This window comes from Streptococcus sp. HN38 (genome assembly GCF_028335765.1).
In the GTDB taxonomy this organism is placed as follows: Bacteria; Bacillota; Bacilli; order Lactobacillales; family Streptococcaceae; genus Streptococcus; species Streptococcus suis_P.
In genome coordinates this window covers 1-115,343 of the sequence record NZ_CP116604.1, presented here as the reverse complement: position 1 = coordinate 115,343, position 115,343 = coordinate 1, and the positions used below count along the sequence as shown (strand labels likewise).

104 protein-coding genes, 30 tRNA genes, 6 rRNA genes and 3 pseudogenes (1 of these 143 running past the window's edge) are annotated in these 115,343 nt (G+C 41.4%); 9 read left to right on the top strand and 134 right to left on the bottom strand.

Features of this window, described 5'->3' with window-relative positions:
- Positions 1-1,401, bottom strand: partial view of an SEC10/PgrA surface exclusion domain-containing protein gene (locus tag PHA78_RS00715; protein WP_272158316.1) — the 5' portion only. The gene continues 1,083 nt to the left of window position 1, outside the view; only the first 1,401 of its 2,484 coding nucleotides appear in the window; its start codon is at positions 1,399-1,401; its stop codon lies off the left edge, out of view.
- A 146-nt stretch (positions 1,402-1,547) separates the two neighbouring features.
- Between PHA78_RS00715 and PHA78_RS00710 the strand changes: the two genes are divergently transcribed.
- Positions 1,548-1,883 (top strand): helix-turn-helix domain-containing protein, encoded by a 336-nt coding sequence (locus PHA78_RS00710; RefSeq protein WP_306508887.1) that lies wholly within the window; start codon positions 1,548-1,550, stop codon positions 1,881-1,883.
- A 56-nt stretch (positions 1,884-1,939) separates the two neighbouring features.
- Here the strand turns inward: PHA78_RS00710 and PHA78_RS00705 are convergent, their stop codons facing one another.
- Complete coding sequence (locus PHA78_RS00705; protein WP_024376314.1) at positions 1,940-2,647, bottom strand: hypothetical protein; 708 nt, start codon at positions 2,645-2,647, stop codon at positions 1,940-1,942.
- A gap of 562 nt (positions 2,648-3,209) precedes the next feature.
- Between PHA78_RS00705 and PHA78_RS00700 the strand changes: the two genes are divergently transcribed.
- The 5 genes from PHA78_RS00700 to PHA78_RS00680 all read left to right on the top strand — a co-directional run bounded on the left by PHA78_RS00700 (position 3,210) and on the right by PHA78_RS00680 (position 7,393).
- The gene (locus tag PHA78_RS00700) at positions 3,210-3,695 is read left to right on the top strand and encodes a hypothetical protein (RefSeq protein ID WP_024376316.1); all 486 of its coding nucleotides are present in this window, start codon (positions 3,210-3,212) and stop codon (positions 3,693-3,695) included.
- Positions 3,695-4,462, top strand: a complete 768-nt coding sequence (locus PHA78_RS00695; RefSeq protein ID WP_099806850.1) for a type IV secretory system conjugative DNA transfer family protein — start codon at positions 3,695-3,697, stop codon at positions 4,460-4,462. The genes PHA78_RS00700 and PHA78_RS00695 overlap by 1 nt, the downstream gene beginning before the upstream one ends.
- Before the next feature lie 93 nt (positions 4,463-4,555).
- Positions 4,556-5,794 carry a replication initiation factor domain-containing protein gene (locus PHA78_RS00690; RefSeq protein WP_024376318.1) on the top strand — a complete coding sequence of 413 codons (1,239 nt, stop codon included), beginning with the start codon at positions 4,556-4,558 and terminating at the stop codon, positions 5,792-5,794.
- Between the two features lie 57 nt (positions 5,795-5,851).
- Positions 5,852-6,193: a DUF771 domain-containing protein gene (locus tag PHA78_RS00685; RefSeq protein WP_024376319.1), complete on the top strand. Its 342-nt coding sequence runs from the start codon at positions 5,852-5,854 to the stop codon at positions 6,191-6,193.
- A gap of 51 nt (positions 6,194-6,244) precedes the next feature.
- Positions 6,245-7,393, top strand: a complete 1,149-nt coding sequence (locus PHA78_RS00680) for a tyrosine-type recombinase/integrase (protein WP_024377200.1) — start codon at positions 6,245-6,247, stop codon at positions 7,391-7,393.
- 65 nt (positions 7,394-7,458) lie between these two features.
- Here the strand turns inward: PHA78_RS00680 and PHA78_RS00675 are convergent.
- The 17 genes from PHA78_RS00675 to PHA78_RS00595 form a co-directional block, all read right to left on the bottom strand.
- A tRNA-Leu gene (locus tag PHA78_RS00675) sits at positions 7,459-7,542 on the bottom strand.
- Between the two features lie 11 nt (positions 7,543-7,553).
- Positions 7,554-7,625, bottom strand: a tRNA-Gln gene (locus tag PHA78_RS00670).
- 11 nt (positions 7,626-7,636) lie between these two features.
- Positions 7,637-7,709: transfer RNA gene (locus PHA78_RS00665), tRNA-His, on the bottom strand.
- A 7-nt stretch (positions 7,710-7,716) separates the two neighbouring features.
- Positions 7,717-7,787: transfer RNA gene (locus tag PHA78_RS00660), tRNA-Trp, on the bottom strand.
- A gap of 7 nt (positions 7,788-7,794) precedes the next feature.
- Positions 7,795-7,875 (bottom strand) — tRNA-Tyr (locus tag PHA78_RS00655).
- A gap of 20 nt (positions 7,876-7,895) precedes the next feature.
- A tRNA-Phe gene (locus tag PHA78_RS00650) sits at positions 7,896-7,968 on the bottom strand.
- A 15-nt stretch (positions 7,969-7,983) separates the two neighbouring features.
- A tRNA-Met gene (locus PHA78_RS00645) sits at positions 7,984-8,057 on the bottom strand.
- Positions 8,058-8,066: 9 nt separating this feature from the next.
- Positions 8,067-8,156, bottom strand: a tRNA-Ser gene (locus PHA78_RS00640).
- A gap of 8 nt (positions 8,157-8,164) precedes the next feature.
- Positions 8,165-8,236 (bottom strand) — tRNA-Glu (locus tag PHA78_RS00635).
- A 6-nt stretch (positions 8,237-8,242) separates the two neighbouring features.
- Positions 8,243-8,316 (bottom strand) — tRNA-Ile (locus PHA78_RS00630).
- Between the two features lie 30 nt (positions 8,317-8,346).
- Positions 8,347-8,417 (bottom strand) — tRNA-Gly (locus tag PHA78_RS00625).
- 5 nt (positions 8,418-8,422) lie between these two features.
- Positions 8,423-8,495: transfer RNA gene (locus tag PHA78_RS00620), tRNA-Val, on the bottom strand.
- A gap of 5 nt (positions 8,496-8,500) precedes the next feature.
- A 5S ribosomal RNA gene (gene rrf / locus PHA78_RS00615) occupies positions 8,501-8,616 on the bottom strand.
- Positions 8,617-8,808: 192 nt separating this feature from the next.
- Positions 8,809-11,712 (bottom strand): 23S ribosomal RNA (locus PHA78_RS00610).
- A gap of 308 nt (positions 11,713-12,020) precedes the next feature.
- Positions 12,021-12,093, bottom strand: a tRNA-Ala gene (locus PHA78_RS00605).
- Positions 12,094-12,165: 72 nt separating this feature from the next.
- Positions 12,166-13,714: ribosomal RNA gene (locus tag PHA78_RS00600) — 16S ribosomal RNA — on the bottom strand.
- Together the 16S, 23S and 5S rRNA genes with 13 tRNA genes alongside form the textbook arrangement of a ribosomal RNA operon.
- Before the next feature lie 537 nt (positions 13,715-14,251).
- The gene (locus tag PHA78_RS00595; RefSeq protein ID WP_228377569.1) at positions 14,252-15,547 is read right to left on the bottom strand and encodes a glutamate-cysteine ligase family protein; all 1,296 of its coding nucleotides are present in this window, start codon (positions 15,545-15,547) and stop codon (positions 14,252-14,254) included.
- Between the two features lie 242 nt (positions 15,548-15,789).
- Here PHA78_RS00595 and PHA78_RS00590 point away from each other — a divergent pair.
- Positions 15,790-17,067 (top strand): annotated as a pseudogene (locus PHA78_RS00590) (transposase).
- 203 nt (positions 17,068-17,270) lie between these two features.
- On the opposite strand, the gene rplQ reads toward PHA78_RS00590, so the two are convergent.
- The 44 genes from rplQ to PHA78_RS00370 form a co-directional block, all read right to left on the bottom strand.
- Positions 17,271-17,657, bottom strand: coding sequence for a 50S ribosomal protein L17 (gene rplQ / locus PHA78_RS00585; RefSeq protein ID WP_024377709.1), 387 nt, complete (start codon positions 17,655-17,657; stop codon positions 17,271-17,273).
- Between the two features lie 14 nt (positions 17,658-17,671).
- Complete coding sequence (locus PHA78_RS00580; RefSeq protein WP_004195512.1) at positions 17,672-18,610, bottom strand: DNA-directed RNA polymerase subunit alpha; 939 nt, start codon at positions 18,608-18,610, stop codon at positions 17,672-17,674.
- 44 nt (positions 18,611-18,654) lie between these two features.
- Positions 18,655-19,038, bottom strand: coding sequence for a 30S ribosomal protein S11 (gene rpsK / locus PHA78_RS00575; protein WP_004195509.1), 384 nt, complete (start codon positions 19,036-19,038; stop codon positions 18,655-18,657).
- Positions 19,039-19,055: 17 nt separating this feature from the next.
- Complete coding sequence (gene rpsM, locus PHA78_RS00570) at positions 19,056-19,421, bottom strand: 30S ribosomal protein S13 (RefSeq protein ID WP_002936622.1); 366 nt, start codon at positions 19,419-19,421, stop codon at positions 19,056-19,058.
- Positions 19,422-19,440: 19 nt separating this feature from the next.
- Positions 19,441-19,557, bottom strand: a complete 117-nt coding sequence (rpmJ, locus tag PHA78_RS00565) for a 50S ribosomal protein L36 (protein ID WP_001808836.1) — start codon at positions 19,555-19,557, stop codon at positions 19,441-19,443.
- A gap of 24 nt (positions 19,558-19,581) precedes the next feature.
- On the bottom strand, positions 19,582-19,800 hold the full coding sequence (infA, locus tag PHA78_RS00560; RefSeq protein ID WP_272158315.1) for a translation initiation factor IF-1: 219 nt from the start codon (positions 19,798-19,800) through the stop codon (positions 19,582-19,584).
- 121 nt (positions 19,801-19,921) lie between these two features.
- Entirely contained in the window at positions 19,922-20,563 is a 642-nt protein-coding gene (locus PHA78_RS00555) for an adenylate kinase (protein WP_002936630.1), read from the bottom strand.
- A 93-nt stretch (positions 20,564-20,656) separates the two neighbouring features.
- Positions 20,657-21,967: a preprotein translocase subunit SecY gene (secY, locus tag PHA78_RS00550; RefSeq protein ID WP_105097139.1), complete on the bottom strand. Its 1,311-nt coding sequence runs from the start codon at positions 21,965-21,967 to the stop codon at positions 20,657-20,659.
- 13 nt (positions 21,968-21,980) lie between these two features.
- Positions 21,981-22,421, bottom strand: coding sequence for a 50S ribosomal protein L15 (gene rplO, locus PHA78_RS00545; RefSeq protein WP_002936637.1), 441 nt, complete (start codon positions 22,419-22,421; stop codon positions 21,981-21,983).
- Positions 22,422-22,556: 135 nt separating this feature from the next.
- Positions 22,557-22,739: a 50S ribosomal protein L30 gene (rpmD, locus tag PHA78_RS00540; RefSeq protein WP_002936638.1), complete on the bottom strand. Its 183-nt coding sequence runs from the start codon at positions 22,737-22,739 to the stop codon at positions 22,557-22,559.
- A gap of 14 nt (positions 22,740-22,753) precedes the next feature.
- Positions 22,754-23,248 carry a 30S ribosomal protein S5 gene (rpsE, locus tag PHA78_RS00535; RefSeq protein ID WP_002936639.1) on the bottom strand — a complete coding sequence of 165 codons (495 nt, stop codon included), beginning with the start codon at positions 23,246-23,248 and terminating at the stop codon, positions 22,754-22,756.
- Between the two features lie 18 nt (positions 23,249-23,266).
- On the bottom strand, positions 23,267-23,623 hold the full coding sequence (rplR, locus tag PHA78_RS00530) for a 50S ribosomal protein L18 (RefSeq protein ID WP_002936641.1): 357 nt from the start codon (positions 23,621-23,623) through the stop codon (positions 23,267-23,269).
- 88 nt (positions 23,624-23,711) lie between these two features.
- Positions 23,712-24,248, bottom strand: coding sequence for a 50S ribosomal protein L6 (rplF, locus tag PHA78_RS00525; RefSeq protein WP_004195502.1), 537 nt, complete (start codon positions 24,246-24,248; stop codon positions 23,712-23,714).
- Positions 24,249-24,529: 281 nt separating this feature from the next.
- Positions 24,530-24,928, bottom strand: a complete 399-nt coding sequence (gene rpsH, locus PHA78_RS00520; RefSeq protein ID WP_002936647.1) for a 30S ribosomal protein S8 — start codon at positions 24,926-24,928, stop codon at positions 24,530-24,532.
- A gap of 306 nt (positions 24,929-25,234) precedes the next feature.
- Positions 25,235-25,420 carry a type Z 30S ribosomal protein S14 gene (locus tag PHA78_RS00515; protein WP_002936651.1) on the bottom strand — a complete coding sequence of 62 codons (186 nt, stop codon included), beginning with the start codon at positions 25,418-25,420 and terminating at the stop codon, positions 25,235-25,237.
- Positions 25,421-25,434: 14 nt separating this feature from the next.
- On the bottom strand, positions 25,435-25,977 hold the full coding sequence (gene rplE / locus PHA78_RS00510) for a 50S ribosomal protein L5 (RefSeq protein ID WP_002936653.1): 543 nt from the start codon (positions 25,975-25,977) through the stop codon (positions 25,435-25,437).
- 23 nt (positions 25,978-26,000) lie between these two features.
- On the bottom strand, positions 26,001-26,306 hold the full coding sequence (rplX, locus tag PHA78_RS00505) for a 50S ribosomal protein L24 (protein ID WP_272158314.1): 306 nt from the start codon (positions 26,304-26,306) through the stop codon (positions 26,001-26,003).
- Positions 26,307-26,488: 182 nt separating this feature from the next.
- The gene (rplN, locus tag PHA78_RS00500; RefSeq protein WP_004195497.1) at positions 26,489-26,857 is read right to left on the bottom strand and encodes a 50S ribosomal protein L14; all 369 of its coding nucleotides are present in this window, start codon (positions 26,855-26,857) and stop codon (positions 26,489-26,491) included.
- Between the two features lie 24 nt (positions 26,858-26,881).
- Complete coding sequence (gene rpsQ, locus PHA78_RS00495) at positions 26,882-27,142, bottom strand: 30S ribosomal protein S17 (RefSeq protein WP_000440801.1); 261 nt, start codon at positions 27,140-27,142, stop codon at positions 26,882-26,884.
- Positions 27,143-27,165: 23 nt separating this feature from the next.
- Positions 27,166-27,372 (bottom strand): 50S ribosomal protein L29, encoded by a 207-nt coding sequence (gene rpmC / locus PHA78_RS00490; protein ID WP_002936659.1) that lies wholly within the window; start codon positions 27,370-27,372, stop codon positions 27,166-27,168.
- 9 nt (positions 27,373-27,381) lie between these two features.
- The gene (gene rplP, locus PHA78_RS00485) at positions 27,382-27,795 is read right to left on the bottom strand and encodes a 50S ribosomal protein L16 (protein ID WP_002936660.1); all 414 of its coding nucleotides are present in this window, start codon (positions 27,793-27,795) and stop codon (positions 27,382-27,384) included.
- A gap of 3 nt (positions 27,796-27,798) precedes the next feature.
- Complete coding sequence (gene rpsC / locus PHA78_RS00480) at positions 27,799-28,452, bottom strand: 30S ribosomal protein S3 (RefSeq protein ID WP_002936661.1); 654 nt, start codon at positions 28,450-28,452, stop codon at positions 27,799-27,801.
- Positions 28,453-28,464: 12 nt separating this feature from the next.
- Positions 28,465-28,809 (bottom strand): 50S ribosomal protein L22, encoded by a 345-nt coding sequence (gene rplV / locus PHA78_RS00475; protein WP_002936662.1) that lies wholly within the window; start codon positions 28,807-28,809, stop codon positions 28,465-28,467.
- Positions 28,810-28,826: 17 nt separating this feature from the next.
- The gene (rpsS, locus tag PHA78_RS00470) at positions 28,827-29,108 is read right to left on the bottom strand and encodes a 30S ribosomal protein S19 (protein WP_000533766.1); all 282 of its coding nucleotides are present in this window, start codon (positions 29,106-29,108) and stop codon (positions 28,827-28,829) included.
- A gap of 101 nt (positions 29,109-29,209) precedes the next feature.
- A complete protein-coding gene (gene rplB, locus PHA78_RS00465; RefSeq protein WP_002936663.1) occupies positions 29,210-30,043 on the bottom strand; it encodes a 50S ribosomal protein L2 in 834 nt (277 codons plus the stop codon).
- 17 nt (positions 30,044-30,060) lie between these two features.
- Positions 30,061-30,360, bottom strand: a complete 300-nt coding sequence (locus tag PHA78_RS00460) for a 50S ribosomal protein L23 (protein ID WP_004195491.1) — start codon at positions 30,358-30,360, stop codon at positions 30,061-30,063.
- The gene (gene rplD, locus PHA78_RS00455; protein WP_024377706.1) at positions 30,360-30,983 is read right to left on the bottom strand and encodes a 50S ribosomal protein L4; all 624 of its coding nucleotides are present in this window, start codon (positions 30,981-30,983) and stop codon (positions 30,360-30,362) included. Before rplD ends, PHA78_RS00460 begins: the two co-directional genes overlap by 1 nt.
- Before the next feature lie 24 nt (positions 30,984-31,007).
- Positions 31,008-31,634, bottom strand: coding sequence for a 50S ribosomal protein L3 (gene rplC, locus PHA78_RS00450; protein ID WP_004195488.1), 627 nt, complete (start codon positions 31,632-31,634; stop codon positions 31,008-31,010).
- Positions 31,635-31,847: 213 nt separating this feature from the next.
- Positions 31,848-32,156, bottom strand: a complete 309-nt coding sequence (rpsJ, locus tag PHA78_RS00445) for a 30S ribosomal protein S10 (RefSeq protein WP_002939332.1) — start codon at positions 32,154-32,156, stop codon at positions 31,848-31,850.
- Positions 32,157-32,822: 666 nt separating this feature from the next.
- Entirely contained in the window at positions 32,823-33,401 is a 579-nt protein-coding gene (locus PHA78_RS00440) for a nucleotidyltransferase family protein (protein WP_050572088.1), read from the bottom strand.
- Between the two features lie 193 nt (positions 33,402-33,594).
- Positions 33,595-33,912: a DUF1292 domain-containing protein gene (locus PHA78_RS00435; protein ID WP_004195480.1), complete on the bottom strand. Its 318-nt coding sequence runs from the start codon at positions 33,910-33,912 to the stop codon at positions 33,595-33,597.
- A gap of 11 nt (positions 33,913-33,923) precedes the next feature.
- Positions 33,924-34,343 (bottom strand): Holliday junction resolvase RuvX, encoded by a 420-nt coding sequence (gene ruvX, locus PHA78_RS00430; RefSeq protein ID WP_099780101.1) that lies wholly within the window; start codon positions 34,341-34,343, stop codon positions 33,924-33,926.
- On the bottom strand, positions 34,343-34,609 hold the full coding sequence (locus tag PHA78_RS00425) for an IreB family regulatory phosphoprotein (protein ID WP_024377702.1): 267 nt from the start codon (positions 34,607-34,609) through the stop codon (positions 34,343-34,345). The genes ruvX and PHA78_RS00425 overlap by 1 nt, the downstream gene beginning before the upstream one ends.
- 106 nt (positions 34,610-34,715) lie before the next feature.
- Positions 34,716-35,114: a transcriptional regulator Spx gene (gene spx / locus PHA78_RS00420; RefSeq protein ID WP_004195475.1), complete on the bottom strand. Its 399-nt coding sequence runs from the start codon at positions 35,112-35,114 to the stop codon at positions 34,716-34,718.
- A 159-nt stretch (positions 35,115-35,273) separates the two neighbouring features.
- Positions 35,274-36,425, bottom strand: coding sequence for a recombinase RecA (gene recA, locus PHA78_RS00415; protein ID WP_024377066.1), 1,152 nt, complete (start codon positions 36,423-36,425; stop codon positions 35,274-35,276).
- 51 nt (positions 36,426-36,476) lie between these two features.
- A complete protein-coding gene (locus tag PHA78_RS00410; protein WP_024377701.1) occupies positions 36,477-37,658 on the bottom strand; it encodes a competence/damage-inducible protein A in 1,182 nt (393 codons plus the stop codon).
- Positions 37,659-37,694: 36 nt separating this feature from the next.
- Positions 37,695-38,264 carry a DNA-3-methyladenine glycosylase I gene (locus tag PHA78_RS00405; protein WP_024377700.1) on the bottom strand — a complete coding sequence of 190 codons (570 nt, stop codon included), beginning with the start codon at positions 38,262-38,264 and terminating at the stop codon, positions 37,695-37,697.
- A gap of 252 nt (positions 38,265-38,516) precedes the next feature.
- Positions 38,517-39,107, bottom strand: a complete 591-nt coding sequence (ruvA, locus tag PHA78_RS00400; protein WP_024377699.1) for a Holliday junction branch migration protein RuvA — start codon at positions 39,105-39,107, stop codon at positions 38,517-38,519.
- A 77-nt stretch (positions 39,108-39,184) separates the two neighbouring features.
- Entirely contained in the window at positions 39,185-39,832 is a 648-nt protein-coding gene (locus PHA78_RS00395; protein WP_024377062.1) for a CPBP family intramembrane glutamic endopeptidase, read from the bottom strand.
- Between the two features lie 14 nt (positions 39,833-39,846).
- The gene (locus PHA78_RS00390) at positions 39,847-40,212 is read right to left on the bottom strand and encodes a helix-turn-helix domain-containing protein (RefSeq protein WP_024377061.1); all 366 of its coding nucleotides are present in this window, start codon (positions 40,210-40,212) and stop codon (positions 39,847-39,849) included.
- A 73-nt stretch (positions 40,213-40,285) separates the two neighbouring features.
- A complete protein-coding gene (mutL, locus tag PHA78_RS00385) occupies positions 40,286-42,223 on the bottom strand; it encodes a DNA mismatch repair endonuclease MutL (RefSeq protein WP_024377060.1) in 1,938 nt (645 codons plus the stop codon).
- 117 nt (positions 42,224-42,340) lie between these two features.
- Positions 42,341-43,864 (bottom strand): quinol oxidase, encoded by a 1,524-nt coding sequence (locus PHA78_RS00380; RefSeq protein WP_272158313.1) that lies wholly within the window; start codon positions 43,862-43,864, stop codon positions 42,341-42,343.
- 190 nt (positions 43,865-44,054) lie between these two features.
- Positions 44,055-45,275 carry a bifunctional folylpolyglutamate synthase/dihydrofolate synthase gene (locus tag PHA78_RS00375; RefSeq protein ID WP_272158312.1) on the bottom strand — a complete coding sequence of 407 codons (1,221 nt, stop codon included), beginning with the start codon at positions 45,273-45,275 and terminating at the stop codon, positions 44,055-44,057.
- 216 nt (positions 45,276-45,491) lie between these two features.
- Positions 45,492-46,391, bottom strand: coding sequence for a helix-turn-helix domain-containing protein (locus PHA78_RS00370; RefSeq protein WP_029184821.1), 900 nt, complete (start codon positions 46,389-46,391; stop codon positions 45,492-45,494).
- Between the two features lie 197 nt (positions 46,392-46,588).
- Here PHA78_RS00370 and PHA78_RS00365 point away from each other — a divergent pair.
- Positions 46,589-48,075 (top strand): annotated as a pseudogene (locus tag PHA78_RS00365) (IS1182 family transposase).
- On the opposite strand, the gene PHA78_RS00360 reads toward PHA78_RS00365, so the two are convergent.
- From PHA78_RS00360 to PHA78_RS00320, 9 genes are all read right to left on the bottom strand, one after another.
- Entirely contained in the window at positions 48,055-48,678 is a 624-nt protein-coding gene (locus tag PHA78_RS00360; protein ID WP_172020184.1) for an HAD-IA family hydrolase, read from the bottom strand. The pseudogene PHA78_RS00365 and the gene PHA78_RS00360 sit on opposite strands and share 21 nt — an antisense overlap.
- A gap of 67 nt (positions 48,679-48,745) precedes the next feature.
- Positions 48,746-49,747 (bottom strand): Holliday junction branch migration DNA helicase RuvB, encoded by a 1,002-nt coding sequence (ruvB, locus tag PHA78_RS00355; RefSeq protein WP_272158311.1) that lies wholly within the window; start codon positions 49,745-49,747, stop codon positions 48,746-48,748.
- 193 nt (positions 49,748-49,940) lie between these two features.
- Positions 49,941-51,209 (bottom strand): MerR family transcriptional regulator, encoded by a 1,269-nt coding sequence (locus PHA78_RS00350; RefSeq protein ID WP_099806979.1) that lies wholly within the window; start codon positions 51,207-51,209, stop codon positions 49,941-49,943.
- Positions 51,210-51,535: 326 nt separating this feature from the next.
- On the bottom strand, positions 51,536-53,248 hold the full coding sequence (locus tag PHA78_RS00345; RefSeq protein WP_099806978.1) for an ABC transporter ATP-binding protein: 1,713 nt from the start codon (positions 53,246-53,248) through the stop codon (positions 51,536-51,538).
- Between the two features lie 2 nt (positions 53,249-53,250).
- A complete protein-coding gene (locus PHA78_RS00340) occupies positions 53,251-54,024 on the bottom strand; it encodes a membrane protein (RefSeq protein ID WP_024377049.1) in 774 nt (257 codons plus the stop codon).
- Positions 54,025-54,029: 5 nt separating this feature from the next.
- Positions 54,030-54,902: an ABC transporter ATP-binding protein gene (locus tag PHA78_RS00335; RefSeq protein WP_125184215.1), complete on the bottom strand. Its 873-nt coding sequence runs from the start codon at positions 54,900-54,902 to the stop codon at positions 54,030-54,032.
- Positions 54,895-55,323, bottom strand: coding sequence for an Msa family membrane protein (locus PHA78_RS00330; RefSeq protein WP_272158310.1), 429 nt, complete (start codon positions 55,321-55,323; stop codon positions 54,895-54,897). Before PHA78_RS00330 ends, PHA78_RS00335 begins: the two co-directional genes overlap by 8 nt.
- Positions 55,324-55,337: 14 nt before the next feature.
- A complete protein-coding gene (locus PHA78_RS00325; protein ID WP_024377046.1) occupies positions 55,338-55,916 on the bottom strand; it encodes a CPBP family intramembrane glutamic endopeptidase in 579 nt (192 codons plus the stop codon).
- 9 nt (positions 55,917-55,925) lie between these two features.
- Positions 55,926-56,381: a hypothetical protein gene (locus tag PHA78_RS00320; RefSeq protein WP_272158309.1), complete on the bottom strand. Its 456-nt coding sequence runs from the start codon at positions 56,379-56,381 to the stop codon at positions 55,926-55,928.
- Positions 56,382-56,400: 19 nt separating this feature from the next.
- Between PHA78_RS00320 and PHA78_RS00315 the strand changes: the two genes are divergently transcribed.
- Positions 56,401-56,595 carry a hypothetical protein gene (locus PHA78_RS00315; RefSeq protein ID WP_228381119.1) on the top strand — a complete coding sequence of 65 codons (195 nt, stop codon included), beginning with the start codon at positions 56,401-56,403 and terminating at the stop codon, positions 56,593-56,595.
- A 1,093-nt stretch (positions 56,596-57,688) separates the two neighbouring features.
- Here the strand turns inward: PHA78_RS00315 and purB are convergent.
- The 62 genes and pseudogenes from purB to dnaA form a co-directional block, all read right to left on the bottom strand.
- Entirely contained in the window at positions 57,689-58,981 is a 1,293-nt protein-coding gene (gene purB / locus PHA78_RS00310) for an adenylosuccinate lyase (RefSeq protein WP_024378566.1), read from the bottom strand.
- Complete coding sequence (locus PHA78_RS00305) at positions 58,978-60,327, bottom strand: hypothetical protein (protein ID WP_024378567.1); 1,350 nt, start codon at positions 60,325-60,327, stop codon at positions 58,978-58,980. Before PHA78_RS00305 ends, purB begins: the two co-directional genes overlap by 4 nt.
- Positions 60,318-61,403: a 5-(carboxyamino)imidazole ribonucleotide synthase gene (gene purK, locus PHA78_RS00300; RefSeq protein WP_029184814.1), complete on the bottom strand. Its 1,086-nt coding sequence runs from the start codon at positions 61,401-61,403 to the stop codon at positions 60,318-60,320. The genes PHA78_RS00305 and purK overlap by 10 nt, the downstream gene beginning before the upstream one ends.
- A complete protein-coding gene (gene purE, locus PHA78_RS00295) occupies positions 61,390-61,878 on the bottom strand; it encodes a 5-(carboxyamino)imidazole ribonucleotide mutase (RefSeq protein ID WP_099779007.1) in 489 nt (162 codons plus the stop codon). The genes purK and purE overlap by 14 nt, the downstream gene beginning before the upstream one ends.
- A gap of 25 nt (positions 61,879-61,903) precedes the next feature.
- The gene (purD, locus tag PHA78_RS00290) at positions 61,904-63,166 is read right to left on the bottom strand and encodes a phosphoribosylamine--glycine ligase (RefSeq protein WP_104929740.1); all 1,263 of its coding nucleotides are present in this window, start codon (positions 63,164-63,166) and stop codon (positions 61,904-61,906) included.
- Between the two features lie 185 nt (positions 63,167-63,351).
- Positions 63,352-63,564: a hypothetical protein gene (locus tag PHA78_RS00285; RefSeq protein WP_079268545.1), complete on the bottom strand. Its 213-nt coding sequence runs from the start codon at positions 63,562-63,564 to the stop codon at positions 63,352-63,354.
- Between the two features lie 893 nt (positions 63,565-64,457).
- Complete coding sequence (locus PHA78_RS00280) at positions 64,458-70,658, bottom strand: ZmpA/ZmpB/ZmpC family metallo-endopeptidase (protein WP_272158308.1); 6,201 nt, start codon at positions 70,656-70,658, stop codon at positions 64,458-64,460.
- 775 nt (positions 70,659-71,433) lie between these two features.
- Positions 71,434-72,186: an ABC transporter permease gene (locus tag PHA78_RS00275; RefSeq protein WP_158660925.1), complete on the bottom strand. Its 753-nt coding sequence runs from the start codon at positions 72,184-72,186 to the stop codon at positions 71,434-71,436.
- A gap of 35 nt (positions 72,187-72,221) precedes the next feature.
- A complete protein-coding gene (locus tag PHA78_RS00270; RefSeq protein ID WP_142350657.1) occupies positions 72,222-72,998 on the bottom strand; it encodes an ABC-2 family transporter protein in 777 nt (258 codons plus the stop codon).
- The gene (locus PHA78_RS00265) at positions 72,995-73,123 is read right to left on the bottom strand and encodes a hypothetical protein (RefSeq protein WP_257209435.1); all 129 of its coding nucleotides are present in this window, start codon (positions 73,121-73,123) and stop codon (positions 72,995-72,997) included. The genes PHA78_RS00270 and PHA78_RS00265 overlap by 4 nt, the downstream gene beginning before the upstream one ends.
- 212 nt (positions 73,124-73,335) lie before the next feature.
- On the bottom strand, positions 73,336-74,883 hold the full coding sequence (purH, locus tag PHA78_RS00260) for a bifunctional phosphoribosylaminoimidazolecarboxamide formyltransferase/IMP cyclohydrolase (protein WP_024378574.1): 1,548 nt from the start codon (positions 74,881-74,883) through the stop codon (positions 73,336-73,338).
- Positions 74,884-74,907: 24 nt separating this feature from the next.
- Entirely contained in the window at positions 74,908-75,066 is a 159-nt protein-coding gene (locus PHA78_RS00255; protein WP_099776336.1) for a phosphoribosylaminoimidazolecarboxamide formyltransferase, read from the bottom strand.
- Complete coding sequence (purN, locus tag PHA78_RS00250) at positions 75,063-75,620, bottom strand: phosphoribosylglycinamide formyltransferase (RefSeq protein WP_024378575.1); 558 nt, start codon at positions 75,618-75,620, stop codon at positions 75,063-75,065. Before purN ends, PHA78_RS00255 begins: the two co-directional genes overlap by 4 nt.
- Entirely contained in the window at positions 75,617-76,639 is a 1,023-nt protein-coding gene (gene purM, locus PHA78_RS00245; RefSeq protein WP_004195405.1) for a phosphoribosylformylglycinamidine cyclo-ligase, read from the bottom strand. The genes purN and purM overlap by 4 nt, the downstream gene beginning before the upstream one ends.
- Positions 76,640-76,694: 55 nt before the next feature.
- Positions 76,695-78,149: an amidophosphoribosyltransferase gene (gene purF, locus PHA78_RS00240; RefSeq protein ID WP_004195403.1), complete on the bottom strand. Its 1,455-nt coding sequence runs from the start codon at positions 78,147-78,149 to the stop codon at positions 76,695-76,697.
- A gap of 2 nt (positions 78,150-78,151) precedes the next feature.
- Positions 78,152-81,871 carry a phosphoribosylformylglycinamidine synthase gene (locus PHA78_RS00235; protein ID WP_272158307.1) on the bottom strand — a complete coding sequence of 1,240 codons (3,720 nt, stop codon included), beginning with the start codon at positions 81,869-81,871 and terminating at the stop codon, positions 78,152-78,154.
- A gap of 12 nt (positions 81,872-81,883) precedes the next feature.
- Positions 81,884-82,591, bottom strand: coding sequence for a phosphoribosylaminoimidazolesuccinocarboxamide synthase (purC, locus tag PHA78_RS00230; RefSeq protein ID WP_004195398.1), 708 nt, complete (start codon positions 82,589-82,591; stop codon positions 81,884-81,886).
- A gap of 117 nt (positions 82,592-82,708) precedes the next feature.
- Positions 82,709-82,957 carry a phosphopantetheine-binding protein gene (locus tag PHA78_RS00225; RefSeq protein ID WP_004195397.1) on the bottom strand — a complete coding sequence of 83 codons (249 nt, stop codon included), beginning with the start codon at positions 82,955-82,957 and terminating at the stop codon, positions 82,709-82,711.
- Positions 82,950-83,957, bottom strand: coding sequence for a phosphate acyltransferase PlsX (gene plsX / locus PHA78_RS00220; RefSeq protein WP_024375936.1), 1,008 nt, complete (start codon positions 83,955-83,957; stop codon positions 82,950-82,952). Before plsX ends, PHA78_RS00225 begins: the two co-directional genes overlap by 8 nt.
- Entirely contained in the window at positions 83,954-84,736 is a 783-nt protein-coding gene (gene recO / locus PHA78_RS00215) for a DNA repair protein RecO (protein WP_024378580.1), read from the bottom strand. Before recO ends, plsX begins: the two co-directional genes overlap by 4 nt.
- Positions 84,723-85,901, bottom strand: coding sequence for a pyridoxal phosphate-dependent aminotransferase (locus PHA78_RS00210; RefSeq protein ID WP_272158306.1), 1,179 nt, complete (start codon positions 85,899-85,901; stop codon positions 84,723-84,725). The genes recO and PHA78_RS00210 overlap by 14 nt, the downstream gene beginning before the upstream one ends.
- A 28-nt stretch (positions 85,902-85,929) precedes the next feature.
- A pseudogene (locus PHA78_RS00205) lies at positions 85,930-87,425 on the bottom strand (IS1182 family transposase).
- Positions 87,426-87,547: 122 nt separating this feature from the next.
- Positions 87,548-88,516: a ribose-phosphate diphosphokinase gene (locus PHA78_RS00200; RefSeq protein ID WP_024376872.1), complete on the bottom strand. Its 969-nt coding sequence runs from the start codon at positions 88,514-88,516 to the stop codon at positions 87,548-87,550.
- Between the two features lie 130 nt (positions 88,517-88,646).
- Positions 88,647-89,879, bottom strand: coding sequence for a peptidoglycan hydrolase PcsB (gene pcsB, locus PHA78_RS00195; RefSeq protein WP_004195374.1), 1,233 nt, complete (start codon positions 89,877-89,879; stop codon positions 88,647-88,649).
- 84 nt (positions 89,880-89,963) lie between these two features.
- Positions 89,964-90,467, bottom strand: coding sequence for a rod shape-determining protein MreD (gene mreD / locus PHA78_RS00190; protein WP_257212202.1), 504 nt, complete (start codon positions 90,465-90,467; stop codon positions 89,964-89,966).
- 1 nt (position 90,468) lies between these two features.
- A complete protein-coding gene (gene mreC / locus PHA78_RS00185) occupies positions 90,469-91,305 on the bottom strand; it encodes a rod shape-determining protein MreC (RefSeq protein ID WP_004195372.1) in 837 nt (278 codons plus the stop codon).
- A gap of 59 nt (positions 91,306-91,364) precedes the next feature.
- Positions 91,365-91,452, bottom strand: a tRNA-Ser gene (locus PHA78_RS00180).
- 12 nt (positions 91,453-91,464) lie between these two features.
- Positions 91,465-91,538 (bottom strand) — tRNA-Ile (locus PHA78_RS00175).
- 31 nt (positions 91,539-91,569) lie between these two features.
- Positions 91,570-91,642: transfer RNA gene (locus PHA78_RS00170), tRNA-Phe, on the bottom strand.
- A 15-nt stretch (positions 91,643-91,657) separates the two neighbouring features.
- Positions 91,658-91,731 (bottom strand) — tRNA-Met (locus PHA78_RS00165).
- A gap of 10 nt (positions 91,732-91,741) precedes the next feature.
- A tRNA-Ser gene (locus PHA78_RS00160) sits at positions 91,742-91,831 on the bottom strand.
- Between the two features lie 6 nt (positions 91,832-91,837).
- Positions 91,838-91,911, bottom strand: a tRNA-Ile gene (locus PHA78_RS00155).
- 16 nt (positions 91,912-91,927) lie between these two features.
- Positions 91,928-92,001, bottom strand: a tRNA-Met gene (locus PHA78_RS00150).
- A 12-nt stretch (positions 92,002-92,013) separates the two neighbouring features.
- Positions 92,014-92,087: transfer RNA gene (locus tag PHA78_RS00145), tRNA-Pro, on the bottom strand.
- A 47-nt stretch (positions 92,088-92,134) separates the two neighbouring features.
- Positions 92,135-92,208: transfer RNA gene (locus PHA78_RS00140), tRNA-Arg, on the bottom strand.
- 18 nt (positions 92,209-92,226) lie between these two features.
- Positions 92,227-92,310 (bottom strand) — tRNA-Leu (locus PHA78_RS00135).
- Between the two features lie 7 nt (positions 92,311-92,317).
- Positions 92,318-92,389 (bottom strand) — tRNA-Gly (locus PHA78_RS00130).
- 12 nt (positions 92,390-92,401) lie between these two features.
- Positions 92,402-92,474 (bottom strand) — tRNA-Thr (locus tag PHA78_RS00125).
- Positions 92,475-92,492: 18 nt separating this feature from the next.
- Positions 92,493-92,574 (bottom strand) — tRNA-Leu (locus tag PHA78_RS00120).
- A gap of 3 nt (positions 92,575-92,577) precedes the next feature.
- Positions 92,578-92,650, bottom strand: a tRNA-Lys gene (locus tag PHA78_RS00115).
- A 65-nt stretch (positions 92,651-92,715) separates the two neighbouring features.
- Positions 92,716-92,788, bottom strand: a tRNA-Asp gene (locus PHA78_RS00110).
- Between the two features lie 2 nt (positions 92,789-92,790).
- Positions 92,791-92,863 (bottom strand) — tRNA-Val (locus tag PHA78_RS00105).
- Positions 92,864-92,868: 5 nt separating this feature from the next.
- Positions 92,869-92,984, bottom strand: a 5S ribosomal RNA gene (rrf, locus tag PHA78_RS00100).
- A 192-nt stretch (positions 92,985-93,176) separates the two neighbouring features.
- Positions 93,177-96,080: ribosomal RNA gene (locus tag PHA78_RS00095) — 23S ribosomal RNA — on the bottom strand.
- Positions 96,081-96,399: 319 nt separating this feature from the next.
- Positions 96,400-96,472: transfer RNA gene (locus PHA78_RS00090), tRNA-Ala, on the bottom strand.
- A 195-nt stretch (positions 96,473-96,667) separates the two neighbouring features.
- Positions 96,668-98,216, bottom strand: a 16S ribosomal RNA gene (locus tag PHA78_RS00085).
- A 532-nt stretch (positions 98,217-98,748) separates the two neighbouring features.
- Positions 98,749-99,219, bottom strand: coding sequence for a sigma-70 family RNA polymerase sigma factor (locus tag PHA78_RS00080; RefSeq protein ID WP_002936602.1), 471 nt, complete (start codon positions 99,217-99,219; stop codon positions 98,749-98,751).
- Between the two features lie 351 nt (positions 99,220-99,570).
- On the bottom strand, positions 99,571-101,544 hold the full coding sequence (gene ftsH / locus PHA78_RS00075) for an ATP-dependent zinc metalloprotease FtsH (protein ID WP_004195369.1): 1,974 nt from the start codon (positions 101,542-101,544) through the stop codon (positions 99,571-99,573).
- A gap of 21 nt (positions 101,545-101,565) precedes the next feature.
- Positions 101,566-102,108 (bottom strand): hypoxanthine phosphoribosyltransferase, encoded by a 543-nt coding sequence (gene hpt, locus PHA78_RS00070; RefSeq protein WP_014735203.1) that lies wholly within the window; start codon positions 102,106-102,108, stop codon positions 101,566-101,568.
- A 7-nt stretch (positions 102,109-102,115) separates the two neighbouring features.
- Complete coding sequence (tilS, locus tag PHA78_RS00065; RefSeq protein WP_044773585.1) at positions 102,116-103,384, bottom strand: tRNA lysidine(34) synthetase TilS; 1,269 nt, start codon at positions 103,382-103,384, stop codon at positions 102,116-102,118.
- Positions 103,385-104,665, bottom strand: coding sequence for a serine hydrolase (locus tag PHA78_RS00060; RefSeq protein ID WP_272158305.1), 1,281 nt, complete (start codon positions 104,663-104,665; stop codon positions 103,385-103,387). It abuts the gene before it with no gap.
- Positions 104,666-104,677: 12 nt separating this feature from the next.
- Entirely contained in the window at positions 104,678-104,791 is a 114-nt protein-coding gene (locus PHA78_RS00055) for an SP_0009 family protein (protein WP_004194325.1), read from the bottom strand.
- Positions 104,788-105,156 carry an FtsB family cell division protein gene (locus PHA78_RS00050; protein WP_004194327.1) on the bottom strand — a complete coding sequence of 123 codons (369 nt, stop codon included), beginning with the start codon at positions 105,154-105,156 and terminating at the stop codon, positions 104,788-104,790. Before PHA78_RS00050 ends, PHA78_RS00055 begins: the two co-directional genes overlap by 4 nt.
- Positions 105,143-105,415 (bottom strand): RNA-binding S4 domain-containing protein, encoded by a 273-nt coding sequence (locus tag PHA78_RS00045; RefSeq protein WP_004194330.1) that lies wholly within the window; start codon positions 105,413-105,415, stop codon positions 105,143-105,145. The genes PHA78_RS00050 and PHA78_RS00045 overlap by 14 nt, the downstream gene beginning before the upstream one ends.
- Before the next feature lie 49 nt (positions 105,416-105,464).
- Positions 105,465-108,959, bottom strand: a complete 3,495-nt coding sequence (mfd, locus tag PHA78_RS00040; RefSeq protein WP_099876259.1) for a transcription-repair coupling factor — start codon at positions 108,957-108,959, stop codon at positions 105,465-105,467.
- A complete protein-coding gene (gene pth, locus PHA78_RS00035; protein ID WP_024378340.1) occupies positions 108,959-109,528 on the bottom strand; it encodes an aminoacyl-tRNA hydrolase in 570 nt (189 codons plus the stop codon). The genes mfd and pth overlap by 1 nt, the downstream gene beginning before the upstream one ends.
- 157 nt (positions 109,529-109,685) lie before the next feature.
- A complete protein-coding gene (gene ychF / locus PHA78_RS00030; protein ID WP_014637241.1) occupies positions 109,686-110,801 on the bottom strand; it encodes a redox-regulated ATPase YchF in 1,116 nt (371 codons plus the stop codon).
- Between the two features lie 92 nt (positions 110,802-110,893).
- Positions 110,894-111,238 (bottom strand): helix-turn-helix domain-containing protein, encoded by a 345-nt coding sequence (locus PHA78_RS00025; RefSeq protein ID WP_029187998.1) that lies wholly within the window; start codon positions 111,236-111,238, stop codon positions 110,894-110,896.
- Positions 111,239-111,341: 103 nt separating this feature from the next.
- Complete coding sequence (locus PHA78_RS00020) at positions 111,342-111,545, bottom strand: DUF951 domain-containing protein (protein ID WP_029172631.1); 204 nt, start codon at positions 111,543-111,545, stop codon at positions 111,342-111,344.
- A 9-nt stretch (positions 111,546-111,554) separates the two neighbouring features.
- The gene (locus PHA78_RS00015) at positions 111,555-112,436 is read right to left on the bottom strand and encodes a diacylglycerol/lipid kinase family protein (RefSeq protein WP_024378341.1); all 882 of its coding nucleotides are present in this window, start codon (positions 112,434-112,436) and stop codon (positions 111,555-111,557) included.
- A 243-nt stretch (positions 112,437-112,679) separates the two neighbouring features.
- Positions 112,680-113,816, bottom strand: a complete 1,137-nt coding sequence (gene dnaN / locus PHA78_RS00010) for a DNA polymerase III subunit beta (RefSeq protein ID WP_004194538.1) — start codon at positions 113,814-113,816, stop codon at positions 112,680-112,682.
- Between the two features lie 153 nt (positions 113,817-113,969).
- On the bottom strand, positions 113,970-115,343 hold the full coding sequence (dnaA, locus tag PHA78_RS00005) for a chromosomal replication initiator protein DnaA (protein WP_029944230.1): 1,374 nt from the start codon (positions 115,341-115,343) through the stop codon (positions 113,970-113,972).

The following is a 115,343-nucleotide window of genomic DNA, read 5'->3' as shown; positions in this document are numbered from 1 at the left end:
GATGAGACCCTCTTTGACTAGCTCAGAGATTTTACCGTTTGTGTACTCATGTAAAATTCCTGAACCGAGCTCCACCGTGTAACCGTGGATACCCAAGTACTGAACACCAGTAGTGTTGCCTGAGTTAGCATCGTACAAACCTGCTGTAGACATAGCATGTCCAAAGGCTTGCCAATCACGTGCGTCATCCAACATCATGGCTACAAAGTCAGCCGCTATACCTAATTTCAAGTCAGCCATTGTGTAGTCACGAGCATCAAATCGGATGAACTCAGGAGAACCGTTCTCTGCGATAGGTTGATTGTAGGCACGAATCCCATCGAGCATAGCTTGGTGGTTATGTCCTAACCCTAGAGGGTGATTACGGCTAAGATACCCATCTGATACTGTTTTAGCTAAACCCATCATACCTTGAGAAACCAAGACTTTTGTGTCAACACCAAGCTGGTCACGAATATCGTTGACAATCAACTGAGCATACTGCGTCAACTCAGTCCAATCCGCCATTGTCATCTCGTTCAAGCCGTTACCGCCTTGCTTAATGATAACACGTTGGTTAGACTCAACAGCGTTGAGGGCTTCTTTCAATTTGTCCATTGTATTGTTAGCACGACTTTCAGCAAGTAGACGCTTGCTTTCAGCCTCAAGCTCTGTCCAAATGCGCTCACGCTCAACAGTATCTTTATTCTTGTCAGCTACATAAAAGTCTTTCAGCAATTGACCGTAGGTGTCAGACAATTTGACAGAGAAGAGGGAATCAACTTCAGCTTGAGCTTGGTCAACTTCCGCTTGTGCTTGAATGACCTCAGCTTCGGCAATTACCACTGCATCGTTTGCGGTTTTCGCATCCGCTTCAGCCTGCGTTACGTCCAATTTTGCAGAATCAACCGCTGTTTGAGCTTGGTCAATAGCCTCTTGACGTTGAACATCCGCTTCCTCAGCAGGTTGGATACCCGCTTGAGCTGTTTCAACCTCTTTTTGAGCCGTTGTCACAGCTTCTTCTGCCGTTGTCAACTCAGCCGTCTTAGTCGTCACGTCAGCTTGAGCTGTCGCATACTCCTGACGAGCCTGCTGTGCAACCTCATCAGCTTCACGCTTCTCTTCTTGCTCAGTCGCCAACTGCTCTTTAGCCGTTGTTACAACCTCTTCGGCTTGAGTGACAGCCGTTTGAGATTCTTCTACTTGGTTAGCAGTTATTTCCACCGCTTGCTCTAAAGCCGTTTGAGTAGACACCTCGTCAACAACCGCCTCAGTAGCACCCTCACCAGTGGTCGCAGTAACAACCTCTTCAGCCTTGACAGATACCCCTGCCAACAAACCAAAGGTCAATACACCGACTGCACCGAAACCTTTCAATTTACGAATTGAACCTTGAGAATTTAAATTTTTGTTCTTGTTCATAAAACCTCCATCTGTATTAAACTAATCTTTTAAGGTTATTATACCGTATTATTTAGTTTTAAACAACTAAAACATATAATTAAAAACCTTTTAAGAAGTTTCTTCTTTACTATAAACCTTGTAAGATAGTAAATAACGAGGTATTTATGATGGAAAACGCAAGTTTGAGAGAATATATTGGCAAGAGAATACGCCATTTACGACTAGAAAGAGGTTGGACACAAGACGAATTAGAAGAAAAAGCCAACCTTGGAATGAATTACGCCTATAAAATAGAACAATTAGCAACGAATATCAAAATTGATACGTTTGAAAGAATTTTAGAAGCTCTTGAAACAGATATTGAACATTTTTTTGATATCAGCATCAAGGAAAATAGCCCAGAAATTTCACTATTATTAGATTCACTATCAGAACTGCCAAAAGACAAACAGGAAAAAAGTATAAAAGCTTTTCAAAGTCTATTGGAACAGATGAAGTAATATTGTAAAAAGCATGATACACAATAATTATTGTTAGTACCATGCTTTTTTATTTATCAAAAATAATAAAATAAAGCTAAGTCATAGTATTTTTTTAGCTCAGCCTGTAGTCTGGTGTACTCCTCTTCTAGTTCATTATATTTGATTTTCATACTTCTAAATTTCTTATACAGATTTAGCCTGATTATCATTAGTTCACCTTCATGAGCGTCTCTAAAATCACCAATACTTAAAAATTTACATATATGTGAAAAGTCTTCAATATAGGTCAGTTCATACAGAGATACTCCAATAATTTCCTTACTCCAATGGACATTTATTCCCTTTTTTTCTGGAATAACATACCATAATACTTTAACAAGCTGTTCTTCAAGTCTATCTTTTCTAAATTTTGACTCAGTGTATTTAATCCAATGTTTTTTTGCACCAAGGTCAGTCTGTAGTAAATCTTTTACTTTCTTTATCGCAGAGCTTAATTGGTTATTATATCCGTTTGTGAAAAAATATGTTCTAAATATCTCCTCTGCTTCATCTATCTTTTCTTGACTCTCTAGAAATGTGCTAAAAGTAATAGTTGCACCTTTTTTTTGTAAATACTGTTTGTATAGTTTGTAACATTTCCTAAAAATAATTTTTTCAGAATAACTCAACTCCTCACTTTCTTTATCCTCCTTTGAAAATACTTTATATAAATTTCGAAGCTCTTTATTTTCCAAATATCTAAGGTACAGTTTATTAATCTCAATTGCTGAAATTTTTTCCATAAAATTAATCCCTCTCTCTAAAAAATGTCACGATTTTTCCTTAACTACTCGAATTATATCATTTCAACTAAACCTAAACAAGGTCAACTAAGGCTGAAAAATAGTTACTGATAAATATTAGGTTGTTTCAGTTATAATTAAAACAGAAAGGAGGAAATGAATTGCAAGAAGTTCCATCACTTCTAAATTTAAAGAAAAAAATTTGATGGTAGAGAGGAGAAATATTCATGGAATTTGAAGCAGTCAAACTTCGTGGAATGCTGATGGGCGTAGCTTCAGCAACAGACTTTGAAACCAAAGCAGTTATTGGAGTATAGCTGGACGTCGGATATCGCGCTGAGAGTGGTCGCTTTATGACGAACAATATCAAAGTCCTGGGTGCAAAGCAGGATGATTTTACAACTTTTCTCGACGAAGTTGTTGAAATTCAACTTGAAAACGTTTCAATAACTAGTTACCTGAAATCCAATCGTGCGATGTTGTCAATCAAAGCTCAAAAAGCTACAATTTTGTAGTTTTTAACACGGGAGGCTAGCCCTCCCTTATCTTCGGAGGATTTAATATGTATTTTTTTCTAACATTAATTGCTTTTTCATTACTTCTTGGTTTACAAAAATATTTTGATTCGAAAGAACAAAAGCAACTTGCTCAAAGATTAGAACTCAATGAACAGTTAATTCTTGACGACATTGAAAACACCTCTAATAAAGTAAGTAAGGAACTAGGAAATACTATCACATTTTCTCGGTATAGTTACTTTTTGGTTTCAAGCACTCCAACAGACTCAGCAAAGAGATATCGATTTCCTTTGTTGATAAAGGATGAACTTGAAGATGAAGAATTACTCTATCTCAAGAAAAATTTGGAAATAGAATTTGACAAGAGGCTCAAACAAAATTTCCATTTTTATTCACAAACACAAGATGTATCTGTTTATTTTATGTTTAATAATCAGATTACAAAACGTGAACAGCTTAATTATCTTGACCTGGATATCATCTTCTATCGCAATCAAGAGGAATTGAGACAGCTTTTAGAGGGTAGATAATGAGACTACTACTAGACTATTTACTATCTAAGAAGTCTTCGCAGTTTTTAAGGGAAGTGCCGTTCGACACTTCCCAACCACACCTCTTATGTATTGGTGCCAGTGGTAGTGGAAAGACAATCTGTGCAATCGCTTTACTCGCTAAAGAGATATATGAGTATTATCAGCAGACCAGAGAAGCTCCATTTTTGCTCATAGCTGACTATAAAGCTGATAAAGACTTTGAATTTTTAGATGAGTTACCTACCTTCTTTCGATTTGATGAAGTAGACAAGTCTATTGAATTGGCATTAATTATCCTAGAACAACGACAATCCAAACGGGATAGCTCTAAGAGAAAAGTCATCCTCTTTATTGATGAGTGGGGTTCATACCTATCCAGTAAAGATAATAAGCAAAAGAATGAAGTCATCGCCAAGTTATCTAGGTTAATGATGCTTGGACGGTCATTCAATATTCAAGTTTTCGTCTGCAACCAGCGTGGTGATGCTGAATACTTTGGAAAAATTAGAGATAATTTTTCATCCATGCTAGTATTAGGAACCCTTTCAAAAGAGACAATCCAAATGTTCTTCTCAGAAGAGAAAGATTTGATTGCCTCCTCGAATCCAAGGGGAGTAGGCTATCTTAAAGTCAGTGGGAAAAAGACTGTAAAAGTTATTGTCCCACATATTTCCCCTGATAAACTAGAAATCTGTCGAAGATGGATTCATTTTGCGGTGACATCTTCATCGCCACTTTCATCGCTCTTTACCAGCTCAGACTAGCAGATAGGCTGGGCTGGTAAAGAGCCTATCAATAAGCACTCAATCTGGGTACTGTAATAACCCAGATTCCACTTAATTCAAAAAGGAGAAAATATGTATAACTTAATCGATTTACAAAATTTCGATAAACAGTCTCTACACGTTAATATTGATGAGATTACAATTGTTATCCAGCCAACCGCTGAAACCATCGGAGAGTATCCAAGTCATTGGCAACAAATTGCTCAAGAATTAACAGAAATAATTGCTGATAAATTATCACTTCCTCTGCTTTGTGGAACGATGCAACTTGAGAAAATGGCTCCAAAGGGATATACAACTGCATATGGTTTTGAAAATATGCCCTATTTCTTTAGAATCGCGTTCCATGACCACTACATCAACATGGGGATTATTGTTAAGTTTTCTGCATCAGCACTCAGTTTCTACCAACAAATCTTTCAGGAGTTCTATAATGAACCGATTGAAGTTTACGATATTCTTCAACGCCTCAACGAACCCTATTGGGATATGCATCTTAGTCGAATAGACTTTTGTGCAGATTACTTTGATTTTCCTTTGTCAGTAAACGACATTTATCAAAATTTAAAAAAGAATAAATTTACAATTGTCACTAGCAAGGGGAAAAAGAGGCATTCAAAAACATCTGCTATCGAAATAAATCGAGAAGCTAAAACTATAACAATCGGTTCAAGAGGAAAGGGGACAAATAGTTTTCTAAAAATTTATGATAAAAAAGCTGAGCAATTAGAAAATAATGGTCGTTATGCTCAAGTCGCTCAGAATGTTGAAAGCTGGATACGGTTTGAGGTGACCTATAAAAAAGAGTATGCTAGACAGCTTACTAAACTAATCTTAAAGTTACCCTCCAGAGATTCACTACAGCAATTTATTGCAAACAAGATTGTTGAAAAATATTGTCTTGTAGACATTGAATCTAATAGAATTACTGAATATAGTCAATCGCTGTTAGATTTTTCTTCTTACTCACTTCCACTCACATTGCTAAGCCCTAGAAATAATGAACTTATTCAGACCGTTCACTATATGCTAAAAGGTAGTGGCTTCTTTCCCTTATTAAGAAAAGTAGAAGAAATATGGGGAGTAAATGCAGTGACCATTTTAATCAAACGATTATTATTTGAGTATGAGTTCAACTATGTGCCAAATCCTGACTTAAATATTTGGCTCAAGAAAAATCTCCTAGAACTTCAGGTACTTGATTTTGAAGAATACTTAGAAAGTATTATTGAGATTTTCTATAAAAAGAACGCCTCTTCTTCTAAAGTAACCGCCAAGAAACCAAGAAGAAAAGACGCCAACAAGTTGTAGAGATAAGGCTAGGCTTATCCCTAGTCATTATCTCATATTAAGAAAGGAATTTCCATAATGAGAATAAATGAAATAAACCTTGAATTTTCAGAAATCACAGTAAAACTTCCTGAAGGATATGCTATCCATTCAGAGGCTGAATATCAAGAACTACAAAAAAAGGCATCGATTGGTCACTATATGACACTGAATGAAGTCCTAGAGATGCTCTCTGTATCTCGTCCATGGCTACTTGAAAACGTCCTATATAAACCAACCATTCGCAAACAAATTGACATTGACCAAAACCCAAATGGATTTGTAAAATATCCTCAGAATCGAGGAGGCCGTTATTACTTTCTAGCTAGCAAAACAAAAAAATATTTTGAAGAACATTTTGCAGAAATTTTTGATTTATGATATGATAACCAAGATAATATCTTGGTTATCGCTTTTAGAAAGAGGTAATCAATGGCAATTTCATATAGAAAAAGAGGTAAAAATAAAACTTGGGACTACCGTATCTTTGATAAGAATAAAAAAGTGATTGCATCAAATTCAGGATTCAAAACTAAACGTGAAGCCGAAATTGAAGCGCTTAGCATCGAAATAAAATTAATGCAAGGTGCAATCATAGATAAAAACATTACATTTTATGACTTATGGGAAAAATGGCTAGAACTGACTGTAAAACCGCTTGGTAAAGCTGATACAACACTAAACAAGCATATGTTGCGTGGAAAATTCATCAAAGCACAATTTGAAGATAAACCAGCTATTCAGATAAAAGCTAGTGAATATCAAGCTTTTATTAATAAATACGCTGAAACAAATTGTCGTGATAACGTAAGTAGAATGAATGCAGAAATCCGAAATGTCATTGTCTTTGCTAAACGTGATAAACTCAATATTGAAGATTTTACAGAAGGTGTTATTTTATCTGGTCGTCCTCCTAAAAAACGGAAAGAAGATAAGTATATTCATAGTTTTAAGGATTATCAAAAACTGGTAAGTTACTTAGAAGAAAATTTAGACATGACTAGTTCCATCATTCCTCACTTACTACTAATCCAACTAAAAACTGGACTACGGGCAGGTGAAGTGGCAGGACTAACATGGGACTGTGTGCTATGGGATACGTTTGAAATAAAAACATATCGACGGTATGATACAGTTAGACAGCGTTGGAGCAAAGCTAAAACAGAAGATTCAATTAGAACAATCCCTATTGATGCTGATACACTTAATGTTCTTGAAAAACTAAAACAAGAACAAGATGTGTTTATCGAAAATGGAACAATCACAAATGATGAAAATATGATTTTCGTAGATTTACATTATAATATCGTGACTAATGCAGGCATCAACAAACACTTAAAACAAATTTTAAAAACATTACGCATCTTTCCCCAAAATATGACAAGCACAGGTTTACGGCATACCTATTGCTCCACTATGTTAGCTATGGGTGTCGATATTTGGGCAGTATCAAAACTCATGGGTCATAAAGATATTACTGAAATCACTGAAACATACGGACATCTTATCAAAGAAAAAGCAGAGATTGAGAACAATAAAGTTCGTTCAGTATTAAAGAGTTTAATTGAAAGTGATAAATAGTGACCAAAAGTTGACCAAAAAATAAAAGAAACGCTGATAAATCAACGTTTCTTCTATATAAACTATACCGGCGGCCGGGGTCGAACCGGCACGTCCTTGCGGACACTGGATTTTGAGTCCAGCGCGTCTGCCAATTCCGCCACGCCGGCATATAGTTGAACTGGGGTAGCTGGATTCGAACCAACGCATGAGGGAGTCAAAGTCCCTTGCCTTACCGCTTGGCGATACCCCAATATTAAAATAGGCGAGTGAGGGGAATCGAACCCCCGAATGTCAGAGCCACAATCTGATGTGTTAACCACTTCACCACACCCGCCATATAACACGGGCAGTAGGAATTGAACCCACACTGAAGGTTTTGGAGACCTTAGTTCTACCTTTAAACTATGCCCGTAAAGGTATGGAGAGAGAGGGATTCGAACCCCCGAACCCGAAGGAGCGGATTTACAGTCCGCCGCGTTTAGCCTCTTCGCTATCTCTCCGAAATATAATATTAAGTTAATGGCGCGAGACGGAATCGAACCGCCGACACATGGAGCTTCAATCCATTGCTCTACCAACTGAGCTACCGAGCCAAATTCTTAAAGAAATTGCGGGAGCAGGATTTGAACCTACGACCTTCGGGTTATGAGCCCGACGAGCTACCTAGCTGCTCCATCCCGCGATAATACTAAGGAGGATGTGGGATTCGAACCCACGCACGCTTTTACACGCCTGACGGTTTTCAAGACCGTTCCCTTCAGCCGGACTTGGGTAATCCTCCGAATAATATAGTCCGTACGGGATTCGAACCCGTGTTACCGCCGTGAAAAGGCGGTGTCTTAACCCCTTGACCAACGGACCATATAATGGGCACGAGTGGAATCGAACCACCGACCTCACGCTTATCAGGCGTGCGCTCTAACCATCTGAGCTACGCGCCCAAACCAAGTTTGGGTATGAACTATGTTCAAAGCGGGTGACGAGAATCGAACTCGCGACAACAGCTTGGAAGGCTGTAGTTTTACCACTAAACTACACCCGCTTATATGGGAGTTAACGGGATCGAACCGCTGACCCTCTGCTTGTAAGGCAGATGCTCTCCCAGCTGAGCTAAACTCCCAATTTGCTAAGCGACTACCGTATCTAACAGGGGGCAACCCCCAACTACTTCAGGCGTTCTAGGGCTTAACTGCTGTGTTCGGCATGGGTACAGGTGTATCTCCTAGGCTATCGTCACTTAACTACTGAGTCTTGTCAACTCAAAATTGAATATCTATATTCTAACAAGAAACCGTGCGCTTGTCAATATTGACTCGTGAGTAATTGTACTCAGGCTAAATTCTTAGTGAAAAAGATAAACTTCCTAGAGTCTATTGACTCTGCGTCAGTTTCCTATTTTCATACAGAATTTGTAACGCCTTCGTTACTTATTCTTGGATAAGTCCTCGAGCGATTAGTATTGGTCCGCTACATGTGTCGCCACACTTCCACTTCCAACCTATCTACCTGATCATCTCTCAGGGCTCTTACTAACATAAAGTTATGGGAAATCTCATCTTGAGGTGGGTTTCACACTTAGATGCTTTCAGCGTTTATCCCGTCCCTACATAGCTACCCAGCGATGCCTTTGGCAAGACAACTGGTACACCAGCGGTAAGTCCACTCTGGTCCTCTCGTACTAGGAGCAGATCCTCTCAAATTTCCTACGCCCGCGACGGATAGGGACCGAACTGTCTCACGACGTTCTGAACCCAGCTCGCGTGCCGCTTTAATGGGCGAACAGCCCAACCCTTGGGACCGACTACAGCCCCAGGATGCGACGAGCCGACATCGAGGTGCCAAACCTCCCCGTCGATGTGAACTCTTGGGGGAGATAAGCCTGTTATCCCCAGGGTAGCTTTTATCCGTTGAGCGATGGCCCTTCCATACGGAACCACCGGATCACTAAGCCCGACTTTCGTCCCTGCTCGAGTTGTAGCTCTCGCAGTCAAGCTCCCTTATACCTTTACACTCTGCGAATGATTTCCAACCATTCTGAGGGAACCTTTGGGCGCCTCCGTTACCTTTTAGGAGGCGACCGCCCCAGTCAAACTGCCCGTCAGACACTGTCTCCGATAGGGATAACCTATCCGGGTTAGAGTAGCCATAACACAAGGGTAGTATCCCAACAGCGCCTCAGTCGAAACTGGCGTCCCGACTTCATAGGCTCCTACCTATCCTGTACATGTGGTACAGATACTCAATATCAAACTGCAGTAAAGCTCCATGGGGTCTTTCCGTCCTGTCGCGGGTAACCTGCATCTTCACAGGTACTAAAATTTCACCGAGTCTCTCGTTGAGACAGTGCCCAAATCATTACGCCTTTCGTGCGGGTCGGAACTTACCCGACAAGGAATTTCGCTACCTTAGGACCGTTATAGTTACGGCCGCCGTTTACTGGGGCTTCAATTCAGATCTTCGCTTGCGCTAAACCCTCCTCTTAACCTTCCAGCACCGGGCAGGCGTCACCCCCTATACATCATCTTACGATTTAGCAGAGAGCTGTGTTTTTGATAAACAGTTGCTTGGGCCTATTCACTGCGGCTCAGTTAAACTGAGCACCCCTTCTCCCGAAGTTACGGGGTCATTTTGCCGAGTTCCTTAACGAGAGTTCTCTCGCTCACCTGAGGCTACTCGCCTCGACTACCTGTGTCGGTTTGCGGTACGGGTAGAGTATGATACATCGCTAGAAGCTTTTCTCGGCAGTGTGACGTCACTAACTTCGCTACTAAACTTCGCTCCCCATCACAGCTCAATGTTAGAGATACAAGCATTTGACTCATATCACACCTCACTGCTTAGACGGGCACTTCCAATCGCCCGCTTTAGTTAGCCTACTACGTCCCTCCATCACTTCATACTCTAGTACAGGAATATCAACCTGTTGTCCATCGGATACACCCTTCGGTCTCTCCTTAGGTCCCGACTAACCCAGGGCGGACGAGCCTTCCCCTGGAAACCTTAGTCTTACGGTGGATGGGATTCTCACCCATCTTTCGCTACTCATACCGGCATTCTCACTTCTATGCGTTCCAGCACTCCTCACGGTATACCTTCTTCACACATAGAACGCTCTCCTACCATAACACTAATGTGTTATCCACAGCTTCGGTAAATTGTTTTAGCCCCGGTACATTTTCGGCGCAGGGTCACTCGACTAGTGAGCTATTACGCACTCTTTGAATGAATAGCTGCTTCTAAGCTAACATCCTAGTTGTCTGTGCAACCCCACATCCTTTTCCACTTAACAATTATTTTGGGACCTTAGCTGGTGGTCTGGGCTGTTTCCCTTTCGACTACGGATCTTAGCACTCGCAGTCTGACTGCCGACCATAAATCTTTGGCATTCGGAGTTTATCTGAAATCAGTAAACCGAGATGGCCCCCTCATCCAAACAGTGCTCTACCTCCAAGATTCTCAAATGTCGACGCTAGCCCTAAAGCTATTTCGGAGAGAACCAGCTATCTCCAAGTTCGTTTGGAATTTCTCCGCTACCCACAAGTCATCCAAGCACTTTTCAACGTGCCCTGGTTCGGTCCTCCAGTGCGTCTTACCGCACCTTCAACCTGCTCATGGGTAGGTCACATGGTTTCGGGTCTACGACATAATACTAATCCGCCCTATTAAGACTCGGTTTCCCTACGGCTCCGTCTCTTCAACTTAACCTCGCATCATATCGTAACTCGCCGGTTCATTCTACAAAAGGCACGCTCTCACCCATTAACGGGCTCGAACTTGTTGTAGGCACACGGTTTCAGGTTCTATTTCACTCCCCTTCCGGGGTACTTTTCACCTTTCCCTCACGGTACTGGTTCACTATCGGTCACTAGAGAGTATTTAGGGTTGGGAGATGGTCCTCCCGGATTCCGACGAGATTTCGCGTGTCTCGCCGTACTCAGGATACTGCTAGGTATAAAGAATATTTCAAATACGAGGCTATTACTCTCTTTGGCCTACCTTCCCAGGTAGTTCTTCTATACTCTTTAAGTCCACATTGCAGTCCTACAACCCCGAGGAGTAAACTCCTCGGTTTGCCCTCCTGCCGTTTCGCTCGCCGCTACTAAGGCAATCGCTTTTGCTTTCTCTTCCTGCAGCTACTTAGATGTTTCAGTTCACTGCGTCTTCCTCTTCACTACCTTAACAGTAGTGAGTGACAGGCATTACCTGCCGGGTTCCCCCATTCGGACATCCCTGGATCATTGCTTACTTACAGCTCCCCAAGGCATTTCGTCGTTAGTCACGTCCTTCATCGGCTTCTAGTGCCAAGGCATCCACCGTGCGCCCTTATTAACTTAACCTTATTAACCTAATTTTTTCAAAAATTAGAAAACTCATTAAATATTCACAGCGTTTTCGGTTTATTTTCTTGTTACTATTTCTTAATGTATCCTTTCAGATACATCAGGAATGTTTGATAGATATTCAATTTTCAATGGACAAGTTCTAAGATATTAAGAACCGATGCGACTTGTCGCAAAACTTTCGTAGAATAAGGAGATAACCAACGACGTGTCTTTAGACACTAGGTGGTTTTGACTTATTCCTAGGAAGTTTAGGTTCGTATTCAGTTATCTTAGTTATCTAGGTTACTCTGTATTCTAGATAATGGAGCCTAGCGGGATCGAACCGCTGACCTCCTGCGTGCAAAGCAGGCGCTCTCCCAGCTGAGCTAAGGCCCCACATATATGGTTTCTTCTTTACAAAACCTCTCAAAATTAAAGAAGACTATCGTACAGGTTCCGTTTCCTTAGAAAGGAGGTGATCCAGCCGCACCTTCCGATACGGCTACCTTGTTACGACTTCACCCCAATCATCTATCCCACCTTAGGCGGCTGGCTCCTAAAAGGTTACCTCACCGACTTCGGGTGTTACAAACTCTCGTGGTGTGACGGGCGGTGTGTACAAGGCCCGGGAACGTATTCACCGCGGCGTGCTGATCCGCGATTACTAGCGATTCCGACTTCATGTAGGCGAGTTGCAGCCTACAATCCGAACTGAGACTGGCTTTAAGAGATTAGCTTGCCGTCACCGACTTGCGACTCGTTGTACCAGCCATTGTAGCACGTGTGTAGCCCAGGTCATAAGGGGCATGATGATTTGACGTCATCCCCACCTTCCTCCGGTTTATTACCGGCAGTCTCGCTAGAGTGCCCAACTGAATGATGGCAACTAACAATAGGGGTTGCGCTCGTTGCGGGACTTAACCCAACATCTCACGACACGAGCTGACGACAACCATGCACCACCTGTCACCGATGCTCCGAAGAGAAACCCTATCTCTAGGGCGGTCATCGGGATGTCAAGACCTGGTAAGGTTCTTCGCGTTGCTTCGAATTAAACCACATGCTCCACCGCTTGTGCGGGCCCCCGTCAATTCCTTTGAGTTTCAACCTTGCGGTCGTACTCCCCAGGCGGAGTGCTTAATGCGTTAGCTGCGGCACTGAGTCCCGGAAAGGACCCAACACCTAGCACTCATCGTTTACGGCGTGGACTACCAGGGTATCTAATCCTGTTCGCTCCCCACGCTTTCGAGCCTCAGCGTCAGTTACAGACCAGAGAGCCGCTTTCGCCACCGGTGTTCCTCCATATATCTACGCATTTCACCGCTACACATGGAATTCCACTCTCCCCTTCTGCACTCAAGTTTGACAGTTTCCAAAGCGTACTATGGTTAAGCCACAGCCTTTTACTTCAGACTTATCAAACCGCCTGCGCTCGCTTTACGCCCAATAAATCCGGACAACGCTCGGGACCTACGTATTACCGCGGCTGCTGGCACGTAGTTAGCCGTCCCTTTCTGGTAAGATACCGTCAAATGAGAAACTTTCCACTCTTCTCACAGTTCTTCTCTTACAACAGAGCTTTACGATCCGAAAACCTTCTTCACTCACGCGGCGTTGCTCGGTCAGGGTTGCCCCCATTGCCGAAGATTCCCTACTGCTGCCTCCCGTAGGAGTCTGGGCCGTGTCTCAGTCCCAGTGTGGCCGATCACCCTCTCAGGTCGGCTATGTATCGATGCCTTGGTGAGCCGTTACCTCACCAACTAGCTAATACAACGCAGGTCCATCTCATAGTGAAGCAATTGCTCCTTTCAAGCATCTACCATGCGGTAAATACTGTTATGCGGTATTAGCTATCGTTTCCAATAGTTATCCCCCGCTATGAGGCAGGTTACCTACGCGTTACTCACCCGTTCGCAACTCATCCGTCTAGTGCAAGCACCAGACTTCAGCGTTCTACTTGCATGTATTAGGCACGCCGCCAGCGTTCGTCCTGAGCCAGGATCAAACTCTCATTAAAAGTTTTGATTCAAACTCAAGCTATCACTAGCTTTCCGTTTTATTGTTTTGTTTTGTCATTGACGATTTATCATTTGATAAATCACCCTGCACGTTTGGTTCGTCTTCTTTAATTTTCAAAGGTCTTGTCGTTATCGCGCTCGCGACAACTATCTTAGTTTATCATTTCTTGTGAACTTTGTCAACACTTTTTTGAAACTTTTTTTCGTCCCTCTGTTAACCAGTTCCTCAAGAGACAACTCAATCATTCTATCATCTTCTGATGGTCTTGTCAACACTTTTTCGAAACTTTTTTTTCGTTCCTCTATTAACTAGCCCCTCATGAGACAACTCATTCATTCTATCATGACTTATATACTTTGTCAACCGGGTTTTTGGGATTTTTTGGATTTTTTTATGAAATTTGGCGAAAAACTGAGAGACATACTAATCAGAGATTGTATATTTGTCTTCGTATGCCTCCAGTATATCAAAATTTTACCGGTCTTTATGTTTTTTGTGAAAATCTATGGCTACCTACTCATATTTTAGTAGACTGTCACAATACCCCGAAGTCATCGATTAATAAATTGTACAGTGGAGTTAAATATTTTTCTTCACTGTATCCTCTCAAAAGGAGAGCTTCATGTGCACAATCTAATAATGTCTTAGAAAAGTCTTTCACCATTCTTTGTTCTAAATCAGAAAGTTTTTTTCTCGAAAATTGTCTACGTAACTTTGAATAATTTCTGCCAAATTCTTTAAAAAACTCCGTACTTTCTAGAATTTCTTCCAATTTCACGAGATTGGCGAGCAGACCTAAATGAAAGGCTATGGGAGCAAATGTCGTTTCAAATGGTTGTGTACATGTACTTCGAAATTCAATAGTTCCTCGTTTGGTAAGCTCTTGATAGTGGTATGAGCGATGGTTTTTGAAATCATCTGCTTTCGGAACAAAGTAACATATCTCGCCAGTTTCTGAATATGCTGCAAATTTTTCTTGCTCAAAAAAAGATTTGACAGTAATTGGTTTAAAATAATAATAGCAGTTATCCCTGATGACATAAAACATTGCGGACTCTTCTTGGTATTGACGATATTCTGCCTCAGTACGAAATTCCTCTGAATAGATACCAACGTTATTCTTTAAGAGGCCATGCATTGAATATTCCCAAAAATAATCCCTAGTAAGGGCCATATCATCCATATGATCGAATGGTGAATTTGCAAACAAAAACGCCTTCGCTGCTTCAATTCTATTAAACGCATTAATGACTCGTAAAAAGGATTTTCGACTCACATCAAACTGCACTTGATTTCCGCAAATAAAGCCAGCATATCCAGTATAGGGATGCATATTAGGTTTGCCTTCTCCTAGCTTGAGATAGTTCATCAACATCCTATATCGGCCCGTATCTACCGGTCTATTGTCATTGTTTTCCCAGTTGGGATTTATCCCTAACCCCTGCAATTCGTGTCCATTTTGGCGCAAATAATATTGAATATTCTCTAGATATTCTTTATGACGCTCTTCTACACTACCAATATTTTTTGCTTTTGCGAATGCAAATTCTAGTGTATTATACGTGACTTCAAATAGTATGAGGTCTCCCGACTCGTGCTGGAGTTCTATCGGATTTCCTCTATCATCTCTTTTGACGATGGTAAACCCATTTTGATTAGATATATGTCGCATCATATCTGTAGCCACTTGGATAGAAGTTGCTTTCCCTGAGATATTAACTATCGGATATTCTAATTCTACACCTATAAACAATTCTGGCTTTTCTTTAATGTTAGCAAAATAGTATTCTTCAAAACAATTGCCTAAGGATGTCATGTCTTCTCTATTCATTTTATAAGTATATCAAAATTTTTGAGCAAAATAAAAAGGCTCTATAATTTCTGTAGTGGGTAAATCCACCATAGAGATTATGGAGCCTTTTTGAATATATACAAAAAGTCCCATATGACCTATAATGAAAAGCAACCACACTCACATTAGAAAGACTCATATGGAATAAATCCAGAGTCAGGGAAGTGACTCTGGATTCCTGAGCCTAGAAATAAAAAAGCGAAGATCATACCACAGAACTAATTGGAATCAAAGACAAAAACATCAAAATTCTCTTCATTTTGAAACATCAGACCCATCTAGAAATCAGGGCAAAGCTAGATTACGACAGCCCCGGTTGTCCTCATTGCCAAGGAAAGTGTATCAAGTACGACTTTCAAAAGTCGTCAAAGATTCCGATTTTGGATTGCCAGGGCTTTCCGACCCTCCTCTTGCTTAAGAAACGGCGGTTTCAATGCAAATCTTACCAAAAAGTGACTGTAGCTGAGACAACTCTAGTCAAGAAAAACTGTCAGATTTCACAACCTATTTGGGAGAAAGTGACACAACTCCATACAGAAAACATGACCAATATAGCCATCGCTAGGAGACTACATATCTCCGTATCGGTCGTCCAGAGGAAACTGGCTCAGTTTCAATTTGAGCATGATTTTACGAAATTACCACAAGTCTTGAGCTGGGATGAATTTAGTCGGAACAAGGGAAAACTCGCCTTTATTGCTCAGGATTTTGAGACGAGACGCATTGTGACCATTCTAGAGAATAACCGCCAAGCAACCATAAAGAACTATTTCTACAAGTATCCTAGGGCAGTCAGAGAAACTGTCGAGGTCGTGACCATGCTATGTTTAGACCATACTCCAAATTGGCTATCCCCTTCGCTCTCCTATCTCTAGGCTCAGGCTGAAACAGTCTATTCCCAGACTGTTTCACTCCCAAGAGCTAAAATTGTCCTTGATAGATTTCACATTATACAACACCTGAGCCGTGCTATGATGACGACTAGAATTGATATTATGAAGACTTTCGATACGCGTTCCCTACCTTATCGATCCATGAAAAATCACTGGCGTATTCTCCAAAAAGATAGTCGAAAACTGTCTCGAAATCGCTTCTATTCCCGCACTTTTGGGCAAACAGTAACACCGAGAGAGGTTGTCCAGAAGACATTGGATTTCTCAAATGAATTGAAATTCTATTACGAACTCTACCAGATCCTTCTCTTCCATTTCCAAGAGATGAACTCGAAATATTTCTTCGAGCTTCTAGAAGACAATTTGGATCTTGTCAATCCTGCCTTTAAAACTGTTTTTAAAACTTTTCTAAAGTATAAAACGTACATCACGAACGCCATGGAGCTTCCATATTCCAACGCTAAGCTGGAAGCGACCAATAAACTCATCAAAGACATCAAGAGGCAAGCGTTCGGCTTTAGGAACTTTACGAACTTTAAAACCAAGATATATATTGCTTTGAACATCAAAAATGAGAGAACGAATTTCGTCCTCTCTAGGTGTTAGCTTTTCGTCTACCCACTACAGTTGACAATGAGCCAATAAAAACGCCTGCTTACGAAATTATTCTATCTTAGAGTAATTTCGTAAACAAGCGTCCGATCAACATGATGAGTGTTACCGCTGAGACAAGCTCAGCGGTAGACCAGAGCTAGACTAAGAATCAGAATAGGATTCCATCATCATAACACTCAACAAAATTGATGATCTTATACAAGTTCGATAATTGCCATTGGTGCAGCATCACCACGACGTGGTTCAGTTTTGAGGACACGAGTATATCCACCATTACGTTCTGCATAACGAGGTGCAATTTCAGAGAACAATTTTTGAAGTGCTGTAGTAGAAGTGTACTTATCAGTTGCTTCATCATAGTTTTCAGATGCAATTTCGTTACGAACAAATGCTGCTGCTTGACGACGTGCGTGCAAATCACCACGTTTACCAAGTGTGATCATTTTTTCAACTGTTTTACGGATTTCTTTAGCACGAGCTTCAGTTGTAACGATTGATTCGTTGATCAAAAGGTCAGTTGTCAAATCGCGCAACATTGCTTTACGTTGTGAGCTAGTGCGTCCTAGTTTACGGTATGCCATGATTTCCTCCTATATTATTTATCTTTTTTCAATCCTAGACCAAGATCAGCCAATTTAACTTTAACTTCTTCAAGACTCTTGCGACCAAGATTGCGCACTTTCATCATTTCTGGCTCAGTTTTCTCTGTCAAGTCGAATACAGTGTTAATGCCTGCACGTTTCAGACAGTTATATGAGCGAACAGATAGATCCAATTCTTCAATCGTACGATCAAGCATACGATCATCTGAAGCCACTTCAGCTTCTTTCATCACTTCTGCAGATTTTGCAACTTCAGTCAAGTCAGTGAAGAGACCTAAGTGCTCCATCAAAATGCGTGCAGAAAGACCTAAAGCATCTTCTGGAATAATGGTGCCATTTGTGTTGATTTCAAGTGTTAATTTGTCAAAACCATCGTTGCTACCAACACGAGCTGGTTCAACTTGATAATTGACTTTCTTCACTGGCGTATAGATAGAATCTACAGCAAGTGTTCCCACTGGTGCATCATCTTTCTTATTACCCTCAGCTGGTACATAACCACGACCTGAATTGACAGTCAAAACAGCTTTAAAAGTGGCACCATCAGCAATGGTAAAGAGATAATGGTCAGGGTTTACAATTTCAATGTCACTATCTGTAAGAATGTCTCCTGCTGTTACTTCAGCTGGACCTACTACATCAAGTTCAATTTTCTTTTCGTCTTCGACATAAGATTTTACAGCAATGCCTTTGATGTTAAGAATAATTTGCATAACATCTTCACGAACACCTGGAACTGTGTCGAATTCGTGGAGTACACCATCAATTTTAATCGATGTTACTGCAGCACCTGGAAGTGAGGCAAGAAGTACACGACGAAGAGAGTTACCAAGAGTTGTACCGTAACCACGTTCTAATGGTTCGATTACAAATCTGCCGTAATCTTTATTTTCATCAATTTTTGTTATTGTTGGTTTTTCAAACTCAATCATTTCTTACTCCCTCTTAAACGAAAAGCTGTGTATGGAATGTATGATTATACACGGCGACGTTTTGGAGGACGAGCACCATTGTGTGGTACAGGAGTCACATCACGAATTGCTGTTACTTCAAGACCAGCGGCAGCAAGAGCGCGGATAGCAGACTCACGACCTGAACCTGGGCCTTTAACGGTAACTTCAACTGTTTTAAGACCGTGTTCTTGTGCAGATTTAGCAGCTGCTTCTGAAGCCATTTGGGCTGCGAATGGTGTAGATTTACGAGAACCTTTGAAACCAAGAGCACCAGCTGATGACCAAGCAATAGCGTTACCATGCACATCAGTAATCATAACAATAGTGTTATTAAATGTAGCGTGAATATGAGCAATACCAGATTCGATATTCTTTTTCACACGACGTTTACGTGTTGGTTTAGCCAATTTTTCTACCTCCTATATTATTTTTTCTTACCTGCAATCGCAACAGCTTTACCTTTACGAGTGCGGGCATTGTTTTTAGTGTTTTGTCCACGGACAGGAAGTCCACGACGGTGACGGATACCACGGTATGAACCGATTTCCATCAAACGTTTGATGTTCAAGTTAACTTCACGACGGAGGTCACCTTCAACTTTGATTGCATCAACTTCACGACGAATAGCATCTTCTTGATCTGATGTCAAATCTTTCACGCGTACATCTTCTGAAATACCTGCAGCTGCAAGAATTTTTTTAGATGTTGCAAGACCGATACCATAAACATAAGTTAATGAAATAACTACACGTTTGTCATTTGGAATGTCAACTCCAGCAATACGAGCCATGTTTTCTCCTTTCTATTTCTTAACCTTGACGTTGCTTGTGTTTAGGGTTTGCTGGGCAAATCACCATAACACGACCATTACGACGAATAACTTTGCAGTATTCGCAAATTGGTTTGACCGATGGTCTTACTTTCATGTTTAATCCCTCCAAGTATTTCGACTATTTAAAGCGGTATGTGATACGTCCACGTGTCAAGTCGTATGGACTAAGCTCAACAGTTACGCGGTCACCGACCAAAATACGAATGTAGTTTTTACGGATTTTACCTGAAACAGTTGCAAGGACTTGGTGTCCATTCTCCAACTCAACAGTAAACATAGCATTTGGCATTGTATCGACTACTTTGCCTTCAATTTCAATCACACCTTCTTTTGCCATGCAAAAGTAACCCCTCTCTAAATATCGATTTGATGTCCTCTGAACACAGAGGTAACAATTATAAGTCAGACTAGGCTATTTTATCATCTTTGTATAAAAAATGCAAGCCAAATCTATTAGTTTATTGCAATTTTGATAGTACTGTATCAATTGCTTGGAAAACAAGGTCAATGTCTTGGTCACCTTCAATATCATGGACCAGCCCTTTTGCACGATAATGATCAATGATTGGCTGTCCTTGTGCAATATTGACCTCTAAACGACGTTTGACTGATTCTGGCTTGTCATCTTCACGTTGATAGAAGTCTTCCTCTTTGTAGTCTCCAACAGGTGGATTGAATACTTTGTGGAAAGTCTCTCCGGTTTCTTTATGAATAATACGACCGCTGAGACGCTCTACCAATTTTGAAGGATCAATCTCAATATTGATAACACCTTGCAACTCAATTCCTAAGTCAGCCAAATTTTCATCCAAGGCATGGGCTTGTTCAATCGTACGAGGATATCCATCTAGTAAAAAGCCTTTTTCCTTGATGTCATCCTGAACCAAACGTTCTTTGACAATGCCATTAGTAACTTCATCGGGAACGAGGTCACCCTTATCAATGTACGACTTGGCAAGAATACCCATTTCAGTCTGATTGGCCATTGCTGCACGGAACATATCTCCTGTTGAGATATGAGCAACATTGAATTTCTCAACAATCTTGGCCGCTTGTGTCCCTTTACCAGCACCTGGTAAACCCATAATTAAAAGATTCATGACAAACTCCTTATTTTGTTTTCACATAAATTTGCCATTATTGACAAACTTATCTAAAAACAAAATAGAAGGTTGACTAGGTCAACCTATATTCTATTCTGTAATTTCTAAGAAACCTACATATTTTCTCTTAAGAAGGTAGCCTTCTAATTGCTTGATGCCTTCGATACTTGTAGAGATTACGATAATCAAACTTGTACCAAGGAACGCAATGCTTGAAGAAAGCCCAAAGAGATTTTGCGCAAGGATAGGCAACAAAGCTACAAAACTCAAGAAGAGCGCACCGATTACTGCCAATCTTGTCAATAATTTTGACAAAAACTGTTCAGTGCCATTACCAGGACGAACTCCATGGATATAGGCTGCACTTTTCTGAAGGCTTTCTGCAGTCTTCTCAGGATTTACTTGAACAAAAGTGTAGAAGAATGTAAAGGCAATAATTAAACCTGCATATACAATCATACCTTTAGCAGTTGAATAATCAAAGTATTCCTGAACCGTCAATAACCACCCGGCACTCTTATTTTGACTTGCGAAATATTGAATCAAAGAAGTTGGAACTGCAGTGATTGAGCCTGCAAAGATTACGGGAATGACTCCTGATGGATTCAATTTCAGCGGTAAATATGAGCTAGAAGGTGCTCCTTGTGCACGTTTTGTATATTGAATTGGTAACTTATATTCTGCTTGTTGTACAAAAGTTGTAAAATACACAACAAAGAATATTAATACGATGAGTGCAACAACAAAGATTGCTGACTCCCCCAAACGACTTGATTCAATATTAACAAAGCGATCAATGTAAATCTCGTGAAAAGTTCCTGGTAGTGATGAAATGATACCCGCGAAGATGATCATTGATGTACCATTACCATAGCCCTTTTCAGAAATCTGTTCCCCCAACCAGGTTACAATAATCGAACCTGTTGTCAAGATGGATCCAATCAACAAATATGTTTGCCAATTTAATGGCATATTGGTCAATTTTGCACCAGACAAGGCATTAAAGCCTGCTGTAATACCAATAGATTGAACAAATGCCAGTACCAAAGAAATGTAGCGTGTTGCCTGATTCAGTTTACGACGACCAACTTCACCTTGCTTACCCCATTCAACAAATTTAGGTAAAATATCCATTTGCAAAAGTTGAACAATGATGGAAGCTGTAATATAAGGACTAACACCTAGTGCGAAAACTGAGAAATTACGCATAGCATTTCCCGAAACCAAACTCAACATGTTCAAAAATGGAACGTTTGACAAGGCTTCAAGACTCTTTGCGTTTACTCCTGGTACTGTAATGTGGGTTCCTACACGGAAGACAAAAAGGATAAAGATAGTAAATAGAATTTTACTACGTACCAATTTTACCTTTAAGGCATCTTTTAAAAGTTTAAAAAACATAGGCTGTCACCTCTTAGATGACTTCTACTGAGCCACCTTTAGAAGTGATTGCTTCTTCAGCTGATTTAGAGAATTTAGCAGCTTTAACTGTCAATTTCTTCGTCAATTCACCGTTACCAAGAATTTTAATTCCTGATTTTTCAGCTTTAACGATTCCAGCTTCGATAAGCACAACTGGTGTTACTTCTGCACCATCTTCAAAAGCGTTCAATTGATCAAGGTTAACGATTGCGTACTCTTTAGCGTTGATATTTGTAAATCCACGTTTTGGAAGACGACGGAACAATGGAGTTTGTCCACCTTCAAAACCTGGGCGAACACCGCCACCGCTACGAGCTTTTTGACCTTTTTGACCACGGCCAGATGTTTTACCGTTACCTGATGATGTACCACGACCTACACGGTTGCGGACTTTACGAGAACCTGTAGCAGGTTGTAATTCATGAAGTTTCATTATTATTTCTCCTCTTATATATGCTAGCGCCTGTGAAGTACAAGAGTCTTCCTCCACAAACTCGCTGTATGTAAATATGTAAAATGGACTAGAAGTCGCAAAGATTTCTCAATGCGACTTAGTCTATTTGTTAGATTATTTAACTTCTTCTACAGTTACCAAGTGAGAGATAGCGTTAACCATTCCAAGAATAGCTGGGTTATCTTCTTTAACAACTGAAGAGTTCAATTTGCCAAGTCCAAGTGCAACAACTGTTTTACGTTGTTCTGGTTTGCGACCGATTGGAGACTTAGTCAAAGTGATTTTAATTTGAGCCATGAGTATCTCCTTTCTTATGCTAAATCAGAAACTGAGATGCCACGAAGTGCAGCCACTTCTTCAGCACGTTTCAATTGTTTCAAACCTTCAACTGTTGCGCGAACGATGTTGATTGGTGTGTTTGAACCAAGTGACTTAGAAGTCACATCTGCGATACCTGCCAATTCGATTACGGCACGAGTTGCACCACCGGCAGCAACCCCAGAACCTTCTGAAGCAGGTTTCAACAATACACGAGCGCCGCCAAATTCTGAGCGAACTTCGTGAGGGATTGTTGTACCAACCATTGGTACTTCAATCATGTTTTTCTTAGCAGATTCAACTGCTTTACGGATAGCTTCTGGTACTTCTTGAGCTTTACCAGTACCGAAACCTACGCGACCGTTACGATCTCCAACAACCACAAGAGCTGCAAAACGAAGACGACGTCCACCTTTAACAACTTTTGTAACACGGTTGATGGCTACTACGCGTTCTTCAATTTCAACTGCGTTATCTTTGAATGCCATTTCTTAGTGTCCTCCCTATTAGAATTTCAATCCGTTTTCACGAGCTGATTCAGCCAAAGCTTTCACACGTCCGTGATAGAGATATCCACCGCGGTCAAAGACCACTTCAGAAATACCTTTAGCTACCGCGCGTTCAGCAACGAGTTTACCTACAACAACAGCTTGTTCTGTCTTAGTACCTTTTGAAACTTCTTTATCAAGAGTAGAAGCGCTTGCGAGCGTTACACCCGCTACGTCATCAATCACTTGAGCGTAGATGCCTGTATTAGAACGGAAAATGTTCAAACGTGGGCGAGCAGCAGTTCCAGAGATTTTACCGCGAACGCGACGGTGGCGTTTTTGGCGGATTTTGTTTTTATCTGGTTTTGAAATCACAATATTCACCTCTTAATGTATGATTCTGTTTCTTACGAAACAATTTGAGAAATAGTCAGCCAGGTGGCTAAGCCACCTCAGCAAGCTATTATTTACCTGTTTTACCTTCTTTACGGCGAACGAATTCACCAACGTAGCGGATACCTTTACCTTTGTATGGCTCAGGAGCGCGAAGGCTACGGATGTAAGCTGCTGTTTGACCAACAACTTCTTTGTTGATACCAGACACGACGATTTGTGTTGGTGTTGGAACTTCAAATGTAATACCTTCTGGTGCAACCACTTCATCTGGATGTGATTTACCAACAGCAAGTGTCAATTTGTTACCTGCCAATTGAGCACGGTAACCGACACCACGCATTTCAAGTTCTTTTTTGAAGCCTTCAGAAACACCAACAACCATGTTGTTGAGGTTAGCACGGCTAGTACCGTGAATAGTCTTCATTTCTTTTGAATCGTTTGGACGGTGAAGAGTTACTTCTGCACCTTCCACACGGATTTCAATAGCAGTTGGGAATTCACGAGTCAATTCCCCTTTAGGTCCTTTTACAGTTACCACGCCGTTGTTTTGAGCAAGCTCAACGCCAGCAGGCAATGTAATTACTTTATTACCAATACGTGACATATTTTTAATTCTCCTGTTAAATTATCAAGCCGTCAAGCGACTAGTTTTCACGGGGGCTCATTTAAACACGGACAATAGCCCGTGTTCGATTGAGCAGGTTACATGATACTAAATAATCAGTAAGTCTGATTTGAACGCGCACGAAGAACTGGTCCTCTCGCATTTGTATCATGCTTTTAGGTTTCAATTTCTAAATGTGGCAAGGCAGAGCGACGCAGACCATACTTGAGTATGTCAAGACGCTCTAACACAGGCACATGACGAAATTGGAAGCTAAAAGATTACCAAACGTATGCGATAACCTCACCACCAACGTTCTTTTGACGAGCTTGTTTGTCAGTCAAAAGACCTTCTGATGTTGAGATGATTGCGATACCAAGTCCGTTAAGAACTTTTGGAATATCTTCACGTTTTGAGTAAACACGAAGACCTGGTTTTGAAACGCGTTTCAAGTTAGTGATAACTTTTTCACCGTTTGGTCCGTATTTCAAGAATACACGGATGATGCCTTGTTTGTCATCTTCGATGAATTCAACGTTTTTTACAAAACCTTCGTTTTTAAGGATTGTAGCAATACCTTTTTTGATGTTTGATGCAGGAACTTCAAGCACTTCGTGTTTTGCTTGGTTAGCGTTACGAATACGTGTCAAAAAATCTGCAATTGGGTCAGTCATAACCATTTGTTGTTTCTCCTCTTACTAGCAGTTTGATTAGATCACTTGCTAGTTAATTCATGATACAAAGGGCGCTAAAAAGCCAAAGTGAAAATAGAAAACTTGACGTAGAAACTTTGGTTTCTAGGAAAGTTTGTCTTTTTCACACAGGCTTTCGCCCGTGTTCAAATCGGCAAGCAAACTTTGTATCGGGGTTGTTTTAATTGAGTTCGAGCTACAAGCTTAGCAAAGAAGATAGATTTTCCTAGAAGTAAACTTCGTCGTAAAATCTCCTATCTTTGCGTTGGTTGCTAAACGCTCGCACATCTTATCTTACCAAGAAGCTTTTGTTACACCCGGAATTTGTCCAAGGTAAGCCAAGTCGCGGAAGCATACACGGCACAATTTGAACTTGCGGTAAACTGAGTGTGGACGTCCACATTTTTCACAGCGTGTGTAAGCTTGTGTAGAGAACTTAGCTGGGCGTTTGTTCTTAGCGATCATTGATTTTTTAGCCATTTATTCTCTCCCTCTTATTTTGCAAACGGCATACCAAGGCCAGTAAGCAATGCACGTGATTCTTCGTCAGTGTTAGCAGTTGTAACGATAACGATATCCATACCGCGAGTTTTATCAACATCGTCGAAGTTGATTTCTGGGAAGATCAATTGCTCTTTCACACCAAGTGTGTAGTTACCACGTCCGTCAAATGACTTAGTTGGTACACCGTGGAAGTCACGTACACGTGGAAGTGAAACTGTAACCAATTTGTCCAAGAACTCATACATACGTTCGCCACGAAGAGTTACTTTCGCACCGATTGCAACACCCTCACGAAGACGGAAGCCGGCGATTGATTTCTTAGCTTTAGTGATAAGTGGTTTTTGACCTGAGATCAAAGCCAATTCTTGAGCAGCTTTCTCAAGGTTTTTAGCGTTAGAAACAGCGTCACCAACACCCATGTTCAAAACAATCTTATCAACTTTTGGCACAGCCATCACTGAAGAATAGTTAAATTGTTCAGTCAAAGCAGGAACTACTTCATTAAGATATTTTTCTTTTAAACGATTTGCCATTATACTTCTCCTTTCCTTCGTGATTAATCAAGCACTTCGCCTGATTTTTTGTTGTAGCGAACTTTTTTGCCGTCTACAAACTTGTAACCAACGCGTCCTGCAACACCATTTTTGTCAAGAACTTGAACGTTTGACACATGGATTGGAGCTTCTTTTTCAACGATAGCACCTTGAGGGTTTTCGCTATTTGGTTTTTGGTGTTTCTTAACGATGTTAACACCTTCAACAATAACTTTGTTTACTTTTGGAAGTGCTGTTACAACAAGAGCTTCAACGCCTTTGTTTTTACCAGCGATTACGCGAACTTTATCGCCTTTTTTTACAAACATTTGATTTCTCCTATGATTTCTTACGCCCTAATGGGCACCCTGGTTAGTTTGTTAACCAGGGGACTTAGTTTGTTTTCTAGTTTACTAAATCCGTCACAGACTTCGTTAGTTTGTTTTGATGTACCCAAGTACTATCTACAACAAACTGCCTGGTCTGTAACAAATTTCCTAAAACTATTTGATTAAAGTACTTCTGGTGCCAATGAAACGATTTTCATGAAACCGCCGTCACGCAATTCGCGTGCCACTGGGCCAAAGATACGAGTTCCGCGAGGTGTTTTATCTTCACGGATGATAACTGCAGCATTCTCATCGAATTTGATGTATGAACCATCAGCACGACGAGCACCTGTCTTAGTACGAACGATAACGGCTTTAACAACGTCACCTTTTTTAACCGCACCACCAGGAGTAGCTTGTTTTACTGAAGCAACGATGATGTCGCCGATGTTCGCGAATTTACGTCCTGAACCACCAAGAACTTTGATTGTCAAGATTTCGCGTGCGCCACTGTTGTCAGCAACTTTCAAACGAGTTTCTGTTTGAATCATGTCAATTTTCTCCTTTCAGGTTGATTAAATGATAACTGCCTCTTCCACAACTTCTACAAGACGGAAACGTTTTGTAGCTGAAAGTGGGCGAGTTTCCATGATACGAACGATATCGCCTTCTTTAGCAACATTGTTTTCATCATGAGCTTTGTACTTTTTAGAGTAGTTAATACGTTTACCATAGACTGGGTGGTTACGTTTAGTTTCAACTACAACTGTGATTGTTTTGTCCATTTTGTCAGATACTACGCGTCCAACAAGAACTTTACGATTATTGCGTTCCATTGAAATTCTCCTTTCCCAATCTATTATTTAGTTTCAGATTGCACAGTTTTGATACGTGCAATTTGTTTCTTCACTTCGTTCAAACGAGCAGTTTGCTCAAGTTGACCAGCAGCAGCTTGGAAACGAAGTTCGAAGAGTTCTTTCTTCAATTCGTTTTCTTTCTTAGCAAGTTCTTCTTGAGAAAGGCCACGAAGTTCTTTTACAAAATCTTTAATTTCTTGAAGTTTCATGTCTTCTCCTTATTCTGCTTCACGTTTTACGAATTTAACTTTAACTGGCAATTTGTGACCAGCAAGGCGGAATGCTTCACGTGCGATTTCTTCAGAAACGCCAGCTACTTCAAACATAACCTTACCGCGTTTAACTGGAGCTACCCAACCTTCAGGAGCACCTTTACCAGAACCCATACGTACACCGATAGCTTTAGCAGTGTATGATTTGTGTGGGAAGATCTTAATCCAAACTTTACCACCACGTTTCATGTAACGCGTCATAGCGATACGGGCAGCTTCGATTTGGCGGTTTGTAATCCATGAGCTAGTAGTTGCTTGAAGACCGTATTGACCAAAGTCTACTTGTTTTCCACCTTTAGCTTCACCGCGCATTTTTCCACGGAATTCACGACGGTGTTTTACACGTTTAGGTACTAACATTTGTTATTTACCTCCTTTAGTGTTTTTACGAGCTGGAAGAACTTCACCACGGTAGATCCATACTTTAACACCAAGTTTACCGTAAGTTGTCAAAGCTTCTTCCCAAGCGTAGTCGATATCCGCACGAAGTGTATGAAGAGGAACAGTTCCTTCTGAGTAGCCTTCTGCACGAGCAATATCAGCACCGTTCAAACGACCAGAAACTTGTGTTTTGATACCTTTTGCACCAGCGCGCATTGCACGTTGGATAGCTTGTTTTTGAGCACGGCGGAATGCCACACGTTGCTCCAATTGACGAGCGATTGACTCACCAACAAGGTGTGCATCCAAATCAGGTTGTTTGATTTCGATGATGTTGATGTGTACTTGCTTACCAGTCAATTTGTTCAATTGAGCACGAAGTGCATCAACGTTGCTACCAGCTTTACCGATAACCATACCTGGTTTAGCAGTGTGGATAGAAACGATAACTTTATTTACAGCACGTTCGATTTCGATTGTTGATGTTGACGCATCAGCCAATTCTTTTTTGATAAAGTTGCGGATTGCAAGATCTTCATGAAGGTAATCCGCGTATTCTTTTTCAGCATACCATTTAGCATCCCAATCACGGATGATGCCAACACGCATACCAATTGGATGTACTTTTTGACCCACGTTTTTACCTCCTTATTTCTCTGCCACAACTACAGTAATGTGAGCTGTGCGTTTGTTAATTGGTGAAGCTGAACCTTTCGCACGTGGACGGAAACGTTTCAACGTTGGTCCTTCGTTTGCGAATGCTTCGCTGACTACCAAGTTAGCTTTTTCCAAACCAAAGTTGTTTTCAGCGTTAGCGATTGCTGAGTTCAAAACTCCCTCGATAATGCCTGCAGCTTTGTTTGGTGTGAATTTCAAGATTGCGATTGCATCTGCTACGCTTTTGCCACGGATATTATCCAAGACAAGACGTGATTTACGAGGTGAAACACGTACTGTGCGAGCAGTTGCTTTAGCTGAAGTAATTTCTGCCATTGTGTTTTCCTCCTAAATTATTTACGACGAGTTTTCTTGTCGTCAGCAGCATGACCTTTGTAAGTACGAGTTGGTGCAAATTCACCAAGTTTGTGACCTACCATGTCTTCTTGAATGTATACAGGTACGTGTTTACGTCCATCGTAAACTGCGATTGTATAACCGATGAAACTTGGGAAGATCGTTGAACGACGTGACCAAGTTTTAATTACTTTTTTCTTTTCGTCATTTGCTTGAGCTTCAACTTTTTTCATCAAATGCTCATCGACGAAAGGTCCTTTTTTAAGACTACGTCCCATTTTAGTATTTTCTCCTTTAAAATATGTACCACAGCGGCTTGCCCGCTTTGCGGGCTACCGAGTTGGCGGATGATATAGATTGCTAAGCAACTAAGAATAAATTATTTTTGGTTGCGACGACGAACGATAAGTTTGTCAGATTTAGCTTTCTTGTTACGAGTTTTCAAACCAAGAGCTGGTTTACCCCATGGTGTAGATGGTGCTTTACGACCAACTGGTGCTTTACCTTCACCACCACCGTGTGGGTGATCGTTAGGGTTCATTACAGAACCGCGAACTGTTGGACGGATACCTTTCCAACGGCTACGACCTGCTTTACCAAGGTTAACAAGGCCATGTTGTTCGTTACCTACAGTACCAACAGTAGCACGGCAAGTACCAAGGATCATACGAACTTCACCTGATTGAAGGCGAACAAGAACGTATTTACCTTCTTGACCAAGAACCTGTGCAGATGCACCAGCAGCACGAACCAACTCACCACCGCGACCTGGTTTCAACTCGATGTTGTGAACAACAGTACCGACTGGGATGTTTGCAAGTGGAAGTGCGTTACCAACTTTGATATCTGCTTCTGGACCTGAAACGATACGTTGACCAACTTCAAGACCTTTAGGAGCAATGATGTAAGCTTTAACACCGTCTGTGTAGTGAACAAGAGCGATGTTTGCTGAACGGTTTGGATCATACTCGATAGTTTTAACGATTGCTTCAACGCCATCTTTGTTACGTTTGAAGTCTACCAAACGGTAGAAACGTTTGTGACCGCCACCTTGGTGACGAACAGTGATGCGACCATTGTTGTTACGACCAGCTTTGCTCTTCAAAGCAACAAGCAAGCTTTTTTCTGGAGTGCTTGTTGTGATTTCAGCGAAGTCCAAAGAAGTCATGTTACGACGGCCATTTGTCGTTGGTTTATAAACTTTAATACCCACGTTAATTCCTCCTTTGATTATTCAGCGTCAGCTGTAGCGAACAATTCGATCGCTTTTGAATCAGCAGCCAATGTGATGATTGCTTTTTTCACTTTGTTTGTGCGACCTACATAACGACCTACGCGTTTTGTTTTAGGTTTCACGTTGATTGTGTTAACATTTGCAACTTTAACACCCTCGAATGCAGCTTCAACAGCTTGCTTGATCAAGAGTTTGTGCGCACGAGTGTCAACTTCAAATACATACTTGCCTGCTTCGAGTTGGCCCATTGAGCTTTCTGTGATGACAGGTTTTTTGATAACATCATACAAATTCATTATGCAAGAACCTCCTCAATTTTAGAGATAGCTGCTTGAGTTACAAGAAGTTTGTCTGCATTTGCGATGTCAAGTACGCTTGCAGTTGTTGCAGTTGCAACTTTAACTCCTGGGATGTTACGAGCAGAAAGAGCTGCGAATTCGTTGCCTTCTTCAAGAATAACAAGGACTTTAGAATCAATGCTCAATGCTGCAAGTACTTTTGCAAATTCAGCAGTTTTTGGAGCTGTGAATTCAAGTGAGTTAACAGCTACAAATTTGTTTTCAGCAACTTTTTCTGAGTAAACAGATTTAAGTGCCAAGCGACGAACTTTTTGTGGAAGTTTGTACGCGTATGAACGTGGAGTTGGTCCGAAGACTACGCCACCGCCACGCCATTGTGGTGAACGGATAGAACCTTGACGAGCACGTCCAGTTCCTTTTTGACGCCATGGTTTGCGTCCGCCACCTGAGACTGCTGAACGGTTTTTAACTGCGTGAGTACCTTGACGAAGGCTAGCACGTTGGCTGATGATCACTTCAAATACAACTGCTTGGTTTGGTTCGATACCAAAGATCGCATCGTTAAGAACTACTTCACCAGCTTGTTTACCAGTTTGGTCAAATAATGTTACGTTTGCCATTTCGACTGATTTCCCCTTTCCTTATTATTTACCAGCTTTAACTGCTGACTTGATAGTGATAAGAGATTTCTTAGCACCTGGTACGTTACCTTTGATAAGGATAACGTTCTTTTCTGGAACAACTTGTACAACCTCAAGGTTTTGAATTGTTACACGGTTGCCGCCCATGCGACCTGCAAGGTTTTTACCTTTGAATACACGGCTAGGTGCAATAGGACCCATAGAACCTGGACGACGGTGGTAACGAGAACCGTGAGCCATAGGACCACGTGATTGACCATGGCGTTTGATAACACCTTGGAAACCTTTACCTTTAGATGTACCAGTTACATCAACAACATCACCAGCTGCAAAAGTTTCAACTGTAATTTCTTGTCCAACTTCCAAGCCTTCAATGTTTTTGAATTCACGAATGAAGCGCTTAGGAGCAGTGTTAGCTTTAGCTACATGGCCTTTGGCAGGTTTGTTGCTCAATACTTCGCGTTTGTCATCAAAACCAACTTGAACTGCCGCATAACCGTCAGTTTCAACTGTTTTCACTTGAAGAACAACGTTTGGAGTTGCTTCGATGACAGTTACAGGGATAAATTCACCAGATTCAGTGAAGATTTGAGTCATTCCCACTTTTTTCCCTAAGATTCCTTTTGTCATGAGAAAAATATTCCTTTTCTTAATTTTGTATTTAAAAAGTTTTTAACGAGCGTTTTTCATGCTCAAATCAAGATACAAAGGGCGTCAAACTCAACGTAAAAATAGGAAAATTCGGCGACGGCTCCGAGAGCCTAGACAATTTTATCTTTTTCACACGGAGTTTAGCCCGTGTTCAATTATGAACACTTACTTTTAGTTTACCTTGCTACTTGATTACAATTTGATTTCTACGTTTACACCACTTGGAAGATCCAATTTCATCAACGCATCAACTGTTTTTTGAGTTGGGTTGATGATGTCGATCAAACGTTTGTGTGTACGCATTTCGAACTGCTCACGAGAATCTTTGTACTTGTGAGTCGCACGGATGATTGTGTAGAGGCTACGTTCTGTTGGAAGTGGAACTGGACCTGCTACTTGAGCACCTGTACGTGTTGCAGTTTCAACGATTTTTGCAGCTGCTGTATCAAGTGTACGGTGTTCGTACGCTTTCAAGCGGATGCGGATTTTTTTGTTTGCCATCTTTTTCTCCTTTTCGTCTATTTAACATAATAGGCTAGCTCCACAAGAAAACCAACACGTGTTGCGTGGCAATGCAACCGAGCGTGTCGCAACCTCTTGCATCAAAGCTACAGCCGTAATTTTTACGGCACTAGAACATTCTATCAAATTATATTGTACATTGCAAGAGTTTTTACTTAAAAATTCAAAAAATCCCAAAACTTTTATTTCAGGATTCTTCATTACTTATTTTTTATTTGAGTTAACTATCAACGCTTTTTTCAAATATCCTTGTAAGTCTCGAATTATTTTTTTGACTGCCAGTAAAACTCTGTCCGCTTATCAATTTTTCATATTTTCAAGTCGGTCATTGATTAATTTTTTTCGATAATCTCTCAGGAGACCCCATAACATCAGCAACTCATCATTACCCAAGCTCGGTGATTGAATCAAACCATGAATATCTTCATGGAGGAGACGATCAAATTTACATTTTTGACTTTCCTGTTTACGAATTATAGCCTCGATATGGTTTCTAAATTTAACTTTGAAGTAGCAATATAGCCTACCTAAGTTTCTAACCTTCAAACAAACCGTTTCAAATCCCATAACATAGTCAGTCTTCCGTAGTTGATTGTTTTACTTTATAAAAAAAATACTGTTTTTTGCCTACTTACTTGGTGGGAGTTAGGTCTCTTTTACTGTTAGCGATAGCCACCTATTTTTCCACTGTTTCTTAAGAATTCTTTGTCGATACAATTCCATGCGATTAGGATCCGCTAAGAAATGTGGTGTTGCCCGTACTTGGTAAGCATAAATGTCATCCAATCCAAAAGGAGCAAATATTTCTAATTTATTTCTTTCTGTTCGACAAATACCTATCGCTGTGCATCTTTCTGGAAATTTTTCAATCGCATCCCTTGATGATTGATACGGTTTAGTATTCGGACTATGGATATGCATATACACTTGATTTTTTAATTCCCATCGATAGGCTGGATAGTTTTGATATAAATCGCTTTCTATTTCCATTGTCTCTTCATAAGAAATATTTTCATCAAAAAACACAAGATCAACATCTGTTTCTTCATCAAAACTGTATTGATTCCAAATGAAATTACGGATAGTTCCCGCACAGAGCCAGCAATCTGATAAATTCAGTCTATCCATTATATCTAATATGACCAAAATATTTTTATCAGCCAGTATATGCCTCTCTAATTCCTCACTCAGCTTCTTACTTCTTTCTGTAAAACTATCTTTCATCTGGCCTCCCTTTTGATTTTCTGGCTTATGATTCATTCCTCGCCTTGCTGTTAAACAGTCTCTTCCTAGACTGCTTCACTCCACCTGACCTCAATTCGCTCTTTGATTTTCAGGCTCATGATAAAAAGGTCCACTGGACCTCAATTCGCTTTCTTGTTTTCAGGCTCATGATAAAAAGGTCCACTGGACCTTTTTATTCCTCCATAAAGCTGTTAAAGACTTCTTCAATCATATCCCATTCTGCTGTTGCGTCTTCTGGGATGGGTTGCAAATCGCCTTCTGTGCCATTCTCATTCTCGATGTATGAGTAGGCTTGGATTTCAACTTCTCCGTTCTCATCTTCTTCTGCACTTGCAGGAATCAAGAGAACATAGTTCTTACCAAACTCTTCTTGACCGTCAATCGTCAATAAGATTTCAAAAAGTGTTTCGTTACCTTGGTCGTCTACCAAAGTAATCAATTCACGTTCGTCGTGGTTGTGGTCGTGTTCATGGTCATGATGATGTGCCATTAGAATCTCCTTTAAAATGTTCTATCTAAATAATTTTGTAAAATCAGCTGAGCTGCTAATTTATCGATAACTTTCTTGCGTTTTCCTCGGCTGATATCCGCTTGCTCAATCAACATGCGTTCTGCCGCAACGGTCGTCAAACGTTCATCCTGGTAATCAACCGGTAGTTTGAATTGCTCAATCAATAAATTTCCATAGGCTTGACTAGCCTCAACACGAGGTCCGCTAGTATTGTTCATGTTCTTAGGTAAACCGACAACAAATTTATCAACCTTATACTGTTCTACAAGTTCGGTCAAACGCTCCAGACCGAATTCGCCCTTTTCTTCATCGATTGGGATGATTTCCAAACCTTGAGCTGTGAATCCTAAGGGGTCTGAAATAGCTACACCAACTGTCTTAGAACCGACGTCTAATCCCATTATTCTCATTAGAGGTCAATCCCATTCCCTTTCAAATAGTAGCGCACCAATTCTTCAATGATTTCATCTCGTTCATGCTTACGAAGCTGATTGCGGGCATCATTATAGCGAGGAATATAAGCAGGGTCCCCACTTAATACATAGCCAATGATTTGGTTAATCGGATTATAGCCCTTTTCCTCTAGCGAACGATAAACACCAGTCAATGTCTTGCTGATTTCTTGTTTATCTGTGTCATCCAGACGAAAACGAACTGTTTCTTCTGTGAATCCCATACTTACACCTTCTTTCATTATCTCTTATTCTTAATTATAGCATATAATCTGTATAATCTCAAAGAAAGAGCAAAAAGAACTCCATTAATAGAGTTCTTCCTACTCTTTATAGGGCTGCTCGCATACGAGCTTGGGCATTTTCAACATTTCGAACCGCTCGCGGTAAGAAAGCGCGAATATCATCTTCCTTGTATCCAACCTGCAATCGTTTCTCGTCAATCAGAATTGGACTTTTCAAAATACGTGGATTAGAAGCAATCAAGTCGATCACTTCATTGACACTTAAATCTTCTATATCAAAATCCAAACTCTTAGCATAGCGATTTTTTGACGATACAATACTTGCAATACCATTTTCCGTCTTGGTTAAAATATTTAAAATTTCTTCCTTGGTGATTGCCTCTTTAGCCAGATTATGTTCGTTATAGGACAATTGATGGGCATTCAGCCAGTTCTTTGCTTTCTTACAAGAAGTACAACTAGATACTGTATAAATTTTAATCATGTAGTCACTCCTTTGCTACATCTTAGTAAGCATATTATAGTCTATTATACCACATATTCCATCCGTCTGTAGACCTATTTTAAAAAAAACTTTAAATTTTTTGGGGAAAATTCGGGTTTTGGTAAGAAAAAAGTTTGGTCTCCCCAAACTTTTTCGCTTTTATTCTTCTAATTCGATGCCGCCATCCAAGTCCAAAACAACATCTTGGATTTCTTCCGCAACAACAGGAGCTTCCTCTGTCACGACTTCTGGTGCTTCCTCACCTTCAATCAATCCATAATGAATACGAATCTTGCGGTCAATTTCATCAAAGATTGCTGGATTATCTGCCAAGAATTTCTTAGCATTTTCAGAACCTTGGCCAATTTTTTCTCCATTATATGAATACCAAGCACCTGCTTTTTGGATGATGCCGAGGTTGCTACCAATCTCAATCAATTCACCTGTGCGAGAAATTCCTTCACCGTACATGATTTCAACAACAACCTCTTTAAACGGTGGAGCCACCTTGTTCTTCACGATTTTCACCTTGGTTTCCTTACCAACATTTTGGTCTTTCTTGTCGCCTGTTCCTTTGATTTGTGTATTTCCACGAACATCCATACGGACAGATGCATAGAATTTAAGCGCACGACCACCAGGTGTTGTTTCGGGGTTACCAAACATGACACCGACTTTTTCACGTAATTGGTTGATGAAAATAGCTACTGTCTTAGTTTTGTTGATAGATGCTCCGAGTTTGCGCATGGCCTGACTCATCATACGAGCCTGCAAACCAACATGACTATCACCAATATCGCCATCGATTTCTGCACGTGGTACAAGGGCTGCAACCGAGTCAACAACAACCAAGTCAACCGCACCAGAGTCGATCAGCTTACCTGCAATTTCAAGACCTTGTTCCCCTGAGTCTGGCTGTGACAAGAGTAACTCATCAATATTGACACCAAGAGCTGCTGCATAGGCTGGATCCAAGGCATGTTCTGCATCGATAAAGGCAGCAATACCGCCATCTTTTTGGGCTTGAGCTACTGCATGAAGGGCAACAGTTGTCTTACCTGAGCTCTCTGGACCATAAATCTCAATGATACGACCTTTCGGATAGCCACCCGCTCCAAGCGCAATGTCGATTGACAAGCTACCTGAACTCATGACTTGAACTTTTTGTTCAGCACGCTCACCAAGACGCATGACAGCGCCCTTACCAAAATCTTTTTCAATTGATTTTAGGGCATCATCCAGCGCTTTTTTACGCTCATCGCCAAATTTCTTTGTAATATCTTCTAATTTTTTTCCTGGTTTCTTAGCCAATGATTTTCTCCTCTTTTCTTAGTCAAACTATTATAGCAAATATCTGCTATTTCACAAAGTGTTTCGTACAAAATCCCAGGCCTGCAGACAAGCAAGCTGGCGAAGGTATTGCCACGAATAACCACCTAAATCTATCTCTTTTTGGGAAATACCCGAGGTCGTAGCCAAAGTGAGGTATACTTTTGCAAGTACGTTGTCCTCTGTTGATTCCGGTTTGATAAACACAGACACAGCCAAACCTAAATCAGCTTGCAGCTCCTGCCGAATGCAGTCAGCTTCCTCTGATAGCCTGCCCGATTCTGTCCCTAGCTGACCGATGACTTTTCCTCCGCTAAAATAAGGCTGGTCAGCCAAAGCCAAACTCAATTCAGCTTGCAAGAGACCACCTGTCCCCTGTTCGACGATAGCAATGGTTTGTCTTTTCTCCGCCAAACGAGTCGCTACCGTTTTGACCAAACTATTGTCCTCTCCGTAGGCATAGAAATAGTCTGCCAGTTTGTCATGTTGTAAGATTTCTTCTTCCAACTGATTCAAACGTAGATTTGCTTCTTCTTGGCTGGTCGCTTTGGTGGACAAGCGTAAAGTCACCTCTCCAACTTTTGCATAAGGAGCAAGAGTTGGGTCTGTCTGCTTGTCAATCAAGTCCGCCAAAACAGTCACTAACTGGCTTTCGCCAATTCCAAAAAAGCGTAGGACACGCGAATAAAGTTGCTGCTGAGATTGGGACAGTAAAGGTAAGAGACTCTCAGAAAACATGGCCTTGAGCTCACTTGGTGGGCCAGGCAAAACAATATAGGTTACACCATCTTGCTCAATCATACCACCAACAGCTAAACCAGCTGGATTCTGCAAAGCTTGACTTCCCTCCACAATCTGTGCCTGACGTTCATTATTTGGTGTACGGACACGACCTGGGCGACTGGCAAAGAAACGGTCTAATTTTGCCATAGCCAACTCATCAAACACAAGATTTCTACCTAAGAAGGTCGCCAGGGTCTGCTTGGTCAAGTCATCCTCAGTTGGACCCAATCCTCCACAGAGAATGACTAGCTCACTACGCTTGCTGGCTATCTCCAGTACAGACAAAAGCCTCTGTTCATTATCTCCAACAGCTGTGTGGAAATAAACATCAATTCCCAGCTCTGCACATTTCTCCGAAAGGAACTGAGCATTGGTATTAATGATTTGACCTGTCAAAATCTCCGTCCCAACGGCGATTAGTTCTGCTTTCATATTCCTCCTCTGTCTAGGGTGCGATTGCTCGCTCATCTAATTAGTTCGCAATTTCTTTCCAATCTCGCAAGTTTCTTCATGTTCATTCAACAGACCTGCTGCCTGCAAATAGGAGTAAATACAGACAGGCCCTACAAATTTGAAACCTCGTTTCTTCAAATCTTTTGAAATCCGCTCAGACAAGTCGTTCTTGGTCGGCAATTCTCGGAAGGACTTGACAGGGTTGTCGATAGATGTAAAGTTAACCCATTCCCAAAGATACGTATCAAACGTACCGAATTCCTCCTGTACTCGAAGAAAGGCCTGAGCATTGGCGCGGGTAGCGTACAGCTTTGCCTTATGGCGAATGATGTCTGGATTGGCAAGAAGACCGTCTAACTCGCTATCTGTCATGGCCGCAACCTTTTGAATATCATAGTTGAAAAAAGCAGAGCGAAAAGCCTGGCGTTTATTGAGAACAATTTCCCAGGAAAGTCCTGCTTGGTAGGATTCCAAACAAAGCAACTCAAAAAGAGCCTGCTCATCGTGAAGTGGCTTGCCCCATTCTTCATCATGGTAAGCAATATAAAGTGGATTATTTAGATTAACCCAAGCACAACGGGACATAGAAACTCCTTTTCGTGAATAACTAAAGTGCGAATCAGGATAAACAGACTGAAACACGACTACGATACTTTGCAAAATTGTCAAACTGAATCCTAAATATCACCGAATAACGCAGTTGACATCTGGCAAAAGGCTTCGTCAAAACTCGCCTTTTACCTAGTTGTCATTGCGGAGGTCTCACAACGAAATTTCTAGCAAAATTTCTGTTCGGCCGTCTATTTTCTCTTTATCCTTTACGTCCTTTGTATCTTATTACTTCATCAGCATTTTAAGGGCTGATTTGATGTAGTTTTCTGCGGTGTCGTTGGTGCCGTCGAAGAATTTCTTGATTTTCTTGAGTTCGGCTGGACGGTAACCAAGGGCTTCCATGGCTTCCATGGCTTCTTCGAGGGCGATATTTTCACTGGATGGTGCTACTTGTTGGACAGGGCCTGCTTCTTCACTCATGACAAACTTGCCTTCTAGGTCCAAAATCATCTGCTGGGCTGTTTTCTTGCCAATCTTCGGAAACTTGGTCAGGTAGGTAATGTTTTTCTGCTCGATAGCATGAACAAGGCCATCATTATCATCAACAGCAATAATAGCCAGAGCTGTTGTTGGACCAATACCTGATACTGAAATCAGACTCAGAAAGACGGATTTTTCATTTTCTGTAGCAAATCCGTAGAGCAAATGAGCATCTTCACGAATCACCTGATGAGTATAGACCGTCACTTCTTGCTGAACTTGTCCTGAATAGGCGTAGGGATTAGCAACCTGCAAGATATAGCCTACTCCACACGTTTCTACCACAATATATTTTGCGGTTATTTTCGTTAAAATTCCTTTGATATAGTCGTACATATTTTTCCCTTATCGATGATAATTTTATTCTTAATATTGTATCATAAAAGCCTCGCTATTGATAGCGAAGCCGTATTTCAGTATCCGACGGAGAGATTTCCTGCACAATGAACGAGCATTGGATAACAAAGATTCCCTGTTCTGTGGTAGAGATAACCCAAGTAAATACCCGTACAAATCTGGGGAATCGTGTTGATAATTTCTGAACTATCCAGAGATTTAGCATGCCCTAAGCCAAAAATGAGACCTTGCAAGACAATAGCAAACCATGGATTTAAAACATTTTTCAGACTATCCTGTAAAAATTTTCGATAAAAAAGTTCTTCAACAATTGGACCGATGATTCCCACTATCAGCAAAAAGATTGGAAGTGGGACGATTTGGTTTATCTTATTAACTGCTGTGACATTGCCTATACCTTCTGAGATATGGAATGATTTCATTAGCAAATATTGGAGAAAACTTCCTCCATACATGACCAAAAAGTCTGCAAGATAAAACAAAGGGAATTGATAAAGCAGTTTCCAGCTCCACATTTTTCCAAAATCAGTCCAAAGCAACTCTCTATAGTGGTACATACCAAGTGCAAATAGCAAGATAAAACTAGTAAGCTGGTAGTAAAGACTATGAGTCGAACTAAATCCTAAATAGCGGTGAAGCTTGACCAGCAGACTGAGCACACCAAGAACAATAAATGCAATAAATAGTCTATCCTTTCGGACCATACGATGACCTCGCTTTATAAAGATTTGGTCAACATGAATTCTTGGATAAGGAAGCCGATGAGGAAAAAAACGATAAGGAAAGGAAGCAAGAGAGTGGCGTTACCACCAACAAAGATACCCAGACTGAATAGGATTAAGAGAAAGAGGTAGTTTATCCAAACTCGTCTTTTCTTCTCCTTAACTTGTAGGCCGATTAGCTGGTCAAAAGACAGGTGATAACGGCGGGCAATGTTGACTAAACTGGCACTATCTGGTAGAGTGCGACCTTTTTCCCAGTTCAAGACTGTTTGCCGTGACACTCCGATTGCTTTTGCCAAGGTTTCTTGCGATTCCTGTCGTTTTGTTCGCTCCATGTGAATGAGCTGTCCAAGATTGGTCATGTTTCCTCCTTTACTTTACAAGCTGGCAGTAAAAATAGCTAGTCCAAATGCTTTTACAGGGGTGTTAAAATCCTTAATACTTGCCCAACTCTCGCAAACTCGTGTGATTTTCTTGAATGCGACGGAACATTTTTTCCATATCCGATTTGCTAAAATGTACTAAGACTGGACGACCGTGCGGGCAGTTATAGGGATTTTGGCAGTAAGACAATTGTCTCAGTAAATCACGCGCCGAATAATCATCCAAAGCATGATTGGCCTTGATCGACCGTTTACAAGACATCATGATAGCCAGTTCTGCCCGATACTGCTTGATTGACACCTGATCCGTCAAGAGCAACATGTCGCACATCTCATAAATGCCAGACTCAATCTCCTCTTCCTTCATCCAAATAGGATGTTCACGCAGAATAAATTGATTAGATCCATATTCTTCCAAGTTGACACCAACTTGACGAAGGGCATCCATTTTGTGGACGAGGTCAAGGGCATCATTCTGCGGAAATTCAAAAATATACGGCACCAATAACTGTTGAGCTGAATTGTCAACCTGTCCAATTTTCTCACGGTAGTATTCGTATTTGACCCTCTCTTGCGCGGCATGCTGGTCAATGATATAAAGTCCTGTCTTGCCTTGTGCAAATAAATACGTCCCGTGCATCTGACCAAAATATTCTAACTCTGGAAATGTCGATGTTTCCTCCCGGTCTAATTTATCTGCCAGTTTTGCCAATTCTTTTGCGCTTAGATTAGGATGCTCCTGATCTTCTGATTCCACCGACTGACGTTCTGCAAATTGAACAGATGTAGGTTTATTTTCGACAGGCGACTCAACAATCTCTTGCCTATCCTCTTCGAGAGGTTTGACATCCTCAGCGACAACATCTGGTTTTAAAAAGAAGTCTTGCCTAATCGTATCATAATAGATTTTTGGCTCTCTGAGTGGTAAGGTGCCTTGCTCTGCTTTTACTTTTGGTCGAGTACTTGACTGAGCTAAATTCTCAAGAGCATCTGGTATCAAGTCCTGCTCTTTAAGCGCTTGACTAATCGCCTCTCGAATCAAGGTCATGAGTTCTTTTTCCTTGGAGATACGAACTTCCTGCTTGGTCGGATGCACATTGACATCAGCAAGATAGGGGTCAATTTCTATAGAAATGACTGCCAATGGAAAGCGTCCAACCATCAACTTACTGCCGTAACCTTCCAAAATCGCTCGATTCAGCAAAAAATTCTTGATATAGCGACCGTTGATGAAAATGGAAATGTAGTTGCGGTTGGCACGAGTCAACTCTGGCAAGGAAACGTAACCTGAAATCTGAAAATCCAGATCTTCTGCCTCAATTTCAACCATTTTTTTGGCAGAAGCAATCCCATAAATCCCTGAAATTGCCTGACGAAGTTTCCCTGTCCCTGCAGTTCTAATTAATTCTCGTCCTTCGTTTACTAAGGCAAAGGCTATTTCCGGATGAGCTAGACTCAATCGATTTACAACATCAACAATATGTGATAATTCAGCCTGTTGACTGCGAACGTATTTGAGACGAGCAGGGGTATTGTAAAATAAATCCGAAACAGTAATCTGTGTGCCAACTGGACGACTAACTGGCTCCTCTTTCTCGATGACACCACCTTTGGCCTCCAAATGAAGTCCGTGTGCAGAGTCTGCCGTAGCTGTCTCAATGATCATATGACTGACAGAAGCAATGGAAGGCAGAGCTTCTCCACGAAAACCTAGGGTGCGAATACGAAACAAATCCGATTGATTTTTTATCTTACTAGTAGCGTGACGGCGGAGGGCAAGCGCTACTTCATCAGGGGCAATCCCCTCACCGTTATCCGTAATTTGAATCATTTTAAGGCCAGCCTCTTCAACACTAATTTCAATCTGACTAGCCCCTGCGTCAATGGAATTTTCCACCAACTCCTTAACCACACTGGCTGGTCGCTCAATGACCTCACCAGCCGCAATCTGGTTGGCTAGTATTTCTGGTAGTTCAATAATATGTGACATCATTTCTCCTACATTTCTTTAATAATTTTTCCCGAATGCTTATTTTTCCATTATACCACATATCCACTTTCCCTCCTTTTCCCAGATAGGCTAAAGAAAAAATGACTGCCTGAGCAATCATTCATTCTTTTGATAAATCGTAAAGTAATCCGTTGTCTGAACAGACTGGTATTGTGATTCTAAATTTGTCTTGATTTCATCTAGAATTGGTAAAGTCTTATTGACGACTACAAATTTTGCCTCATTTTTATTGATGTCATACATCAAGCTATTTTTATTGTCGTCAGTATTCAGATAGGGTTCTGCTGTAGTAATCGTTGCGGCAGATAAACGTTGACTTGAAAGATAGATACTTGCGCTATTATCCCAAACATAAATCTTATCCGAATCTTTTGTTTGTTCACCAATGTAATTGGCAACTTGTTCACGGTCAGTTCTCAAATCTCCCTGTACCAAATAAAGATAAGCAGGTTGAGCGATAATACCCAAGCAAATAGCTAACGGAAGAAAGAATTGACGACGCAAATACCCACGATAATCTTCTACATCCTCATCACGCAGGTAAACGACTGACATCGCAAAACCATACGGTAAAAGAAGAATGAGTTGGCTCCATTGAAAGTTTGCATTCCCAATAATAAAGACACATTGAACTAAGAAAGTCAATAATAGGAGAACTTTGATATAGGTATGTCTTCCTTGTTTGAAAGAAAACAGCATTTGGATGAAACTTTTAAAGAATCCAGATAAGAGTAAAAACACAGACACAATCGCCAAGTCTAAATATAGATAGGAATGGTGAAAGTCTAACTGTAAGTTATAAAGGAAAGTTTGTTGAATAGCTGTCCCCAGAATCTGCGCCTCAAAAGCATAATAACCTACCACATATAGAATCAGAAGAAAACCAAAAATGGTCGCTAATAATTGATAGATCCCTCGAGTAACTTGGCGGTGTTGGATATTAAAAATAAATAAAACTAGACCCGCAACTAACCAAAGGATCAGACTTTTTGGGTAAATTAAAAATACCAATGCCGCATCGATTCCGTAGAGGATAAATGCCTCATCACGCACTGCATTTTCAAAATAGCGGACCAGAAACCACACACTAGTCAAAAGAAACGGAAGAGCAAACATTTCTGCATACATCCCTCCAAAACCAAGTGCAAAAATAAATACATAGAACCAATGACTAGAACTTGTCGCTAGGTGTTCTGACTGACTAAAATAAGCTACAATCTTATAGAAATAGATTCCCGCTATCAGTAACACTATAAACTGGAGGATTCCAAAGATAATGAAAGTCCCTCCCCGATGACCTAAGAAAGCAAGTAAGTAGAATAATAACCCGCTTGTACCAAAGAAATCACCATAAGGGATTTGTCCATTTGCCATTGCCATCCCTGCATATAAATTTTGAGTTTGTATATTGGTTGCAAATGGCATTAGCAGTGGATTGGCTACGCTAAAAATACTTAAAACTAAGCTCCAAACAAGAGCTGGCCAATACTTTGTCTTTAATACTCTTCCATGAAATTCACCATTCAGTTGCACTTGCTGTCTGCGGGATGCTCTACGACTACGTCGATAAGTTTCCTCAGGATGAGTAACTACGTCCGAAACTACATCTAATTCTGTCATTTTCTTCTCCTTGGATTTGCTTTCCTTATTATATCAAAAAGCACTCCCGATGTCATTTCCTATCGGGAGTTCTGGAAATTTTTGCAAACTGCTCTAATTGACGGAAGGTATGGCGTTTGGTTTTTTCAAATTCCTTTAAAAAGGCTACTGTTTCTGCATGTGTCATACCTATTTATTCGCAAAAAGATATTCATTTTTTAAAAATCCGACGAACTTCTGAGATAAAGTAGAGAGAGCCTGTGACAATCAAAATCCCTTGCTTGCTAGATTGCCAGTCTTCTATAAACTGCTGATAGTTCTCAACATAATCTCGTCCTTGTCGGTTTTCCTCAGACAAGGCACCATCATAAGCAAAGCTGGTTAATACAAGGGCAGTATGTGGTAATTTTTCTTCCAATAATTCAAGCATTTCTTGAAAATCCTTGCGCCGAAGGGCTGAAAAGAGAATGGTGATAGGCTCTTCTTGTTCCTGAATAAACTCAATCAAACGTTCGATGGCAGGAACATTGTGGGCTCCATCCAAATAGATTTTTGGCTCTTGAGCAACCAATTCCAAACGACCAGGCCAGCTGGTTTGGGCAAGGGCTTGTTGAATCAACTGAGGAGAAATCGCTTGTTGACTACTTGCCATATAAAGCAAAAAAGTTTGCAAGGCAACGGCCGCATTCTCTTCTTGATGATGGCCTGCCAGACCCAGAACTAATTCTGACAGGTCGATGTCCGCATTGCTGAACTGTCCTGCTTTATAGGTGAATTCCTGACCAAATTGGTGGACAGAGGCTTGTTTGTCTTGGGCAATTTGGCGACAGATAGCTGTGGTTTCTGGAGAAAGTGGTCCTAAGACGACAGGCACGCTTTCCTTGATAATCCCTGCTTTCTGCTCTGCTATTTCCCTTAAAGTCGAGCCTAGTAAATCCTGATGGTCCATGCCGATGGAGGTGATAAGGCTTAGAGCTGGTGCCACGACGTTGGTCGTATCCAAAAGCCCTCCGATGCCCACCTCTACTAGTGCCACATCGGGTTGTTGAGCTTCGAAATAGAGGAACATAATGAGCACCATGACCTCAAAATAGCGAAAAGGCTCATAACGAGTGGCAACTTCCTGCTCCAAGTCATAGACTTTCTGTAAGTAGTGCTGAAAATCATGGTCTGAAATGGGCTGGCTGTCAATACAAATCCTGTCGTGCACGCTCACCATATGAGGTGACACGAAGCTGCCGACACGCAAGCCATGTGCCTGAAATAGCTGGCGCAGAAAGGCAATGGTCGACCCCTTGCCGTTGGTTCCAGCTACGTGAATGACTGGCACTGCAAACTGGGGATTTCCTAGCAGTTCTAAGGCATACTCAATCTTTTCCATCTTATAATGAAACACTTGACCTTGCTTGGTGTTTAACCAATTTTCTAACATAGCCACCTCCTACATACTGTCTAGTATAACAAAAAAGCCTAACGGATGTTGGCTTTTGATAATATATTGAGGAACTCTATTATCCATCAGTCCATTTCCCCCAGTTACCACCAAGACGACCAAAAAAATTCAAAAAGTTAAACATATTACTAATCTCCTTTAATCTTTATGAGTTTAGTATAATGCTTTTTGCAATTCTTCAACAGGACAAAAATGTCACTTTTCCTCTTCTCTCCATGATGATTCTAGCTTTTCTACTAAATGGGAGTCTCCAATTAATTTTGCGAACATAACTGCTTCTTCATAAAACCGTCTAGCCTCCTCGCTATCATTGTTCACATACAACTCATATTTCCACTTAAGCAGATTGAGAATGGGTTTCTTTTGAAAATCTTGAGTTGAAACCATGATTCTATCTAGAGCATCAAAAAGTGGAGGTATCTTGCCATATTCTTCATGTTCACCAAGAATCCCTATCGACGTCAGCATCACATCTCTTAAAATAAATAATTCTCCAGATTCAATCAATTCTACTTGGCTTGGTAACTTTTCCACCAACTCTAAAAAGTGCTGAAAATCACTGCTCTGTTTAATTTCCATTCTCAAATTGATTAAATAGAGTCGAATTATCAACAAATCGTTGGCTGAAAATTGGGGTTTTCTTTGGATTTGTTCAAAATAATCTTCTAGAATATCTTGACCAAATTCTGCTGTCTTCGTTTCAAATACATCAATAATGGATTGAATGGCATCAATCGCTATTTTCTCCTCCTCAGGCAAGTCGTCGTAATAATCATCATAGATTTCTGTCATCATATCTGCCCGTTTTCCCATCAATTCCTCATTTTCATAAGTCGGTGTACGAAGTACATCAAACTTCAGTTTGGAATATCGTTCAGGTAGCGACACATAATCTGGCATAAGCTCGTAGAGCCCCATGCCTAAGCGGGTTGCGATATATTGGATTTTTGAAAAAGTCGGCTTAGAAGTACCTGCTTCGATACGGGTTAATTGGCGGACGGAGAGTTCAAGTTCGTCATCGCAAAACTGTTCACGTGTCAGACTAGCGGTTTCTCGAAGTTGACGTACACGTTGTCCAAATTCCTTATCGTTCATAAAATACCTCCGAATATTCTTTTGTATATTATAGCAAAATTACCACTCAATTTCCATACTTTTTCTGTTTTTAAATAAAAAACAAACGGTTTTACGTTTGTTCAGACTGAAGACAAAGTCCTTAGAATTGATTTTCTAAGGGCTTTTCTTCGTATTTAGGAGTATAATATAAGAAAAAGAACTTATGAGGTTCTCCTATGCTACACAAAGAAAAACCTGACTATAACCGCAATCAGTACGGTTTCTATACCCTTGACCAGCTTGTGCCTGCAGATCATTTCCTGCGCCAAGTGGAAGTTGTGATTGACTTCGACTTCATTTATGACCTAGTAGAAGATACCTATTCGCCTGATAATGGTCGTCCTAGTCTTGACCCTGTCATGTTAGTTAAAATTCCTCTGATTCAGTGCTTTTATGGTATTCGTTCCATGCGTCAGACCATCAAGGATATTGAAGTGAATACTGCCTATCGCTGGTTTCTTGGTTTAACCCTAGATGACAAGGTGCCTCACTTCACGACATACGGCAAAAATTATTCCCGTCGCTTTCAAGAGAAAGGGTTGATTGAGTCCATTTTCACACATATTCTTGGGCTGTGTATCAATGCAGGCCTAATTGACCCGACGGAGATTTTCATAGACGGAACTCATATTAAAGCTGCGGCCAATAATCGTAAGTTTATCAACCAAGAGGTGGAAAAGCAGGCTAAATTCATGAGTGAACAGCTGGAAATCGAAATTAATCAAGATCGGGTAAAGCACGGAAAAAAGCCACTAAAGCCCGTCGAAAAAAGAGAGGTTAAAAACCAGAAACTATCCACTACCGACCCTGAGAGTGGCTGGTTCCATAAAGGTGATCATAAGGAAGTTTTCGCTTATTCTGCCCAAGTTGCCTGTGATAAGTATGGCTGGGCACTTGCTTATAGTGTTGAGGCTGGCAATATCCATGACAGCCAGGCTTTTCCTGCACTTTTTGCCAAGCTTGAACCCTTGAAACCAGAGTATATCATTGCGGATTCAGGCTATAAAACTCCCAGTATTGCCAAGTTTTTGCTTGATAAGGAAATCACTCCTGTCCTTCCCTACACCCGTCCCCGTGGGAAGAAGGGACAACTTCGTCCTAAAGATTTTGTCTATGACGAACACTTCGATTGTATCCTGTGTCCTGAACATCAGGCTTTGACCTATCGCACGACTACCCGAGAAGGCTACCGAGAATACAAAAGTGATCCTGCAATTTGTGCCAACTGTCCCCTATTATCAGTATGTACGACCAGTAAGAACCATCAAAAAGTTGTCACGCGGCATATTTGGAAGGAGTATTTGGAACAGTGCGAGGATATTCGTCATCAAAGAGGGATGAAGGAACTCTATCAACATCGGAAAGAGACGATTGAACGGCTATTTGGCACAGCCAAGGAATACCATAATCTGCGCTACACGAGGGAAAAAGGCAAGTCCAAAATGGAGGATAAGATTGGACTGACTTTGGCGTGCTTAAATCTCAAAAAACTAGCTAAAAGGATGGCAAGAAGGCCTTTTTATTTTGTCCAGATGGGGTGGTTTCAGCATTAAAACAGCCATTTTTCTCTAAAAACAGTAAAAAAGACAAACACCAAAACGATGTTTGTCTGCAATCTGAACAAACGGTTTTACGTTTGTTTTTATTTGTATTCATCAGTTAACATTTGTTTTATGTCCAATAAAGAAACAATCTTCCAATTCTGCTCCACACCATCAATTTGCAGGTTGATGCTTTGAATCCCTGCGTTGATAGCTGTTTCTACATCGAGCAAACGGTCACCGATATAGTAGGTATTTTCTTTGTTCAGTCCGTATTTTTCGATGAGAAATAGCAGAGCTTCTGGACTTGGTTTGCGGGCAAAACCAGAATCGCTTGTCAAGATTTCTGTGAAATGGTGACGGACACCCAAATCCTCCAAAACCTGAAAAGCATTGTCACTTTTGTGTGTATAAACGAAATTTTGAATTCCTTTCTCTGCAGTCCAGTCCAGAATTTCACGCGCACCAGCCATCAAAGGAATCTGCATATTTTTCTCCTTCAAGGAAGTCGCACGCACACGATTAAGTTCATCGCTATCCAGATCGTACTTATCCGCATCACGCACCAGCAAATCCTTGACAGAATAACGAAGAATGAAATTTCTTACTTCTTCACGGTCAAAAGGAAGGCCAAACTGCTCATAGGTTTCCTGTATACCAGCCAAAATCGCTTCATAGGAATCCAAGAGTGTTCCATCCAAATCCCAAATAAATGTCGGTGTCATCTTATCTCCATTCCTAAATTGATTTGTAATCGCAATAAGTTTGTTACTCATCTCATCTGCTCTGCCATTATTTTTCCGTATAGGGATAACCCAAGTGCTCGTAGGCCTTGGCTGTTGCAACCCGCCCCGTCCGTGTCCGCATAAGGAAGCCCTGCTGAATCAGGTAAGGCTCGTACATATCTTCCACCGTTTCACGCTCCTCGGCAATATTGACCGACAGGGTGTTAAGACCAACAGGACCGCCACCGTACATCTCAATCATGGTGCGGAGAATCTTCTGGTCCACGTAGTCCAGCCCCTCGCGGTCCACATCCAGCATAGTCAAGGCCTTATCCGTAATGGTGTCATCAATCAGACCGTCGCCCATAATCTGTGCAAAATCCCGCACCCGCTTGAGCAGGCGGTTGGCGATACGGGGAGTTCCACGAGACCGACGAGCCAGCTCGATAGCGGCTTCATGAGTAATCTCCATATCAAAGATATCCGCCGTCCGCTCGACAATCTCCGTCAAATCAGCCAGTTCGTAGTATTGCATGTGACCGGTAATCCCAAAACGGGCCCTCAGAGGATTGGACAGCATACCCGCACGAGTGGTTGCTCCAATCAGGGTAAAAGGTGGCAACTCCAAATGCACGGACCGGCTGGCCTCCCCAGCCCCAATCATAATGTCGATGTAGAAATCTTCCATAGCAGAGTAGAGAATTTCCTCGACCGCCATGGGCATACGGTGGATTTCATCGATAAAGAGGACGTCGCCAGGCTCCAAGTCGTTGAGAAGGGCCACCAAATCGCCTGCCTTTTCAATGACAGGCCCGCTGGTCTGCTTAATGTTGACCCCCAATTCGTTAGCAATGACAAAGGCCATGGTGGTCTTCCCCAGACCCGGAGGGCCAAACAGAAGCGTATGGTCCAAGGCTTCATCACGGAGCTTGGCTGCCTCGATAAAGATTTTCAGCTGGTCCTTAACCTTGTCCTGACCGATGTATTCATTTAATTTCTGCGGACGCAGGGTACGCTCAACATACTCCTCGTCCTGCATTTGTTCCATATCTAAAATTCGATTTGTCATGAAACCATTATAGCACAAAATGAAAATACTAGACTCAGAGAGTCCAGTATTCTCAGGAGATTATATGATACCTAGCTCTTGTCGCTTGCGACTTAGAGCTAGGGACACCTTTAGGTGAAAAGAAATTTCGCTATTTCTAGCTTGGATATAGTATAACTCGCCAAGCTTAAGGGAAACTAAAACAGAATTCATTTTATTTATTTTCCACTATTCGCAAAAATCGCTCTAGATAGTGCGGATCTAACTCATTATACTGACTGTCCTCTGTCGAACTTTCTTTGGGAATGCCCAAATTCATCAGTCGCCGATCAAACTCCTCTAGTTCGATATAGGTATCGTCAGGGATCAAGTTCTGATTAACAGTTGGTTGCATAAACACAATCTTTTTCCCATCCAGTTGAATTCGATAGCTAAATTCCCCTTGCCTTTCAGACCTGTTCACTGTCACTAGCTTGGTCCCAAAGCCTGTCCAGACAGACTTGACATCGCTGTAAAGATATTCCTTGGACGGAGCCAGCAGATTGATGTCGATAATCTGGTCTTTGGTCACTGCTGTTGTGGTAGAAATCAGCAGAGCGGTTAACAAGACACAGCTACCTGCCAGACCCAAGCCGTATTTCCAAGATAACTTCACCAGCCTCGCCAGTTTTCCCAAAAGAAAAATGAGAAAAGCCATGATAAAAAATATAGCAACCTCGCCCAGACCAGTCGAATACTCATAGAAGAGCCAATCGCTTGGTAGGAAAAATCTTTCGGTCAACCAGCCGACAAGGACAAAGTAGGCAATCCCACCTACAAGGGAGATGAGACCTATCGGAATCCACCAGGCCTGACTGCGGTTTTTCTGGCGAATCTTGTCTCGATGTTTCCACCAGGTTACGAGGTAGTCTCGCCAGAGGAGCGTTATCCAAGCAGTTGCTAGTAGGGAAACCACTGCCAATAAGAAAAGGTTTTCCTGCCGACCTTGTTGGATGCGGGTAAACAGCCAGAGGATGGGACCTGATACCATCAAAGTCTGTAAGAGAGTCATCCAAATACTTGGTAGCAAGGCATCTTCTAAATCTTGTTTGAAGTCTTGAAATTCACCGCTTTCCACAAAAACAATGGATTCCTGTGCTTCTTCCAACCAATCCTCTTTCTTACCCAAATCCCTGACCACTTGAGTCAGTAAATCAACCTTGTCTGCCAATTCTTCTGCTTGCTGGTTAATTCCCTGCTTTTTCTCATGCAAGGCTGACCGCAAATCCTCCTCTGAAAAAGACAGTAGCTCCTTAATCTCTACTAGAGAACATTCAAAATAGCGGAGCAACTTAATCAAGCGGAGCTGCCGCACATTTTCCTCTGAATAATCACGGTAATCGTTGAGTGGATTTCTCGCCACTTCAATCAAGCCCTTTTCCTCATACAACCGTATCGCCTTAGTTGACAAGCCTGTCAACTTCTCCACATCTTTGACCTGCATAAGCAACCTCCATCTGTTTTGATAATCCTAGCATACACTATTCCCCTAGGGATGAGTCAAGTTTTTTTGAAAAATTAAATAATACTCAATGAAAATCAAAATCAGGCTAGCTCCAAAGGTTTGGGAAACCTTTGGAGGTTGGAGATAGAGCGAACGTAGTTCGTTTCTACTTATGCAGATAGAACTCTGTTCCTTTTATATTTCAAGGGAACAGGCTGAAAACCTCCTCAGGAGCTTTTCAGTCATCAAATCAAGTCAACAACGGCTGAGTTTGATTTTCGAAGAGTATAAAAAAATAAGAACAGGAGCTATCGACCCCTGCCTTACTAACTTGCATTTGGTAAGTTTTTTAGAAAATCATTATACAAATGACTTCGTATCACTAACTGCTGGTGATGACCGTAGTCAGCCACTTGTCCGTTTTTATCTAAGACCAGAATAGCATCTGCTTCACGCACCGTATGCAAACGGTGAGCAATGGTTAGCCTTGTTTTGCCAGCTGTTAACCGGTCAATCGCTTTACTAATGACGCGTTCCGTGACAGTATCTAAACTTGCTGTCGCCTCATCTAGCAAATAAATCGGATGTTCTAGCAGTAAGGCTCTCGCAATGCTGAACCGTTGTTTTTGGCCTTCCGACAAACCTGTCCCATTTTCTGAAATCCGAGTATCTAAACCATCTTCCAACTCAGCTACTAAAGAAGACAATCCCAACTCCTTGAGAATATAAGCAATACGCTCTTCAGACACAGACTCGTTCTTTCCATACAATAGATTTTCTCTAATCGTCCCATGGAAGAGAGTATTATCTTGAGGTATGAAGGAAATCAACCTTCTCATCTCCTTTGTTGAAATATCACTTAAGCATTGTTGACCAATCCGAATCTCTCCTTGATAGTCTTGATAATATTTCATCAGCAAAGAAAAAATCGTTGACTTTCCGGCTCCGCTTGGCCCAACAATCGCCACGTGAGCTCCTTCAGGAATTCTAACCGATACTCCATTCAAAACCGGATCTGTATGATAGGAGAACCGAACATTTTCCAACTGGATACTAGCAGCATCAACCAACTCTGTATCTTCCTGTTCTTCCTTATTCAGTTCCAGCAATTCTACCAAACGTTTAGACACTGCATGAAACTCCGTCAGTTCATTTAGGGAAGTAGCAATATCTGTTACTGGATCAATCAATTGCATCATGTACAATACAAAGGTAGTCAAGGTAGCCATGGTCATCACTCCCTTGGTTACTTCTATCCCCGCTATAAGCAACATCAGGATAATAAATCCCGTCATCAAGCTACTAACCAAGGTATGTTGGACCGCTGACAGTCTAATCATTTTCTCAAAGGTTTGTGACAGATACTGAAAAGACTTGCCCATCTCTCGCTGTTCATGCTTTTCTCCCTGAAATGCCTTCATCAAACGAATCGTTGTAAATTTATGACTAATTCTACTAGAAACCTGCCCTAATCCCTCTTGATAAGCAGAGTAGTAACCCTCCAACCGCTGATTCATTGGAATCATAACCATTGACAACATAGGAAGCAAGAAGAGACTAAGACCCGTGAGCCACGGACTGATGGTCCACAGAAAATAAATTGACCCCATAACCATCAAACCATTCATCAAGAAATTTGGAAGAATAACGGTGATGAAGTTCAGAACAACCGACATATCATTGGTCAAACGACTAGCAAGATCGCCTGATTGGTACTGATCCAAGTCCTTTACAGATGTAGTCAACAAGGATTCATAAATATATTGTTGCAACCGTTTGAGTGCATTACTACCACTACGCCCTATGAAATAATTAGATAGAGCCTGTACTGCATAGACCGATACAAAGAAAAGGATGAAACCTGCCAGCAATTCTGGCCGTGTTAATAGATTGCTCAAATAGGTTTGATCTAGCAACCTACCAATAAACTGGGGCAGGAACAAACCCATTCCAACCCCAAGTGCACTCAGAACTATCCCAAACAAGAACATCGTTTTATTGAGCGACTTCAACAACACTCCGACGAGTCTTTTATTCATAACTAGAACTCCAAATTCTTGAATTTTTTCGCAGCAATTTTAGTAAATACGAGTACGTAAACAAGCGTTACACCAATAGCGCCCAAGTAAGCCAGCCCCGCTCCTGTAAGACCTTCGTTGGCCAAAGCTACATAACTAGTTGGAAAAAGCATAGCGATTGGACCGCCAATAACTGCTAAAATCATCATCGTAATCGTTACCAAAAATCCTATAATCATTGTGGTAATGTTTTTCAAATATAGGCAAAGAGCAGTTGCCAAACTAACTGAGAGAATATCTTTCAATAGATAGGCAACAATACCAAATACATTACCCAGGCTCTCTGCTAAGCTAACATCAAAAACAGCTGGACTACCAAAAGGCAGATGGATTACCCGAACATAATGTACAAATGCAGAGGTTACAAAGAAGAAACCATAGAAAATGACGATTGTTGCTAGTAGACCAAGATATTTAGACCAGAAAATCTGCTTCCGCCCAAGATCCCGATACAAAAACATGGTATGTTCATCTACTTCTTTCCTAAAGACAGATATAGCCAAGAAATACAGGGTCAAACTAGGAAGAATGAAACTATCTGCTGAGCTCACCATCATATTCGTAAAGGCAACAAGGCTGACTTTATAGCCCTCACCAGCATGAATCTGCATAAAATTCGACCCTTCAATAAATGAAGTGACTAGATAGATAAAAGGAAACAAAGTGAACAGGAGATAAATCTGCGTCTCCTTTCGCTTCCAAATCGTTCTAAAGACAGCTGGAAAAATCTGTTTCATACTCACTACCCTTTCGTAAAGATTTCTTTCAAGTGATTCTCTTTCACTTCTAATTTCACAATCAATTCTTGACGAGCCAGCACACCAAAAATCTGATTGAGCTCACTTGTAGGTGTAGCAGTGGAAATCTCTAACACTTCCCCCTCTAGCACTACATGGTCATTGAGCAAGTCCTTCACAGAATCTAAGTTTTTAGTCGTGTCCAACTGCACGAGCACACTTGGATGAGATTTGCCTTCAAAAGCCTCTGCCAATTCTCCCGATTCGATATAGACATAGCGGCTGCACAAGGCCTCTAGCTCACCTAGTTGGTGACTCGAAATCAGCATGGAAATTTGTCGCTCACTAGACCACTGCTTCAAGATATCAATCAATTTCTGAACACCAATCGGGTCCAAGCCCACAAAAGGCTCATCTAAGATCAGGAAATCGGGCTCCGCAACCAAGGCAATCGCCAAAGCTGTCCGTTGTTTCATACCAAACGAGAATCCCTTGGGTTTCCGATTGCGAGCTTCCCATAATTCTACCAATTTCAAAGTCTTCTCAATATTTGGATAGAGGTCTTTTTTCCCATGCAGGTCCAAATAAAACTTGAGATTGTCCATAACAGTCATTTCTGGATAGAAGACGGGATCAATCATAATTCCAAAGTCTGCTAACAAATTATCCTGGCTAAAAATATCCGTACCCTTATAAGTAATGGTTCCCGAACTTGGTTTTAGGGACTTAGCCATTAGTTTCATGAGCGTGGATTTTCCAGCTCCGTTTTTCCCAATCAGACCAACTATCTCGCCCTTGTTAATCTCCAAATTCACATCTTTTAGTGAGTAAAATTCGTTTCCTGCAAACTGTTTTGATAAATGATTGATTTTAAGCATAAGTAACTCCTTTTTCTTTCTGACGACTTGTTTGTTGGATAAAGTATGTAGCAATAGCTACACCATAATACACTACAGCAATAAATAACATTTGTGATGGAACCAGTAATTCGCCGGCCAGTTCAACACTCATGACATCATCTGAAACTGTATGCAGTTGAGCAAACTGCTCCCACTGACCATTGCTACTCGTAATGTAGGCAAAAGCGGCATAAAATATCATTGACATTGTTGGAAAAATGCCCGCTGACCATGCTTTCCAAGAATTATCCTTTTGCAATCCTAGACAGATAGAATTGACAATAGGTGGTAGCAAATAGGTCAACAATAGCAAAATAGGAACCGAAAGACTTAACAGTAGTTGCGAACTAACAACTGTCAAACAAATATAAAATAAACTCAATAGTAGAATAACTATCATCATAACCCTCACAATTAAAATGGAAATCTCGAAACCAACAGATTGTATAACCAATGTCCTCCGATAGCATACTGCAAACCAAAACGAGTAGCTAACAGAGAAAACAATAAACCTAGTGGAGTTCGGATTAATAGATTATCCAGCAAGGGATAATTCATATGCAACAAAACTCCAAACAAGAGAGAAGTGACCAACATAGCTAGCCAAGTAGGATATTCACTTTTTAGAATACGATAGATAAGATAACGGAACAAGAATTCTTCACAAGTCGCAATAATAAATTGATTCACATATTCTTCACTTTGAATAAACAAAGAATTGATGAAAAAGATAGCAATGGCAACAAGAAGAAATTCTTTCCAACTAAACTTTATATCCGCCGTTTCTTTATAGAACTGATAGCGTTTTGTAAGCCAGGATGGAAGTAGAATAAACCCTACTGGCATTCCAACCATAATAGAAAATAGGTAGGCTAGCTGTAAAAATTGACTGGAGCTAAATAAAACCAAAGATGTTGCCAGAAGATAAGAAATTGATGCTAAAATAATCAAAGCAATGGATAAGGCAACTGGCCTCATATAACGAATTACCATAACATACCTCTAAAATTCCAACTTTTCAAAGTTCGAACGACCTTTAAGATAGGTAGCAACAATATAAAATGTCGTTATAGCTACTACCAAGGGCCATGCAAGCAGTGGCTGATTAAAACTCATCTGAGCATAGCCATTTGGTACGACATAACGAACTCCAATCAGAAATGGTGCAGTTGTTGTAAATAGCGACCAAAAAACTCCTGCTAGAACTGCCTGTAAGGATTTGGCTTTAATAGAAACCATGGCAACCAATAAAATACAGATAATATTGATGGAGATAGTTGCAAAAATAGATAGCAAAGTGGACTGTACATTACTCCAATCATTCGATACTACTTTTCCAGAAGCATTCAAGAAGCCAAAATAGGCAATTGCACTTGTCAGCACTGTTAGAAGGACATAAGAGGCATACATCACCACTAAACTAATGATTTTTGCATTAAAAAGTCGGGTTCTATTCAAATCTTTGTATAAAAATAGAATGCCACTATCAATCTCATCCCTAAAAACTGCGGAAATTATCAAGGATAACAACAATGTTGGTAACACTATCCCATCCTGTGTTGACAATGCTGCTCCTAGAAAATCTAAAAAATTATCCGTATATTCAGCCTTTACGCCTACCAAAAATTTGGATAATATCGGAACTAAGATTGGTAAAGCAGTGAAGGCATAGAATAAAATAACATCTCTTCTATAAATAACTGATTTAAAAATTGACCTAAACATATTCATATTTCCCCTTTTTATCAATAAGATAGGCATTAACCCATAATACCCATCTTATTGATAGCTAAACAATATTAGCTATCAATAAGTTTCTTTACAAAGTGTGACGACCGCGACGATAAGTATATTTAATAATACCTAGATCAATAGTGATGCGCTGATTTTTCTTAAAGAATTTTCCCATTTCTATCTCCTCCTCTTACAAAGTAAAGCGTGGGTAACGGTAGCTGATAGTAAGGTTTCCTAGACGAATTGTTGCACGTTTGCTTGATTTTTTGAATGTTTTTTTCATTTTTTACTCCTTTTACTTTAAAAATTTACAAAAATATAATTTATTACTCTGTTTACAAAGTGTGACGACCGCGACGATAAGTATATTTAATAATACCTAGATCAATAGTGATACGTTTATTTTTCTTAAAGAATTTTCCCATTTTTATCTCCTCCTCTTACAAAGTAAAGCGTGGGTAACGGTAGCTGATAGTAAGGTTTCCTAGACGAATTGTTGCACGTTTACTTGATTTTTTGAATGTTTTTTTCATTTTTTACTCCTTTTACTTTAAAAATTTACAAAAAATATAATTTATTACCCTGTTTACAAAGTATGGCGACCACGACGGTAGCTATACTTAATAATCCCGAGGTCAATCGTTGTACGTTTGTTTACAATCTTGAACTTCTTTTTCATCTTTCTTCTCCTTTCATTTTTCCTACACTTGTTTATTCGTAAATCATTTGGAAAATGATTTATTTTTTTCAAGTGTGTATCTCCTTGAGGGGAATTTTCCCTCTCACTTACTTATTCGTAAATCGTTTTCTTTTTTTGAAAAAATTTTTTATAGTCTTTTAGTTTACTTTTAGTACTAGGCAACGAGCCGCAGGCATAACTAGAGTTAGGCAAGGCGAGTTAACGAAGTAATAAAAGAAAAACTAAATGACGATACTTTTTTTGAATAAGTTGTGAGCTTGCTTCCCCCTTCACCTATTTATTCGTAAGTAAACAAAAAAATTCTCTGGAAAATCCAAAGAATTTTGATTTTTTATAATCCAAGTCGTTCAAAGATGTCATCCACCCGCTTAGCATAGTAGTCTGGGTTGAAGAGTTCATCGATTTCTTCCTGGCTGAGTTTAGCTGTCACACGCTCATCCGCTTCAAGAAGGGGCTTGAAGTCCACCTGATTGTCCCAAGAATGTGCGGTTTTTGGTTGCACCAAGTCATAGGCTTCCTCACGGGTCATACCTTTTTCAATCAAGCTGAGCATGACACGCTGGCTGTAAATCAAGCCAAAAGTTGACTCCATATTGCGTTTCATATTTTCAGGGAAGACCGTCAAGTTCTTGACGATATTGCCAAAACGATTGAGCATATAGTTGATAAGAATGGTCGTATCCGGCGTAATGATCCGCTCCGCTGACGAGTGGGAAATATCGCGTTCATGCCAGAGAGCCACATTCTCAAAAGCCGTCACCAAGTGACCACGCACCACACGAGCCAGACCGGTCATGTTTTCAGAGCCGATAGGGTTGCGTTTATGGGGCATAGCAGAGCTGCCTTTTTGGCCCTTGGCGAAATACTCTTCGACTTCACGTTGCTCAGATTTTTGTAGTCCACGGATTTCTGTCGCCATACGCTCGATAGACGTTGCGATCAAGGCTAGGGCTGAGAAATATTCTGCGTGAAGGTCACGAGGAAGGACCTGAGTCGAAATTTCCTGCGGACGAATACCCAATTTGCCACAAACATACTCTTCCACAAATGGAGGAATGTTGGCAAAGTTTCCAACCGCACCTGAAATTTTACCAGCTTCGACACCCTTGGCCGCCACATCAAAACGCTCCATGTTGCGTTTCATTTCGCTATACCAAGTTGCCAGTTTTAGACCAAAGGTCGTTGGCTCCGCATGGACACCGTGGGTCCGCCCCATCATGATGGTGTACTTGTGCTCATGAGCCTTGTCAGCGATGATATTGGTAAAGTTTTCAAGGTCACGACGGATGATATCGTTGGCCTGCTTGTAGAGGTAACCGTAAGCCGTATCCACCACGTCGGTCGATGTCAGACCGTAGTGGACCCACTTGCGTTCCTCACCGAGGCTTTCCGAAACCGCACGGGTGAAAGCCACCACATCGTGACGGGTTTCCTCTTCAATCTCTAAAATGCGGTCGATGTCAAAAGTCGCCTTCTCACGAATTAAGGCCACATCTTCCTTGGGAATTTCACCCAACTCAGCCCAAGCCTCATCAGCGAGGATTTCCACCTCTAACCAAGCCTTGTACTTGTTTTCTTCACTCCAAATAGCCGCCATCTCTGGACGGGAATAACGATTGATCATTTTGTCTCTTCTCCTATTCTCAAAACATCCCCATATCGTTGATTGATTTGATTGATATATTCTTGCATGTCTTTTTCACTATGCCATGCGTCTCCACTATAGTCTGATTTTATTAATTTACTACATCTACTTATAAATTCTTTAACTCTATCATTACTTTCTGCTAGTAAATAGTTTTCTGATACTCTATAAAAAACATAGTTAATATGGGCGTTGTAGGATTTAATTCTTGAGTAATCAAATGTCAATGTATTATGACGTTTCTGGCCTGTATGGTACATAGTATAATAATAGAGATGTTCAATTTTCTCCAATACTTTATTCAAAAACGTTTCATTTTCAGATAATATTTTATGATTTTTATAGTCAACTGGGAAAAGTACTGAGTCATTGCTCTTTAGAAAATTGAAAACAATAGCCAATAGTTTATCTTCCTTTATTTCCCTTGAAAAACTATCAATTAACTTCCAGAAATTTTCTGGAAATTTATCACAAAAATACCTAAATGAATAATCTTTTATTAATTTTTCAAATTGAGAAAATAAATCAAGACCTCTACAAACTGAGGAATATCCATCAACAGAAATAAGCAAATATACCTCTTCTATAGGTGAAAACAATAACTTCTCTTCAGTCGGACCTTTCAAATCAATTACAGTTTTATGTAAAAAATCTAGGACAATTTTAGATATTTTTTCGTTCCAATCTATATCAATCAAATATTTTTTTATTATTACCTTAATTATAGAAAGTTGATTTTCAACCAAAAAATCCTTAAAAGAATCTATCTTATTCTCTAATAGCTCACTATCATAGTTTGAATACTGTACAAGTTGGTTGAACTCATCTAACCAGTCGTCTTTTGAACCATTAATAACAAAGTTAGGATACAAATATACAATATTATTCCATAACTCTTGTACAGTAGATTCAGTAATTCGTCTTTCTTTAGCATGAGCAGCAATGTTACGCAGGTTTCTCATTTCTGGAAAATATCTTCTAATATTATCGTGTAAAGCAAAAATATTTCCTGCTTTTCCATTAATATCGGCATTTATTAAATTATTTACTTCCTCTTCCCACGAATCCTCGTTCTTTAAGAGACTAACTTTTTTTTGCCAATTTGTACTACGTACGTCTTCGTCCGGACAATTTCTTTCGAAGCTTTTTGGTACACCTCTATACTTAATTATCACCTCACTAATATACTTATGATTTGCAAGGTAGGAAAAGATATATGCTGCTCTGTAAGCTTCTACTTGGTAGCATTTGATTGACTCCGAATATAATTCATTTTCTTCAAAACCATTATCTATTAGCCAATGTTTAAACTCTCTTAATTCCATTTTAGAACTCCTTTATAATTATCCAGATCTTCCCCCAACACTGTCACATGTCCCATTTTGCGATTGTGCTTTGCTTCTAGTTTACCATAAAAGTGGGGATGGGCGGTAGGATTTTCTTGAAGAAAGGTTTGGACTGCTTCCATATCTTGTCCGAGGACGTTAATCATAACGGCTGGTGAAAGCAGGCGGATAGGGGGCAGAGGCTGACCGAGAATGCCTCGGATATGGGTATCAAACTGTGAAAAATCACAGGCCTCAATCGAATAATGCCCTGAATTATGAGGGCGAGGAGCAATTTCGTTGACCAGAATGTCCTGCCCTGCCACAAACATTTCAACGCAGAGGGTGCCTGCTAAATGGAGCTTGTCTGCGATTTGCAGGGCCATGGTTTTGGCTTTTTCAGCTAGTTCGTCTGAAATACGGGCAGGCACGATGGTTTTGTAAAGAATATTATTGCGGTGGATATTTTCCTGTACAGGAAAGACGGTATAGTCGGAGCCATTGCCAGACACAAGGACGGAGATTTCCAGGTCGAAATTCACAAACTCTTCCAATACACACTCGGCAGTATTTGCTAGCTGACTAGCCTCTGCCAAGTCCGCCTCTTCTCGAATAACCTTCTGACCATGTCCATCATAGCCCCCAGTGGCTGTCTTCAAAACGTAGTTTTTGCTGAGGTCCAGTCCTTCTAGGTCTAGGCTAGAGGTGATGACTTTGTAGGGGGCGACTTGCACGCCAGCTTTTTTTGCCAAAAAATCCTTCTCAAAAATGCGGTTCTGGGAAATGCGGAGGAGGTCTGTCCCCTGAGGGAGCTGGCCCTCCTTGATGACCGCGTCCAGTCCGTCGGCATCGACATTTTCAAACTCGTAGGTCAGGACATGGCACCGCTCCGCCAGCTGTTTGAGGGCCGCCACATCGTGATAGGGAGCGACGATGACCTCGCTGACCTTGGAGGCTGGGCAGTCCGCCGCAGGATCCAGCGTGATCACCTTATGGCCCATGTAAATAGCAGAAATAGCCATCATCTGACCCAGCTGACCGCCGCCGATAATTCCGATTGTTTTAGATGAGGTCATCTGTCATCGCCTCCACAATTTTTTCCTGTTCCTTGGCAAAGTCTGCCAGCTGAGCCGCAATGGTTTGGTCTTCAATGGAGAGAATACGAAGAGCTGTCAAGGCTGCGTTGGTGGCACCTGCTTCGCCAATCGCCATAGTCGCAACAGGCACACCGCCCGGCATCTGCACGATAGAATAGAGCGAATCCACACCGCTGAGGGCACGGGATTGGACAGGGACACCAATGACAGGCAGGGTGGTTTTGGCTGCCACCATACCTGGCAAATGAGCCGCACCACCCGCTCCTGCGATGATGACCTTGATGCCACGGCCGCGAGCTTCCTCGGCGTGACGGAACATGAGGTCTGGGGTGCGGTGGGCAGAGACCACTTTCTTTTCATAGGCTACGCCAAATTTGTCCAGCACATCGGCTGCTTTTTTCATGGTTTTCCAGTCGGAACTAGAGCCCATGATGATGGAAATTGGAATGTTCATGCTTGTACTTCCTTTTCTTTATCCCTTATTTCACGGCCTTACTTCCAATATCTGTCCGATAAAAGAGGCCTGTTGTATCCTGATTTTTCAGCTCCGAGTAAATTTTTTCTTGGGCTTCTTGGACGGTGTCTGCTGTGGTGACTAGCATATAAACCCGACCGCCGTTTGACAGCAGTGCTCTGCTATTTTCCGCAAAACGAGCCCCTGCATAGTAGGTCGTGATGTCGCCCTCGGTCTTTGCTGGCAACTCTACGCCTTTTTCGTAGTCCAGAGGATAGCCGTTTGAAGCCACGACAACGCCCAGCGTCACGCCTTTTTCCAGCCAAGTCAGCTGGGTCGGGCGTTTGTGGAGGATGTCGTCGATGTTCTGAGCAAAGTCAGAAGTCAGGCGAGGCAGGATAATCTGGGTCTCTGGATCGCCAAAACGGGCGTTGAACTCGATGACCTTAGGACCTTGGTCGGTCAGAATCAAGCCAGCATAGAGCACGCCCAGATAAGACCGCCCTTCCGCAATCATGCCCTCCAGAATGGGCTTGATAATGGTGTCAACTGCTGTGTCCACCACGCTTTGAGGCAGGTGGGGAACAGGAGCGTAAGCCCCCATACCGCCTGTGTTGGGCCCCTGGTCGCCGTCAAAGGCACGCTTGTGGTCCTGGGCTGTCGGCAGGATATAGAACTGGTCACCGTTGACCAGGGCAAAGAGGGAAAACTCCTCGCCCGCCAAGAACTCCTCGATGACCACGCGGCCACCCGAGTCGCCGAACTTGTTGTCCAAGAGCATCTCCCGTGCCGCTTCGACCGCCTGCTCGACGGTTTCCGCCACGACCACGCCCTTGCCCAGTGCCAAGCCGTCCGCCTTGACCACGATTGGGGCCCCCTGCTCTTCGATGTAAGCTTTGGCTTCTTCGAAGTTGGAAAATGTGCCAAAGGCTGCTGTTGGAATGCCGTATTTGACCATGATTTGCTTAGCAAAGTCTTTTGACCACTCTAGCTCCGCGGCTAGACGACTCGGACCAAAAGCCTTTAGTCCCGCCTGTTCAAAATCATCAACGATACCTGCTGCCAGAGCATCATCTGGACCAACAAAAGTCCAGGCAATGTCATTTTCCTTGGCAAAGTTGATGAGGGCAGAATGTTCGGAAATTCCGATATTGACCAACTCGATACCGTCTAAAGTCATTCCGTCATTTCCAGGAGCGATAAAGACCTGTTCCACCTGTTCAGACTCTAACAATTTCTTTGCAATAGCATGTTCACGACCACCAGACCCAACAACCAAAAGTTTCATTTTTTATACCTCAAAAACGGATTTTATATAAACAGTATAGCAAAAACAGACGGATTTTGATAGGACGAACAGAAGAACGTTCGGGAATGGAAAAGAGGCTGGGCAAGACAGCCATGATGGCTTCACCTTCGTTAGGCGGTACATATTTCTTATAATTTTTGTGGTTGACGAGTTAATGATGTTAGTCATCGAGGGAAAAACTGATCCACTCTACTGACGAGCACCCCAAAATATGCGATAGGCATGAGTATAAAAATACGACTAAAATCAGGATTGATAGATTGGAAGAATGTGACTTCCGTTTTTCCGAGACGAATTTTCATCAGAATATCGTTTCTGCTTTTCTTTTCAAAGCGGCGAGATTGGGGAACAGTCAATGGGACAACGGGCTGTGACATAAAAAAATCATCCAGTTTGTTTTTTATAACAATATACTGGAGGAAGGAGTGATTGGATAGATACCTTGTTATTGGGCGGTTATAGCAAAATGAATTAGAAACAGGACACATTTAAGTTTATCAATTTGAGAACCCTAGAGCTATGTTGGGAGTAGGCTACTAATTACTATAACTTAAGGTTGTCCTTTTTCTAATTCAAACCATTATACTATCGATAATAGCTAGCCGATGGATTCTTCAAAACTGTCCACTGTATAAAAAACGACCTTATCCCTCCTAAACAAGTAGGGACAAGGTCGTGACTGGAACAGCCGCTTTTGTCATGTTTCTAGTCTTTTAGTTTACTTTTAGTACTCGCTTCAAAGATTTGGGGGATCCTCTGAATGCTGGAGATAGTGCGAACCAAGTTCGCTTCAACAGTCGCAGGCATAACTCAATGCTTTTTTATTTCTAGGTGCCCAGCTGATGTACTTCGCTTTTTTGTTTTCAGGCTCAGGTACGAATAGTCCACTGGACTATTCGTATCCCCCAGATTGCTTGCACAGTCAATGGACTGTGCAAGGTGGGAGATAATACTTGCAAAGCAAGGCACTTTTACAAAATCAGGCAAGGCAAGTTCAAACACTCCAATGGAGTGTTTGAACTTGGAAATAAGGAAACGACGTTTCAAACTACCACTCTTTTAATGACAGGTGGTAGGCTGAAAACCTCCAATGGAGCTTTTCAGTCGTCGAAGTAATAAAAGAAAAACTAAATGACGATATATCCGCTTGACAGCATGCTGTTATCTAGAGTCTTGGTTTGCAAGTAACGACTTACAGATAACTTTACAGTCCTAGAACGATAGGGGCGGAACCATTTACCATATAACCAGTTCGCTCCTTCTTCTCATACTATTTAAAAATAGAAGTTCTGAAATCATCCGTATTTCTCAAAAGAGCATTATAAATCCGCTGTTTGAGGACATTGACCCAACTTGACTCATTGTGTGCAAGTACAATATCAATGCTCTTCATATCTTGAGCCACAGCTTCATCCATAAGCTTTTCTAAATCTGCAAAAGAACTAATCGTAACTTGTTTTGTTGAGTTTGGCTTATCCAATTCGTAGGTCATTGTGAAGTCAACCAAGTTGTCAAGTTGATTAATACGATTTTGGTACATAGCTTTCTTAAATGTTGCCCAATCAGCATACTCATCTTTAAAAATATGTTTAAAGACTCTGTCATCTGTGATGAGCCCAACATTTCGTCTAAACCAACCATCATACACAAGTTCCCCAGCCTCTTCCGCTTCTTTACCAAGTTGATTAGATACATAAGGAATGAATCCTTCTACGTAGCCTTTTTCTGCCATCAATTCATAGGCCATACGACGGAACATGAAATCTCCCGGAGAACCATTTGGATTAGATAAAGCGGAATAAACTGGAGAAAAGAGACTTACGGTATAATAACCATTACGAGTTAAGCCAGTATGCGTGTCCCAATATTCGCGACGGTTGATAATGCTGTTGTCAACCAAATCATTGATGGTATTCAGTTTTGCAGCTTCCTCAATTGTCAGCTGACGGATTGTATTTCCTGCATGCGTGTTCTTTTCTTTATCCTTGATATAATAATTATCAATGACCCTATACCATTTCTGCTTGACAGTATCGCTTTGCTTCAAAACAGACTTAGCTTCTAAATAGTCTAGCAAATAGATGACATCAAACATATTGTGAACGTAGGTATTTAAATCTGCTACATTTTTATAACGCTGTGCAGGGTTAGCAGCATGATAGCGGGTTATAGAGTCTTCATTTCCAGAGTAAACAGTATTAATTCCTAATGAACGTGCCTGATTACCATTTGGAACTTGCAATAGACCAAGAGCAAATAATTCCGCACCTAAACCTTGACGACGACCATTTCCTTCGAAATAAATTCCTCCATCAAAGTTATGAACCATTTCGTGGGTGAAGACGGAAGTGCCATACTGGTCTAGCATTCTATCAACAACAAAATGCGTCAATGAGCCTGTTGCATACGCACCTGATCCATTCGCTGCATACCATTTACCTACTGGACCAAAGAAATTAGCAATAGAAGAACGCTCCGTATTTTGAAGACTCTTCCAAGTAGCCTGACTTGCTGAGTCACGGAAATTAAATCCATCATAGTTCAAGACTGACTGGAATAGTTTTTCACGTGATTCCTCTGACAAAATGCTATACCAATAATCAAAATGATCTCGTTGCCAAACAGCTGCTCTGTCAACAATCTGATGCATATAATCCTCAAATTTCATACCATTAGAAGCGGAATCATACAAGTAACGGTCGTAAGCACCGAACGATAGAGTTGACATGGTAGAAATAATATACATGCTTTCATCTGGTAGAGTGAGAAGAGGAAGGAGCATGTTTTGATGAGCCCAGTTTGACTTCGTAATACGGTCATACACACCCAAGGCATAGCGACTATCCGGTGTTGCTTGTGCTTGCTTCTTAGCAGCTTCTTCAACATTCGAAGCCATTTCCACAATATAGGCCTTACTTGTATCTTTCAACCACTCATTATTGGTTTTATCTGGTAAGAACAATTGACGGTAGCTTGATAGGTAGTCAAATAAAGTAGCTTTTCCTTTTGCTAACTGTAAAGAGTTAGCATAGGTCTGAACGTTATTCTTTGGACGAAGACTGTCATATCCAGAATTCCCCAAAGCAATAATAACATCTAATGTAGAGGTCGCTTGATTACCAAAGAAGTCTTGTTTAAATATAGTCAAATCTCGAGTATTTAAATTGCCGAAATCAATATTATACCAACGTTTCAGATATGCAAGACCCAGCACTAATGCTTCTTTATTTTGAGAAATCTTCTGAACTAGATAATTCTCAACCGATGCACCTAGGCTATTGATAGCTTTATCAGAAGCCAACACTTTCCGTAAATCTTCCGCGAGATGATCACGTACACTATTGAAACTATCTTCCAAATACAGTGCCCACAATGGTTTTTGTTCAGTAGTTGATGGAACTCCCAAATCCGATGCCCAGTTCTTCAACTCGTTTTCTGTTGGTGGTGTCGTAGGCTCTACAATTCCCAACACCGCTTTCACTTTATCAGAGTTAAATACCAGACTCGAAATATCATTTGTAAGGCGATGTACCATTCCATCGTAGTTTGATAAGAATGTTTCTGGAGTATAGAGTAAATCCGTTCCTACAATTGTGTAATCAGATACATGGTTATTTACAAAATCTTCCTTGAAAGCAACATCCAAATAAGCAACCGTATTGTCAGCGTAGTGAAGCATGATACGATTAATAGCGCGTTTCTGACTATTTGGATCTGTTACAATTTGATTGCCAACCATTGGAACAACATCTAATAATCTCGTTTGAGCTAATTTATCTGTCAAGGCCATCTTGTTGGCTAAGTAAACAATATATTCTTTATTATAGAATGGTAACAGTTTTTCCATATTAGCATAGGCTATAGCACGTTCAGAAGTTGCTTTATCTAGCAAGCTATAATCCACACTATACAAATTCTTAGCTTGGTTGTTCAGACTATCTGCTACCGTAGCAGTAATTCCCATGGCTGCAATTTTACTTGCCGCTTCAGTTTCAGAAATTTGAGTACTCCACTTATCTGCAGCTCCGCTAGCCGAACCAGTAACAAATGTATTTGTAATAGAGGCGGTGTTAAATGCGGTATCTCCATGAACTCGCTTACCATTGGTTACCTGTACGCTGCTGACAACATTATTTACAACTCCAGAACTCCAGGTTGAACCAACTACTCCACCGACCTGACCAGCTGTTGTCAAGTTTACAATTGTTCCCTTGGCTACTCCGTCTTGCAAACGAGCACTATTTTGGATGTGTCCTACTAGAGCTCCTGCTCGGTAGTTATTATTCTTAGCAGAGAGAGTTATGGCTACATCAGCTTGTACTTGACTGAGCGTAGTATGGTTGTCCTGTGCCCAGCCTGCAATTCCTCCGATATTTGAACCACCTGAATTGGTTCCTATTGCTACAAGCTGACCTTTAAAGGAACTATTCGTAATCTTAGTTGCACCATTTGCGAGATAGACAAGCCCTCCGATACTTGTAGGAGCTGAAAGACTACCTTCTACCGAAACGTTCGTTATCTGACTTCCAGTCGCTATTTTAGCAAGTGCACCAACTTTTTCTGTCTTAGAAGTGATCGCAACGTCAATCAAGTCTACATTCTCAATAGTTGCATTATTGATGACATTAAATAGTGGCTGAATAAGGTTATAGATAGCGTACGATTTGCCATTATGAGCACCATTCAAACGACCTGTAAAGGTAGATGTGACATAAGAGAGTGCATCTGTAGCCAAGTCAACTTCGTCAGCAGTCATATCTGCACCAAGTGTGTAGGTTCCTGCTGGGTTGGTTTCTATTGCTGTTAACAATTCTTTGAAAGAAGTGTATACACCGTTCTGGCTTTCTACTCGCTGGTCCACATAAAAACTATAATTTTTATCGTATTGTTTTCCTGTATCCTGAACCAGTTCATCAGTTTCAACAGTCAATTTATACTTGGTTTGACCATCTATCTCTACTTCTTCAATTTTAGAGATTGGAAGAAGTAATTCTTTGAAACGATCTGATTTAATCTTTACAAAGTAGTTGTCCAAATTGACCGATTCGCTAGTTAATGACAATTGACGGCGATAATGACCATTGTCAAGACCATATAACTCCACTTGGTCGATATCCTTAATTTCAATCTTCTTATAATCCAAGCGGAAATCTTGTGTACTTTCTTGCAGTTTTGTCTCTGGTCCCTTGCCTACGTTATAGGTAACAATTGTTTTTAGACTATAGTCTGTATAGTAATCCAAACCTGTCAATGCGAGAGGTGCAGTCACATCTGTAATTGGAATTTCTCTTACAAGCTGGTCTCCCTGATAGAGCTGAGCAACCGCTGAAATGTAAGATTGAGTTCTATCTGATAATTCAAAACTAGCCTCTGCCGATTTTGCATTTTCATCTTTTGCAATAGAAGTGATTGTAATTGTTGGTATTTCTTTTACCTTAGTACCGACTTGGATAATCTTTGGTCTTGGATCTGTAGTAATTTCATTCGAAATTTCCTCGGTCTTAACAACCTGACCATCAATAATATAGCTACGGATGACAATGGTACGCTCGCCGTCAACGCCTTCTTGGCTGACAACCATCTCACCGGCTAAGAGTTCGCTATTCGGAACTTCTTGGGTTTCATAGGCGACGGGTTCAGTACGGGGCGTGTCACGTTCTACAATATCTAGGCTTGGCAGTTCATGGCTTGGGGCATCCTTTGGAACTTCCTCTACGACCTTAGTACCGACTTGAACGATTCTTGGAGTAGCTGGGGTCGTTATCGTGTTCGAAATTTCCTCGGTCTTAACAACCTGACCATCAACAGTATAGCTACGGGTGACAATGGTACGTACGCCCTCTACTCCTTCTTGGCTGACAACCATCTCACCGGCTAGGAGTTCGCTATTAGGGATCTCAAGGGTATCATAAGCGACGGCTTCAGTATAGCTTGTATCACTTTCCACAATATCTAGGCTTGGCAGTTCATGGCTTGGGGCATCCTTTGGAACTTCCTCTACGACCTTAGTACCGACTTGAACGATTCTTGGAGTAGCTGGGGTCGTTATCGTGTTCGAAATCTCCTCGGTCTTAACAACCTGACCATCAACAGTATAGCTACGGGTGACAATGGTACGCTCGCCGTCAACGCCTTCTTGACTGACAACCGTCTCACCGGCTAGGAGTTCACTGTTCGGAACCTCTTGGGTTTCATAAGCGACGGGTTCAGTATAGCTTGTATCACTTTCCACAATATCTAGGCTTGGCAGTTCATGGCTTGGGGCATCCTTTGGAACTTCCTCTACGACCTTAGTACCGACTTGAACGATTCTTGGAGTAGCTGGGGTCGTTATCGTGTTCGAAATTTCCTCGGTCTTAACAACCTGACCATCAACAGTATAGCTACGGGTGACAATGGTACGCTCGCCGTCAACGCCTTCTTGACTGACAACCGTCTCACCGGCTAGGAGTTCACTGTTCGGAACCTCTTGGGTTTCATAAGCGACGGGTTCAGTATAGCTTGTATCACTTTCCACAATATCTAGGCTTGGCAGTTCATGACTTGGAGCGTCCTTTGCGACTTCCTCTACGACCTTGGTACCGACTTGAACGATTCTTGGAGTAGCTGGGGTCGTTATCGTGTTCGAAATCTCCTCGGTCTTAACAACCTGACCATCGACAGTATAGCGACGGGTGACAATGGTGCGTACGCCGTCAACTCCTTCTTGGCTGACAACTGTCTCACCGGCTAGGAGTTCGTTATTCGGAAACTCAAGGGTATCATAAGCGATGGGTTCAGTTTGAACACTATCTACATGCTCAACTGCCAAACTTGGTTTATCTGGATTGACAGCATTGTCTGTACCCGGTAAATAAGAGTTAGGATGAATCGGTTTTACTATTTCATCACTCTTACTTTCCTTTATGTAACCAATATATCTATAGCCCTCAATAGCCATCGGTTCTGGCAATTGTTCACCTACACTGATAGATAATTCCTGATTAAATCGAGCCAAGGTTTGATTGGTTAAAGAAAAGGCAGGAGGTGCTAATAACAATGAGCCTGTCGCCCCTAAAATGAACAATCCCGCAAACTCTTTTTTCCCCTTACGACCTTTACGGATAGCCAAAATCAGCAACCCTGCTCCAACAAGTGCTCCTGTTACTTGCCCAAACCATTCATCACCAGTAGCGGGCAAAATCCCCTCTGATACTGACTGCTTTGGCTTATAAATCAAGTAATAGGCATTGTCACTTTCTTCTACTAATTTCGGTAATTCATTTACGATTAATTGCTTTTCTGACGCTGTTAATTCATCTTCGGCAATATAGCGATAATGCACTGTTTTGGCACTATCTTCAGCAAATACCTGTCTTTCTGAAGAAAATGAAAACAGCATAAAAAGACTAGCAATGGTAGCAGATACTAGTCCAAACGATGTTTTTCTCAAAGAAAAGCGATGAACGGTCTGTCCAGAATTTTGTTTCATATAATACTTCCTTAATATTTTATAGAAAAATCAAAAGCAAACATTTTCGGCCTCACGTGCATTTAGAAAAAAGAAATGAATTGCGTGCAAGCTATCCCAAATTTCCTCTGCGAAAGATAGTCTGATTTTGATTAAGTGGTCAGTTTGTTTCAGTAGCCCACCTTGAACGAAAGATGGTTGGCAGTTGAGCTAGCACTTGGTTAAACCATTAAAGTAAAACTGAAGGACTATAATACGCATATTAAAAAATCTCTCTAATCCAATATTAAAAGATTACAGAGTTCCAATTTACCTTTATACCATCAGTTCCTATTTCAAGACCAGGTGTAGCTCCCAGTACCTATTCTCAAAATCTATGCCAAATCTCAGTATAGCGATTGTATCGCAATAATACCAACTACTGACTGACAATTCACACACCTTTTTGTTAGATGGTACATTCCCCCTTCCCCAGTTTCAAAAATCTTGTTGATCTCGCTACACATGGGATATGATATAGAATCCTCTTGCAAGCACAGCAAAAATAAACAAAACCTATCTCACTGGCTAGAGTCGTAGCTAACTGTTCCTAGTCTTTTAGCTTGATAGCTGGTAAACTGAAAACTCCGCTGGAAATCTTCATGCATCAAAGCAATAAAAGACCGACTGAATAGCTATCTGTCGACTTCTGGTTTCACGCACCATTATACTAGAATCTAAGGAATGTTGCAACACAGATAGTCATAAATCATTATGTTATTCTTATTTTCTCCGATTCCAAAATAAATCCCTAAATTTACTGCCTATAACTATGATAACGACTAATACTAAATTTCCAAACAATCTTATAAACAAGTAAAAATATGATATAGCCAGCAGAAATAGTCCCTAAATCTGCTAAGAGAGGTAATGATTTTGTTATTGACATCAGTGGGAAATATCCAATAAATGCATATGGAATGAACCATAATAATATTGATAACCAGCTAGGATAAATACTATTTGGATAGCGAGTTGTTTCATCCAGTCTCCAAACAATAAAGTTAATGGAATACACATCTTTGATAAAAAATGTTAATGAGTTAACGAAGAGGTGGATTGCTGCGTAACATAAAATACTACCTATTAGTAAAAGGATGATTTTCAGTATAAACCAAGCAGATAACGTTTCAAATTCTGTAAGCAGTGCCATCCAAAATATTATCAGACCAATACAAAATTCGCCAATACTTTCAAAATCTATCTTTGAAAAAATGATGAGTAATAGGGTGTTTACTGGCCTAAGTAATAAGACATCAAATGTTCCTTCTCTGACATAATCTCCAATAAATAAGGTGTTGATGAAAATGAAATTCCAGCCAGCTCTGGCCATTGTTACAAATCCAAACAAGAGTACTAACTCATTTGTAGACCATCCAGGAAAATTTGATAGATTATCTAAAAATACTTTTAAAACATAGATTGAGATAACAGTGTTCACGCTATAGCCTATTATTCCAATGACGGCATCTTCTCTATATTGGATATACCTCTTCCATTGAAGTTTCATAAAATGAATATACAAGTAAAAATATCTTGTCATCACTAACCTCCATAATAGTTCATCACTTTAAATAGCTTCTTCTGATACATAGAAATAAATAAAGCCAGAAGGAGAACCCAAAACATCTGTAAGCACAATTGGTTTAAAACATATTGAGCTGGTAATAAAGCCGATAAAATAGATGAAGGAACTGATAACATAGCATAGAAAGGAGTTAAAACAATAAGTTTTTGCAACATTTCTGGAAAAAAGCTAATAGGTAATACTGATCCACCAAAAAGCATCAACAAGGCATCGTAAAATTCTAAAACACCTAAAATCTGATTAAAACGGATAGATAAAAGCCCCAAGAGATAGCCAAATAAAAACGAAATCAATAGACCTAATAGAGCCGACATGATAAATGATAGCACCATTTCAGGAACAAGAGATATTCCTGTAACGAATGAATAAAAGACAAGAGCAAACGTCAAGGGAGTGACTACAAAAATCAAATCATAAACAAATGAACCTACTTGTCTAAAAAAATGCATCCCCATAAAACTATGGGGTCTTAAAAAATAGACTGCCGTATCACCTTTTTGAATCATCTCTGAAATAATGGAGGCGGTACGATGATCTGGAAAAAGAATGAACATCATCCTAGAAATTACTGCATATAGAACGAGTTGAGATGATGTGTTTTCAGTGACTACACTGGTCCAAACCGAAATCTGAATGGCTACAACCAAAAAGGCACCAAGAATTGTCAAAATAGTACTCACCCTATATGATTTTCGTCTCCTAAATTCTGCTATTGTATAAGCTAATACATTCACCTTGATGTCTCCTTATCCAATAATAATATATCCGCTAAACTGGCATCTGTAATATGATAATCTCTGATTTTTTGGTCTTTGACAAACTCTTGAAGTAAATCTAATTTCTCTTCTTCAATAAACATTTCAGTCATTGAAGCGAGGCTGGGTAAAAACTAGCCAATAACTAAAAAATACACAGACAAATTGAGCTGCTTCAGATGAAATTCAGCCAAACTGTCTGTGTTTTTCTTTCTGTTTATACTCTCTTGGACTAATTTCTTAGCCAATTTCGTAAGATTCATGCTCATTAGAAGGAAGCCTATCTCAGTTTTTCCCAGTCTCTAGATATAGTCTCTCAATGTCTAAAATGTCTTACACCCGTAAAGACCATGGTCAAGCCGTACTTGTTGGCCATGTCAATGGAGTCTTGGTCACGGACAGAGCCACCCGGCTGGATAATAGCCTTGATACCTGCGGCTGCAATTTCTTCCACGTTATCTGCAAATGGGAAGAAGGCATCCGACGCCAATACGGCTCCATCCAAACGCTCCTTGGCTTGCTCGATAGCGATACGGACGGACGCCACGCGGTTGGTTTGCCCCGGTCCCACGCCCAAGGTCATCTTGTCATTGGTGATAATGATGCCGTTGGACTTGACATACTTGGAGGACTTCCAAGCGAACTCCATAGCTGTCCACTCTTGCTCGGACGGTTGACGCTCGGTCACCACCTGCCAGTCCTCTGGGCTTTCCACCACCACGTCCTGATCCTGCACCAAAAGCCCGCCGACAACGCCTGTGAACTCTTTTTCCACTTCGCTTGCATCCTGTGCGTCAAAGACCAACTCCAAAATCCGAAGATTTTTCTTTTTATTGGTCAAAATAGCTAGCGCTTCTGCCGAGTAACTCGGTGCGATGATGATTTCTAAGAAAATCGGGTGCATCTTTTCAGCCGTCGCAGCATCCACTTCTCTGTTCAGCACGACGATGCCTCCGAAAATGGATACTGGGTCAGCCTCATGGGCATAATCCCAAGCCTGCTCAATAGTCTCTGCCTGTCCGATACCGCAAGGGTTCATGTGTTTGAGAGCCACAACAGTTGGACGGTCCTTGAAATCACGGATAATACGGATAGCCGCATCCGCATCACGAATGTTATTGAAAGACAGCTCCTTACCGTTTAGCTGTTTAGCAGCTGCAATCGAGTAAGCTGTCGGAAGGGCATTTTGGTAGAAATCCGCATGTTGCTGAGGATTTTCTCCGTAACGCATGGGCTGATTAAGATCATAAGTAATCGTTAATTTTTCAGGCTTATCTTCGCCTACCTGCTTGGTAAAATAATCTGCTATTAGGGCATCATAAGCTGCGGTATGACGGAAAACCTTAGCTGCCAACCGCTGACGCGTTGGGTAGGTCGTCTGACCCTGCTCTGCTATTTCCCCTAAAACCGTCGGATAATCTGCTGGATCCACCACAACGGTTACGCTAGCGTGGTTTTTGGCTGCTGAACGAAGCATAGACGGTCCGCCGATGTCGATGTTCTCCACCGCCAAGTCGTAGGTCACATCTGAACGCAAAATAGTCTCTTTGAAGGGATAAAGATTTACCACCACCAAGTCAATCAGGCCAATTTCATGGTCGTTGGCTGCTTGCAAGTGGCTGTCCAAATCCCGACGAGCCAGCAAACCCCCGTGGATTTTGGGGTGCAGGGTCTTGACACGGCCGTCCATCATCTCAGGAAAACCGGTCACATCGTCTATGGCAATAGTAGTCACTCCAGCCTGATCCAAGGCTGCCTTGGTACCGCCAGTTGAGATAATCTCCCAACCAAGTTTCGTCAATTCTTGGGCAAGTTCTACGATGCCATTCTTATCTGATACGCTAATCAGTGCGCGTTTTGTCATATTTTCTCCTTTTCCTTACCAGAACTACTTGATTTGGGTCATGAGGAATCCTGATAAAATCAAGGATAGACCATAAGCCAGAATCAAACGGGCTGGATTTTCTAAGTTTACAAAAATAAGGCTATTAAACAGCAGAGCTGCCAAAACAAATACCAAAATAAATGAAATGACTTTCTTTATCATAACACTCTTCTTTTCGCCCCAAACTCCTCCAAAACCGCTGGATAGAGTTGGTACTCCGCTTCATGTATTCTTGCTTCAAAGGTTTCCAAGGTATCATCGGCTAGTCTAGGCACTCGAACTTGCTGAATAATTTGTCCTGTGTCAATACCACTATCCACCCAGTGGACTGTTACGCCACTTTCAGATACACCAGCCTGCCAGGCATCTTCAATCCCATGAGCACCTGGAAATTCCGGCAAGTAGGCTGGGTGGATATTAATGATACGACCTTCGTACTGAGCCAGCAGGGTTGGTCCCACAATCTTCATATAGCCTGCCAAGATCACCAAGTCAATCTGATGCTGGTCTAAGAGTTGGATGAGTGCTTCTTCGTAGGCCTGCTTATCTGAAAACTCTTTGAGTTCAAAAGTAAAGGTTGGTACACCTAGTTTTTCAGCTCGTTCCAAGACATAGGCGTTTCTGCAGTCTGAAAAGACAAAAACCACTTCAAACTGTTTTGCGATGACTTGGAAATTGGAGCCGTTGCCTGATGCAAACACTGCTATTCGTTTCATTTGATGACTACACTCTTATCTTCCTTAGTGATAACGCGGCCGATAGTGTAAACTTCCTCGTCAACTAGTTGACAGACACTGTCAACCTTGTCTGGACTGACTGCCAGGACCAATCCGATTCCCATATTGAAGATTTCAAACATTTCTTCATGTTTGATCTTTCCGTATTTTTCAAGGGCTGTAAAGATTGGAAGGACTGGAATCTTGTCTTCTTCAATCTCAGCGGCTAGGTTGTCCGCAAACATACGGGGAATATTTTCGATGAAGCCGCCGCCTGTGATGTGGGCAATGCCGTTGACTAGGCCTGCTTTTACCAGAGGCAATACCTGCTGGACATAGATACGGGTCGGCTCTAAGAGAACATCCTTCAGAGCTCTGCCATTGAGCTCTGGCAACAGAGCGTCCCCAGAAACATCCGCAAACACGCGACGGACAAGGGAATAGCCGTTGGAGTGGATACCGCTTGAGGCCAAACCAAGAAGAATGTCGCCCTCCTGGACCGTGCTACCGTCGATGATCTGGGACTTCTCCGCAATACCGACAGCAAAACCAGCCAGGTCATAGTCATCCTTGCCGTACATACCAGGCATTTCAGCCGTTTCACCGCCAATCAAGCCGCAACCAGCCTGGACACAGCCTTCCGCAACACCTGCAACCACCTGCTCCAGCTTGGCTGGCTCATTTTTTCCAGTCGCAATGTAGTCAAGGAAGTAAAGTGGCTCCGCACCCGCTGCAATGATGTCGTTGACACACATGGCCACGCAGTCCTGACCAATGGTGTCGTGCTTGTCGTACTGGATCGCTAGCATGAGCTTGGTTCCCACGCCGTCTGTTCCTGATACCAAGACTGGCTCTTTGACATCCAGTTTGGTTAGATCAAACATCCCGCCAAAACCACCGAGGGCTCCCATAACACCCAAGCGTTCTGTCCGAGCCACATGCTTCTTGATGCGTTCGACAACTTCATATCCCGCTTCGACGTCAACGCCCGATTGGGCGTAGGCATTTTTATTTGTCATTTTGATTCCTTTCAACAGTTTACAGGTCTGTCAAGTAACGTTGACACCTCTGTCTTTACTTGACATTTTCAATGTAGAAACTCGTTTTCTCTTCTAGGCTACGGAGATATTCTTCCTCATAGTCATAAAGAGGGGTTGGAAATTCGCCGTCAAAGTAGGCTACACAGAGCCCGCCTTTTGGCGCATCGGTTTCGATGCCGATGGCTTCAATCATCCCCTCAAGAGAAAGGTAGGTCAGACTGTCTGCCCCGATGATCTCACAGACTTCTTCAACCGTATGATTGGCTGAAATCAGCTCCCGACGGGTCTGAATATCAATTCCATAGAAACACGGGTACTTGAGTTCTGGGCTGCCGATAGCCACATGGACTTCTTTTGCCCCTGCATCACGAAGAAGCTGGACAATGCGGCGGCTAGTTGTACCGCGAACAATAGAGTCGTCAATCATGACCACGCGCTTGCCTTTGACAACACTTGAAACAGCTGACAACTTCATGCGCACACCCTGCTCCCGCAATTCCTGGGTTGGTTGAATAAAGGTCCGCTGGGTATATTGGTTTTTAATTAGCCCCATTTCATTTGGCAAACCAGATTCCTCTGCAAATCCCATAGCCGCAGATAGGGAGGAGTTTGGCACACCAACCACGATATCCGCTTCATGTTGAAATTCCTGGGCCAAACGACGACCCATATTTTTACGAGCCGTGTGGACATTGACACCATGAATAACCGAGTCCGGTCGGGCAAAATAGACATACTCCATAGAGCAAACAGCCAGTTGCGTATCTCTTGTATAGCTATCATATTGAATTCCTGAATCATCAATGACGACAATTTCACCAGGCTCCACATCTCGCACCCAGTCAGCCCCCACTACTTCAAAAGCACAAGTTTCGCTGGCAACTACCCAGGCACCATTTTTCATTTTGCCTATTGAAAGTGGACGGAAACCATTAGGGTCTAGAGCTGCAACCAATTTGTCTTCCAACATAATCAAGTATGCAAAGCCACCCTTGACAGTGTTAAGAGCTTCCTTAATTTTTCCTATGAAATCCGGATTGTGACTACGGCGAATCAAATGCATGAGGATTTCTGTATCAGAAGAAGAAGAGAAAATGGAACCATTTTTTTCAAGTTCAGCCTTCAAACTGACTGCATTGGTCAAATTTCCATTATGTGCCAAACCCACCTGCATATCTGAAAAATCAAAGAGAAAGGGCTGGATATTATGGATAGATGCTGAACCTGAGGTTGCATAACGAACATGACCAATAGCAGCCGTTCCTGTCAAGGCTTCTAAATCTGCTGGATTTTTGAAGACTTCTGCAATCAGGCCTGTTCCGCGATGGCGACGCAACTGTCCGCCATCATTGGCTAAAATCCCTGCTCCTTCTTGCCCACGGTGCTGCAAACTGTGGAGGCCAAAATAGGTCACCTGAGCAGCCTGCGGATGTCCCCAAATGCCGAAAACACCGCATTCTTCGTTGAGTGATTTAACTTCGTATGTCATAGTTATTTTCCTGTAAAATAGCGAACTGCTGAGACAAAGAGCCCTTGGTCTTTCTTACCTGGAATGTTTTGGAAAAGACCGTCCTCGTAACGCTCCGAATGCCCCATTTTCCCGATGATTTGTCCGTTGCGACTGGTAATGCCCTCAATGGCATGGCTAGAACCATTTGGATTGTACTTAGAGTCCATGCTCGGCTGACCTGCAAAGTCAACGTATTGGCTGAAAATCTGCCCACTGTCACGCAAGGTAGCGAACTCCTCGTCCGTCACCACGAATTTCCCTTCCCCGTGAGAAACTGGAGTAGCATGGATATCACCGACTTGGACACCTGCTAACCACGGTGAATTGACATTGGCAATCCGCGTTTCCACCATTTTGGCAACGTGTTGGTTAGCATCGTTATAAAAGAGAGTCGGACTGCTTTCTCCCGCCTCCTCAAAGTTTCCATAAGGTAGCAAGCCCGATTTGACAAGAGCTTGGAAACCGTTACAGATACCGATGATGAGGCCACCTTTTTCGATAAATTGGTCAATAGCAGAGCGGACCTTAGCATTTCGTAAGATGGTCACGATAAACTTAGCAGACCCGTCTGGCTCATCCGCAGCGGAGAATCCACCTGCAAAGAATAGAATATTAGCCTTGTCAATATTGTCAACCATGGTGTCAACCGAGTTTTCAATGCTTGCTGCATCTAAAGTCACAAATGGAACAAGATTGACTTTTGCACCAGCCTGTTCAAAGGCCTTGGCAGAATCATATTCTGAGTTGGTTCCTGGAAAGACTGGGATGTAAACAAGCGGAACATCAACTCTTTCCTTGGCTTGTATAACTGCTGAACTGGTAATTGCAGGAACATCCTGTAAGTCTGTAGCCTGTTCAAATTCTGTTGGGTAAACTTCTTCTAGTTTGCCTTCAAAGGCAGCTTGTAGTTCCTGTCCAGCTAAGTTGACACCATTGACAACCAGTGTAAAGTCTGTAGTAGTTTGACCGATTTTCACAGCATCTGGAATGTCTTCTTGCGATGTGAAGATAAAGCCGCCAAGCTGACCTGTCAAGCTGGTTTCAAGGTCAGCAAACTCGATTTCTGCACCGATTTGGTTACCAAAGGACATGAGGGCTAGGCTTTCTAGAACACCACCATACTTGACTGCACTAGCAGCCGTAATCACATAATCGCTCTGCCATTTTTCAAAAGTCTCAAAATTAGACTTGATCAAGGCAAAATCAATATCTTCTGATAAAATCTGACCTGGTAAGTAGTAAATGTGCTCGCCAGCCGCCTTGAACTCAGGTGAGAGAACCTTGCGGCTGTCTGCTGTTGTCACACCAAAGGCAACCAAGGTCGGCGGAACTGTCAAGTCCTCAAAGGTACCAGACATAGAGTCCTTACCACCGATAGACGGCAAACCGAGCTGAATCTGAGCCTCGATAGAGCCCAGAAGTGCCGCTACTGGCTGACCGAAACGCTCTGCCTGCTTGTCCATCCGCTGGAAATACTCCTGATAGGAGAAGCGAGCCTTGGACCAGTTAGCCCCTGTTGCCACCAAGCGAGCCGTTGCTTCGATGACCGCATAGGCAGCCCCGTGGTAAGGGGACCAGTCTGCCAGATAAGGATGGTAACCCTGAGCCATGACGGATGCCGTTGTCGTCACACCCTGTTGGACAGGTAGTTTCTGCACCGAACTTTCTGTCGGTGTCAATTGGTGACGACCTCCGAGTGGGTGGTTGACCGTTGAGCGACCAACAGATGAGTCAAAGATAGTCTGCAAACCTTTTTGACTAGCATGGTTGAGGTCTGATAGAAGGTCTTTCAAGTCCTCTTGTAGCGTTTCAGCAGATGTTGTACGTGTTTCCGGCAAGTTGACAGCATTGTCAACTACTTTTGCATCAACTACTACACGAACACCATTTGTATCAAGGAAAGAACGTTCCAAATCAACAATGGTTTGACCATTCCAAGTCATGACTAGATTTGGTTTTTCAGTCACTTTGGCTACAACAACCGCATGGATATTTTCCTGACGGCAGGCTGCGATGAAGGTATCGACATCTTGAGGACGGATAACGACACTCATCCGCTCTTGCGATTCAGAAATGGCGATTTCCGTTCCGTTCAAGCCTGCATACTTGAGTGGAACCTTGTCCAAGTCAATTTCCAAGCCGTCCGCCAATTCACCAATGGCTACGCAGACACCGCCTGCACCGAAGTCATTGGATTTTTTAATCAAGCGAGTCACGGCACCATTGCGGAACAAACGCTGAATTTTGCGTTCTTCAATAGCATTTCCTTTTTGGACTTCCGCACCAGCTGTTTCCACAGACTCGACTGTCTGTACCTTGGACGAGCCTGTTGCCCCACCGATACCGTCACGGCCTGTTTTGCCACCCAACAAGATGACCACATCGCCTGCGACTGGTTTTTCACGGACAACATTTTCCTTTGGAGCAGCACCAACAACGGCACCTAGTTCCATGCGTTTTGCGACAAATCCTGGGTGGAAATACTCACGCACGTAAGTTGTCGCCAAACCGATTTGGTTACCGTATGAAGAATAACCATGTGCCGCTGTTTTGGAGATGATTTGCTGCGGCAATTTCCCTGAGCGAGTAGCCGTCAGAGGTTGGGTAATATCGCCCGCACCTGAAATTCGCATGGCCTGATAAACATAGGAACGACCTGACAAAGGATCACGAATGGCTCCGCCGATACAGGTTGCGGCACCACCGAAAGGTTCGATTTCTGTTGGGTGGTTATGGGTTTCATTCTTGAACATGAGGAGCCACGGCTCTTTCACGCCATCCACATCCACTTCGATTTCTACCGAGCAGGCATTGATTTCATCTGACACTTCCATGTCATCCAGACGACCATTTGCTCGCTCATAGCGACCAAAAATGGTCGCCATATCCATCAAAGTCTGAGGCTTGTCTGTTCGACCTAATTCTGTCCGCATTGCCAGATACTTGTCATAAGTCGCCTGCAGTTGCTTGTGGAATTTTGAAGCTGAAAAATCAATAGACCTAAGTTCTGTCTCAAATGTCGTATGGCGGCAGTGGTCACTCCAGTAAGTATCCAAGACCTTGAGTTCTGTCTCAGTTGGCACTCGACCAATTGACTTGAAGTAATCCTGAATGAAGAGCAGGTCTTCCACTTCCATGGCCAAACCAGCCTCACGCTTGTAAGACGCAAATTCCTTTGCCCCGTAGCTATCAAACAAGTCCAAGCTTGGAATGACAGTATCTGACACCGAAAACTCCTGAGCCACCAAAGGAGCATCCAAATCCTTGAAACGCGAATCCACAGGATTCAGCAAATAGTTCTTGATAGCAGCTAACTCTTCTTCCTGCACATCGCCATTCAAGATATAGAGCTGACCTGTATTGACACGCACCTCCTGACGACTGCCCAATAAGAGAAGGGCCTCCTGACTGCTGGCAGCCCGCTGGTCAAACTGCCCAGGAAGAGCCTCAATCGCAAAATAAGCAACCTCCTCCAAATCAAGCTCAGCTTCCGACAAGACCTTGTCCGTCACCTGCTCGGTAAAGATATGCTTAATAGCTTGCTCCAGCAAGTCATCCTCCAGATGGAAGACATCATACACCTGCACCAGACGTACACTCGTCAAACTTGTCAACTGTAAATTATGAGTCAACTCCTTACGAAGAGCCTCCGCCTTAATCTGAAAATCCGCCTTCTTCTCAACAAAAATCCGCTTCGCCATTTTTTCCAATCCTTATTTCACTTCTTGTAACTTTGCCAATACGACCTCGTAAACCTCGGTCAACTCCCCGAGCCCCCGACGGAAAACATCCTTGTCCAGATGGTTGCCATCCGCATCCCACAAACGACAATTATCCGGAGAAAACTCATCCGCCAATAAAATCTGACCAAACGAGTCAACCCCAAATTCTAGCTTGAAGTCCACCAAAGTCAGCCCAATCTGAGTAAACAAGTCCTTCAAGAACCCATTGATTCGTCTTGTTTCTTCCTTGATATAGGCGATTTGGTCCTGACTAGCCAGTTCTAGAAAGGCAATGTGTTCATCGTTGATAAAAGGATCGTCCAACTCATCTTTTTTATAGTAAAATTCCACGATAGGAGTAGGTAAGACTATCCCTTCCTCCACACCGAAGCGTTTTGAGAAAGACCCAGCTGTCACATTTCGCAAGACCACCTCAAGAGGAATAATCTCCACCTTCTTATTCAACTGCTCCGAATCCGACAAACGCTTGATAAAATGCGTCTTGACTCCAGCTTCATTTAATTTTTCAAAAATAAGCGAAGAAATCAGATTATTAAGTCGCCCCTTGCCAGTAATCTGTTCTTTCTTACCACCATTAAAAGCCGTCGCCTGATCCTTATAAACTGCAACAATCTGGTCACTATCAGCCGTTGCGTAGATATCTTTAGCTTTTCCTGAATAGAGAAGGTCTGTTTTCATTAAAATGTTCGCCTTTCATAAAATATTCTAGTCTTTTCGTTTATTCTATCACATAACATTCGTGTAAAAAAGCATTTAACGGTATTTTGTAAAAAAATAAAGAAAAACGCCCGTAAACTACGAACGTTTTTTTACTTCTTCATAAATAAAATCAACAATATCAGATAGGACCTCAAAATGCTCAATAGCAGCATCTGGAACATCGACACCAAACTCGTCTTCCAAAGTCAAAACGAATTCCATAATTTCCACCGAATCCGCTGCGATATTATCTGCCAAAGTAGATTCAGGTTGAACCTGAAAATCTTCTCCCTTTTCATCCTGAATCAATTCAACAACCCGCTGATAGACCTGCTCTCTAGTCATGACTTTCCTCCACTACTGAAAATTTCGCCACTGATTTTTCGACAATACCAGCATCCAAAATCGAACGCGTCTGCTTAATGGTATAGAAAATTGCCTGGGCATCGCTAGAGCCGTGAGCCTTGATGACAGGTGCTTTCAGACCAAGCAAGACAGCACCGCCAGCTTTCTTATAGTCCATCGCCCCCAAGGCTTTTTTAAGAGTCGGCTTAACCAAAAGACCGCCCAATTTGGCACGCAGACCACCATTTTTGATAGAGCCAGTCAACTGACCAACGATGGATTTTGCAGTCCCTTCAACTGTTTTCAGCACAGCGTTTCCCGTGAAACCATCTGTCACAACCACATCCGCCACGCTGTTGAGCAACTCACGCGCCTCCACATTTCCGATAAAGTTGATGGACTTGTCTTCCGCCAAGAGTTTATAAGCCTCTTGGTGAACTGGCGTGCCCTTGGTATCTTCCGTACCGTTGTTCAAAAGTCCCACACGAGGTTGTTTGACCCCACGCACATGCTCCGCGTAAAATGAGCCGAGGATACCATACTGATAGAGGTGATGGGCTGTATTTTCAGCATTTGCCCCCAAATCCATCATATCAAATCCCTTACCGTCCATAGTAGGAAGAGTGGACATAAGACCAGGACGGTCGATGTTCTTGATGCGACCGACGACAAAGACACCTGCCGCCAACAGAGCACCCGTATTTCCAGCCGATAAGACCGCATCTGCTTGACCATCCTTGACAGCCTTGGTCGCTAGGACCATCGAAGCCTCTTTTTTCCGACGAATAGCCTTGACAGGCTCATCATCTGAATTGATTTTCTCCGTCGTATGGACGATGCTGACACGCTCTGTTGCTGTCAAATACTGCTTGATTTTAGCCTCATCGCCATAAAGTTGAATTTCAATGTCTGGAAAGGCAGCCAAGGCTTGATTGACACCTTCTACCACTGCCTGAGGGGCGTGGTCCCCACCCATAGCATCTACTGCAATACGTTTCATTCTGTTTCCTCATTTTCTGTTCTTGGTTTCATAATCTGCCCCCAAGAAGACAAATCATCTATAAATTTCTTTGATTTCAAGTGAATCCCCACATATTCCTCGTACAACTGGTCAATAAAAAGCCGTAATTTTCGCTTCATCTCAGGCTTGATGGAAATGGTTTCTAGCTCATCAAAGGAAATAGCCTGAAATTGATCAAGTAGATAGGGAACATTGGGGTCCAAATAAGCCCGTCGCTCATCTTGTTGATAGTGTTGCGGACACAAGACACCGCTATACTTGTAAGAATAATCAAAAGGCAGACCAACCCGATGACAAAAAGCACACTCGTGAAAATTCAGACTGACCCCAAAACGTCCCAAGAGCTGAATTTCAAAGATATTGGTCAAGACTTCATAATCCAAACCCGACTCCATCAAGTCCAAGGTCTTGACCAAAAAAGAAAAGAGAGCTGGATCATAAACCTTATCCTGCAAGGCCGCATCTGCCAAGGCTAAGATGTAGGTAGCATAGCTAAGCTTGAAAATATCACCGTTAATATTCTTAAATGGCTGTACCTGATGAAAATCTTCGATATAAGACAGACCATCATCATTGATTTTAACGATAAAATCCGCATAGGTCAAAGGCTGGATAGAAGCTACCAGCTTGGATTTAGAGGCATGTTTCACGAAAAACATTCGCTTGCCAGCCTTCTCTGTAAAAATCTTGACCAGCTTATCATCTTCTCGAAAATTCCGATTATATAGGACTAATCCCCTGGTTTCAATTCGTTCCATTTTCTTCTAAATATTCCTTCAAACGAGCCATAGCCGTCTGAATGGTCTCCATACTTGCTGCATAGGAAATCCGCACATAGCCCTCACCATACTGACCAAAGGCCGCACCTGGAATAAAGGCCACTGCTTTCTTCCTCGCAAAGTCCTGCAAGAAACTAAAGGAATCTTGATTGTAACCCGCAGGAATTTTTGCAAAGATGTAAAATGCTCCATCAGGCTTGATAATTTTAAAGCCCAAGTCCGTCATCTTCTCGATGATGTAATCCCTACGCTTGACATACTCCGCCCGCATCGGAAGAGCGTCATCCTTACCGTTTTTCAAGGCCTCAACCGCACCATACTGCATAGCAGTTGACGCCGCTGTCACAAGATACTGGTGGCTCTTGATGATTTGAGCGATAATCGGAGCCTGACTCATAATCAAGCCAATCCGCCAGCCTGTCATAGCATGGGACTTGGACAAGCCCTGAATCAAAATGGTCTGCTCTGGCAAAAACTCTGCAATTGAAGTATGGGGCTGACCAGTGTAGGTCAACTCCGCATAGACCTCGTCTGATAGGACAAAGACAGAAGACTTACGCAAGACATCTGCAAAGGCCCGAATTTGCTCACGAGAGTAGGTCACACCCGTTGGATTGGCAGGATAGTTGAGAATGACAGCTTTTAGCTTATCACCTTGCTCAATAATCGCCTCTTCCAACATCTCTGGCGTCAAGACGAAATGATTGGCTGTCGTATCGATTTCAACAACATCAGCTCCTACCATATTAACAATAGGCTCATAACCAGGATAGGCAGGGGCAGGCAGAAGAACTGTATCCCCAGCCTCCAAAATAGCAACTAAACTCGCTGACAGAGCTTCTGTCGCACCGATTGTAGAGAGGATTTCATTTTCTGGATTGTAGTGTAAATTATATTTTTCAGCCACAAACTCAGCTGCTGCCTGACGCAACTCCAAAAGACCAGCCATTCCAGTATAATAACTCTTGTTAGCATCGATAGCAGCCTTAGCCGCTTCTTTAACATGGTCAGGCGTTGTAAAATCAGGCTCTCCCAATGTTAGTTTCAAAATCCCGGGAACATCCGAAATAGACTGATCAAACTGACGAATCATCGAAACCTCAATCCGATTCAAATTCTTATTAAAACGATTTAATAAATCCATTCTGCCACCTCAAAAACATATAAAACTATTATAATACATTTTGAAAATAAATGTAAAAAAGAAGAGTCATTTGACTCTTCTCAGATTGCAGACAAACATCGTTTTGGTGTTTGTCTTTTTTACTGTTTTTAGAGAAAAATGGCTGTTTTAATGCTGAAACCACCCCATCTGGACAAAATAAAAAGGCCTTCTTGCCATCCTTTTAGCTAGTTTTTTGAGATTTAAGCACGCCAAAGTCAGTCCAATCTTATCCTCCATTTTGGACTTGCCTTTTTCTCTCGTGTAGCGCAGATTATGGTATTCCTTGGCTGTGCCAAATAGCCGTTCAATCGTCTCTTTCCGATGTTGGTAGAGTTCCTTCATCCCTCTTTGATGACGAATATCCTCGCACTGTTCCAAATACTCCTTCCAAATATGCCGCGTGACAACTTTTTGATGGTTCTTACTGGTCGTACATACTGATAATAGGGGACAGTTGGCACAAATTGCTGGATCGCTTTTGTATTCTCGGTAGCCTTCTCGGGTAGTCGTGCGATAGGTCAAGGCCTGATGTTCAGGACACAGGACACAATCGAAGTGTTCGTCATAGACAAAATCTTTAGGACGAAGTTGTCCCTTCTTCCCACAGGGACGGGTGTAGGGAAGGACAGGAGTGATTTCCTTATCAATTAGAAACTTGGCAATACTGGGAGTTTTATAGCCCGAATCCGCAATGATATACTCTGGTTTCAAGGGTTCAAGCTTGGCGAAAAGTGCAGGAAAAGCCTGACTGTCATGGATATTACCAGCCTCAACACTATAAGCAAGTGCCCAGCCATACTTATCACAGGCAACTTGGGCAGAATAAGCGAAAACTTCCTTATGATCACCTTTGTGGAACCAGCCACTTTCTGGGTCGGTTGTGGAGATTTTCTTAGCGATGGGCTCTGGCTCTTTGGCGGGCCCGAGCGGCTTTTTTCCGTGCTTTACCCGATCTTGATTAATTTCGATTTCCAGCTGTTCACTCATGAATTTGGCCTGCTTTTCCACCTCTTGGTTGATAAACTTACGATTATTGGCCGCAGCTTTAATATGAGTTCCGTCTATGAAAATCTCCGTCGGGTCAATTAGGCCTGCATTGATACACAGCCCAAGAATATGCGTGAAAATGGACTCAATCAACCCTTTCTCTTGAAAGCGACGGGAATAATTTTTGCCGTATGTCGTGAAGTGAGGCACCTTGTCATCTAGGGTTAAACCAAGAAACCAGCGATAGGCAGTATTCACTTCAATATCCTTGATGGTCTGACGCATGGAACGAATACCATAAAAGCACTGAATCAGAGGAATTTTAACTAACATGACAGGGTCAAGACTAGGACGACCATTATCAGACGAATAGGTATCTTCTACTAGGTCATAAATGAAGTCGAAGTCAATCATAGCTTCCACTTGGCGCAGGAAATGATCCTCAGGCACTAGCTGGTCAAGGGTATAGAAACCGTACTGATTGCGGTTATAGTCAGGTTTTTCTTTGTGTAGCATAGGAGAACCTCATAAGTCCTTTTTCTTATATTATACTCCTAAATACGAAGAAAAGCCCTTAGAAAATCAATTCTAAGGACTTTGTCTTCAGTCTGAGAAGAGTCATTTGACTCTTCTCATACCTATTTAACACGACTTGCCTCAAACAAAGGTGACAAAGGACGTTTTTCATGAATACGAATAATCGCTTCCGCTAATAATTCTGCCGTTGAAATATGTTCGATTTTATCAATTAAGCGATCTTCTGCAATTTCAATTGTATCAAGAACAACCAATTTCTTAATTGCTGACTTACTAATGTTATCCATAGCAGGCCCTGACAATACTGGATGCGTACATGAAGCATAAACAGCTGTTGCCCCTGCATCTGCCAAAGCATCCGCTGCATGACAGATGGTACCCGCAGTATCAATCATATCATCAATCAAGATACAAGTTTTATCCTTAATATCGCCAATAATGTTCATCACTTCTGATGTATTCATCTTATCAACACTACGGCGTTTATCAATAATAGCAATCGGTGTCTTCAAGAACTGTGCTAACTTACGGGCACGTGTCACACCACCATGGTCAGGGGATACAACCACATAGCCGTCACCGACCATACCACGACGCTCAAAATAATCCGCAATCAATGGAGCACCCATCAAATGATCAACAGGAATATCGAAGAATCCCTGAATCTGCGCAGCATGCAAATCAATTGTCAACAAACGATTGACTCCCGCTGTTTGTAACATATTGGCAACTAATTTTGAAGTGATTGGCTCACGAGCACGAGCTTTACGATCCTGACGTGCATAGCCATAGTAAGGCATTACTACGTTTACTGATTCAGCAGATGCACGTTTTAAAGCATCAACCATAATCAAAATTTCCATTAAATTGTCATTCACTGGAGAACTAGTAGACTGAAGAATGAATACATGTGTACCACGAATGGATTCTTCAATATTCACTTGAATCTCACCATCAGAGAATTGACGGACACTTGATTTCCCTAAGGGAATACCAATTTTTTTTGCAACCTTCTCAGCTAATTGTTGATTGGACGATAGTGCAAACAACTTTAAGTCGGTAAACGCCATGATAGCCTCCTAAATTTTTCTACATTAACTATTTTAACGCTTTTTGAATCAATTTTCAAACAAAAATGAAAGATTCGGTATCATTAAGATTTTAATATAAAAAATCCTTGGAAAAACCAAGGATAAAATATTATGGATAAATATAGTAAACCGCACCATCAGATGTTGTTGTAGGATTAAACCAACCACGGTGGTTACCAATATAACGACGACCCATATAGTTTGATTCAGAAACCTGAATGTTTGTAGAACTTTCAACTGCTGTTACAAGTGCAACGTGACCATATGTACCACCTACCCAAACAGCAACTGCGCCAACTTGAGGTGTTGTACCAACGCTGAAACCTTCAGCACGAGCTGAAGCCACCCACTGGTTAGCATTACCCCAGTATGGGCCAACCCAAGATACTTGTGATTTAACACCCCAAGTACACTCTCCAACTGGGTATGAAGATGCATTATATTGTGCATTACTAGATGCTGATGATGAACTACTTGATGCTGTAGATACAGGTACACTTTCTGTTACTGTCGTTTGAGCAACTTGTTGTACTACAGCGGAGTTAGAAGAAGCATTTACAGGTGCTGTTACAATCGGAGCTGTTACTGAGGCAGCTTGTTGTTGTGCTAAAGCACGTTGCTGTGCCTCATACTCTGCCTGACGTGCTGCTGCCTGACGAGCTGCTTCTTCTGCAGCTGCCTTTTGCGCCAACAATGAATTTTTCTCATCTTCAGCAGTAGCTTTCTGCACAGCCAAATTTAACTTAGCAGCTTCCAATTCAGCCTGACGCACTTGCAATACTTGGGCGTCATCTTCCAATTTTTGGCGATTAGCTGCCAAAGTAGTGATTGCCTCTTGGTTTGCCTTTTGTTTTTCAGCAATTGCTTCCTTATCAGCTTTTTGTTGTTCCAACATACGGTTATTAGCTGAAACAATCTCACGCATTGCATTAACACGAGAAACAGCATCAACGATTGATTTTGAATCTAAAATTGTATTAATATAACTTGAAGCAGAGCCATCAACTTGAGCACTACGCGCCTGCTCCTTTAAAGCACCATCACGTGACACAATATCAGCTGACAAACGCTCAATATCTGCCGCCAATGTCTGCGATTCTGCTTCCAAACGAGTATTTTCTTCTGTTAATTTCGCCTGTTCACTAACAATTGCATCAACTTGTCCTTGAATAGCATCAACTTGTTGTTGAGCTTCAGCTTGTTGTGCTGTCAACTCACTAATCTGTTGATTTTTTGCTGCAATCTGACTATCTACATCATTCGCACTAATCACAGCTACATAATTAGCATTAGATAGAACAACTGTACTTAACATAATTGTAGCCAAGATTTTTTTCTTCATATCCGAACATAACTCCTCTATACTTTCTGACTCTCTCATTTTATCAAAAAAATTGCGTAAGTATATTACGCAATTATTACATTTCTATGTCTTGTTTGTTATTCCAAACAAACGCTCAAATAACGGTTGTAGTACGAAAAATAAGGCCAAATTGAATAGTAGACTTGGAAGTAATTTATTAAAAACAAAAATAAACACAGACAAGTTTGTTATATGAAAAATGCGAGCAAATGAATAACTAATAAATTCAAATTGAAAAATAGCTACTAGTAAAATCAAAATATTAATTCCTCGCCTGCTGACAGCACCTTGAAAGAAGAAATAGATGCAATATAAAACTAAAGGAAGAGTTGTAGTAGCAATACCAATCAGATTAAGATAACTAATATCATATACCAAACCTAGCAAAGTAAATATGAATAATGAAAAACCAAGAGATACATAGTTAGCATAAAAAATAGCTAACATAAGTACCAAATGACTTGAAATAGTAAATAATCCGACCGACCAATTTGTTACCAACGTTGAAATCTGTCCATCAAGTAATAAAATAAAGAACAAGATGGGAAACATGAATATTTCTATCATTTTATTGCGCATTTGTTTGACCTACCACTAAAACCGAATAAATGTTTGAAAAACTAGCTGTCGGCTCTACATATACTTCTCTATTTAAACTGTTACTATTTGATTTAACCGATAAAACTTTACCAATTTGGATATTTGCCGAAGTCGCACCAGCCAAATCACTCGTTACAACATTGCTACCCACTGCAATTTCATCAGCTGAGTTCAACTGATTAATGATAAAACTATTTGTATCTGCATCATAGCCCGATAAAATACCATAAATTTCTTTAGAATCAACAAAAATTTTCACAGGCAACTTCGTGAATTCATCCGAATTCGTAAATAAGGTAACAACCGCCGAATCTGAACTCAATGAACTCACGATTCCAACTAATCCACCATTAGCAACCACAAGTGCATTAGATGTCACACCACTAGTCTCACCAATATTAATTGAAATATGCTCCGACCACGATGAAGGAGTCCTCACCAAAACTGATCCTGGAATAAGTTGTTTTTCAGGAAAATCAGACACCACACCTAAACTGCTACGAAGCGATGCATTCTCTTCTTTCAAGCTAGTATTTTCAGCAGCCATCCCCTCAAGGCTCATAATAGCTTCCTTTAATTGTTTATTTTCCTCGTAAGCGTTCATCAAATCTATCAAGACATCTTTCTGCTCAGAAAAAAATCTAGTAGGCACTGAAATAACCGATTGAATTGGCGTTACAACAACCCTAACGATATTATTTAAATATGGTACCTGTAACCCCTTAGAGAAAGTCACAAACAAAAGAGAAAATGACAGTAATAAAAAGATAGAAACAACTACTACTAATTTTGAAAATTTATTCATAATAGACCCTCACCAAGATACAATAAAACGAGAATATCAAGCGATAATCTCGTTCACTACGGAGAATAAGGGATTCGAACCCTTGCGCCAGTTACCCGACCTAACGATTTAGCAAACCGTCCTCTTCAGCCTCTTGAGTAATTCTCCATCAATATAATATGGGCACGAGTGGAATCGAACCACCGACCTCACGCTTATCAGGCGTGCGCTCTAACCATCTGAGCTACGCGCCCAAGATAATAAACTTGGACAAAGTTAAATTAATGGCGCGAGACGGAATCGAACCGCCGACACATGGAGCTTCAATCCATTGCTCTACCAACTGAGCTACCGAGCCAAATTCTTAAAGAAATTGCGGGAGCAGGATTTGAACCTACGACCTTCGGGTTATGAGCCCGACGAGCTACCTAGCTGCTCCATCCCGCGGTAGTAGAAAAGGAGGATGTGGGATTCGAACCCACGCACGCTTTTACACGCCTGACGGTTTTCAAGACCGTTCCCTTCAGCCGGACTTGGGTAATCCTCCAATATATGGACCTTGTAGGACTTGAACCTACGACCGCTCGGTTATGAGCCGAGAGCTCTAACCAGCTGAGCTAAAGGTCCAGCAAACAAGAATATATAGCGGCGAAGGGGATCGAACCCCCGACCTCCCGGGTATGAACCGGACGCTCTAGCCAGCTGAGCTACACCGCCAAAATAATATAATCGGGAAGACAGGATTCGAACCTGCGACACCTTGGTCCCAAACCAAGTACTCTACCAAGCTGAGCTACTTCCCGATACTATTAAAAATAAAGCTCCCCTAACGTCTCCATTAAGCGAGTGATGCACCCTAGAGGAGTCGAACCTCTAACCGCCTGATTCGTAGTCAGGTACTCTATCCAGTTGAGCTAAGGGTGCTAACTATTATAATCTTCATGCCGAGGACCGGAATCGAACCGGTACGATGTTGCCATCGCAGGATTTTAAGTCCTGTGCGTCTGCCAGTTCCGCCACCCCGGCCTCTCAAAGCGAACGACGGGATTCGAACCCGCGACCCCCACCTTGGCAAGGTGGTGTTCTACCACTGAACTACGTTCGCAATCTTTCCTAATGCCGGCTACATGACTTGAACACGCGACCCTCTGATTACAAATCAGATGCTCTACCAACTGAGCTAAGCCGGCTAAATTATATTTCTCCTATGCGGGTTAAGGGACTTGAACCCCCACGCCCGAAAGCGCCAGATCCTAAATCTGGTGCGTCTGCCAATTCCGCCAAACCCGCATATGACTCGTGCTGGGCTCGAACCAGCGACCCATTGATTAAAAGTCAATTGCTCTACCAACTGAGCTAACGAGTCGAAAATATGAAGCAAACTCCGTTTGCTCTATCTCCAACTTCAAATAGTCTCCCAGACTATTTGAACGGTCCCGACGGGAATCGAACCCGCGATCTTCGCCGTGACAGGGCGACGTGATAACCGCTACACTACGGGACCTATGGGAGTTAACGGGATCGAACCGCTGACCCTCTGCTTGTAAGGCAGATGCTCTCCCAGCTGAGCTAAACTCCCAATTTGCTAAGCGACTACCGTATCTAACAGGGGGCAACCCCCAACTACTTCAGGCGTTCTAGGGCTTAACTGCTGTGTTCGGCATGGGTACAGGTGTATCTCCTAGGCTATCGTCACTTAACTACTGAGTCTTGTCAACTCAAAATTGAATATCTATATTCTAACAAGAAACCGTGCGCTTGTCAATATTGACTCGTGAGTAATTGTACTCAGGCTAAATTCTTAGTGAAAAAGATAAACTTCCTAGAGTCTATTGACTCTGCGTCAGTTTCCTATTTTCATACAGAATTTGTAACGCCTTCGTTACTTATTCTTGGATAAGTCCTCGAGCGATTAGTATTGGTCCGCTACATGTGTCGCCACACTTCCACTTCCAACCTATCTACCTGATCATCTCTCAGGGCTCTTACTAACATAAAGTTATGGGAAATCTCATCTTGAGGTGGGTTTCACACTTAGATGCTTTCAGCGTTTATCCCGTCCCTACATAGCTACCCAGCGATGCCTTTGGCAAGACAACTGGTACACCAGCGGTAAGTCCACTCTGGTCCTCTCGTACTAGGAGCAGATCCTCTCAAATTTCCTACGCCCGCGACGGATAGGGACCGAACTGTCTCACGACGTTCTGAACCCAGCTCGCGTGCCGCTTTAATGGGCGAACAGCCCAACCCTTGGGACCGACTACAGCCCCAGGATGCGACGAGCCGACATCGAGGTGCCAAACCTCCCCGTCGATGTGAACTCTTGGGGGAGATAAGCCTGTTATCCCCAGGGTAGCTTTTATCCGTTGAGCGATGGCCCTTCCATACGGAACCACCGGATCACTAAGCCCGACTTTCGTCCCTGCTCGAGTTGTAGCTCTCGCAGTCAAGCTCCCTTATACCTTTACACTCTGCGAATGATTTCCAACCATTCTGAGGGAACCTTTGGGCGCCTCCGTTACCTTTTAGGAGGCGACCGCCCCAGTCAAACTGCCCGTCAGACACTGTCTCCGATAGGGATAACCTATCCGGGTTAGAGTAGCCATAACACAAGGGTAGTATCCCAACAGCGCCTCAGTCGAAACTGGCGTCCCGACTTCATAGGCTCCTACCTATCCTGTACATGTGGTACAGATACTCAATATCAAACTGCAGTAAAGCTCCATGGGGTCTTTCCGTCCTGTCGCGGGTAACCTGCATCTTCACAGGTACTAAAATTTCACCGAGTCTCTCGTTGAGACAGTGCCCAAATCATTACGCCTTTCGTGCGGGTCGGAACTTACCCGACAAGGAATTTCGCTACCTTAGGACCGTTATAGTTACGGCCGCCGTTTACTGGGGCTTCAATTCAGATCTTCGCTTGCGCTAAACCCTCCTCTTAACCTTCCAGCACCGGGCAGGCGTCACCCCCTATACATCATCTTACGATTTAGCAGAGAGCTGTGTTTTTGATAAACAGTTGCTTGGGCCTATTCACTGCGGCTCAGTTAAACTGAGCACCCCTTCTCCCGAAGTTACGGGGTCATTTTGCCGAGTTCCTTAACGAGAGTTCTCTCGCTCACCTGAGGCTACTCGCCTCGACTACCTGTGTCGGTTTGCGGTACGGGTAGAGTATGATACATCGCTAGAAGCTTTTCTCGGCAGTGTGACGTCACTAACTTCGCTACTAAACTTCGCTCCCCATCACAGCTCAATGTTAGAGATACAAGCATTTGACTCATATCACACCTCACTGCTTAGACGGGCACTTCCAATCGCCCGCTTTAGTTAGCCTACTACGTCCCTCCATCACTTCATACTCTAGTACAGGAATATCAACCTGTTGTCCATCGGATACACCCTTCGGTCTCTCCTTAGGTCCCGACTAACCCAGGGCGGACGAGCCTTCCCCTGGAAACCTTAGTCTTACGGTGGATGGGATTCTCACCCATCTTTCGCTACTCATACCGGCATTCTCACTTCTATGCGTTCCAGCACTCCTCACGGTATACCTTCTTCACACATAGAACGCTCTCCTACCATAACACTAATGTGTTATCCACAGCTTCGGTAAATTGTTTTAGCCCCGGTACATTTTCGGCGCAGGGTCACTCGACTAGTGAGCTATTACGCACTCTTTGAATGAATAGCTGCTTCTAAGCTAACATCCTAGTTGTCTGTGCAACCCCACATCCTTTTCCACTTAACAATTATTTTGGGACCTTAGCTGGTGGTCTGGGCTGTTTCCCTTTCGACTACGGATCTTAGCACTCGCAGTCTGACTGCCGACCATAAATCTTTGGCATTCGGAGTTTATCTGAAATCAGTAAACCGAGATGGCCCCCTCATCCAAACAGTGCTCTACCTCCAAGATTCTCAAATGTCGACGCTAGCCCTAAAGCTATTTCGGAGAGAACCAGCTATCTCCAAGTTCGTTTGGAATTTCTCCGCTACCCACAAGTCATCCAAGCACTTTTCAACGTGCCCTGGTTCGGTCCTCCAGTGCGTCTTACCGCACCTTCAACCTGCTCATGGGTAGGTCACATGGTTTCGGGTCTACGACATAATACTAATCCGCCCTATTAAGACTCGGTTTCCCTACGGCTCCGTCTCTTCAACTTAACCTCGCATCATATCGTAACTCGCCGGTTCATTCTACAAAAGGCACGCTCTCACCCATTAACGGGCTCGAACTTGTTGTAGGCACACGGTTTCAGGTTCTATTTCACTCCCCTTCCGGGGTACTTTTCACCTTTCCCTCACGGTACTGGTTCACTATCGGTCACTAGAGAGTATTTAGGGTTGGGAGATGGTCCTCCCGGATTCCGACGAGATTTCGCGTGTCTCGCCGTACTCAGGATACTGCTAGGTATAAAGAATATTTCAAATACGAGGCTATTACTCTCTTTGGCCTACCTTCCCAGGTAGTTCTTCTATACTCTTTAAGTCCACATTGCAGTCCTACAACCCCGAGGAGTAAACTCCTCGGTTTGCCCTCCTGCCGTTTCGCTCGCCGCTACTAAGGCAATCGCTTTTGCTTTCTCTTCCTGCAGCTACTTAGATGTTTCAGTTCACTGCGTCTTCCTCTTCACTACCTTAACAGTAGTGAGTGACAGGCATTACCTGCCGGGTTCCCCCATTCGGACATCCCTGGATCATTGCTTACTTACAGCTCCCCAAGGCATTTCGTCGTTAGTCACGTCCTTCATCGGCTTCTAGTGCCAAGGCATCCACCGTGCGCCCTTATTAACTTAACCTTATTAACCTAATTTTTTCAAAAATTAGAAAACTCATTAAATATTCACAGCGTTTTCGGTTTATTTTCTTGTTACTATTTCTTAATGTATCCTTTCAGATACATCAGGAATGTTTGATAGATATTCAATTTTCAATGGACAAATATAAGATACTAAGACCGTCCCGACTTGTCGGGCATTTTTGTAGAAAATTAGGAAACTGATGTAGTGTCGTCAGACACTAGGAAGTTTATCTATTTTCCTAGAAAATGAGGTCGTGTTCAATTACTTGAACAATATCTTTTGGTTTTAGGATAGGAAAACTCATCTCCTTACCCTATGGAGCCTAGCGGGATCGAACCGCTGACCTCCTGCGTGCAAAGCAGGCGCTCTCCCAGCTGAGCTAAGGCCCCGTACATTTTTATGTACCTGTTAACGTATTTAATTGTTTCGATATAATATCATTTTTGAGACGCTGGCCCCTGTCGTGCACTAGCTCCGCTAGTTTCGACAAAGCTTCAACCTAAAGGTTTCGCTTAGCTGAGCTAAGGCCCCACAAGACCTCTCAAAATTAAAGAAGACTGACGTACAGGTTTCCATTTCCTTAGAAAGGAGGTGATCCAGCCGCACCTTCCGATACGGCTACCTTGTTACGACTTCACCCCAATCATCTATCCCACCTTAGGCGGCTGGCTCCTAAAAGGTTACCTCACCGACTTCGGGTGTTACAAACTCTCGTGGTGTGACGGGCGGTGTGTACAAGGCCCGGGAACGTATTCACCGCGGCGTGCTGATCCGCGATTACTAGCGATTCCGACTTCATGTAGGCGAGTTGCAGCCTACAATCCGAACTGAGACTGGCTTTAAGAGATTAGCTTGCCGTCACCGACTTGCGACTCGTTGTACCAGCCATTGTAGCACGTGTGTAGCCCAGGTCATAAGGGGCATGATGATTTGACGTCATCCCCACCTTCCTCCGGTTTATTACCGGCAGTCTCGCTAGAGTGCCCAACTGAATGATGGCAACTAACAATAGGGGTTGCGCTCGTTGCGGGACTTAACCCAACATCTCACGACACGAGCTGACGACAACCATGCACCACCTGTCACCGATGCTCCGAAGAGAAACCCTATCTCTAGGGCGGTCATCGGGATGTCAAGACCTGGTAAGGTTCTTCGCGTTGCTTCGAATTAAACCACATGCTCCACCGCTTGTGCGGGCCCCCGTCAATTCCTTTGAGTTTCAACCTTGCGGTCGTACTCCCCAGGCGGAGTGCTTAATGCGTTAGCTGCGGCACTGAGTCCCGGAAAGGACCCAACACCTAGCACTCATCGTTTACGGCGTGGACTACCAGGGTATCTAATCCTGTTCGCTCCCCACGCTTTCGAGCCTCAGCGTCAGTTACAGACCAGAGAGCCGCTTTCGCCACCGGTGTTCCTCCATATATCTACGCATTTCACCGCTACACATGGAATTCCACTCTCCCCTTCTGCACTCAAGTTTGACAGTTTCCAAAGCGTACTATGGTTAAGCCACAGCCTTTTACTTCAGACTTATCAAACCGCCTGCGCTCGCTTTACGCCCAATAAATCCGGACAACGCTCGGGACCTACGTATTACCGCGGCTGCTGGCACGTAGTTAGCCGTCCCTTTCTGGTAAGATACCGTCAAATGAGAAACTTTCCACTCTTCTCACAGTTCTTCTCTTACAACAGAGCTTTACGATCCGAAAACCTTCTTCACTCACGCGGCGTTGCTCGGTCAGGGTTGCCCCCATTGCCGAAGATTCCCTACTGCTGCCTCCCGTAGGAGTCTGGGCCGTGTCTCAGTCCCAGTGTGGCCGATCACCCTCTCAGGTCGGCTATGTATCGATGCCTTGGTGAGCCGTTACCTCACCAACTAGCTAATACAACGCAGGTCCATCTCATAGTGAAGCAATTGCTCCTTTCAAGCATCTACCATGCGGTAAATACTGTTATGCGGTATTAGCTATCGTTTCCAATAGTTATCCCCCGCTATGAGGCAGGTTACCTACGCGTTACTCACCCGTTCGCAACTCATCCGTCTAGTGCAAGCACCAGACTTCAGCGTTCTACTTGCATGTATTAGGCACGCCGCCAGCGTTCGTCCTGAGCCAGGATCAAACTCTCATTAAAAGTTTTGATTCAAACTCAAGCTATCACTAGCTTTCCGTTTTATTGTTTTGTTTTGTCATTGACGATTTATCATTTGATAAATCACCCTGCACGTTTGGTTCGTCTTCTTTAATTTTCAAAGGTCTTGTCGTTATCGCGCTCGCGACAACTATCTTAGTTTATCATTTCTTGTGAACTTTGTCAACACTTTTTTGAAACTTTTTTTCGTCCCTCTGTTAACCAGTTCCTCAAGAGACAACTCAATCATTCTATCATCTTCTGATGGTCTTGTCAACACTTTTTCGAAACTTTTTTTTCGTTCCTCTATTAACTAGCCCCTCATGAGACAACTCATTCATTCTATCATGACTTATATACTTTGTCAACCGGGTTTTTGGGATTTTTTACACTAAAAGTTCTATGTAGATACTTTGTTTTTTCTCCTATTCCTTCTTCCTGTGCTATAACCTATATAAAAAGAAACTGAACAGAACTTTTTATGGTGCTTCTGCCCAATTTCTTAATTCGATTAACATAATGTTAGTGACTAGCTTTAGCGAAAGTCTTTCAAATGAATTTGTAAATCACGTATCATTTCACGACGACCATTAAAACATTGTCCGCTAATTAATTTTTCGTATTTATCAAGTTGATCATTACTCAGATTTTTTCGATAATCTCTCAAGGCACCTCTCAACATTAATAGTTCATCGTTTATCAATCCCGGTGATTGTATTGCATGAGATAATTCGTGAATATCTTCATGTGGCATTCGGTCAAACTTGCGTTTTTGACTTTCCTGTTTGCGGATACGATCTTTGATGCGATTTCTGAACTTGACTTTAAAGTAACAATATAATTGAACTTGTTCATCAACTAGCCACGGTTGAGCTTCCAATAATTCAAACAAGGTCATCATTCCTTCTTGTTCCCAATCATCTCGATCCCATAATTTAATGTAAAACTCTTTTCGAGCCTTGTTTACAATACCTTTGACGCTTGCGTACACTTTTTCGAATTCCATTTCTTAATCTCCTTTTGTTGATGGTTTAAGTTTATCGAAAAGTGCTGTCTTTCTACAGGACATTTTTGTCTAGCATACTTTATTTGATTTTTCTTTTTTAAAGTACATTTGCTATTGATACTCTATGGCAAACATTGCATTCTGCTTCAGAAGGGAGTTATTTGGTATAGTTCTAAGATTGAGATAAATAACTATTGATTCGTTTTTCTTGTAAATGCCCTGTTTCTGATGTGTATCATGTAAAAAAGCCCTCGCCAAGATTATGTACTTAGCGAAGGCTTTGTGGTTATTTTAGTGGTTGAGAGTGAGGGCAGATCCGTTATGGAATGTCTTGCCCAGAGTATTTTTATACTACTCTTTCGTATTAATTTTCTCTTTTACCTCTTCATAAGAAAGGGGATGAACATCTTCATCATCACGTTCAATATTCTCTGGCATTTTGCCTGTTTCATAGAGAGATTTAATTTGAACACTATCAAGAGTTTCGTATTTGAGCAATGCTTCTGCGATTAGTTTATGAGTTTCGCGATTAGACTGAATAATTTCAGCTGCTTTGTTGCGAGCTTCATTTAACAAATCACGTACTTCATTATCTAATTCATAAGCAGTTTGTTCTGAAATGTGTTTATGAGTTGTCTGGCCACCAAACATTGCATGACTGCCCTCATACTGCATTGGTCCCATTTTGTCACTCATGCCATATTCAGCAACCATAGCACGCGCCATCTGTGTTGCTTGTTCAAAGTCATTTGAGGCACCAGTTGTTTGGGTATTGAAAATAATTTCTTCCGCAACACGTCCTCCCATAAGACCAGCCAATTGCTCCTTCATATCTTCTTTAGATAGAAGCATTTGATCTTCTTTTGGAAGGGCAATCATGTAACCTCCTGCGCGGCCACGTGGTACAATAGTAACTTTATGAACTTCACGCGCATTTGACAAGACAAGGCCGACAATCGTATGACCAGCTTCATGGTAGGCAACGATTTCTCGTTCCTTAGCTGAGACTTGACGATCTTTCTTGGACGGACCTGCAATAACACGATCTTCCGCTTCGTCGATATCTGACGCATCGATGACAGTTTTGTTTCGACGTGCAGCAACTAGAGCTGCTTCGTTAAGAACATTCTCTAAATCTGCACCAACAAATCCTGGTGTTTGTTGTGCTACTAATTTCAAATCTACATCTGCTGCTAGTGGTTTATTCTTCGCATGAACTTTAAGGATTGCTTCACGTCCTTTAACATCCGGACGACCAACCAATACTTTACGGTCAAAACGACCTGGACGAAGAAGGGCAGGGTCTAAAACATCACTACGGTTGGTTGCGGCAATGACAATAATCCCTTCGTTCCCTTCAAAACCATCCATTTCAATTAAGAGTTGGTTGAGGGTTTGTTCACGTTCGTCGTTACCGCCACCCATGCCGACACCACGTTGGCGACCGACAGCATCGATTTCATCGATGAAAATAATGGCTGGCGCTGCTTTTTTTGCATCTTCAAATAATGAACGAACACGGCTGGCACCGACACCAACAAACATTTCAACAAAATCTGAACCAGAAATGGAGAAGAATGGTACACCCGCTTCACCTGCTACTGCTTTGGCAAGCAAGGTTTTACCGGTTCCTGGAGGCCCCTCTAGTAGCACACCTGCTGGAATACGTGCTCCAAGTTTAGTAAAGCGTTTTGGATCCTTCAAAAATTCAACAACTTCAACTAATTCTTGTTTTTCTTCTTCTGCACCTGCAACATCTGAGAAACGAACTTTGATATTGCTTTGCTCAAGAGCTTTTGCCTTGTTTCGCCCAAAATTCATGGCACCTCGAGCTCCGCCACCACCCTGGTTCATCATCATCATGAAGAATACACCAGCAATGATAAGCGGTAACAAATTAAAGACGATATTTAACCAAAGTCCATTTGAACTTTCAGGTTTAATAGTAACCTTTACTCCATTTTCATTTGCAAGAGCTTGTAGCTCTGACAAATTCGTTTCTGACGGTAAAATTAGTGATTTAAAGTTTTTATACTTAACTTTACTAGAAACTTGGAATAACTTAATAGTTGAAGCTAACTCATCTTTAGCTTCCTGTTCTTTTTTGTACTTACCAGTAATTTCAATAACACTTGAATTTGGTTGATAAGTAATTTCAGATACATTATTATTTTTCAATTCAGTTACTACTTGTGAATAACTGATTTCTTGAGTTGCTACTTGCTGACCAGCGTTAAAAAATTGAAAGGCTGTAACAATAGTGGCAATAACGAGAATAATGAGAAAAGGATTTTTTATAAATCCTTTATTTGGTTGATTGTTCATAATATAGTAGGAAACCTTTTTCTATTTTGTGTAAACTTCCTCTTTGAGTACACCAACATAAGGAAGATTACGATAATTTTCATCATAATCTAAGCCAAATCCAACTACAAATTCATTTGGAATAGTAAAGCAAGTGTAGTCTGGCTCGATTTCAACAACACGACCTTCTGGTTTATCAAGAAGAGTGGCAATTTTAATAGAAGCTGCCTGACGCAAAGCAAAGAGTTCTTTCAATTCTTTTAATGTGCGACCAGTGTCAATAATATCCTCTACGAAGATGATATGTCGACCTGCTACACTATTGTCCAAATCCTTGATAATCTTAACGGTACCGCTACTCTCCGTTCCGCCATGGTAGCTAGAAACAACCATATAATCCGTTTCTACATGGGCATCAATATGTTTCATTAATTCTGCCATAAATGGGATAGAACCTTTTAAAATTCCTACAAGAATAGGATTCTTATCTGCATAATCTGTTGCTAAAATTTGACCGAGTTCTTTGCATTTTGCAACGATTTCTTCTTCTGAAACAAGAATTTTCTTAATATCTTTGTCCAACATAGTTGTTCTACTCTTTCATTTTTATATATAAGGTAGCTTTGATTATATCATTTTTTACTGATTTACTCAAATCACTGCTAACAAGATTCGTAATTCCATAAATTTCTCCATTCTGCTCGATAATAAGCGCATTTTGTCGAACTTTCTGTGAGATTTTATTATCAATAAACCAACGGCGGAGTTTTTTATTTATTCCGTTTATTAAAATGGTATCCCCAGCCTGCCTTCTCCTCACTACAATTGGATTTTCTGTAGGAAAATATAAAATACTATCCGCTTCTTCCAAAGGATGATTGAGAGAAAAAATATATGAACCGTAAGAAAAAATACCCTCTGATTTTATCATGATTTTTTCTGGTTGACTATCCGTCTCTGGTCCTATTTTATAAATTTGAAAACGATGATAATCCTTCTCTAACATGTAATCATTTTTCAATAAATGATAGTAGTTAGCTTTTGAACGCAAGATGTGTAATACTTCATTAAATTGTGGACGAGAGAGCTGTAAATCAGGAAATTTTTCCAAATATTCCTCTAATAGATAACTTTGTACCGCAGGTGTCTGTTGTTGAAAACTCATCACATCTGTAACGGATAAATCCTGTGTCAAATCTCTTAGCGCTTGAAATAGATTATTTGTATCAACTGCAAGATTATTGAGAGTAAGTTCGATTTTAGGATTTTCCTGTTTTAACTTTGGTAAATAGTCATTTCTGACTCTATTTCGAAAATATTTGAAATCTGCATTGCTGCAATCTTCAAAATGAAATAGCTTTTCAAAATCTGCCTTTTTAAAAGATAAAAGTGGTCGAATAAGTTCTCCTGTTGCAAAAGGCTGAGTCGGTTGAATTGCTGATAAGTGACGTAAACGCCCTCCTCTAATCAATCGCATAAAGACAGTTTCTGCTTGATCATCTGCATGGTGGGCTGTCACTAGTGCAGTGTAGCCTTCCTTCTCCATGATTGTAGCAAAAAATCCATAACGCCATTTTCGCGCCGCTTCTTCTGAAAAATCGCCTTCAAAATAGGACAGATAAAAGGGAACATTACTTTCTTCTGCTAACTGTCTAAGATATTTTTCCTCAATGACAGATTCTTCTCTCTGTCCATGATTAATATGGGCAATTCCAAGTTCAATCCCTAACACTTGTTTGCATTCGTATAAAAGATGGAATAGGTTCATAGAATCTAACCCACCAGATACGGCTACTAGTACTTTCTTATGTTTATCAAAAAAGTGACCATCCAGTGTCACTTTTAAAAATCTATCTTTCATTTACTTTAAAATCCCGTAAATATCATTTGCAATTTGTGTAATCTCATCATAATTTGATTTATCTGTAAAAATAGATAAAACAAAAGGAGACTCTGCGTAAACAATCGCTACATCGTGTTTGACATCGTCTGCATCGCCAATTTTATGAGCAACTGGAACTAAGATATCTTTCGAAATACGTTGATTATCAAATTGAGTAGATAACAAACTTTCTAGCACATAGCCATTTTGAATATATAAGGCTTCCATCATTTTACCTGCGATTTCAGCTGAAGTTTCACGTGTAACCATACTCCACTCACTACCTGTTTTAGCAGTTATTACTTGATAAAAATTGGAATCGAATTTATTAGCTACATAATAAGAAAGTAAATTACTAGCTACATTATCTGACTCTTTAGCAGTCTTATTGATCAATTCTTCCACTGAATAATCTTTATTGTCAGGAGTTTTTGACAGTGAACCACTTCCTCCAGCAACATAAGCTCCTGGGAAGGATATAGATTCGGCTGTATATTTCACTTTAGTAGTCAAATCAATGTACCCAGCATTCAGTTGCTCTTGAACGTAATAAAGAATTGGTAGCTTAGCAATGCTGGCAGAATAGAATAGTTTCTCTTGATTTACACCTGCAGTTTGACCTGTTGACAATTGTTTCACATATATACCAATAGTATCTTTGGGATATTTGTTAGTCAACAACTCTTGAACAGCTTCTACTCTATTATCCGTTTTAGAAAGATTATTTACTGCAATCCAACCTTTATCTGTAACATAGGCAAAATCACCTAGAGAAGTTGTCACAATTTTAGAAACCATGACAGCTTGATAGGGTTGTAAATCATTTTTTATTTCCGTAGCTTCGTTAGCAATTGGTGAGGTTAACAATGTGAAACCTTTTTTTGTCCAATAAGTTTGCTCAACAGTAGTTTCTGTAACAATTACATCATCAAATAGTAGATGCCTACTTGCAAGAATGTAACCCTTGTCATCTATTTTGAAAACCAATTCTTTTTTGCTATTGACTAGAACATCCGTAATAGAAAAATGTTGGTTCGGCTGTAATTGTCCACCTGCTATAGTCAGTTCTTCATCCGAATAAAGATTCTCAGTTTGAAAAACATTTGGGTTTTGAGGGATAGTTTGAAAATACTGATCATAGATAGTATGAGTCAATTCGTATTCTTCTTGCGCTGTGAGTTCAAATGGTATTTCTGTACTATCGACCACCTGCCATCCAAATAAAACTGGCAATAACCATACGAGCAGTTTTTTCTGCATACTCCCTCCTTTCTACGATTCATTTTCTTCTAACTTTAATTCTCTATTCTTTTGATTCAACTCTTCTAATTTTTCATCAGAATGCTGTAAAAATTGCTCTACAATTTTAAAAATAGATTCGGTCATTTTGGTAACCCTGGAATATTGTAGACAAATTCCCCTTCTTTAGAGTATTGATACTTAGCCCGAACATACTTTGCTGCGTATTCCTCATTTTTCAATTTTGCAACCATCTCTGCTTCCTGCTTCTGTTCTTTGGTCAGTTCTTCGTAATTTTTTTCCAATTCAGCAAGTTTCTTTTCCTGCTGCTGAATATTAGTGTAAGTCCCAACAAGATTATAGGCAGGCAACATAAAAAGAAAGATAACTAGAATGAGAATTGCACCCATAAAACGATTTTTTTGTTGGCGTTCTGCCAATTGATGCTGAGTTTTTTTACGCTCCGACTGAATAAAGGCATTATTCAGTTGTAGAATTTTAGATTTCTTCATCTTTTTCTATCCTTTTTTCACTGATAATTTCATACATTTTCAGTGCGTCTTCTTTTTTAGTCGAATCTTTCATTTCAAGTACTTTTACAGTGAGTAGTTTATTACCAAATTGGATTTCAACCTGATCATTTACTTTTAAATCTGTTGAAGATTTCGCCAAAATCCCATTGACTTTTATTCGTCCTTTATCGGCAACTTCCTTCGCAACTGTTCGACGCTTGATAATGCGGGATACTTTCAAATATTTATCTAGTCTCATACTTTACCTCAACTATATATTTTACCATTTTTTCATTTAATTGAGAAATTTATTCTGCTTTCCTTGCTTTAATTTCTTTTAATTTTTCGGCAAAAGAAATCAATTCCTCTAATATTTCATATTCTTTTTTCTGTTGAATGTTAAACACAACAGCTAGTTTTCCTTTATTTTCTGTTATCTGAGCTTTCAAATTTGTCACAGATAAAGCTTCAAAGTAATCTTGCGTTAGGAAAATTTGACCAGCCATAGGTTCGAATGTTACTGTCACTTGATGTTGTCGTCTAAGAACTGTATGACAGAAAACTTGGTCTAAAAATGATTTCAATAGACCAATTTCAAGCAAGTAGGCTACTACATCAGGATACTCTCCAAAACGGTCAATCAATTCTTCTTGCAATTCTTGATAGTTGACACGACTGTCAATATTCTTTATACGCTTATAAATTTCAATTTTTTGTCGCTGATCACCAATATAATCACTTGGTAAATAGGCATCAATCTGTAAATTGACCTCTGAATTACTCTTCTGACGTTGGGTTGCCTTACCTTGTTTTTCCAAGATGGCTTGTTCCAGCAATTGTGAATACATCTCATATCCCACAGAATCAATAAAACCTGACTGAGCAGCACCTAAAATATTTCCCGCACCACGAATGGACAAATCTTGCATGGCAATCTTGAAACCTGATCCTAGTTCTGTAAAACCCTTAATGGCTTCCAAGCGTTTTTCAGCTACTTCTGTCAAGGACTTGTCTGGACGGTACATGAGATAGGCATAGGCAATCCGACTGGAACGGCCAACACGTCCTCTAAGTTGATAAAGAGTTGACAGTCCCATATGATCTGCATTTTCAATAAACAGTGTATTAGCATTGGGAATATCAACACCTGTTTCAATGATTGTTGTGGTCACTAGAATATCATACTCACCTTCTACAAAGGCATAAAGGGTATTTTCTAGCTGAATTTCCGACATTTGACCATGGACATAACCGATGCTAGCTTCTGGAACCAATTCTTTTAATTCAGATACTTTCTGTTCAATGGTGTCAACTTTATTGTAAAGATAGTAAACCTGTCCTCCGCGATCTATCTCACGAAGCATTGCATCTCGGATAACGGAAGGATTTGTTTCCATCACATAAGTTTGTACAGGATAGCGATTTGTCGGTGGAGTCTCAATTACTGATAAGTCACGGATTCCCAACATAGACATTTGCAAGGTACGAGGAATCGGAGTTGCAGTCAAGGTTAGGACATCAATTTTCTTTTTCAATTCCTTCAAACGTTCCTTATGCTTGACACCAAACCGTTGCTCTTCGTCAATAACTAGTAAACCTAAATCAGCAAAAACAACATCTTTTGATAGAAGGCGATGGGTACCAATCAAGATATCAACTTGACCTTTTTTCAATTTCTCAAGTGTTTTTTCCTGCTCTGCCTTGGTTTTAAAACGACTCATAACATCCACATTGACAGGAAATTCCGCAAATCGTTCCTGGAAATTAGCATAGTGTTGCTGGGCTAAAACAGTCGTAGGAACTAGGATAGCTACCTGTTTTCCATCATTGACAGCCTTAAAGGCAGCTCGCATGGCTACCTCTGTCTTACCGAAACCGACATCACCTACCAATAGACGATCCATTGGAGAGTCTTTTTCCATGTCCTTCTTAATTTCATCAATGGAACGAAGTTGGTCGTCGGTTTCCACATGTGTAAAGTAGTTGTCAAACTCAATCTGATTCTCATCATCTGGTGAAAAGGCAAAGCCTTTCAACTGGCTACGCTCTGCATAAAGCTTAATCAAATCATCCGCAATATCCTCTACCTGCTTCTGAACTTTTTGCTTGGTTCGTTGGAAACGGCCATCGTTTAGTTTATTAACTTTTGGAGCTTTTCCATCGGACGCTAAGTATTTGGAAAGGAGATCAATCTGCTCTACAGGAATGGAAATGCGATCGGAGTTTTGATATTGAACTGTCACATAGTCACGGTGGATACCTGATATTTCAATGGTTTCTATCCCTAAATACTGACCTATCCCGTGAACATGGTGAACAACATAATCACCAACTGCTAATTCACTATAGTCCTTAATACGTTCAGCGTTAGAAATATTGGTTCTACGTGTCTTACGCTTCATTTTCTTATTGAAAATCTCTTTTTCAGTGATGAAGACTAGTTTCTCATCCATCAAATGAAAACCTGAAGCTAACTGACCAATCGTAACCTGTTGCTGACCTTCTACTAACTTATCTGCTACATGTACTGGAAGATGGATATCATACTCTTGTAAAGTTTTCTGTAAAGTCTGTAAACTCACATCAGAACTCGCTTGAATAACAACGGTATTGTTTGATTTCGCATATCGAGTCAATTCATCTTTTAACAGTGGAATCTGGTGGAAAAATTCCTGCATAGGATACTGTGTGAATTGATAAAGAGCATCAAACTTTACATTGCCTAAACCTTTTTGAAAACTTGAAAAGAAGCTGGCAGGTTTGTATTTTCTTAATTCCGAATAGGTAGATGCAAAATAGTTTAAACTTGACACTGATTTACCCTTCTGTAAATCATCTGTCAACAACTCTGCTGATTCGTTTTCAAATTGAGCCTGCTTGTCAGCAATTTTATGAAAATCATCTAAAAATAAAGGGGTTCCCTTTGGCAAGTAATCCAACAATGTCCATGATTGTTCATATAAAAATGATAGAAATTTTCGTAAATCGGGATGGCGATATTCCGTTTGCATATCTGCCAGGACTTCTCGTAAATAAGACTGCTGCTCTTCTATATGCGATTGTTCAATAGCTGTCTGAATGTATTGGCTAGCCCTACTATAGTCTTCTGAAGACAAAATGATATCGGAAGCTGGAGAGATCGAGATTTCGTCTAGATTTTCTAAGGATTTTTGACTGTCAACATCAAAGATACGAATACCATCAATCTCATCTCCAAAAAATTCTATTCGATAAGGAGCTTCTGCTTGCATGTCAAAAATATCTAGAATATCACCTCGTTGGCTAAATTCTCCCTGGGTTAATACACGAGACACTTTTTTGTAGCCGATGTTGACAAGATTCTTTACAACTTTGTCAACTTCTATTTCTTGACCAACTTCAAGCTGTATTTTAGAACCTTTATAAGTCTCAGGACTCGGCAATAAGACCCGACAAGCAGCCAGACTAGCAACTAAAATTCCTGAACTAGTAGAATCTGTCAAGAAATTTAAACTGTCAATCCTTGATTGAGTCCGTTCTTTTGATGCAAAAATAAACTCGGCAATAGGACTATCATCTGTAAAAAAGTTGTAAACATTCTCACTTCCAATAATGGCTGCTAAATCTGCAACTAATTTCTCAGCATCATTTTGAGTAGCAGTCACAATCATTATTTTCTTAGCCAAACTATCATAGGCAGTTACCATGACTAATGACTTACTGGTTCCAGTGAGTCCTAATAATAGTTGGCGAGTTGACTTGTTTAAGCCAGACTGCCACTGATTGATTTGCTTATTTTTGTGAAGAAGATCTAGTATATTCATTATCCATTAAACTTTCTCATAATAGTATCAAAATCATCTTCTTCGAGATATACGTTGACAGCCTTGTCAAGTTTATCTAGTGCTAAGTCAATTTCAATACGGTCCTCTATATCAAAGCCAGACAAGACATGGTTTACAACGCTCATTTTTCCTTTAGGACGCCCAATACCAATCTTGATACGGTCAAATTCCTGTGTTCCAATATGCTTGACAATGGATTTGATACCATTGTGGCCACCTGCGGAGCCTTTTTGACGGAAACGGATCTTCCCAACAGCCATGTCCAAGTCGTCGTAAGCTACCAGAATATCTGTCTCATCCAAACCATAGTAGGTCATCAGGGCATGAACAGCCTTACCTGACTCATTCATAAAGGTGGTTGGTTTAACTAGGAAGATTTTTTCACCGTCAATAAAGGTGGTTGCAATATCCGCCTGAAAAATCTTATCGTGACTAAAGGTCACATTTTCACGCTTGGCAATCTTATCTAGCAACATAAATCCAACGTTGTGTTTTGTTTCAAAATAGCGGTCTCCGGGATTTCCCAGACCGATGATCAATCGTGTCATTTTTTCTCCTTAAATACCAAAAGGCTGGAAAAAGCTTTCCAACCAAGTAATCATCCTCTTTGATGCGATAAACTGTTCTTAGTCTAGGCGTTGAAACCGCAGACAATACTGATGGTATGGCAAGGTAAAACAACGAAGATTAAGGACAGTTTAGCCATCAAACGTTAAAGCGGAACTCCATGATGTCCCCATCTTGAACCACGTACTCTTTTCCTTCTTCACGAAGGCGTCCTGCTTCTTTAACAGCCTTCTCAGAGCCGTATTGAATCAAATCATCATAGGACATGGTGACGGCACGGATAAAGCCTTTTTCGAAGTCTGAGTGGATGATGCCAGCACATTGAGGGGCTTTCATGCCACGCTTGAAGGTCCAAGCACGAACCTCCTTCTCTCCTGCTGTAAAGTAGGTACCTAGACCAAGCAAGTGATAGGCTGCACGAGTCAATTTATCCACGCCAGATTCTGTCAGACCGAGTGCTTCCAAAAACTCACCCTTGTCTTCATCGTCTAGTTCTGAAATTTCTTCTTCAGCACGCGCAGAGATCACCACCACTTCTGCATTTTCTGTTGCCGCAAAGTCACGGATTTGCTGAACATAACTGATAGACTCAGGATCTGCTACCTTGTCTTCATCGACGTTGGCAACATAGAGGACTGGTTTAGTGGTCAAGAGGAAGAGTTGCTTGACGATTTTTTGTTCTTCATCTGTGAAGTCAACTGTACGAGCAGATTTTCCGTCTTCCAAGACAGGTTTGATTTTTTCAAGGACTGCAAATTCTGCCACAGAATCCTTGTCTTTTTGCGTACGGGCCATTTTTTCTACACGCGCATAACGCTTGTTGATACTCTCTAGATCCGCCAAAATCAATTCTAGGTTAATAGTATCAATATCTGCGATTGGGTCCACAAAGGCGTCTTCACGGCCTTGTTCACGCATGACATTTTCATCGTCAAAGGCACGCACCACGTGGACAATGGCATCAACCTCGCGGATGTTGGCCAAGAATTTGTTTCCAAGTCCCTCACCTTTAGAGGCACCTTTTACGATACCGGCAATATCGGTAAATTCAAAAGTGGTTGGAACTGTCTTTTTAGGGGTAATGAGTTCTGTCAACTTCTGCAAACGCTCATCGGGCACTTCTACCATGCCGACGTTTGGATCAATGGTCGCGAAAGGGTAGTTTGCAGCCTCTGCTCCTGCCTTGGTAATTGCGTTAAATAGGGTTGATTTACCAACGTTTGGTAAACCGACGATTCCTGCTGTTAAAGCCATGTTTTTTTACTCTCCAATTAAAAATTCAATCATGACTATTATAGCAGAAAAGATGAGAAAAATCCTGCCAAATGACAGGATTGTAAGATTTATCAAAATTTCTGCAAAATTCTCATCGCTGCAGCAAATAAGCCAAAGGCTATTATCATGATTGGGATAAGAACCCACCAATAATTAGCAAGAAACTCCCAAACATTCATTTTTCCTCTTTGTTCCACCAAAATTTCCTTCTCAGGCTCTTTCTCTAAAACCAGATAATCCAGACTGACACCAAAGATTTCTGCCAGCTGGACCAGTTTATCAATATCTGGCGTTGCTTCGCCATTTTCCCACTTGGAAACAGCCTGACGGGAAATATAGAGTTTCTCTGCCAACTCATCTTGAGATAGGTTCTTGGCTGTGCGTAAAACTCGAATTTGCTGTGCTAACTGCTTCATGATCATTTCCTCCTCTTTTTTCTAAGTCTATTATAGTGTAGAAAAGAACAGTTGACTAGCACTTGTTAGGAAAAAACCGCAACCAGCAGTTGCAAACTGTCAACTAGGCTTCACTCGGCAGCACTTGTTGCATTTTTCGTTCAAAATCATGCCGGCTCATCATAACGACATGGTCACAATTACTGCAGCGGATTTTAATATCCGCTCCTAGACGGATAACCTCCCACTTATTGGCCTTCTTGCCGGTCGATTTGATGACACAGGCATGAGGTTTTTTCATTTCGACAAAAGATCCTAATTGATACATACTTCCTCCTTAAAGATACATACTTCTTTCCTGATAGGTTAACGTTACCTCATTTGCAGTGCATGTCTCTCCATCTATTTGCAATAATAATTTTTCTTTTGATTTTAAAACTACATCTACCCCTGTTAAATGCTGAATTGTGTGAGAAGATTCATGCCTCTTCGTTAATAAGGCTAACAATGATTGTAGACGGTGGTAGAAATTTCCATTTTTGAAGTAAACAATATCTACTTCCTTCTTTTTAGCACTTGCTGTTGGCCATATCATGATTCCTCCACCAAAATAAAGACTATTTGCTACAGAAATAAAAAAGAGATTATCTAACTGATAAGATTTTTCATCAAGAGTTAATTCTAAGTTTATAGCTTGTTTTGAAAATAATGTTTTAATACCAAAGAATAGATAAGTTAACTTCCCAAGTTTTACCTTGTTCAGAATTTTTTTCAAAATTGAATTCGTCGAACCATTGATAACTTGAGCTGCAAAGCCAAAATCCATACTGTTTACAACCGTTCCGTATGAACTGTTTAAAACATATATCCGACTTGTTTTTCCCTCTAAAATGGCATCTACACTTCTATAGAGCGATGTTATATTCATTGCCTTAGCAAAATCATTTCCAGATCCTGTTGGATAATAAGCAAACGGTAGACTAGCTGGCCAAAAACGCAACGCTTTAGATAGTGTGCCGTCTCCACCTAAAATCATTAATTGGTCCTCACTACTGACAAACTCCTTTAAAATAGCCTCTATTTGCCTTTTTTCATCCTCAGGACCAACTGTCATAAAAATGTTAACTGCAAGCTGTGGATAACTTTCTTTTATTTTGAATATGATATGTTCAGCAGTATGGCTACCAGCATTAGGATTAGCTAATATATATAACGTCATTTATTCCCCATCACTAAATATATAAAAATAAGCTCAGTGCTATTTTTTAGTATAACATAAAGGGAGCGGGAAAGAACTCGACTGGTCAAAAAAAGAGTTCGTCTTCCCGCCCCCGCACAGTTGATTAGGTCAGATTTGGAGTGTAAAACACGAACAAATCTGCCAATCAACCACTGCGCTGAGATGTTGACACGAACCCTGAGAATCGAGGTTGGTCTTTTTGCCCAGCCTCCTTAATATTATTTAGTTGGTACGCACTGGTGTAACCAATTGAATAAAATCTTCCCCTTCATTATTTGGAATCAATGTAAATGGACGGACAGAAGAGATAAAGCTAATTTTCACTTGTTCACTAGTTGTGGCTTTCAATGCTTCTATCAAGTAAGTTGGGTTAAAGCTGATTACTAAGTCTTCACCTGATACTTCTACAGTATCTAATTCCTCATTCACACGTCCAACTTCTGGAGAATTTACATGAGCCGATACAACATTATTAGCAATTTCTAGTTTTACTGTACCATTTTGGGTTGCATTTGAAAGAAGACGAGCACGCTCCATCGAGTGACGAAGATTTGCAGTATCAAAAATTGCAGTTGTTTTAAACTCAGTTGGAATTAAGCGGTCTGTATCAGGGTAGGTACCTTCTAATAAGCGTGTATAGAAGCTAATATGCTCGCTTCTAAAAAGGATTTGATTATTTGAAAAGAAGACTTCCACTGTTTCAATATCATCTGTAAAAACTGCAGTAAATTCACGGAGAGAACGACTTGGAATGACAACATTAAAATCATCACCAGATGTATCAAGGACCAATTTCCGTTGGCTCATACGGTGTGAATCTGTTGCAACAGTTTTTAGATTTTTATTTTCTGTTAAAACAAAATGAACACCCGTAAGAATAGGACGACTTTCTTGTGTAGAAGCTGCAAATGCTGTTTCATTAATTGTTTGTTTTAATACTTTGGTTTCTAACACCAATGGTTTTGAAGTTGGAACTTCCTGTAAACGAGGATACTGTTCTGCTTCTTTTCCCTTTAATGTGATTTCAGACTTACCACTTGTCAAAACGATTTGCTTTTGTTCAATTTCATTGAAGTCAAGGACCAAATCCGGCATGCTGGATACGACATTAATAAAGAAACCAGCTTCTAAGAGAATGGAGCCTGGAGAACTGATCAAAAGTCCTGCATTTTCATCTTGAATAGAAATAAAATGTTCAATCGAGATTTGTCCATTTGAACCAGTTAAAGTGATTCCTTCACTAGTTACTGTAATTTTTACTGTTGAAAGAATTGGAATAGCATTTTTTGTACTGATTGCCCGTTTAGTAATACTAAGTGCTTGTAGAAATATATTTTTATTAATAGAAAATTGAATCATGGATTCTCCTTTATTTATTATCTATAAGGTTAATAGTAATAGTAGTCTCTGTGTATTCTGTGGAAAAGTGATGAAAGACCAATAAAACTGCGGAAATTAACTTGTTCACAACTTGTGGAAAAAACAGAGCTTTTTTGAAAAGTTATACACAGGTTAACGAAGTTTATTTTTTATACTGGTAATCTCTATTTCTAAATTCTCATCATCCAAGAGGAGAGTTTTTATTTTATTGTATGCATGCATAACGGTTGTATGGTCTCGATTACCAAATTCTTTCCCAATTTTTGGAAGGGAATTGTCTGTCATTTCACGTGCTAAAAACATAGCAACTTGTCGCGCGTGAACGATATGTTGAACACGCTTAGAACCCTTTAATTCTTTCAAGCTGACACCGTAGAAATTTCCCACTTCGGTTTGGATTTTCTCAATAGGAATAACCATATTTTGTGGATTTGTTTGTTTTCTTGATCGAATAGCCTCAGCAGCAACCTCGACACTTATCTCAGACAGTTGACGCATAGTGGCTATCAAATGGATATCTTTTAAGGCACCTTCAAGGTCACGTACGTTCGAATCAAATTGCCCAGCTAGATAGGATAGCGTCTCATTTGTAAAGTTGTAAGGCAGGTTCTCGCACTTGTTACGTAAAATTGCGATACGTGTTTCAAAATCAGGTGGAGTGATTTCACTGGTTAACCCCCATTTGAAACGTGTTACTAGTCTTTCTTCCAAATTGTCTAAGTGATCGGGATTACGGTCGCTTGTGAGTACAATCTGCTTATTTTTTTCATGAAGCGCATTAAAAGTATGGAAAAATTCTTCCTGTGTTGTTGCTTTATTACGGAGAGACTGAATGTCATCAATTAGAAGTAAGTCCAGATTGCGATAGGTTTTTTTGAAACTTTCCATATCATTGAGACGGAGGTGTTCTAAAAATTCATTGATGAATGTTTCCGATGAGACATATTTTATTCTTGCCTGGGGATTATCGGCTAGAACCTTATTTCCAATCGCATTTAAAATATGAGTTTTTCCAAGACCAGGACCACCAAAAATGAATAATGGATTGTAGAGCTCACCTAGGTTATCAGATACAGCTAAAGCTGCAGCCTTTGCCCAGTGATTATTGTCTCCTTGTACAAAATTAGCAAAGGTGTACTGGGATTTTATATCAGAATGAACCGGTTTAAAAGTTTCTTGAGGAGTAGCCGACTCAGGTGTCTGTATCTGGTGAACCACTGAACTTCTTGCGTTTGTAGTGTTCTTAATCTCCTGTTCATCCTCTGTAAATTGATATTGGATGGCAAGAGGCTCTCCGTAGATTTCAAAACTAGCGGCAATCATTAACTCTTCGAAGTTTTTTTCCCAGAAATCTTTTTTAAATGGACGATTTAAGAAAATATTGGCAACTTGCTGGTTGATTCCGAGTAATTTTGCATCAGCGACATAAAAATCATAAATAGATGGCTTAAAATTTACCTTTGCCAATTCAATAAATCGTTGCCAAAAAAGTTGTTCTTGGTTCAT

Excerpts from the sequence above, each read along its gene's own strand:
- PHA78_RS00710 (WP_306508887.1), top strand. The coding sequence starts at position 1,548 with ATGATGGAAAACGCAAGTTTGAGAGAATATATTGGCAAGAGAATACGC.
- PHA78_RS00705 (WP_024376314.1), bottom strand. The coding sequence starts at position 2,647 with ATGGAAAAAATTTCAGCAATTGAGATTAATAAACTGTACCTTAGATAT.
- PHA78_RS00700 (WP_024376316.1), top strand. The coding sequence starts at position 3,210 with ATGTATTTTTTTCTAACATTAATTGCTTTTTCATTACTTCTTGGTTTA.
- PHA78_RS00695 (WP_099806850.1), top strand. The coding sequence starts at position 3,695 with ATGAGACTACTACTAGACTATTTACTATCTAAGAAGTCTTCGCAGTTT.
- PHA78_RS00690 (WP_024376318.1), top strand. The coding sequence starts at position 4,556 with ATGTATAACTTAATCGATTTACAAAATTTCGATAAACAGTCTCTACAC.
- PHA78_RS00685 (WP_024376319.1), top strand. The coding sequence starts at position 5,852 with ATGAGAATAAATGAAATAAACCTTGAATTTTCAGAAATCACAGTAAAA.
- PHA78_RS00680 (WP_024377200.1), top strand. The coding sequence starts at position 6,245 with ATGGCAATTTCATATAGAAAAAGAGGTAAAAATAAAACTTGGGACTAC.
- PHA78_RS00595 (WP_228377569.1), bottom strand. The coding sequence starts at position 15,547 with ATGAATAGAGAAGACATGACATCCTTAGGCAATTGTTTTGAAGAATAC.
- rplQ (WP_024377709.1), bottom strand. The coding sequence starts at position 17,657 with ATGGCATACCGTAAACTAGGACGCACTAGCTCACAACGTAAAGCAATG.
- PHA78_RS00580 (WP_004195512.1), bottom strand. The coding sequence starts at position 18,610 with ATGATTGAGTTTGAAAAACCAACAATAACAAAAATTGATGAAAATAAA.
- rpsM (WP_002936622.1), bottom strand. The coding sequence starts at position 19,421 with ATGGCTCGTATTGCTGGAGTTGACATTCCAAATGACAAACGTGTAGTT.
- rpmJ (WP_001808836.1), bottom strand. The coding sequence starts at position 19,557 with ATGAAAGTAAGACCATCGGTCAAACCAATTTGCGAATACTGCAAAGTT.
- infA (WP_272158315.1), bottom strand. The coding sequence starts at position 19,800 with ATGGCAAAAGAAGGTGTGATTGAAATTGAAGGCAAAGTAGTCGATACA.
- PHA78_RS00555 (WP_002936630.1), bottom strand. The coding sequence starts at position 20,563 with ATGAATCTTTTAATTATGGGTTTACCAGGTGCTGGTAAAGGGACACAA.
- secY (WP_105097139.1), bottom strand. The coding sequence starts at position 21,967 with ATGTTTTTTAAACTTTTAAAAGATGCCTTAAAGGTAAAATTGGTACGT.
- rplO (WP_002936637.1), bottom strand. The coding sequence starts at position 22,421 with ATGAAACTTCATGAATTACAACCTGCTACAGGTTCTCGTAAAGTCCGC.
- rpmD (WP_002936638.1), bottom strand. The coding sequence starts at position 22,739 with ATGGCTCAAATTAAAATCACTTTGACTAAGTCTCCAATCGGTCGCAAA.
- rpsE (WP_002936639.1), bottom strand. The coding sequence starts at position 23,248 with ATGGCATTCAAAGATAACGCAGTTGAAATTGAAGAACGCGTAGTAGCC.
- rplF (WP_004195502.1), bottom strand. The coding sequence starts at position 24,248 with ATGTCACGTATTGGTAATAAAGTAATTACATTGCCTGCTGGCGTTGAG.
- rpsH (WP_002936647.1), bottom strand. The coding sequence starts at position 24,928 with ATGGTTATGACTGACCCAATTGCAGATTTTTTGACACGTATTCGTAAC.
- PHA78_RS00515 (WP_002936651.1), bottom strand. The coding sequence starts at position 25,420 with ATGGCTAAAAAATCAATGATCGCTAAGAACAAACGCCCAGCTAAGTTC.
- rplE (WP_002936653.1), bottom strand. The coding sequence starts at position 25,977 with ATGGCAAATCGTTTAAAAGAAAAATATCTTAATGAAGTAGTTCCTGCT.
- rplX (WP_272158314.1), bottom strand. The coding sequence starts at position 26,306 with ATGTTTGTAAAAAAAGGCGATAAAGTTCGCGTAATCGCTGGTAAAAAC.
- rplN (WP_004195497.1), bottom strand. The coding sequence starts at position 26,857 with ATGATTCAAACAGAAACTCGTTTGAAAGTTGCTGACAACAGTGGCGCA.
- rpsQ (WP_000440801.1), bottom strand. The coding sequence starts at position 27,142 with ATGGAACGCAATAATCGTAAAGTTCTTGTTGGACGCGTAGTATCTGAC.
- rpmC (WP_002936659.1), bottom strand. The coding sequence starts at position 27,372 with ATGAAACTTCAAGAAATTAAAGATTTTGTAAAAGAACTTCGTGGCCTT.
- rplP (WP_002936660.1), bottom strand. The coding sequence starts at position 27,795 with ATGTTAGTACCTAAACGTGTAAAACACCGTCGTGAATTCCGTGGAAAA.
- rplV (WP_002936662.1), bottom strand. The coding sequence starts at position 28,809 with ATGGCAGAAATTACTTCAGCTAAAGCAACTGCTCGCACAGTACGTGTT.
- rpsS (WP_000533766.1), bottom strand. The coding sequence starts at position 29,108 with ATGGGACGTAGTCTTAAAAAAGGACCTTTCGTCGATGAGCATTTGATG.
- PHA78_RS00460 (WP_004195491.1), bottom strand. The coding sequence starts at position 30,360 with ATGAATTTGTATGATGTTATCAAAAAACCTGTCATCACAGAAAGCTCA.
- rplD (WP_024377706.1), bottom strand. The coding sequence starts at position 30,983 with ATGGCAAACGTAACATTATTTGACCAAACTGGTAAACAAGCTGGTGAA.
- rplC (WP_004195488.1), bottom strand. The coding sequence starts at position 31,634 with ATGACAAAAGGAATCTTAGGGAAAAAAGTGGGAATGACTCAAATCTTC.
- rpsJ (WP_002939332.1), bottom strand. The coding sequence starts at position 32,156 with ATGGCAAACAAAAAAATCCGCATCCGCTTGAAAGCGTACGAACACCGT.
- PHA78_RS00440 (WP_050572088.1), bottom strand. The coding sequence starts at position 33,401 with ATGAAAGATAGTTTTACAGAAAGAAGTAAGAAGCTGAGTGAGGAATTA.
- PHA78_RS00435 (WP_004195480.1), bottom strand. The coding sequence starts at position 33,912 with ATGGCACATCATCATGACCATGAACACGACCACAACCACGACGAACGT.
- ruvX (WP_099780101.1), bottom strand. The coding sequence starts at position 34,343 with ATGAGAATAATGGGATTAGACGTCGGTTCTAAGACAGTTGGTGTAGCT.
- PHA78_RS00425 (WP_024377702.1), bottom strand. The coding sequence starts at position 34,609 with ATGGGATTCACAGAAGAAACAGTTCGTTTTCGTCTGGATGACACAGAT.
- spx (WP_004195475.1), bottom strand. The coding sequence starts at position 35,114 with ATGATTAAAATTTATACAGTATCTAGTTGTACTTCTTGTAAGAAAGCA.
- PHA78_RS00410 (WP_024377701.1), bottom strand. The coding sequence starts at position 37,658 with ATGAAAGCAGAACTAATCGCCGTTGGGACGGAGATTTTGACAGGTCAA.
- PHA78_RS00405 (WP_024377700.1), bottom strand. The coding sequence starts at position 38,264 with ATGTCCCGTTGTGCTTGGGTTAATCTAAATAATCCACTTTATATTGCT.
- ruvA (WP_024377699.1), bottom strand. The coding sequence starts at position 39,107 with ATGTACGACTATATCAAAGGAATTTTAACGAAAATAACCGCAAAATAT.
- PHA78_RS00395 (WP_024377062.1), bottom strand. The coding sequence starts at position 39,832 with ATGGTCCGAAAGGATAGACTATTTATTGCATTTATTGTTCTTGGTGTG.
- PHA78_RS00390 (WP_024377061.1), bottom strand. The coding sequence starts at position 40,212 with ATGACCAATCTTGGACAGCTCATTCACATGGAGCGAACAAAACGACAG.
- mutL (WP_024377060.1), bottom strand. The coding sequence starts at position 42,223 with ATGTCACATATTATTGAACTACCAGAAATACTAGCCAACCAGATTGCG.
- PHA78_RS00380 (WP_272158313.1), bottom strand. The coding sequence starts at position 43,864 with ATGACAGAATTAGATGTAGTTTCGGACGTAGTTACTCATCCTGAGGAA.
- PHA78_RS00375 (WP_272158312.1), bottom strand. The coding sequence starts at position 45,275 with ATGTTAGAAAATTGGTTAAACACCAAGCAAGGTCAAGTGTTTCATTAT.
- PHA78_RS00370 (WP_029184821.1), bottom strand. The coding sequence starts at position 46,391 with ATGAACGATAAGGAATTTGGACAACGTGTACGTCAACTTCGAGAAACC.
- PHA78_RS00360 (WP_172020184.1), bottom strand. The coding sequence starts at position 48,678 with ATGACACCGACATTTATTTGGGATTTGGATGGAACACTCTTGGATTCC.
- ruvB (WP_272158311.1), bottom strand. The coding sequence starts at position 49,747 with ATGACAAATCGAATTTTAGATATGGAACAAATGCAGGACGAGGAGTAT.
- PHA78_RS00350 (WP_099806979.1), bottom strand. The coding sequence starts at position 51,209 with ATGCAGGTCAAAGATGTGGAGAAGTTGACAGGCTTGTCAACTAAGGCG.
- PHA78_RS00345 (WP_099806978.1), bottom strand. The coding sequence starts at position 53,248 with ATGAATAAAAGACTCGTCGGAGTGTTGTTGAAGTCGCTCAATAAAACG.
- PHA78_RS00340 (WP_024377049.1), bottom strand. The coding sequence starts at position 54,024 with ATGAAACAGATTTTTCCAGCTGTCTTTAGAACGATTTGGAAGCGAAAG.
- PHA78_RS00335 (WP_125184215.1), bottom strand. The coding sequence starts at position 54,902 with ATGCTTAAAATCAATCATTTATCAAAACAGTTTGCAGGAAACGAATTT.
- PHA78_RS00330 (WP_272158310.1), bottom strand. The coding sequence starts at position 55,323 with ATGATAGTTATTCTACTATTGAGTTTATTTTATATTTGTTTGACAGTT.
- PHA78_RS00325 (WP_024377046.1), bottom strand. The coding sequence starts at position 55,916 with ATGGTAATTCGTTATATGAGGCCAGTTGCCTTATCCATTGCTTTGATT.
- PHA78_RS00315 (WP_228381119.1), top strand. The coding sequence starts at position 56,401 with ATGCCACTATCAATCTCATCCCTAAAAACTGCGGAAATTATCAAGGAT.
- purB (WP_024378566.1), bottom strand. The coding sequence starts at position 58,981 with ATGATCAATCGTTATTCCCGTCCAGAGATGGCGGCTATTTGGAGTGAA.
- PHA78_RS00305 (WP_024378567.1), bottom strand. The coding sequence starts at position 60,327 with ATGGAATTAAGAGAGTTTAAACATTGGCTAATAGATAATGGTTTTGAA.
- purK (WP_029184814.1), bottom strand. The coding sequence starts at position 61,403 with ATGACCTCATCTAAAACAATCGGAATTATCGGCGGCGGTCAGCTGGGT.
- purE (WP_099779007.1), bottom strand. The coding sequence starts at position 61,878 with ATGAACATTCCAATTTCCATCATCATGGGCTCTAGTTCCGACTGGAAA.
- purD (WP_104929740.1), bottom strand. The coding sequence starts at position 63,166 with ATGAAACTTTTGGTTGTTGGGTCTGGTGGTCGTGAACATGCTATTGCA.
- PHA78_RS00285 (WP_079268545.1), bottom strand. The coding sequence starts at position 63,564 with ATGTCACAGCCCGTTGTCCCATTGACTGTTCCCCAATCTCGCCGCTTT.
- PHA78_RS00280 (WP_272158308.1), bottom strand. The coding sequence starts at position 70,658 with ATGAAACAAAATTCTGGACAGACCGTTCATCGCTTTTCTTTGAGAAAA.
- PHA78_RS00275 (WP_158660925.1), bottom strand. The coding sequence starts at position 72,186 with ATGAAACTTCAATGGAAGAGGTATATCCAATATAGAGAAGATGCCGTC.
- PHA78_RS00265 (WP_257209435.1), bottom strand. The coding sequence starts at position 73,123 with ATGTTTATTGAAGAAGAGAAATTAGATTTACTTCAAGAGTTTGTCAAA.
- purH (WP_024378574.1), bottom strand. The coding sequence starts at position 74,883 with ATGACAAAACGCGCACTGATTAGCGTATCAGATAAGAATGGCATCGTA.
- PHA78_RS00255 (WP_099776336.1), bottom strand. The coding sequence starts at position 75,066 with ATGATAAAGAAAGTCATTTCATTTATTTTGGTATTTGTTTTGGCAGCT.
- purN (WP_024378575.1), bottom strand. The coding sequence starts at position 75,620 with ATGAAACGAATAGCAGTGTTTGCATCAGGCAACGGCTCCAATTTCCAA.
- purM (WP_004195405.1), bottom strand. The coding sequence starts at position 76,639 with ATGACAAATAAAAATGCCTACGCCCAATCGGGCGTTGACGTCGAAGCG.
- purF (WP_004195403.1), bottom strand. The coding sequence starts at position 78,149 with ATGACATACGAAGTTAAATCACTCAACGAAGAATGCGGTGTTTTCGGC.
- PHA78_RS00235 (WP_272158307.1), bottom strand. The coding sequence starts at position 81,871 with ATGGCGAAGCGGATTTTTGTTGAGAAGAAGGCGGATTTTCAGATTAAG.
- purC (WP_004195398.1), bottom strand. The coding sequence starts at position 82,591 with ATGAAAACAGACCTTCTCTATTCAGGAAAAGCTAAAGATATCTACGCA.
- PHA78_RS00225 (WP_004195397.1), bottom strand. The coding sequence starts at position 82,957 with ATGACTAGAGAGCAGGTCTATCAGCGGGTTGTTGAATTGATTCAGGAT.
- plsX (WP_024375936.1), bottom strand. The coding sequence starts at position 83,957 with ATGAAACGTATTGCAGTAGATGCTATGGGTGGGGACCACGCCCCTCAG.
- recO (WP_024378580.1), bottom strand. The coding sequence starts at position 84,736 with ATGGAACGAATTGAAACCAGGGGATTAGTCCTATATAATCGGAATTTT.
- PHA78_RS00210 (WP_272158306.1), bottom strand. The coding sequence starts at position 85,901 with ATGGATTTATTAAATCGTTTTAATAAGAATTTGAATCGGATTGAGGTT.
- PHA78_RS00200 (WP_024376872.1), bottom strand. The coding sequence starts at position 88,516 with ATGGCGTTTACCGACTTAAAGTTGTTTGCACTATCGTCCAATCAACAA.
- pcsB (WP_004195374.1), bottom strand. The coding sequence starts at position 89,879 with ATGAAGAAAAAAATCTTGGCTACAATTATGTTAAGTACAGTTGTTCTA.
- mreD (WP_257212202.1), bottom strand. The coding sequence starts at position 90,467 with ATGATAGAAATATTCATGTTTCCCATCTTGTTCTTTATTTTATTACTT.
- mreC (WP_004195372.1), bottom strand. The coding sequence starts at position 91,305 with ATGAATAAATTTTCAAAATTAGTAGTAGTTGTTTCTATCTTTTTATTA.
- PHA78_RS00080 (WP_002936602.1), bottom strand. The coding sequence starts at position 99,219 with ATGGAATTCGAAAAAGTGTACGCAAGCGTCAAAGGTATTGTAAACAAG.
- ftsH (WP_004195369.1), bottom strand. The coding sequence starts at position 101,544 with ATGAACAATCAACCAAATAAAGGATTTATAAAAAATCCTTTTCTCATT.
- hpt (WP_014735203.1), bottom strand. The coding sequence starts at position 102,108 with ATGTTGGACAAAGATATTAAGAAAATTCTTGTTTCAGAAGAAGAAATC.
- tilS (WP_044773585.1), bottom strand. The coding sequence starts at position 103,384 with ATGAAAGATAGATTTTTAAAAGTGACACTGGATGGTCACTTTTTTGAT.
- PHA78_RS00060 (WP_272158305.1), bottom strand. The coding sequence starts at position 104,665 with ATGCAGAAAAAACTGCTCGTATGGTTATTGCCAGTTTTATTTGGATGG.
- PHA78_RS00055 (WP_004194325.1), bottom strand. The coding sequence starts at position 104,791 with ATGACCGAATCTATTTTTAAAATTGTAGAGCAATTTTTACAGCATTCT.
- PHA78_RS00050 (WP_004194327.1), bottom strand. The coding sequence starts at position 105,156 with ATGAAGAAATCTAAAATTCTACAACTGAATAATGCCTTTATTCAGTCG.
- PHA78_RS00045 (WP_004194330.1), bottom strand. The coding sequence starts at position 105,415 with ATGAGACTAGATAAATATTTGAAAGTATCCCGCATTATCAAGCGTCGA.
- mfd (WP_099876259.1), bottom strand. The coding sequence starts at position 108,959 with ATGAATATACTAGATCTTCTTCACAAAAATAAGCAAATCAATCAGTGG.
- pth (WP_024378340.1), bottom strand. The coding sequence starts at position 109,528 with ATGACACGATTGATCATCGGTCTGGGAAATCCCGGAGACCGCTATTTT.
- ychF (WP_014637241.1), bottom strand. The coding sequence starts at position 110,801 with ATGGCTTTAACAGCAGGAATCGTCGGTTTACCAAACGTTGGTAAATCA.
- PHA78_RS00025 (WP_029187998.1), bottom strand. The coding sequence starts at position 111,238 with ATGAAGCAGTTAGCACAGCAAATTCGAGTTTTACGCACAGCCAAGAAC.
- PHA78_RS00020 (WP_029172631.1), bottom strand. The coding sequence starts at position 111,545 with ATGTATCAATTAGGATCTTTTGTCGAAATGAAAAAACCTCATGCCTGT.
- PHA78_RS00015 (WP_024378341.1), bottom strand. The coding sequence starts at position 112,436 with ATGACGTTATATATATTAGCTAATCCTAATGCTGGTAGCCATACTGCT.
- dnaN (WP_004194538.1), bottom strand. The coding sequence starts at position 113,816 with ATGATTCAATTTTCTATTAATAAAAATATATTTCTACAAGCACTTAGT.
- dnaA (WP_029944230.1), bottom strand. The coding sequence starts at position 115,343 with ATGAACCAAGAACAACTTTTTTGGCAACGATTTATTGAATTGGCAAAG.